At 59.4% G+C, this 112336-nt stretch carries 105 protein-coding genes, 1 tRNA gene, 1 pseudogene and 2 riboswitches (2 of these 109 only partly in view); of the genes and pseudogenes, 59 read left to right on the forward strand and 48 right to left on the reverse strand.

Annotation, left to right across the window (positions count from 1 at the left end):
* The 5 genes in view from benA to ACEN9A_RS10305 are tightly spaced (at most 40 nt apart) and all read left to right on the forward strand, a layout consistent with a single transcriptional unit that may run on beyond the window.
* Window positions 1–834, forward strand: partial view of a benzoate 1,2-dioxygenase large subunit gene (benA, locus tag ACEN9A_RS10285; RefSeq protein ID WP_258673463.1) — the 3' portion only. 531 nt of this gene lie to the left of the window's left edge; 834 of the gene's 1365 nt are visible here — the last part of the coding sequence; its start codon lies beyond the left edge, outside the window; its stop codon occupies window positions 832–834.
* A complete protein-coding gene (gene benB, locus ACEN9A_RS10290) occupies window positions 831–1319 on the forward strand; it encodes a benzoate 1,2-dioxygenase small subunit (RefSeq protein WP_258673464.1) in 489 nt (162 codons plus the stop codon). Before benA ends, benB begins: the two co-directional genes overlap by 4 nt.
* 10 nt (window positions 1320–1329) lie before the next feature.
* Window positions 1330–2343 carry a benzoate 1,2-dioxygenase electron transfer component BenC gene (gene benC / locus ACEN9A_RS10295; RefSeq protein ID WP_230172039.1) on the forward strand — a complete coding sequence of 338 codons (1014 nt, stop codon included), beginning with the start codon at window positions 1330–1332 and terminating at the stop codon, window positions 2341–2343.
* Between the two features lie 24 nt (window positions 2344–2367).
* Window positions 2368–3141, forward strand: coding sequence for a 1,6-dihydroxycyclohexa-2,4-diene-1-carboxylate dehydrogenase (locus ACEN9A_RS10300; RefSeq protein ID WP_019649239.1), 774 nt, complete (start codon window positions 2368–2370; stop codon window positions 3139–3141).
* A 40-nt stretch (window positions 3142–3181) separates the two neighbouring features.
* Entirely contained in the window at window positions 3182–3880 is a 699-nt protein-coding gene (locus ACEN9A_RS10305; protein WP_258673466.1) for an alpha/beta hydrolase, read from the forward strand.
* 3 nt (window positions 3881–3883) lie between these two features.
* Here ACEN9A_RS10305 and ACEN9A_RS10310 read toward each other — a convergent pair whose 3' ends face one another.
* Entirely contained in the window at window positions 3884–4246 is a 363-nt protein-coding gene (locus ACEN9A_RS10310) for an NUDIX hydrolase (protein WP_258673469.1), read from the reverse strand.
* 222 nt (window positions 4247–4468) lie between these two features.
* Here ACEN9A_RS10310 and ACEN9A_RS10315 point away from each other — a divergent pair, with 222 nt between their 5' ends.
* Complete coding sequence (locus ACEN9A_RS10315) at window positions 4469–4672, forward strand: hypothetical protein (protein WP_007941550.1); 204 nt, start codon at window positions 4469–4471, stop codon at window positions 4670–4672.
* 52 nt (window positions 4673–4724) lie between these two features.
* On the opposite strand, the gene osmE is transcribed toward ACEN9A_RS10315, so the two are convergent.
* Window positions 4725–5084 carry an osmotically-inducible lipoprotein OsmE gene (osmE, locus tag ACEN9A_RS10320; protein ID WP_258673470.1) on the reverse strand — a complete coding sequence of 120 codons (360 nt, stop codon included), beginning with the start codon at window positions 5082–5084 and terminating at the stop codon, window positions 4725–4727.
* Between the two features lie 11 nt (window positions 5085–5095).
* Window positions 5096–5335: a hypothetical protein gene (locus ACEN9A_RS10325; RefSeq protein ID WP_258673473.1), complete on the reverse strand. Its 240-nt coding sequence runs from the start codon at window positions 5333–5335 to the stop codon at window positions 5096–5098.
* Between the two features lie 91 nt (window positions 5336–5426).
* Between ACEN9A_RS10325 and ACEN9A_RS10330 the strand changes: the two genes are divergently transcribed.
* The 3 genes from ACEN9A_RS10330 (at window position 5427) to ACEN9A_RS10340 (ending at window position 7433) form a co-directional block, all read left to right on the forward strand.
* Window positions 5427–6653: an RtcB family protein gene (locus ACEN9A_RS10330; protein ID WP_258673478.1), complete on the forward strand. Its 1227-nt coding sequence runs from the start codon at window positions 5427–5429 to the stop codon at window positions 6651–6653.
* Window positions 6654–6753: 100 nt separating this feature from the next.
* The gene (locus ACEN9A_RS10335; RefSeq protein ID WP_018927984.1) at window positions 6754–6990 is read left to right on the forward strand and encodes a hypothetical protein; all 237 of its coding nucleotides are present in this window, start codon (window positions 6754–6756) and stop codon (window positions 6988–6990) included.
* Between the two features lie 107 nt (window positions 6991–7097).
* Window positions 7098–7433: a hypothetical protein gene (locus tag ACEN9A_RS10340; protein ID WP_019649234.1), complete on the forward strand. Its 336-nt coding sequence runs from the start codon at window positions 7098–7100 to the stop codon at window positions 7431–7433.
* Between the two features lie 283 nt (window positions 7434–7716).
* On the opposite strand, the gene ACEN9A_RS10345 is transcribed toward ACEN9A_RS10340, so the two are convergent.
* Complete coding sequence (locus tag ACEN9A_RS10345; RefSeq protein WP_081625797.1) at window positions 7717–7911, reverse strand: hypothetical protein; 195 nt, start codon at window positions 7909–7911, stop codon at window positions 7717–7719.
* A gap of 178 nt (window positions 7912–8089) precedes the next feature.
* Here ACEN9A_RS10345 and ACEN9A_RS10350 point away from each other — a divergent pair, with 178 nt between their 5' ends.
* The 3 genes from ACEN9A_RS10350 (at window position 8090) to ACEN9A_RS10360 (ending at window position 9571) form a co-directional block, all read left to right on the forward strand.
* On the forward strand, window positions 8090–8284 hold the full coding sequence (locus ACEN9A_RS10350; protein WP_019649233.1) for a hypothetical protein: 195 nt from the start codon (window positions 8090–8092) through the stop codon (window positions 8282–8284).
* 342 nt (window positions 8285–8626) lie between these two features.
* Window positions 8627–8758, forward strand: coding sequence for a hypothetical protein (locus tag ACEN9A_RS10355; RefSeq protein WP_256597093.1), 132 nt, complete (start codon window positions 8627–8629; stop codon window positions 8756–8758).
* Window positions 8759–8995: 237 nt separating this feature from the next.
* Window positions 8996–9571 (forward strand): hypothetical protein, encoded by a 576-nt coding sequence (locus ACEN9A_RS10360; RefSeq protein WP_258673481.1) that lies wholly within the window; start codon window positions 8996–8998, stop codon window positions 9569–9571.
* 204 nt (window positions 9572–9775) lie between these two features.
* On the opposite strand, the gene ACEN9A_RS10365 is transcribed toward ACEN9A_RS10360, so the two are convergent.
* Together ACEN9A_RS10365 and ACEN9A_RS10370 are read right to left on the reverse strand one after the other, a co-directional pair.
* Window positions 9776–10519 carry an anti-sigma factor family protein gene (locus ACEN9A_RS10365; protein ID WP_258673485.1) on the reverse strand — a complete coding sequence of 248 codons (744 nt, stop codon included), beginning with the start codon at window positions 10517–10519 and terminating at the stop codon, window positions 9776–9778.
* Entirely contained in the window at window positions 10512–11024 is a 513-nt protein-coding gene (locus ACEN9A_RS10370; protein WP_007941935.1) for a sigma-70 family RNA polymerase sigma factor, read from the reverse strand. The genes ACEN9A_RS10365 and ACEN9A_RS10370 overlap by 8 nt, the downstream gene beginning before the upstream one ends.
* A 153-nt stretch (window positions 11025–11177) precedes the next feature.
* Here ACEN9A_RS10370 and ACEN9A_RS10375 point away from each other — a divergent pair, with 153 nt between their 5' ends.
* Together ACEN9A_RS10375 and ACEN9A_RS10380 are read left to right on the forward strand one after the other, a co-directional pair.
* Window positions 11178–12146: a metallophosphoesterase family protein gene (locus ACEN9A_RS10375; RefSeq protein WP_258673488.1), complete on the forward strand. Its 969-nt coding sequence runs from the start codon at window positions 11178–11180 to the stop codon at window positions 12144–12146.
* A gap of 14 nt (window positions 12147–12160) precedes the next feature.
* Window positions 12161–12469: a cupredoxin domain-containing protein gene (locus tag ACEN9A_RS10380; protein ID WP_007941931.1), complete on the forward strand. Its 309-nt coding sequence runs from the start codon at window positions 12161–12163 to the stop codon at window positions 12467–12469.
* A gap of 163 nt (window positions 12470–12632) precedes the next feature.
* On the opposite strand, the gene ACEN9A_RS10385 is transcribed toward ACEN9A_RS10380, so the two are convergent.
* The 3 genes from ACEN9A_RS10385 to ACEN9A_RS10395 are packed head-to-tail and all read right to left on the reverse strand — an operon-like array spanning window position 12633 to window position 15316.
* Window positions 12633–13277: a TetR/AcrR family transcriptional regulator gene (locus tag ACEN9A_RS10385; protein ID WP_258673490.1), complete on the reverse strand. Its 645-nt coding sequence runs from the start codon at window positions 13275–13277 to the stop codon at window positions 12633–12635.
* On the reverse strand, window positions 13264–14115 hold the full coding sequence (locus ACEN9A_RS10390) for a 3-hydroxybutyryl-CoA dehydrogenase (protein ID WP_258673492.1): 852 nt from the start codon (window positions 14113–14115) through the stop codon (window positions 13264–13266). Before ACEN9A_RS10390 ends, ACEN9A_RS10385 begins: the two co-directional genes overlap by 14 nt.
* A gap of 16 nt (window positions 14116–14131) precedes the next feature.
* Window positions 14132–15316: an acetyl-CoA C-acyltransferase family protein gene (locus ACEN9A_RS10395; protein WP_258673494.1), complete on the reverse strand. Its 1185-nt coding sequence runs from the start codon at window positions 15314–15316 to the stop codon at window positions 14132–14134.
* A gap of 131 nt (window positions 15317–15447) precedes the next feature.
* Between ACEN9A_RS10395 and ACEN9A_RS10400 the strand changes: the two genes are divergently transcribed.
* Window positions 15448–16464 carry an AraC family transcriptional regulator gene (locus tag ACEN9A_RS10400; RefSeq protein WP_258673496.1) on the forward strand — a complete coding sequence of 339 codons (1017 nt, stop codon included), beginning with the start codon at window positions 15448–15450 and terminating at the stop codon, window positions 16462–16464.
* Between the two features lie 299 nt (window positions 16465–16763).
* On the opposite strand, the gene ACEN9A_RS10405 is transcribed toward ACEN9A_RS10400, so the two are convergent.
* From ACEN9A_RS10405 to ACEN9A_RS10415, 3 genes are all read right to left on the reverse strand, one after another.
* On the reverse strand, window positions 16764–17438 hold the full coding sequence (locus ACEN9A_RS10405; protein ID WP_258673498.1) for a polysaccharide lyase family 7 protein: 675 nt from the start codon (window positions 17436–17438) through the stop codon (window positions 16764–16766).
* 332 nt (window positions 17439–17770) lie between these two features.
* On the reverse strand, window positions 17771–18499 hold the full coding sequence (locus tag ACEN9A_RS10410; RefSeq protein WP_064617062.1) for an XRE family transcriptional regulator: 729 nt from the start codon (window positions 18497–18499) through the stop codon (window positions 17771–17773).
* A 154-nt stretch (window positions 18500–18653) separates the two neighbouring features.
* Complete coding sequence (locus ACEN9A_RS10415; RefSeq protein ID WP_413386866.1) at window positions 18654–19241, reverse strand: HD domain-containing protein; 588 nt, start codon at window positions 19239–19241, stop codon at window positions 18654–18656.
* 293 nt (window positions 19242–19534) lie between these two features.
* Between ACEN9A_RS10415 and ACEN9A_RS10420 the strand changes: the two genes are divergently transcribed.
* Entirely contained in the window at window positions 19535–19912 is a 378-nt protein-coding gene (locus tag ACEN9A_RS10420; RefSeq protein ID WP_081626537.1) for a c-type cytochrome, read from the forward strand.
* A gap of 203 nt (window positions 19913–20115) precedes the next feature.
* Here ACEN9A_RS10420 and ACEN9A_RS10425 read toward each other — a convergent pair whose 3' ends face one another.
* Window positions 20116–20433 carry a hypothetical protein gene (locus ACEN9A_RS10425; RefSeq protein WP_258673500.1) on the reverse strand — a complete coding sequence of 106 codons (318 nt, stop codon included), beginning with the start codon at window positions 20431–20433 and terminating at the stop codon, window positions 20116–20118.
* 139 nt (window positions 20434–20572) lie between these two features.
* Complete coding sequence (locus ACEN9A_RS10430) at window positions 20573–20869, reverse strand: DUF7660 family protein (protein WP_258673501.1); 297 nt, start codon at window positions 20867–20869, stop codon at window positions 20573–20575.
* Window positions 20870–22697: 1828 nt separating this feature from the next.
* Here ACEN9A_RS10430 and ACEN9A_RS10435 point away from each other — a divergent pair.
* The 5 genes from ACEN9A_RS10435 (at window position 22698) to ACEN9A_RS10455 (ending at window position 27505) form a co-directional block, all read left to right on the forward strand.
* Window positions 22698–23366, forward strand: coding sequence for a GntR family transcriptional regulator (locus ACEN9A_RS10435; RefSeq protein ID WP_018930317.1), 669 nt, complete (start codon window positions 22698–22700; stop codon window positions 23364–23366).
* A 72-nt stretch (window positions 23367–23438) separates the two neighbouring features.
* Window positions 23439–24245 carry an ABC transporter substrate-binding protein gene (locus tag ACEN9A_RS10440; protein ID WP_258673502.1) on the forward strand — a complete coding sequence of 269 codons (807 nt, stop codon included), beginning with the start codon at window positions 23439–23441 and terminating at the stop codon, window positions 24243–24245.
* 12 nt (window positions 24246–24257) lie between these two features.
* Window positions 24258–25031 carry an amino acid ABC transporter permease gene (locus ACEN9A_RS10445; RefSeq protein ID WP_007941905.1) on the forward strand — a complete coding sequence of 258 codons (774 nt, stop codon included), beginning with the start codon at window positions 24258–24260 and terminating at the stop codon, window positions 25029–25031.
* 2 nt (window positions 25032–25033) lie between these two features.
* Window positions 25034–25813: an amino acid ABC transporter ATP-binding protein gene (locus ACEN9A_RS10450; RefSeq protein WP_084320064.1), complete on the forward strand. Its 780-nt coding sequence runs from the start codon at window positions 25034–25036 to the stop codon at window positions 25811–25813.
* A gap of 81 nt (window positions 25814–25894) precedes the next feature.
* Window positions 25895–27505, forward strand: coding sequence for a gamma-glutamyltransferase family protein (locus tag ACEN9A_RS10455; RefSeq protein ID WP_258673505.1), 1611 nt, complete (start codon window positions 25895–25897; stop codon window positions 27503–27505).
* A 259-nt stretch (window positions 27506–27764) separates the two neighbouring features.
* On the opposite strand, the gene ACEN9A_RS10460 is transcribed toward ACEN9A_RS10455, so the two are convergent.
* Window positions 27765–28664: a DMT family transporter gene (locus ACEN9A_RS10460; RefSeq protein WP_018930051.1), complete on the reverse strand. Its 900-nt coding sequence runs from the start codon at window positions 28662–28664 to the stop codon at window positions 27765–27767.
* A 2-nt stretch (window positions 28665–28666) separates the two neighbouring features.
* Here ACEN9A_RS10460 and ACEN9A_RS10465 point away from each other — a divergent pair, with 2 nt between their 5' ends.
* The 3 genes from ACEN9A_RS10465 to ACEN9A_RS10475 all read left to right on the forward strand — a co-directional run bounded on the left by ACEN9A_RS10465 (window position 28667) and on the right by ACEN9A_RS10475 (window position 30401).
* Complete coding sequence (locus ACEN9A_RS10465; RefSeq protein ID WP_258673507.1) at window positions 28667–28891, forward strand: hypothetical protein; 225 nt, start codon at window positions 28667–28669, stop codon at window positions 28889–28891.
* A 130-nt stretch (window positions 28892–29021) separates the two neighbouring features.
* Window positions 29022–29678, forward strand: a complete 657-nt coding sequence (locus ACEN9A_RS10470; RefSeq protein WP_258673508.1) for an HAD hydrolase-like protein — start codon at window positions 29022–29024, stop codon at window positions 29676–29678.
* Window positions 29679–29831: 153 nt separating this feature from the next.
* Window positions 29832–30401: a DJ-1/PfpI family protein gene (locus tag ACEN9A_RS10475; RefSeq protein ID WP_258673512.1), complete on the forward strand. Its 570-nt coding sequence runs from the start codon at window positions 29832–29834 to the stop codon at window positions 30399–30401.
* A gap of 269 nt (window positions 30402–30670) precedes the next feature.
* Here ACEN9A_RS10475 and ACEN9A_RS10480 read toward each other — a convergent pair whose 3' ends face one another.
* The 5 genes from ACEN9A_RS10480 to ACEN9A_RS10500 all read right to left on the reverse strand — a co-directional run bounded on the left by ACEN9A_RS10480 (window position 30671) and on the right by ACEN9A_RS10500 (window position 35132).
* The gene (locus ACEN9A_RS10480) at window positions 30671–30832 is read right to left on the reverse strand and encodes a hypothetical protein (RefSeq protein ID WP_018927603.1); all 162 of its coding nucleotides are present in this window, start codon (window positions 30830–30832) and stop codon (window positions 30671–30673) included.
* 349 nt (window positions 30833–31181) lie between these two features.
* Entirely contained in the window at window positions 31182–32180 is a 999-nt protein-coding gene (locus tag ACEN9A_RS10485; protein WP_258673514.1) for an NADP-dependent oxidoreductase, read from the reverse strand.
* Between the two features lie 59 nt (window positions 32181–32239).
* Entirely contained in the window at window positions 32240–33109 is an 870-nt protein-coding gene (locus ACEN9A_RS10490) for an alpha/beta fold hydrolase (RefSeq protein ID WP_258673515.1), read from the reverse strand.
* Window positions 33110–33190: 81 nt separating this feature from the next.
* Window positions 33191–33979 (reverse strand): SDR family NAD(P)-dependent oxidoreductase, encoded by a 789-nt coding sequence (locus tag ACEN9A_RS10495; protein ID WP_019649210.1) that lies wholly within the window; start codon window positions 33977–33979, stop codon window positions 33191–33193.
* 52 nt (window positions 33980–34031) lie between these two features.
* Window positions 34032–35132: an alkene reductase gene (locus ACEN9A_RS10500; RefSeq protein WP_258673516.1), complete on the reverse strand. Its 1101-nt coding sequence runs from the start codon at window positions 35130–35132 to the stop codon at window positions 34032–34034.
* Window positions 35133–35281: 149 nt separating this feature from the next.
* Between ACEN9A_RS10500 and ACEN9A_RS10505 the strand changes: the two genes are divergently transcribed.
* The 5 genes from ACEN9A_RS10505 to ACEN9A_RS10525 all read left to right on the forward strand — a co-directional run bounded on the left by ACEN9A_RS10505 (window position 35282) and on the right by ACEN9A_RS10525 (window position 39784).
* Complete coding sequence (locus tag ACEN9A_RS10505) at window positions 35282–35881, forward strand: TetR/AcrR family transcriptional regulator (RefSeq protein ID WP_258673517.1); 600 nt, start codon at window positions 35282–35284, stop codon at window positions 35879–35881.
* A 167-nt stretch (window positions 35882–36048) separates the two neighbouring features.
* Window positions 36049–36585 (forward strand): dihydrofolate reductase family protein, encoded by a 537-nt coding sequence (locus tag ACEN9A_RS10510; RefSeq protein WP_018927610.1) that lies wholly within the window; start codon window positions 36049–36051, stop codon window positions 36583–36585.
* 187 nt (window positions 36586–36772) lie between these two features.
* Complete coding sequence (locus ACEN9A_RS10515; protein WP_258669015.1) at window positions 36773–38203, forward strand: IS1182 family transposase; 1431 nt, start codon at window positions 36773–36775, stop codon at window positions 38201–38203.
* 338 nt (window positions 38204–38541) lie between these two features.
* Window positions 38542–39351: an NYN domain-containing protein gene (locus tag ACEN9A_RS10520; protein WP_258673518.1), complete on the forward strand. Its 810-nt coding sequence runs from the start codon at window positions 38542–38544 to the stop codon at window positions 39349–39351.
* 127 nt (window positions 39352–39478) lie between these two features.
* On the forward strand, window positions 39479–39784 hold the full coding sequence (locus tag ACEN9A_RS10525; RefSeq protein ID WP_258673519.1) for an NIPSNAP family protein: 306 nt from the start codon (window positions 39479–39481) through the stop codon (window positions 39782–39784).
* 89 nt (window positions 39785–39873) lie between these two features.
* Here the strand turns inward: ACEN9A_RS10525 and ACEN9A_RS10530 are convergent.
* A pseudogene (locus ACEN9A_RS10530) lies at window positions 39874–40057 on the reverse strand (hypothetical protein).
* A gap of 233 nt (window positions 40058–40290) precedes the next feature.
* A tRNA-Ser gene (locus ACEN9A_RS10535) sits at window positions 40291–40378 on the reverse strand.
* A gap of 123 nt (window positions 40379–40501) precedes the next feature.
* On the opposite strand from ACEN9A_RS10535, the gene ACEN9A_RS10540 reads away from it, so the two are divergent.
* Window positions 40502–41173 carry a Bax inhibitor-1/YccA family protein gene (locus ACEN9A_RS10540; RefSeq protein WP_018927616.1) on the forward strand — a complete coding sequence of 224 codons (672 nt, stop codon included), beginning with the start codon at window positions 40502–40504 and terminating at the stop codon, window positions 41171–41173.
* An 88-nt stretch (window positions 41174–41261) separates the two neighbouring features.
* Here ACEN9A_RS10540 and ACEN9A_RS10545 read toward each other — a convergent pair whose 3' ends face one another.
* Window positions 41262–41699 (reverse strand): Lrp/AsnC family transcriptional regulator, encoded by a 438-nt coding sequence (locus tag ACEN9A_RS10545; RefSeq protein WP_007941786.1) that lies wholly within the window; start codon window positions 41697–41699, stop codon window positions 41262–41264.
* 135 nt (window positions 41700–41834) lie between these two features.
* On the opposite strand from ACEN9A_RS10545, the gene ACEN9A_RS10550 reads away from it, so the two are divergent.
* Entirely contained in the window at window positions 41835–42728 is an 894-nt protein-coding gene (locus ACEN9A_RS10550) for a DMT family transporter (protein WP_258673521.1), read from the forward strand.
* Window positions 42729–42736: 8 nt separating this feature from the next.
* Here the strand turns inward: ACEN9A_RS10550 and ACEN9A_RS10555 are convergent, their stop codons facing one another.
* Entirely contained in the window at window positions 42737–43756 is a 1020-nt protein-coding gene (locus tag ACEN9A_RS10555; RefSeq protein ID WP_258674166.1) for an FUSC family protein, read from the reverse strand.
* 67 nt (window positions 43757–43823) lie between these two features.
* Complete coding sequence (locus ACEN9A_RS10560; RefSeq protein WP_019649205.1) at window positions 43824–45449, reverse strand: NADP-dependent glyceraldehyde-3-phosphate dehydrogenase; 1626 nt, start codon at window positions 45447–45449, stop codon at window positions 43824–43826.
* A gap of 228 nt (window positions 45450–45677) precedes the next feature.
* On the opposite strand from ACEN9A_RS10560, the gene ACEN9A_RS10565 reads away from it, so the two are divergent.
* The gene (locus ACEN9A_RS10565) at window positions 45678–46565 is read left to right on the forward strand and encodes a Dyp-type peroxidase (protein ID WP_258673522.1); all 888 of its coding nucleotides are present in this window, start codon (window positions 45678–45680) and stop codon (window positions 46563–46565) included.
* 135 nt (window positions 46566–46700) lie between these two features.
* Here the strand turns inward: ACEN9A_RS10565 and ACEN9A_RS10570 are convergent, their stop codons facing one another.
* Entirely contained in the window at window positions 46701–47438 is a 738-nt protein-coding gene (locus tag ACEN9A_RS10570; protein WP_019649203.1) for a TorF family putative porin, read from the reverse strand.
* A 104-nt stretch (window positions 47439–47542) separates the two neighbouring features.
* Entirely contained in the window at window positions 47543–49285 is a 1743-nt protein-coding gene (locus tag ACEN9A_RS10575; RefSeq protein ID WP_258673523.1) for an amidohydrolase, read from the reverse strand.
* 103 nt (window positions 49286–49388) lie between these two features.
* Between ACEN9A_RS10575 and ACEN9A_RS10580 the strand changes: the two genes are divergently transcribed.
* The 7 genes from ACEN9A_RS10580 (at window position 49389) to ACEN9A_RS10610 (ending at window position 59018) form a co-directional block, all read left to right on the forward strand.
* A complete protein-coding gene (locus ACEN9A_RS10580; RefSeq protein ID WP_258673524.1) occupies window positions 49389–50327 on the forward strand; it encodes a LysR family transcriptional regulator in 939 nt (312 codons plus the stop codon).
* 157 nt (window positions 50328–50484) lie between these two features.
* Window positions 50485–51102, forward strand: coding sequence for a transcriptional repressor LexA (gene lexA, locus ACEN9A_RS10585; protein ID WP_258673528.1), 618 nt, complete (start codon window positions 50485–50487; stop codon window positions 51100–51102).
* Window positions 51102–51719, forward strand: a complete 618-nt coding sequence (gene imuA, locus ACEN9A_RS10590; RefSeq protein WP_258673530.1) for a translesion DNA synthesis-associated protein ImuA — start codon at window positions 51102–51104, stop codon at window positions 51717–51719. The genes lexA and imuA overlap by 1 nt, the downstream gene beginning before the upstream one ends.
* A 7-nt stretch (window positions 51720–51726) precedes the next feature.
* Window positions 51727–53142 carry a Y-family DNA polymerase gene (locus ACEN9A_RS10595; RefSeq protein ID WP_258673532.1) on the forward strand — a complete coding sequence of 472 codons (1416 nt, stop codon included), beginning with the start codon at window positions 51727–51729 and terminating at the stop codon, window positions 53140–53142.
* Window positions 53118–56216: an error-prone DNA polymerase gene (locus ACEN9A_RS10600; protein WP_408981108.1), complete on the forward strand. Its 3099-nt coding sequence runs from the start codon at window positions 53118–53120 to the stop codon at window positions 56214–56216. Before ACEN9A_RS10595 ends, ACEN9A_RS10600 begins: the two co-directional genes overlap by 25 nt.
* A gap of 319 nt (window positions 56217–56535) precedes the next feature.
* Window positions 56536–58599 carry a hybrid sensor histidine kinase/response regulator gene (locus tag ACEN9A_RS10605; RefSeq protein WP_258673538.1) on the forward strand — a complete coding sequence of 688 codons (2064 nt, stop codon included), beginning with the start codon at window positions 56536–56538 and terminating at the stop codon, window positions 58597–58599.
* 176 nt (window positions 58600–58775) lie between these two features.
* Window positions 58776–59018 carry a DUF465 domain-containing protein gene (locus tag ACEN9A_RS10610; RefSeq protein ID WP_019649197.1) on the forward strand — a complete coding sequence of 81 codons (243 nt, stop codon included), beginning with the start codon at window positions 58776–58778 and terminating at the stop codon, window positions 59016–59018.
* A gap of 135 nt (window positions 59019–59153) precedes the next feature.
* Here the strand turns inward: ACEN9A_RS10610 and ACEN9A_RS10615 are convergent, their stop codons facing one another.
* The 7 genes from ACEN9A_RS10615 to ACEN9A_RS10645 all read right to left on the reverse strand — a co-directional run bounded on the left by ACEN9A_RS10615 (window position 59154) and on the right by ACEN9A_RS10645 (window position 67741).
* The gene (locus tag ACEN9A_RS10615; protein ID WP_258673539.1) at window positions 59154–60242 is read right to left on the reverse strand and encodes an SMP-30/gluconolactonase/LRE family protein; all 1089 of its coding nucleotides are present in this window, start codon (window positions 60240–60242) and stop codon (window positions 59154–59156) included.
* Entirely contained in the window at window positions 60239–61384 is a 1146-nt protein-coding gene (locus ACEN9A_RS10620; protein ID WP_258673540.1) for an SRPBCC family protein, read from the reverse strand. Before ACEN9A_RS10620 ends, ACEN9A_RS10615 begins: the two co-directional genes overlap by 4 nt.
* A gap of 114 nt (window positions 61385–61498) precedes the next feature.
* Complete coding sequence (locus ACEN9A_RS10625) at window positions 61499–62362, reverse strand: LysR family transcriptional regulator (protein WP_258673541.1); 864 nt, start codon at window positions 62360–62362, stop codon at window positions 61499–61501.
* Window positions 62363–62581: 219 nt separating this feature from the next.
* Complete coding sequence (locus ACEN9A_RS10630; protein ID WP_258673542.1) at window positions 62582–64300, reverse strand: hydrogenase maturation protein; 1719 nt, start codon at window positions 64298–64300, stop codon at window positions 62582–62584.
* A gap of 198 nt (window positions 64301–64498) precedes the next feature.
* Complete coding sequence (locus ACEN9A_RS10635) at window positions 64499–66346, reverse strand: amidohydrolase (protein ID WP_258674167.1); 1848 nt, start codon at window positions 66344–66346, stop codon at window positions 64499–64501.
* A 305-nt stretch (window positions 66347–66651) separates the two neighbouring features.
* Window positions 66652–66966, reverse strand: coding sequence for an SCP2 sterol-binding domain-containing protein (locus tag ACEN9A_RS10640; RefSeq protein ID WP_007941766.1), 315 nt, complete (start codon window positions 66964–66966; stop codon window positions 66652–66654).
* 64 nt (window positions 66967–67030) lie between these two features.
* Window positions 67031–67741 (reverse strand): histidine phosphatase family protein, encoded by a 711-nt coding sequence (locus ACEN9A_RS10645; RefSeq protein WP_258673543.1) that lies wholly within the window; start codon window positions 67739–67741, stop codon window positions 67031–67033.
* Between the two features lie 191 nt (window positions 67742–67932).
* Between ACEN9A_RS10645 and sohB the strand changes: the two genes are divergently transcribed.
* Together sohB and ACEN9A_RS10655 are read left to right on the forward strand one after the other, a co-directional pair.
* Window positions 67933–68955: a protease SohB gene (gene sohB / locus ACEN9A_RS10650; RefSeq protein WP_018927637.1), complete on the forward strand. Its 1023-nt coding sequence runs from the start codon at window positions 67933–67935 to the stop codon at window positions 68953–68955.
* A 188-nt stretch (window positions 68956–69143) separates the two neighbouring features.
* Window positions 69144–72974 carry a dermonecrotic toxin domain-containing protein gene (locus ACEN9A_RS10655; protein WP_413386849.1) on the forward strand — a complete coding sequence of 1277 codons (3831 nt, stop codon included), beginning with the start codon at window positions 69144–69146 and terminating at the stop codon, window positions 72972–72974.
* 42 nt (window positions 72975–73016) lie between these two features.
* On the opposite strand, the gene ACEN9A_RS10660 is transcribed toward ACEN9A_RS10655, so the two are convergent.
* Together ACEN9A_RS10660 and ACEN9A_RS10665 are read right to left on the reverse strand one after the other, a co-directional pair.
* Complete coding sequence (locus ACEN9A_RS10660) at window positions 73017–73511, reverse strand: DUF934 domain-containing protein (RefSeq protein ID WP_018927639.1); 495 nt, start codon at window positions 73509–73511, stop codon at window positions 73017–73019.
* Window positions 73495–75153: a nitrite/sulfite reductase gene (locus ACEN9A_RS10665; RefSeq protein WP_258673547.1), complete on the reverse strand. Its 1659-nt coding sequence runs from the start codon at window positions 75151–75153 to the stop codon at window positions 73495–73497. Before ACEN9A_RS10665 ends, ACEN9A_RS10660 begins: the two co-directional genes overlap by 17 nt.
* A gap of 522 nt (window positions 75154–75675) precedes the next feature.
* Here ACEN9A_RS10665 and ACEN9A_RS10670 point away from each other — a divergent pair.
* Window positions 75676–76761 carry an ABC transporter substrate-binding protein gene (locus tag ACEN9A_RS10670; RefSeq protein ID WP_258673549.1) on the forward strand — a complete coding sequence of 362 codons (1086 nt, stop codon included), beginning with the start codon at window positions 75676–75678 and terminating at the stop codon, window positions 76759–76761.
* Between the two features lie 6 nt (window positions 76762–76767).
* Here the strand turns inward: ACEN9A_RS10670 and ACEN9A_RS10675 are convergent, their stop codons facing one another.
* Together ACEN9A_RS10675 and metH are read right to left on the reverse strand one after the other, a co-directional pair.
* Window positions 76768–76998, reverse strand: coding sequence for a DUF2970 domain-containing protein (locus ACEN9A_RS10675; RefSeq protein ID WP_018927642.1), 231 nt, complete (start codon window positions 76996–76998; stop codon window positions 76768–76770).
* A gap of 185 nt (window positions 76999–77183) precedes the next feature.
* Entirely contained in the window at window positions 77184–80894 is a 3711-nt protein-coding gene (gene metH, locus ACEN9A_RS10680) for a methionine synthase (RefSeq protein ID WP_019649188.1), read from the reverse strand.
* A 155-nt stretch (window positions 80895–81049) separates the two neighbouring features.
* On the opposite strand from metH, the gene ACEN9A_RS10685 reads away from it, so the two are divergent.
* Both ACEN9A_RS10685 and nfuA read left to right on the forward strand, forming a co-directional pair.
* The gene (locus ACEN9A_RS10685) at window positions 81050–83335 is read left to right on the forward strand and encodes a fatty acid cis/trans isomerase (protein WP_258673550.1); all 2286 of its coding nucleotides are present in this window, start codon (window positions 81050–81052) and stop codon (window positions 83333–83335) included.
* Between the two features lie 84 nt (window positions 83336–83419).
* Entirely contained in the window at window positions 83420–84004 is a 585-nt protein-coding gene (gene nfuA, locus ACEN9A_RS10690; RefSeq protein ID WP_007941757.1) for a Fe-S biogenesis protein NfuA, read from the forward strand.
* A 203-nt stretch (window positions 84005–84207) separates the two neighbouring features.
* On the opposite strand, the gene cobM is transcribed toward nfuA, so the two are convergent.
* The 4 genes from cobM to ACEN9A_RS10710 all read right to left on the reverse strand — a co-directional run bounded on the left by cobM (window position 84208) and on the right by ACEN9A_RS10710 (window position 86354).
* Complete coding sequence (gene cobM, locus ACEN9A_RS10695) at window positions 84208–84954, reverse strand: precorrin-4 C(11)-methyltransferase (protein WP_258673553.1); 747 nt, start codon at window positions 84952–84954, stop codon at window positions 84208–84210.
* Between the two features lie 82 nt (window positions 84955–85036).
* The gene (locus ACEN9A_RS10700; protein ID WP_019649185.1) at window positions 85037–85450 is read right to left on the reverse strand and encodes a cobalamin biosynthesis protein; all 414 of its coding nucleotides are present in this window, start codon (window positions 85448–85450) and stop codon (window positions 85037–85039) included.
* Window positions 85447–86151: a CbtA family protein gene (locus ACEN9A_RS10705; protein WP_019649184.1), complete on the reverse strand. Its 705-nt coding sequence runs from the start codon at window positions 86149–86151 to the stop codon at window positions 85447–85449. The genes ACEN9A_RS10700 and ACEN9A_RS10705 overlap by 4 nt, the downstream gene beginning before the upstream one ends.
* An 11-nt stretch (window positions 86152–86162) precedes the next feature.
* On the reverse strand, window positions 86163–86354 hold the full coding sequence (locus ACEN9A_RS10710; RefSeq protein WP_019649183.1) for a CbtB domain-containing protein: 192 nt from the start codon (window positions 86352–86354) through the stop codon (window positions 86163–86165).
* 122 nt (window positions 86355–86476) lie between these two features.
* Window positions 86477–86704: riboswitch (cobalamin riboswitch) on the reverse strand.
* Window positions 86705–86813: 109 nt separating this feature from the next.
* Window positions 86814–87028, forward strand: a riboswitch (cobalamin riboswitch).
* A gap of 101 nt (window positions 87029–87129) precedes the next feature.
* On the opposite strand from ACEN9A_RS10710, the gene cobW reads away from it, so the two are divergent.
* The 5 genes from cobW (at window position 87130) to ACEN9A_RS10735 (ending at window position 95708) form a co-directional block, all read left to right on the forward strand.
* The gene (gene cobW, locus ACEN9A_RS10715) at window positions 87130–88197 is read left to right on the forward strand and encodes a cobalamin biosynthesis protein CobW (protein WP_309475238.1); all 1068 of its coding nucleotides are present in this window, start codon (window positions 87130–87132) and stop codon (window positions 88195–88197) included.
* A gap of 3 nt (window positions 88198–88200) precedes the next feature.
* On the forward strand, window positions 88201–92109 hold the full coding sequence (cobN, locus tag ACEN9A_RS10720; RefSeq protein WP_258673557.1) for a cobaltochelatase subunit CobN: 3909 nt from the start codon (window positions 88201–88203) through the stop codon (window positions 92107–92109).
* A 203-nt stretch (window positions 92110–92312) separates the two neighbouring features.
* Window positions 92313–93320, forward strand: coding sequence for a magnesium chelatase ATPase subunit I (locus ACEN9A_RS10725; RefSeq protein ID WP_258673559.1), 1008 nt, complete (start codon window positions 92313–92315; stop codon window positions 93318–93320).
* A 119-nt stretch (window positions 93321–93439) separates the two neighbouring features.
* Window positions 93440–93985, forward strand: coding sequence for a vWA domain-containing protein (locus tag ACEN9A_RS10730; protein WP_258673562.1), 546 nt, complete (start codon window positions 93440–93442; stop codon window positions 93983–93985).
* A gap of 76 nt (window positions 93986–94061) precedes the next feature.
* Window positions 94062–95708 carry a phospholipase D-like domain-containing protein gene (locus tag ACEN9A_RS10735; protein WP_258673566.1) on the forward strand — a complete coding sequence of 549 codons (1647 nt, stop codon included), beginning with the start codon at window positions 94062–94064 and terminating at the stop codon, window positions 95706–95708.
* A gap of 186 nt (window positions 95709–95894) precedes the next feature.
* Here the strand turns inward: ACEN9A_RS10735 and ACEN9A_RS10740 are convergent, their stop codons facing one another.
* A complete protein-coding gene (locus tag ACEN9A_RS10740; protein ID WP_258673568.1) occupies window positions 95895–97118 on the reverse strand; it encodes an NADH:flavin oxidoreductase/NADH oxidase family protein in 1224 nt (407 codons plus the stop codon).
* A 77-nt stretch (window positions 97119–97195) separates the two neighbouring features.
* On the opposite strand from ACEN9A_RS10740, the gene ACEN9A_RS10745 reads away from it, so the two are divergent.
* Window positions 97196–97600, forward strand: coding sequence for a MerR family transcriptional regulator (locus tag ACEN9A_RS10745; protein ID WP_019649176.1), 405 nt, complete (start codon window positions 97196–97198; stop codon window positions 97598–97600).
* A gap of 132 nt (window positions 97601–97732) precedes the next feature.
* On the opposite strand, the gene ACEN9A_RS10750 is transcribed toward ACEN9A_RS10745, so the two are convergent.
* Window positions 97733–98179, reverse strand: coding sequence for a thioredoxin family protein (locus ACEN9A_RS10750; RefSeq protein WP_258673572.1), 447 nt, complete (start codon window positions 98177–98179; stop codon window positions 97733–97735).
* 340 nt (window positions 98180–98519) lie between these two features.
* On the opposite strand from ACEN9A_RS10750, the gene ACEN9A_RS10755 reads away from it, so the two are divergent.
* The 8 genes from ACEN9A_RS10755 to ACEN9A_RS10790 all read left to right on the forward strand — a co-directional run bounded on the left by ACEN9A_RS10755 (window position 98520) and on the right by ACEN9A_RS10790 (window position 105074).
* The gene (locus ACEN9A_RS10755; RefSeq protein WP_258673576.1) at window positions 98520–99368 is read left to right on the forward strand and encodes a transporter substrate-binding protein; all 849 of its coding nucleotides are present in this window, start codon (window positions 98520–98522) and stop codon (window positions 99366–99368) included.
* Window positions 99369–99420: 52 nt separating this feature from the next.
* Complete coding sequence (locus ACEN9A_RS10760; RefSeq protein ID WP_019649174.1) at window positions 99421–100083, forward strand: amino acid ABC transporter permease; 663 nt, start codon at window positions 99421–99423, stop codon at window positions 100081–100083.
* An 8-nt stretch (window positions 100084–100091) separates the two neighbouring features.
* Complete coding sequence (locus ACEN9A_RS10765) at window positions 100092–100754, forward strand: amino acid ABC transporter permease (protein ID WP_018927656.1); 663 nt, start codon at window positions 100092–100094, stop codon at window positions 100752–100754.
* On the forward strand, window positions 100751–101542 hold the full coding sequence (locus ACEN9A_RS10770) for an amino acid ABC transporter ATP-binding protein (RefSeq protein WP_019578494.1): 792 nt from the start codon (window positions 100751–100753) through the stop codon (window positions 101540–101542). The genes ACEN9A_RS10765 and ACEN9A_RS10770 overlap by 4 nt, the downstream gene beginning before the upstream one ends.
* Window positions 101543–101572: 30 nt before the next feature.
* Window positions 101573–101962, forward strand: coding sequence for a RidA family protein (locus ACEN9A_RS10775; RefSeq protein ID WP_019649173.1), 390 nt, complete (start codon window positions 101573–101575; stop codon window positions 101960–101962).
* A gap of 143 nt (window positions 101963–102105) precedes the next feature.
* Window positions 102106–102870: an IclR family transcriptional regulator gene (locus tag ACEN9A_RS10780; RefSeq protein WP_192351064.1), complete on the forward strand. Its 765-nt coding sequence runs from the start codon at window positions 102106–102108 to the stop codon at window positions 102868–102870.
* A 37-nt stretch (window positions 102871–102907) separates the two neighbouring features.
* Entirely contained in the window at window positions 102908–104125 is a 1218-nt protein-coding gene (locus ACEN9A_RS10785; RefSeq protein WP_018927660.1) for an amino acid deaminase, read from the forward strand.
* Window positions 104126–104138: 13 nt separating this feature from the next.
* Entirely contained in the window at window positions 104139–105074 is a 936-nt protein-coding gene (locus tag ACEN9A_RS10790) for a sugar kinase (protein WP_258673581.1), read from the forward strand.
* Window positions 105075–105269: 195 nt separating this feature from the next.
* Here ACEN9A_RS10790 and ACEN9A_RS10795 read toward each other — a convergent pair whose 3' ends face one another.
* Both ACEN9A_RS10795 and ACEN9A_RS10800 read right to left on the reverse strand, forming a co-directional pair.
* Window positions 105270–105545 (reverse strand): peptidylprolyl isomerase, encoded by a 276-nt coding sequence (locus tag ACEN9A_RS10795; protein ID WP_007933743.1) that lies wholly within the window; start codon window positions 105543–105545, stop codon window positions 105270–105272.
* 66 nt (window positions 105546–105611) lie between these two features.
* A complete protein-coding gene (locus ACEN9A_RS10800) occupies window positions 105612–108149 on the reverse strand; it encodes a PAS domain-containing hybrid sensor histidine kinase/response regulator (protein ID WP_258673582.1) in 2538 nt (845 codons plus the stop codon).
* A 118-nt stretch (window positions 108150–108267) separates the two neighbouring features.
* Between ACEN9A_RS10800 and ACEN9A_RS10805 the strand changes: the two genes are divergently transcribed.
* Window positions 108268–109377, forward strand: coding sequence for a PilT/PilU family type 4a pilus ATPase (locus tag ACEN9A_RS10805; protein ID WP_258673583.1), 1110 nt, complete (start codon window positions 108268–108270; stop codon window positions 109375–109377).
* 126 nt (window positions 109378–109503) lie between these two features.
* Here the strand turns inward: ACEN9A_RS10805 and ACEN9A_RS10810 are convergent, their stop codons facing one another.
* Together ACEN9A_RS10810 and hbdH are read right to left on the reverse strand one after the other, a co-directional pair.
* On the reverse strand, window positions 109504–111459 hold the full coding sequence (locus tag ACEN9A_RS10810; RefSeq protein WP_258673586.1) for an acetoacetate--CoA ligase: 1956 nt from the start codon (window positions 111457–111459) through the stop codon (window positions 109504–109506).
* A 209-nt stretch (window positions 111460–111668) separates the two neighbouring features.
* A protein-coding gene (gene hbdH / locus ACEN9A_RS10815; RefSeq protein WP_258673587.1) for a 3-hydroxybutyrate dehydrogenase crosses the window boundary here: on the reverse strand, window positions 111669–112336 show its 3' portion. 106 nt of this gene lie beyond the right edge of the window; 668 of the gene's 774 nt are visible here — the last part of the coding sequence; the start codon falls outside the window, past its right edge; the stop codon is at window positions 111669–111671.

The following is a 112336-nucleotide window of genomic DNA, read 5'->3' on the forward strand; positions in this document are numbered from 1 at the left end:
ATCATCGACATGATCGTCGACCAGTCCGCCGACGGCCTGGAAGTACTGCGCGGTTCCTCCAGCTACATCTACGAAGGCAACTGGAAACTTACCGCCGAGAACGGTGCCGACGGCTATCACGTCAGCTCCGTGCACTGGAACTACGCCGCCACCCAGAATCAGCGCAAACAGCGCGAAGCGGGCGAAGACATCCGCACCATGAGCGCCGGCACCTGGGCCAAGCAGGGCGGTGGTTTCTATTCCTTCGACAAGGGCCACATGCTGCTCTGGACCCGTTGGTCCAACCCCGAGGACCGTCCACTGTACGAGCGTCGCGACGAGTTGGCCCGGGACTTCGGCCAGGCCCGCGCCGACTGGATGATCGAGAACTCGCGCAACCTGTGCCTGTACCCGAACGTGTACCTGATGGACCAGTTCAGCTCGCAGATCCGCATCGCCCGGCCGATCTCGGTCAACCGCACCGAAATCACCATTTACTGCATCGCCCCCAAAGGTGAAAGCGACCACGCCCGTTCGAGCCGCATTCGTCAGTACGAGGACTTTTTCAACGTCAGCGGCATGGCGACTCCAGACGATCTGGAAGAGTTTCGCTCCTGCCAGACCGGTTATCAGGGCAGCGTCACCACCTGGAACGACATGTCCCGTGGTGCCGAACACTGGATTGAAGGCGCCGATGACGCGGCCAAGGAAATCGACCTGCACCCGTTGCTCAGCGGGGTGCGTACCGAAGATGAAGGCCTGTTCGTGCTGCAACACAAATATTGGCAGCAGACCATGCTCAAGGCCCTGGCCGCCGAACAGTCCGACCTGATTGCAGTGGAGGCCGTGCAATGACCATGACCTATGACGCGGTGCGTGATTTTCTCTACCGTGAAGCGCGCTACCTCGACGACAAGCAATGGGACGACTGGCTGGAGTTGTACGCGCCGGACGCGACCTTCTGGATGCCGTCCTGGGATGACAACGACGAATTGACCGAAGACCCGCAGCGGGAAATCTCGTTGATCTGGTACGGCAACCGTACGGGCCTGGAAGACCGCATCTTCCGCATCAAGACCGAGCGTTCCAGCGCCAGCGTGCCGGACACCCGCACCTCGCACAACCTCAGCAACATCGAGCTGATCGAACAGGCCGACGGCCTGTGCAAGGTGCGTTTCAACTGGCACACCCTGAGCTTTCGCTACAAGACCGTCGACAGCTATTTCGGCAGCAGTTTCTACACCCTGGATGTGCGCGGCGAGAACCCGCTGATCTTGGCCAAGAAAGTGATCCTGAAGAACGACTACGTTCGCCAGGTCATTGATGTTTACCACCTCTGAGGCGGCCGTCATGACTCATTCCATTGCGTTCAATTTCGAAGATGGCGTCACCCGGTTCATCGACGCCAACGCCGGCGAAACCGTGGCCGATGCCGCGTACCGCCAGGGCATCAATATCCCACTGGACTGCCGCGACGGCGCTTGCGGCACCTGCAAGTGTTTCGCCGAAGCCGGGCGCTACGACTTGGGCGAGGACTACATCGAAGACGCCCTCAGCGCTGACGAAGCGCAGCAGGGTTTTGTCCTGACTTGCCAGATGCGAGCGCAGAGCGATTGCGTGGTGCGGGTGCCGGTTTCATCGGATGTCTGCCGTACTCGTCAGGCCAGTTACGACGCGACCATCAGCGCCGTGCGTCAGCTGTCCGACAGCACCATCGCACTGTCGATCAAGGGCGAAGCCCTGAGCAAACTGGCGTTTTTGCCGGGGCAGTATGTGAACCTCGGGGTTCCCGGCAGCGAGCAGACCCGCGCGTATTCGTTCAGCTCGTTGCAGCGTGACGGCGAAGTCAGTTTCCTGATTCGCAACGTGCCCGGCGGCTTGATGAGCAGTTTCCTGACCGGCATGGCCAAGGCCGGCGACAGCATGAGCCTGGCCGGACCGTTGGGCAGCTTCTATCTGCGCGATATCCGCCGGCCGTTGTTGCTGCTGGCCGGTGGCACCGGTCTGGCGCCGTTTACCGCGATGCTGGAAAAAATCGCCGAGCAGGGCAGCGAACATCCGCTGCATTTGATCTATGGCGTGACCAACGATTTCGACCTGGTGGAAATCGATCGACTGGAAGCCTTTGCCGCACGAATCCCGAACTTCAGCTTCAGCGCCTGCGTGGCCAACCCCGACAGCCGGCACCCGCTCAAGGGCTATGTGACCCAGCACATCGAGCCACGGCATCTGAACGATGGCGACGTCGATGTCTACCTGTGCGGCCCGCCGCCGATGGTCGAAGCGGTCAGCCAGTTCATTCGCGAGCAAGGCATCGCGCCTGCGAACTTCTACTACGAGAAATTTGCCGCCAGCGCGGCCTGAGCTGCGCTGTTGTGGGAGAGATACATGAATAGATTCCACGAAAAAATCGCGCTGATTACCGGTGCCGCCCAAGGCATCGGCCGGCGTGTGGCGGAACGCATGGCCGCCGAAGGTGCGCGGTTGATTCTGGTCGACCGCTCCGATCTGGTGTTCGAGTTGCAGAAAGAACTGGGGCGGGACAGCCAGGTGCTCGCCCTGACCGCCGACCTTGAGCAATACAGCGAATGCAGCCGCGTGATGCGCACCGCCGTCGAGCGCTTCGGGCGTCTCGATGTGTTGGTCAACAATGTCGGCGGCACGATCTGGGCCAAGCCTTTCGAGCACTATGAAGAGTCGCAGATCGAAGCCGAAGTGCGCCGTTCATTGTTCCCGACGCTGTGGTGTTGCCATGCCGCGCTGCCGTTCATGCTTGAGCAAGGCAACGGCGCTATCGTCAACGTTTCATCCATCGCCACCCGCAGCGTCAATCGCGTGCCTTACGGTGCGGCGAAGGGTGGGGTCAACGCGTTGACCGCGTGCCTGGCGTTCGAAACCGCCGGCCGTGGGGTACGGGTCAACGCGACCGCTCCCGGTGGCACCGAAGCGCCGCCGCGGCTGATTCCGCGCAACACCGCGGAACAAAGCGCTCAGGAAAAGCTGTGGTATCAGCAGATCGTCGACCAGACCCTCGACAGCAGTTTGATGAAGCGCTACGGCACGCTGGATGAGCAAGCAAGCGCTATCCTGTTTCTGGCCAGTGAAGAAGCCTCCTACATCACCGGCATGGTCATGCCGGTCGGTGGCGGCGATTTGGGCTGACAGGCTCGCAACACACCCTCCATGAACGGGAGTCATCCTGATGAGCGATAAACCCACCATTGTCCTGGTCCATGGTTTTTGGGGCGGTGCCGCCCACTGGAACAAGGTTATCGCGCAACTGATCCACAAGGGCTACACCAACATCCGCGCGGTTGAAATACCGTTGACCTCCCTGGCCGACGACGCCGAGCGAACCCGCAAAATGGTCGCTCAGGTACCGGGGCCGGTGCTGCTGGTGGGGCATTCCTATGGCGGTGCGGTGATTACCGAGGCCGGCGATCAACCGAACGTCGTGGGGCTGGTGTACATCGCCGCGTTTGCCCCGGACGTCGGTGAAAGCCCCGGCAGCATTACCCAGCAGCACCCACCGGCAGCGGCCGCGAACCTGGCCCCCGACAGCGATGGCTATTTGTGGGTGAAGCCTGAGCTTTACCACGAAAGCTTCTGTCAGGATCTGCCGGCCATCGACGGGTTGGTCATGGGCATCACCCAGAAAGCACCGTTGGCCAGCACTTTTGGCGACACCATCAACACGGTGGCGTGGAAGAACAAACCGTCGTGGTATCAGGTTTCTGCCTTCGACCGGATGATCGCGCCGCAAAACCAGCAATGGATGGCGACGCGGCTGAACGCCCGGGAGATTCTGACCCTGAATGCCAGCCATGCGTCGCTGGCCTCGATGCCGGCCGAGATTGCCGGGTTCATCGATAAGGCCGCGACTGCTTTGGCCAAAGCCTAGGACTTACAAGCGACGCTGAAATGCTCTGACGATTCTGAGCGTGGCGTCGCTGGTGTTCAGGTTCTGGACGGCGTCCAGCGGGTACCAGATGCAGTCGAAGATTTCATTCCGTGGCCGAGCCTCCGCCAGGTTTACGACCGACGCTTCGTAGACATGGTGGCGGGTGCTGGCCGTGTCCAGCTCCATCAAGTACAGCAGGCCGTCGACCCCAAGCCCGGTTTCTTCATAGAGCTCTCTTGTGGCCGCGCCCGCGATGGTTTCGCCGGGCTCGATTTTTCCGCCCGGCAGGGTCCAGCGCCCCCTGGGTTTGCGCACCAGGAGAATGTGCCGGTCCTGCTCGCAAATGACGGTTGCGCGTACTTTCATGGATTACCTGACTGCCGGTTGTCATAAAGCAGTCATAAAAATGCAATATTCAGACCGCAATCCGCAGACGTGTCTGCTTCAAGGGTTAGAGTCGACAGGGCGGTTGAAAGTGCATTTAACTGCCGGAATCCTGACGCGACGTCTGGTCGGCACTTCAGTGAAAGTCGGGTGTAAGGTAACTGAGTGGACCCTGGACTATCACTGCCGAAATGGAGGTGACTAATGAGCGTTCCGATGCTGACCAAAATGCACATGAACGGCTATGACGTACTCAGCGTGAACAGTGGCCCGTGGCGGGTGTGCACCAAAGGTGACCGGCTTGGATCCTTTGGCAGCCGAGAGGAAGCACTGGCCTATGCGGCTGCACTTCCTGCCTACAGAGCCCGCTCGGGCAGATCGTCGCGTAGCCACAAATCAGACAAATAGTGCGCCTGAAGCCCCGGCATGCCGGGGCTTTTTTGCGCTGTAAGATCGTGGGTCAGTAACCGCCGCCCATCCCGCCCGTTGAGGGGGAATGCTCTCTGGCTTTTTGTTGGACACGACTCCATTCCGCGCACGTCATGAAACTTTTATGGTCGACCTGGCCCCTGCCGTCGAAGCTGACGTTGTACGGCTGCTGATGGCCGGCCTGGGTCAGCTTGTAATCAAAGCAGGTGCCAGGTTCCACCGTGCGGTCTGTTATCGATAGCGGTTTGCCGCCAATCTGCTCGACCTGATCCTTGGTCATGCCGGCTTCGACCTTGGCGACCAGCGGCTGGTCCCGGTAAATTTGTGATTCGGTGTTGCAGCCACCTGCCGCCGCCAGCACGGCGATCAGCGCGCATAGAGGCTTGTTCATGGCAGCGCTCTCTAGTGAGCTTTCGTTCGAGTGATGGTTTTTGCTTTCACCTCTTCAGCATAGCCCGCCAGCCGCTCTTCATCGCCCTGGAACAGCGCGCACAGCCTTAGCGTTGCCTCTGCGTCCGCATCATTGCCGGCCAGGCGCAACTGCTCTGCGATGCGCAAAAGCTCTACCGCCGACCACCTCAGATCCGACGCCACACCTTGCAGGTCACGCCGAAGTTGCTGTTCATATTCGTTAAGCCACATGATGACCTCCTGCAATTCCCCGCTACGAAATAGTAATCCCATTTACCTCAATGGAGCGTTATGTTCGTCTGATCCAAAGAGAGTCGAAATCATGCAACAACCTGCCTACCAACTGCTGGAAGTCGCCAACGGCAAGCCCATCAAACTCTGGACCGAAGGCGTGCCGGTTGAAAGCGAAGCCCGGCAGCAACTGATCAATACCGCGAAGATGCCGTTCATCTTCAAGCACCTGGCGGTGATGCCGGACGTGCACCTGGGCAAAGGTTCCACCATCGGCAGCGTGATCCCCACCGTGGGCGCGATCATTCCGGCGGCCGTGGGCGTGGACATCGGCTGCGGCATGATTGCCGCGCGCACCTCGCTGAGCGCTGCCGATTTGCCGGACAACTTGCACGGTCTGCGCACTGCCATTGAAAAGGCCGTACCCCATGGCCGTACATTGAGCCGTGGTCGCCGTGACGAAGGCGCCTGGGAGCGCGTTCCACAGCAGGCCGATCAGGCCTGGGCGGCGCTGAACCCTCGGTTCAAGGCGATCATCGACAAGTACCCGAAACTCGCCAGCACCAACAACCGCCACCATTTGGGCACCCTCGGTACCGGTAACCACTTCATCGAGGTATGCCTGGACGAGGCCGATCGTGTCTGGTTCATGCTGCACAGCGGTTCTCGCGGCGTGGGCAATGCCATCGGTACCCTGTTCATTCAATTGGCCCAGGCTGACATGCGCGAGCACATCGCCAACCTGCCGGACCGCGACCTGGCTTACTTCAAGGAGGGCAGCCGGCACTTCGATGACTACGTCGAAGCGGTGGGCTGGGCTCAGGACTTTGCTCGGCAGAACCGTGCCTTGATGATGCAAGCGGTGATTCACGCGGCGCGGCAAGTGATCCGCAAACCCTTCGAGGTCGCGCTGGAGGCCGTGAACTGCCACCACAATTACGTACAGAAAGAGCGGCACTTCGGTGAGGACATCCTGGTCACTCGCAAGGGCGCGGTCTCGGCGCAGAAGGGCGAACTGGGGATCATTCCCGGCTCCATGGGGGCCAAAAGCTTCATCGTTCGCGGCCTCGGCAACGAGCAATCGTTCTGTTCCTGCAGCCACGGCGCCGGTCGCACCATGAGCCGTACCAAAGCCAAAAACACCTTCACCGTCGCCGACCAGATCCGCGCGACCGCTCATGTGGAATGCCGTAAGGACGCTGCGGTTATCGACGAGATTCCGATGGCCTACAAGGACATCGACAAAGTCATGTATGCCCAGCGTGATCTGGTGGAAGTGCTCCACACCTTGCGGCAGGTGGTGTGCGTGAAGGGCTAAGGATGGAAGGTGCTTCCACTGGTCGGGAAAATCAACGGGAGCGAACAGCTCTGCTGTCGTATTGAGATAGCGATCTATTCGCTGGGGCGAGGTATCTCAAATGACGGCGACTGATGATTTCAGACACCATGCGCATGAACTGATCGCGGACCTGGATGCGGCCACCACGGAAATGATGAAGTTGATTTCAGCCCATCAGCTCAGTGGGCCGGAATGGGAACGGGTCACGAAATGGCAGCATGAAGCGTACGAGCGGTGGATGAAGTATCTGAATGCGAGTTCGTATACCGATTCCGGCTCGGGGGTCGATCCGGGGCAGGGAGAGGCCTCTGTATAGAAGCCTCTGTATAAGAAAGCTCCTTTAGAGCGGCGTAACCCCCGCGTTTGTTGGATGTCTGCCCACGTACAGGCTACATTTCCCATTTTTCAGGATAGAGAAGCATCATGCGGATGTTGATAGCGGGAGTAACGGTGGCTGCGTTGGCGGGCTGTTCATTGCCCGCATCCCTGGTGCCCGGTGAGCCCAATGTCAGCAAATACAGCGATAAGGCGCCCAAGGAATATGCCGGGTGTGTATTGCCGTTGTGGCGTCAGGAGATTGCGGGAACGACGCAAACCGCGATTTCCAATGGCTACCGGATTACTGCACCGAGCGTCATCACAGCTGACGAGATTCTGGATATCGTGAAGTCGAAGGATGGCAGCCGGGTATCGCTTTACCAAGGACCGCCATGGGCCAAGTCAGGAGCGCTGCGCCAGGCTGTCCGGGATTGTCTGTAACGGCGTCTTCAGTAGATGACTCAAAAATAGTGTGGATATTTAATGAGTTACGAGATTTAGTAACTGGATGGTGAGTCAAAATATCTTGTTACAGATCAATTGATTGGGTAATATTGCCCCGCGTTCACCACCACGGTTTATGCATTTTTAAAGCCCAGGCGTCCATCAGCTGCCTGGGCTTTTTTTTTGTCTGGCATTTAGGGATGGCTTGCAAGCACGCTGCTGGCAGAGCGCCAGCAGCGTCGGTGATGAGGTGGGTAAGCGCTATTGCTAAAACCAGTTGTTACCCGGCCGGATCAGCCTTGCGCCGATCACTGCCAGAAGGATTGCCAGTGTTTATAAGCCTTCTCTCGACCAGGACATTTCGCAGGGCCTGGCGTGCCGAAGGATCCAGTTGATGTTCTCTCTCCTTGAGTTCAAGCAAGATGGGGCTGGACCAGCCACGATAGGTTTGCTCGGTAATACGAGTAGGCGTCATCTATCTCTCCCTTGTGAGTCGCCCGACAACACAGTGGGCGAAGTCCTGTGCGATAAAAATCCTAGTCGAGGAAACGATTTGTCGCCAGCGATTGGCAGTGCCGACTGTCCTGCGCAACGTAGGTTGTTGGTGATTCGGGCGTAAACTGAAAAGGCTACCTCATCAAAAGGAGCCGCATATGATCGCCGACCAAACGATTAGACAGGCGTCGGAGCAAAGCACTGTTTGGGACCAATATTTCTGTGCTGCGCTGATTGCCGAAAGCCATCTGACGGCACCGGTGGTAGGAGAAACCACCCACGAAGACAGGCAAAAACTGCTGATCCAAAGGGCCAAAGCGCTCGCCGACAAGATGCTTGAAAACAGAAGATAAAACGGAGCCCGGCCATTGCGCCGGGCTCTTCACTTCTCGCCCCTTTGACAGGTCACCTGGCCAGGCTGTCACTGGGTGGCGCGATGGACTGATCCGGTTTTTTTGGGCGCTGAGTTCTTTGTTCGTGGATCGTCTACAGTTGGTAATTCATGGATACGGAGATCGAACATGAAGTGCTTAATTTGTCACGCTGTCTCTAACACTGTTCATGTGGCTGAAGACTGGTCAGAAGTTGCATGCTCGGCTGGATGTGGACGCTTCAGGGTCTCGGCCAACCTTATTAAAAAGATGAAGAGCAGGAACGAATCCTTTGACATCGAGCGCACAAGACAATGGCTCAAGATGTCCCGCAATGACGAGCCGGTGCCGCTGATATCCCGCTATGACTACAACGTTGCCTTGTTGCATCGCGACACCGGGGAGAAGTCGGCCATCGCGCCGAGTCGCTCCAGGCAGCCGCTGACTTCGGATTAGATTCCGCTCGTCATTGTTGCGAACCGGGATTCTCCAGCGCCGCTCATTGAGCGGCGTTTTCGTATCCGGCGTTGCTCACGGAACAGCGCAATACGGAAAAACCTGGGGGGAGAGCAGGCGGTTCCGGATGGGTGGGCGAGCGGTTAACTTGTTGATACAAATATGAATCTGTATCATTTAGTTTCAAATCAAGGGTGCGAGGGAGTGCATTGCCCACATAAAAATAAGGTCCAGGTAATGCTCAAAATGCTACTCGTGTACGGTCATCTGATTGCCACCTGTATTGCTCTGGGGAGGGTGCTGCAGGCAGATCAAAAGCTATGGAGCTGGCGCAAGGATGTGTTGAGCCAGGTGCAACGCGAGTATCTCGACGAGACTCAAAAAATTGTCACGCTCGCGCTATTGGCTCTTTGGGGAAGTGGTTTGCTGCTGGTGCTCCAGGGTTACCTCTATGAAGGAACCGCGTATCTGCTCAATCAAAAGCTCTGGGCCAAGGTGAGTGTTGTCGCGCTGCTTAGCCTCAACGGCGCTTTGTTGCATCGGATCGGTTTTCCGCTGCTGCAGAAGGCTCCCTTTGTTTTCTTACGCAGCTGCGCCCGGACTCGCCTTGCACTGTTGGGCGCTCTCTCTATGAGTGGCTGGTTATTTGCCGCATTCCTGGGGGTGGCTCGAGCGTGGAATCACGTACTGCCTTACTTGCATGTGATGGGTGCTTTTGCCGCGTTTTCGTTAGTGGCTTGTGCAGTGGCGTGGATAGTCGCCAGCACAGCGGGCGCCATGGATGATGAGTGGTCGCGCACTGGGAGTGAGTAAAACCTGATTATGCCGGACGCAGGCTGTTCAGGTTTATTCAGAATTGTGTTCGGGACACAGGGCGCAACTCTGGATAGAGTTCTCACCGCTCACCCAGCTTCGGCTCTTTACCAGGCACGGAGTGCTAGGCCTTGGTTGGGCGAGCACCCATTTTTGATTGTTCTCGACAGAGAGAATGACGGCGCACGCGAAACCGTGCTCCCTTCAGGCACCGTCCCTGAGCAACTGGCTGAACGCCTCCAGTTCACTTTTTTCCACATCGGAAACCAGCACGAAGCGCATGTGGTTGACTTGCCAGGACACCACGTTAAAGCCACGAATCGTCTGGGTCTGCCGCGGCTTGTCTGCCTCCGGCACGGGCAGGATAAACACATTGATGATGTGCTTGGCCCTCCCGTAACTCAGGGCTGCCGTGGTCTGGTGTTGCAGATAATCCAGCCGCCCGCCCAGTAATGGAAATCCCTGCGCCGAGTAATCGAATACCGGCGGCGAGAAGTCGAGTTTACCGGTGAACCAGGGCTTCACGGTGTGGCGGTCGGAGGACACCACATCGTTCAGATGCTCGCCCATCAACGAGCGGACATGGCTGGAGACAGCCTCGTCCATCAGCGGTTGCTCGCTGCCCGGCGTCATCACATAAAGCACTGCCGCCAAGGCCAGCGCGGCCGCGGAAAACGTCGGTGCGAACCATTTCTGCCAGCGCTCGACGGCGCGAGTCGCGGGAGCACCTGCGGCAAACACGCTGGCCGCTAACGATGCCGGCGCCGGGTAATACGGCGCCTGGCGCTTCACACTGACCTTCAGCAGTTTCACTTCATCATGCAGCCGCGCGCACTCGGTGCATGCGGCCAGATGCGCAGCCACATCCGCAGTCGTCGCAGGATCGAGTTCGTGATCCAGATAACCATGCAGCCGTGTCTGGCAAACCGTGCAGTCGAGTTCATTCATGATCGTGCAACTTCAGTAGTTCGAGCTTGAGCATCGCGCGCCCCCGGGCCAGTCTCGACATGACGGTGCCGATGGGGATATCGACCACCAAAGCGATGTCCTTGTAAGGCATGTCTTCGAGTTCTTTCAGCACAATCACCTCACGAAACACTGGCGGCAGGGCGCACAGCGCCTGCTGGATCAGCGCCGCGTTTTCCGTGTGAATAGCCAGCAATTCCGGGGTCTGGCTATGGCTCAGTGCCCCTTCGTCATCGCCAATGTCGTCATCGAAAGCAACCCAATGGCGCCCGGCCGAGGCTTTGAGCCAGGTGTAGCTTTCGTTGCGCACGATGGTCAGAAACCAGGCCTTGGCGTTGCCATCGGCGAAACGCTGCAAAAACCTGAAGGCGCGCAGGGCACTTTCCTGCACGACATCGCGTGCGGCGGCGTCGTTGCCAGTGAGCCAGCGCGCGAGGTTGTAAGCGGCGTCCAGATGGGGCGCAATCAGGTCCTCAAATCGCTTCATAGTGGCTTCCGCACTGTCACACCCCTATAACCGTGATGCGTGGTCTTTTATTCCCTGAAAAGAATTTGTTTTCCAACGCGGAATAAACACTCGTCCCGCAAGGTTTACCTCGTGTCAGCTACATCACTGTAGTCCGCTTGCGAGGACATACCGATGGACATTCAATCAATCCCACCAGTGCGCACCGACGACTTGCTGAACCCTGACCGCCGAACGCTGCTCAAGTGCTCGGCGTGGGCTGGGGCAGGAGTCATCTGGGCCCTGAGCGGCGGCATTCCCCGGGCCTTTGCGCTGGATGAGGCAGGCAACGTCGCCGACCCCAAGGCACTGGCCAGCACGTTTCACTTCGTGCAAATCAGCGACTCGCACATCGGCTTCAACAAGGAAGCCAACCCGGAGCCGGCCAAGACGTTACAGGTGGCGATCGACAAGGTCATCGCGCTGCCAAAACCACCGTCGCTGATTCTGCATACCGGCGACATCACGCACCTGTCCAAGCCTGAGGAGTTCGACACTGCGGCACAGTTGCTCAAGGGCCTGCCGTCCACCGTGCATTACGTGCCAGGTGAACACGACACCCTCGACGAGGGCGGCGGCAAGCTTTACCTGGAGCGATACGGCAAGGGCACCAAAGGCAACGGCTGGTACAGCTTCGATGACCACGGCGTGCATTTCATCGCACTGGTAAACGTCTTTAACTTCCAGGCCGGTCACGAAGCCACCCTTGGTGCCGATCAACTGACCTGGCTGGCCGATGATTTGCGGGCAGTGAAGACCAGTACACCCATCGTCGTGTTTACCCACATTCCGCTGTGGACGATTTATCAGCCGTGGGGCTGGGGCACCGAGGATGGTGATCAGGCGATTGCGATGCTGCGCAAGTACGGTTCAGTGACGGTATTGAACGGGCACATCCATCAGGTCATCCAGAAGGTTGAAGGCAACATCACCTTCCACACCGCCCGTGGCACGGCTTACCCACAACCTGCACCGGGTGCGGCGCCGGCACCGGGGCCGATGACGGTGGCCGCCGATCAATTGCGCAATTATCTGGGGATCACCGATGTGCGAGCGACACAGGGCGATCATCCGCTGGCGCTGATTGATTCGACACTGGTCTAGGGGAGGGCGGTCAGATGAAAACGCGACTGTTGGCGGTGGTGTGCCTGATGCTGTCGATGCCGGCGTGGGCTCAGGAGGTGAAGATCGATATCAAGGAGTTCATGTTTGCACCCAAGGATTTGACCGTGGCCGTGGGCACCAAAGTGACGTGGGTGAATGACGACCAGATTCCGCACACGGTGGCAGAAACCCACAAGGTGTTTCGCTCGGGGGCGCTGGATACGAATGACAGTTTTTCCTGGGTGTTCAATACGCCGGGAGAGTTCGAGTATTTTTGTGCGCTGCACCCGCAGATGATCGGGAAGATTGTAGTCACCCAGTAAACAAAGGGCGCTGGAAGGTTTAAAGACCGCAGCCTTCGACTGTTCCGACGTCTGCCGGCTCACTCAGCAGGTATCCCCAGAAATGACAAAGCCCCGAATAATCGGGGCTTTGTCGTACGGAATCTGCTGATGACGCAGTTCGAGGAAGCGCCGCTCAGGCTTGTTATTTCGTCGTTGGCTGCTTCGTACTGTCGCCCGCGTTGGCAGTCGTCACCCAATTACGCGTCTTTGGCGCCAATAATCGCTCGATGGCGCCACTCACCATGTTTTCCATCAAATTATCGCGCTCTTGTTCATCCAGCGAATGTTGCATCAGCCAACTGGGCGCGCTGTTGAGCAAGGCTGCAATGGCTCGACCCGCGGCCCGTTGCGCCGGTTCGCTCACGCGGGGTTTGGCTCCGAGCATCAGCAGCAATTTGCATTCGTATTGCTCGCGCAAGTGGCGGACCTGTTCCTGCTGCTCCTCGTTCAGGCAGCCGCTGTCGCGCTCCGCCAGTCGAAAATGCCAGGGCATTTCCTGGTGCAGATTCAGGTGGGCGCGGATCAGGCTGTTGAGCCTGTCGCGTTTTGCCGGCGCCTGTTGCTCAATGCGCCCCAAGGTTGCCAACAGCTCCTCGTAGAACTCCTCGATCAAGTCGAGCAGCAAGTGCTGTTTGCTGGGGTAATGGTGATACAACGAGCCTGGAGTGAGCCCCAGGCTCGTCGCCAGCTCACGCATGCCGACCTGACCGAAACCCTTGCTGGCAAACAGCTCCAGCACCTTGTCCCGGTACTCGGCAAACCGTGAGCAACGCTCAGGCATAGGCATGGAAGCCACGTCCCGTTTTGCGCCCCAGGTAACCAGCGGCGACCATTTCCTTGAGCAGCGGTGCAGGGCGATATTTGCTGTCATTGAAGCCGTCGTAAAAGGCTTCAAGAATGGCCAGCACTGTGTCCAGACCGATCAGATCCGCCAGAGCCAGTGGCCCGATCGGCTGATTGCAACCCAGGCGCATGCCGGCGTCGATGTCTTCGGCGCTGGCCAGGCCTTCCTGAAACACCAGGATCGCTTCATTGATCATCGGCACCAGAATCCGGTTGACCACGAAGCCCGGACGGTTGCCCGCGGTGATCGCGGTCTTGCCGAGGGTCTTTGCCATGTCCAACGCCAGGGCGTGGGTGGCATCGCTGGTTTGCAGGCCACGAATCACTTCGATCAGGCCCATCACCGGCACCGGGTTGAAAAAGTGCAGGCCGATGAAGCGCTCAGGCCGGCTCACGCTGGCGGCGAGTTGGGTGATGGACAGCGACGACGTGTTGGAAGCGATCACGCACTCGGCGCTGACCTGCGCGGCGATCTGTTGCAACACGTGCAGTTTCAGATCGAGGTTTTCGGTGGCGGCTTCGATCACCAGTTGCGCGTTCAACAGGCTGCTGTAATCGGTGCTGGTGCGAATCTTGTCGAGGGCAGCGAGCTTTTGCTCAAGCGTGAGCGTGTCTTTGGCGATCTGGCGATCGAGATTTTTATCGACGGTCGCGATTGCCTTTTGCAGAGCGCTCTCGGAAATGTCGATCAAGGTCACGTTGAAGCCGGCCAGGGCGCAGACTTGCGCGATGCCATTGCCCATGGTGCCGGCGCCGATAACGCCAATGTTCTGTAGGTTCATGCGTATGTCCTTGTGATCAAACCCGTTCGAACAACACGGCGATGCCTTGGCCACCACCGATGCACATGGTCGCCAGGGCATAACGGCCCTGACAGCGATGCAGTTCATGAATGGCTTTGGTGGCGATGATCGCGCCAGTGGCGCCCACCGGATGGCCCAGCGAGATGCCCGAACCGTTGGGGTTGACCTTCTGCGGATCGAAGCCCAGCTCTTGCGCTACGGCACAGGCCTGGGCGGCGAAGGCTTCGTTGGACTCGATCACGTCAAGGTCGGCAACGGTCAGGCCGGCACGCTTGAGCACCAAACGGGTGGCGGGAATCGGTCCCAGCCCCATCATTGAGGGCTCAACGCCTGCGTGGGCGTAACCCACCAGTCGAGCCATGGGCTTGAGACCCTGTTCCTGAACAGTTTGACCGGTGGCCATGATCAGTGCGCCGGCACCATCATTGAGACCAGACGCGTTGCCGGCGGTGACGGTACCGTCCTTTTTGAAGGCGGGTTTCATGCCGCTCAATTGTTCGGAACTGACCTCGGCCCTTACATGCTCATCCGTCGCAAACGAAACCGTCCCTTTGCGGGTCGCTATTTCAATCGGCACGATTTGCCCGGAAAAACGCCCTTCGGCAATTGCCCGGGCAGCACGCTGCTGGCTGAGAAGCGCCAATTCATCCTGGACCTGACGTGTGATGCCATAGTGCTCGGCGATATTTTCAGCGGTGATCCCCATGTGGAAACCGGCAAACGGGTCTTGCAGTGCGCCAAGCATGTAGTCGACGGCCTGCATGTCGCCCATTCGTGCGCCCCAGCGCGCTTGCGGCAACAGGTACGCGCCTCGGCTCATGGACTCGACGCCACCGGCCAGCGCAGCGCCCGCATCCCCCAGCATCAGACTTTGCGCGGCGCTGACAATCGCCTGTAAACCCGAACCGCAAAGGCGGTTGACGTTGAAGGCTGGGGTTTCTTTCGTCAGACCGGCATTCATCGCTACAACCCGGGAGATGTAGGCATCGCGTGCCTCGGTCGGGATCACATGCCCCATCACCGCATGACCGATGTGTTCGGGCGCCAGGCCTGATCGTTCGATAGCGGCGCGGCAAACGTCGGTTGCCAACTGAATAGGCGGCACATCCTTGAGTGAACCGCCAAAGCTGCCGATGGCAGAGCGGACAGCGCTCACTACAAAAATATCGGAATGGTTCATGTTGGCTCTCTGAACAGGTCTTTTTTGTTGGTCACAAGTCTAGAATCAGCAGCGCCACGGGCCTATGCCAAAACTGTTCAAGGGTGATGGCGTTTTTTGCCATGTTCAGATGTAACGAGAGAGGCATTCAAATGCGGGAAACGGATTCGGTGGCGGTTTACTTCATGTATCCCATGATCCATGCGTTGCGTGAGAAGCCGCAGCGTCTGCGGTCACTCCTTGAACAGGTGGGAATTGATCCGGCACTGATGGATCAGCCGACAGCACGGGTGCCGGCCACGGCTTTCGCCGCGTTGTGGCTGGCGCAGATTCGTGAGTTGAACGACGAATTTTTCCAGTTGGACTCCCATGGTATGCCGCCGGGCAGTTTTGCCTTGATCTGTCGGGCATTGATTCAGGAGCCGACGCTGGAAAAAGCCATGCGTCAGTGCCTGGCCAATTTCGCCTTGTTCCTGCGTGATTTTCGCGGCACGTTGAGTGTGCGTGGCAAGCGTGCGGTCATCAGCTTGCAGACCCGCTCGCAGAACAGCGAGATCAGCCGGCTGGGCGAAGAAACGTTTCTGGTGTTGATGATCAGTCTGCTGTGTTGGCTGGGCGGGCGGCGAATTCCCATCGATCGTGCGGACTTTCGTCATCAGCGTTTGTCGCTGCGTGATGACGCCTTGCTCTGGGGCCCCAACCTGACCTTTGGTACCGAACACACCGAAATCGAGTTCGCCAGTCACTACTTGCGGCTGCCGGTGGTTCAGGACCTTGCCTCGCTGAAAGTGTTTTTGCGCACCGCACCGCAATGGCTGGTGATCCGCTTCCGCAACCAGCATGGGCTGGCATCGCAGGTTCATCAGCGCCTGCGCCATAGCCATTACAGCGAATGGCCGACCTTGCAGGACTTCGCCCTGGAACAGCATCTGAGCCCCAGTACCTTTCGCCGGAAACTGGGACGTGAAGGCTGTTCGTATCAGGAAATCAAGGATGAGGTGCGGCGCGGGGTGGCGTTTGAACGGTTGCGCCAGAGTAAGGCGAACATCAGCGATATTGCCGAACAGTTGGGGTTTCAGGAGCCGAGTGCGTTTCACCGTGCCTTCAAAAAATGGACGGGGGAGAGCCCGGGGCAATACCGTTTGCGGTTTCAAGGTCGTAATGATTGACCCATCCGGGAAGTCTTTTTGTGGTCTGTTTAGTTCGAGATGTGTTGAGCATTGCGCTCGGATATCTACTCGGCTGCACTCATCCGTGCCGTACGCATCGGGGTGATCTGCGCGAGGTCGTCACCTCTGGCTCTGCCTGCGCCGGTCTCTGCCCGGCGTACTCAGTGGCTGGTCTGATTACCGGTCAGGTGCCTGCTTTGCTACAGATCACACTCCGATGCGCTCTCATTGAGAGGGGCGGGCAGTTATCGTCAGGCTGACGTGACGCTGGTTGTCATGCTCGCACGAAATACGCGATTTCAGAGGTGGGTGATGGAAAGGTCGCTGATGATGCAGACCGAACCGTCTTGCGGGTCAGTGGTGTCGGAGTAATCGATCTGGTTGTACACGCCGCCGTGGAAGGCGAGAGTTTTCGTGTCCCAGGTGTTGTCGAGGTGCATGATTGCAGAGGTGGATTTGACGCCATTACAGCTCGCCGAGACGGATACAGCGCCGCTCGAATTGGCGTGAATGTTGATTTTGAAAAGTGCACCGAGTGGCACGTCTTCCAGAATCGTCGTGTTCACCGGGTCTTCCTGGAGATAGCTCGACCGAAATCCCATCGTGATTCGGCCTTTGTTCCAAAACACTTTTACAGGTGGCCTTTCCGAACCCTGAACATGAATCTGGCTGATCACAACCTTCTGCAGCGAGTTGACCTTCGTGACTCGCATTTCTTGTCGGTTCCAGTGGTCAGCAGCGCTGGCGAACAACCAATAGCCTGGCTCTTTCCACTCGCAGCGCGTCCGCAGGGTGCTCTTGCTCGAAGCACCGAGCGTCGGCGCCGTCATTTGCAGCGAGCCATCTGGAAGCATCGAAACAACTTCCGGGCATTCAAGCAGTGCCCGCCAGCCGATCAATTCGAGCGCGATCGGGTTGGTGTCGGAGATTGGAAGCGGTGTAGCGATTGTGTAGTTGCTGATGTCTACGGTCATGGTCATTTCCCTATTTCATTTGATGTCACCCTTTGCTCAGTTGAGCCTTACGTTTGGTGCTGCTGGGCCTGTGATGCGTTGGCTTGAATTGAAATATAGGTATTCCCGTAATTTGTGTCAATGGGTATTCCCATAATTCAGCCGCTCCCACATTCTTATGGTGAGAGGGGGTCTGTATTTGGTGAGATTGGATGCGCTGAAATTCTTCTTGGGAGTGCAGCCACGCGCAGTACGACGAACGCCTCAAGCTCGTCCAGGCATCGAGGAGTGGCGTCCAGCAGAGCGTGTATCTGTTCTGCCAAGGCTGCAACCGTTGGAGCCAACTCAGCCCTTCAACGCGAATACATCGCCCACCAGAACACATGCCCCAGAATCGAAATCTGCTGCTCCTGGATTTGCTGGAACGTGTAGTCCTCGTCCGGATGCTCGTCTCGGTTAAAGCTTCGCAGGCGAATTCCGGTGGGTGTGCGGTACACCTGCTTGACCCTTAGCTGGCCGTGGTGGTTGATTGCGTACATCTCGCCGTCGACGATATCGCTCAATGTATTCTTGCCGACATTCACGCCAACTGTGGCACCGTCGCGCAGCACCGGCAGCATGCTGTTGCCGCTCACCGCCACGCACTTCGCGTTGCTGAACTGAACGTTGTTGTGGCGAAGGTCTTTCTTGAAGAAGCGCAGCCTGGCGCTGGCGCTTTCGGCAATCGCGAATCGGCCGGAGCCCGCTGCTAACTCCACTTCCTGGAGAAATGGCACGTAAACCTCGTCGTCATCGAGCGGGGTTTCGTCATCCCATGTCTCAATGTCTGACATTGCCACGTTTGGTTGAGTGCGCTCAGCGGTTACTGCAACACCTTTGAGCATGTCGCCACTGCCTTCAGCGAGCCACATAGGGGAGACACCACAGACCGAAGCAATCTGAGCAGCAAAGGCTGTCGCCTTCGATTTGCCGCGCTCAAGGTCGGAAATTGATGTCTGCGTGAGGCCGGCGCGCTCGGCAAGCTCGGTCTGGTTTAGACCGGCATGGCGACGGGCGATTTTGAGTCTTTCTTTAAATTCCATCCGCGAAGTATTACGGGCGCTCCCATACTCTTGCAAGTCGGTATTCCTATTATTTATGTGGTATGGGTGTTCCTGTATGGGCGCCCCCCCCCAAAAAAAGCGCTCAATGTCTGGAAGCATTGTGATCACCACAGCCTGGGTGGGCTCACTAAATTCAGAGCCGCATCATTGGCAGTGGGCTCAGTGGGTTCGTTAGCAGTCGTTTGAGCGAAAGCTGGACTAAGCGAATGTGAAATCCTGCATCAGGAAAGGCCGAGAATATCTCACGTCGCTTCTGTCGTGAGAGTCCAAAAGTAACCGCACCACGGGAGACGTCGACCCAATCGGCTTTGCGAAATACCTCTGCTAGGTTCTGTGGATCGCGATGGGACCGAGTTATTTTATGGTGGTTGCGAATGATCAAGATAATTTCTTGCGCCCAATCCAGCTTGTCGATTTCCTGAAGGTAGTCTTCTGCCAATTGCTCTGAGGGGGGCAAATAATCAAACGTCTTGGCCGTCCATATACCAAGATCATGAAATACCCCGGCCAAAACTATCTTTTCTAGATTCACAGCGTCCAGCGTACTGAGCGAGCAACAAAAGTTGATGACTCGGTACACATGATTTCGGTATCCGGTGAAGTCATTGCCGAGGTTTCCGGCATAGCGCTGAAGCAGTTCGTCCAGCAGCTCAATTTTGGTGAGCACTGTTCCATCCTCCTTGTTTGGAGGGGCTACTTTATAGGCTTGGATGCCTTGCATAAAGGCGCCCAGTGGAGAATGCGAAATTGCACTCCACTTGAACACCCGTTTGCATCGACCTGACCAGTCATTTGCATTCGTTCTGACTACCGATTGCATTGGATTCGAGCAGCATGCTTTGCAACCATGTACGGCAGAGAACGGCCAGAAGCGGTCGGCGGGATGCGCCTGGAAAAGGAGTTGATTCAATGGGCATCAGAAATGACGGTGCGTGCGGACACGATGGCTGATATCTTTCCTGCGCACCAAATCGCCTCCAGTCGGCGCTGATCCCATCAAGGAAGATAGAAACAATGAAAGTGTTATTCATCGCTTCGCTAGGAATTGCATCGCTAATTCAAGCATCACTATCCTTCGCGGATAATGTTAATGGAAAAAATCTCTATTTACAGCGATGCAGCATGTGCCACGGAGTAGATCTTAAAGCAACAGGACCATTGGCTAATAAAAGCAATCCTCCTACGCCTGATCTAACAACATCCGCTTTCAAAAAGCGATTAAATGATTATCCGGGCGTAATTGTATCATCGATAATACTTCGTCCAAATGGAGACTTGATTCCAAGAACGTTGCGAGAGAATGGTGTAAAGCTATCGCCGTACGCTTGGAGGATTAAAGATCTACGCGATTTAAATGAATACATGGGTGGTGTGATTTCAAAGAATCGATGATTTTAGAGATGAGAGGCAGGCACAGAAATTTAAATGCCATTTCAGGTTTTAGGGCTTGTGGGGCAATGCCGGTGAGTCAGTCGACCTCGCGCGGGCACATCGATAATGAACAATCTCCGATTAATACAAGCTCGGGTGGCTCTTCGCATCAAGCAGCAGTCGGCTGCGGTCGTGACAGGCAAGTAACGGCCAATAGCGGCCCTTCATAGGCGGCTGCTTTCGTCCCCTGTAAACGGCATCTCCAGGGTCTTCGCGATTCGGGCCAATATCTTTGTGCATTCTTCAGAAACAATAAGCGGTGGCTCATTAATCATGTAAAGCAGGTGTTCGAACGCTATTCCAGCCTCGTTGTGATCGACATAATCGAGAACGATTTCACCACCATTCTCTAAACCTGCCTGAGCTAACGCATGGTCATCCGGTACTGGGCCGGTTTGTTCGTATGCAATGGACATCAGCGCGGTGATTTCCTTGAGCGCCTCTATGAAGTCGGTTCTCAAGTCGTGGTTATGGCCGCTCACTAAAAACGCTCCTTCGATTAAGATAACTTGCGGTCAGCATGCCTCTGGTCGATTGCGGCCCATCGAGATCGACTGCCAACGACCAAAAGCGGACTGAATGAGTTTTTCGATTCACTCTGAAGGTAGAGCGGGCTGGCGCTCACTCATAAAACTTGCCAGCCAACAATATGGTCGCGCAACGCAGCCATACGTTTGATACCGGAGCATTCGATAGAGAGCTCCTGCTACTGGCGCTCGCCCAAGCAGCCGCTGCATCAAGAAACGTATCTACAGACCCATTTTCCCACCCCAAGGCACCGGGTCCATAGGGGGATGATGGCGTCGTCTTCTTCAACACACGCTCATTGGAAAAATCAGAACCAAGCGCCTCGATAAACCCGATGAACGATTGCTCATCGTTTACGCTTTCCAACAACTCATAAAGATCTACAGACATAGGCATCCTTGCATCGGCGGATTAGCGAAAGAGTGCTGGCCGGCATGCTGCTATGCAGTTAGATGGACAGTCAACCTCTACCATTGCCAGCGTCCGCTTTGGGGCGTTTTCAGTCGGTCGCGGCCGGCTGAAAACGGCCATTTCCGATCAACCGTGACAGATACAAACTCGCCAGCAGGCCTTGCTGCGGCTCCAGATTTTTGCCTGGAGTGGGGGACGAGCATATCGGATTAACATTCCAACATTCTCAATGTCACATCTATCACATTTCATGTCGCAGATAATTGAGAACCTGCGGCAGACTTGCGTGATATCACAAAGCCTTTACTGTCAAGCCCGAGTGAGTCGTCGCATAACTTAGAAGTTATGCGACAGTTTTTTAACGCCGCTACACCAGTATCAAAGCGCAAGGTCAATCGTAAAAAGTGAACTCACTCATCTTGAACGCTGCGCCCACGGCCACCCCTAAATTCATACGTTCGTTAGTCATCATCAGCCATATGACCATGCGAGGGGTGTATTGCCGCTTACCTCACGTAAATTCCCGAGACGGCTCCCCATTAATATGTATGGCTTGAGTGAGGCAGTAGCCGCGATTTCTGACTGCGCGAAAGAGATGCCTTCCTCCAGCGTTTTTCTTGAATTTTATTTGCAGTCTACTCAAACTCATCTCCAGGCCGCGATAGCGCTCAGGATCTCTCCCAATACTACTAATTAGCTCTGCTCTACTGATTACGCGCTCCTCCTTGAGGAGCATGTTTTTTACAATGATGCCCTCAATATTTGTTAAGTGTATTTGAATGGCGTCGTCGAATAAGATTCGATTATTTATATCAAGCTTCCAACGTTGAGGGTGTTGAAGTGATATCTCTGCAAATTTTGTCATGGTTTCTGATTATAAGATTCATGAGTGCAACAAAAAACAAATCGCAAAAACATTACTTATTTTTGTCTTCCGCAATGTAGTTCTAGGGGCGTGTTTTTAAGGGTGAGTTTTATTAAGGTGAGTGCACGGTAGGTCGTGGGCTTTCAGTAATATATTTGTAGGCTGGACATTAAGCGCTTACTAATAAAACTCTTAATTGTCCAGATTCAACGTTGAAGCAGGTAATCGTAGGATGTATCGATCAGCCGTGGCTGGATCGACCGCTCACTCATTGTCTCTTCTCCATTCGTGGGAAATGCGCAGATTTCTCCATAGATATTTCGTGCCCGTGAGAGCCCTGGGCTTGCTGCGCAGGCTTGAGGAGGAGTTTATAGGCAGGGCGCGCGCCAGCCTTTCATTTGGCGACAGCGCTTTTTCATTTCATGACAAACCATAACCTTTGGTTAATCTGACAATGCACATAGCTTGTTTGAGTCAGTTTTTGCGTGGTGGTCATGCCCCTCTCCAGACGTACCAATATGTCGTCAGTGGTGTGCAAATTCGCGGATGGGGTCTGAGAGTACGAAATCCTGAGGGGTCAGCTTTGGGCCATTCTCTGCCGGTCATGTCCGCGAAACGTGCTGGTCAAATCGGTTGCAAATGACTGGTCAGGCCGAATGTAAATGGGTGGGCAAGTCTGTGCAATTACTCAGAGAACGCGCCAAGGGCTTTGGGTGCATTCGGCGAAATGATTTGTTACCTGGGTACCATTTTTCACCCATTTGGGGCGCACTGGGCCATTTCGTAGCACACGGTGAGTACCACGCTGATCTATAGATCAGCGTCTCTTGAGTCGAAACTCCTTTCCAATTAAGCGCTTGAAGCAGTGCTACACAGTCTGGCACGGTTTCTGCTTTTTTGAATCCATGGATAATTGGATACAAAACTGCAAAAGGTGACTTTATGCAATTCGCTCCCGCTTACATTGAGCGTCAGCCCCTGACCGCCGAGGAGGAGGCTTACAACTTTCTGCTGGAAGCGATCTGTGGCGGCCGTTACCGCAAAGGCGACCGGTTGATCGCCGAGGACATCGCCACTGAGATCGGCATGAGCCGCATGCCGGTGCGCGAAGCCTTCCGACGCCTCGATGCTCAAGGCCTGGTGACCTTGCGGCCTAACCGCGGGGCGATAGTCAGCGGCCTGAACATCGACGAACTGCACGAAGTCTTCGAGATGCGCAGTGCCCTCGAGGGCCTGGCCATCCGCGTCGCCGTGGCCAAGATCGGTGAGCGTCAGCTGGCGGCTCTGGAACGCATGCTGGACGAGATGGATGACTACCGCGACGAAAGCGCGGAATGGGTCAGCCGTCATCGGGCTTTCCATGAATACCTGTGCAGCCTCAGCGGCCGTCCGCGTTTGATGAAGCAAATCTCGGCCCTGTACTCGCTGATCGAGGCGCCCATGCGCCTGTGGCTGCAACACGGTGAAAAGCCCTTGAGTGCCCGCCAGGAACACGCGGTGATCCTTGATGCCATTCGCTCAGGTGATGCCGACCAGGCCGAGTCGGTGGTGCGTCAGCACATCGAGGGCACAGTGCCGGCGCTGATTCAGTTCCTGCAATCGGAAAAATAGAATCGGGCTCGAGCCCGACCGTGTGTTGACTTTGAGTACTGCCCCGTTACTAAACAACTGGAGTGTCTGGTCATGCATAAACGCCGTGTGTTGCTTGCTGCTGTATCCCTGGGACTCTGCGCACAGTGGGCGTTCGCCACGCCCCAAGTGCCGGAACGACTGCAAAAGGCCGAAAAACTCACGTATTGCTCGGGCATGGACTCGCCACCCTTGGTGTCTTTCGATGAGGCGCAAAAACCCAGGGGCCTGACTGTCGATCTGGGGCTGGAAATCGCCAAGCGCCTGGGAGACAAATCGGTGCAATGGCGGGTCATTCCATTCTCCGGGTTGCTGCCGGCATTGCTCGCCCAGCAGTGCGACATGATCGTCGATCAGCTGTTCGACAAGCCCGAACGCCGGGAAGTGATCGACATCGTCAACTACATGTATTCCAGCCAGTCAGTGGTCGTTCCCAAAGGCAATCCCAAGGGGATCAAAACCCTGGATGGACTGTCTGGGCACAAGGTGGCAGTGCTCAATGGCTCCACGATCAAAACCTTGTTGGACGCCGAGAATGAAAAGCTCACCAAGGCTGGCAAGACACCGATGAAACTGGTGGTTTACAACAGTGATACTGACGCCTTCCAGGCGCTGCGTATCAGTCAGGTGGACGCTTACGGCACCACCGTAGAAACAGCAGGTTACTACGCCGCAATGGCGCCTGATTTATTCGAGGAGGGGGTGCCAGCCTTCAGCCGGATTCTCACGGGTTTAGGGACCCGCAAGGATGATTCCCAGCTCACCACCGCAGTACAGCAGATCATCAGTGACATGCGCAGTGACGGCAGTTATGTGCAGTTGTTGAGCAAATGGCATGTTTCCAGCGACACACTCGACTGAGGCGAGCGCTCGATGAATTTCAATTGGGATGTGTTCTGGCAATACCTTTTGCAGCCCAGCGGGGTGTACCTCACTGGGCTCTGGTTGACCTGCCTGATCAGTGTGCTGGCAATGGCGTTGGGCTGCGTGCTGGGGCTGGCGGCGGCGCTGATGCGTCTGTCGCGCAACCCGTTGCTCAACCTGCCGGTACGGTTTTATGTGTGGCTGATGCGCGGCACGCCGCTGTTGGTGCAAATCGTTTTTCTCTATACCGCTTTGGCGGCCGGCGGCATTTTCCGTTTCGAGGACGTGGAACTGTTTGGTTTGGTGGTGCCGGGCAATATTCAGGCAGCGATCATCGCCTTGGGCCTGAACGAAGGCGCCTACATGGCCGAGATCATTCGTGCCGGGATTGGCGCCGTGGACAAGGGTCAGTACGAGGCTGGGCGTTCGCTGGGCATGACCTTCGCCAAATTGATGCGGCGTATCGTTTTGCCTCAGGCGTTCCGGGTCATCGTTCCGCCGTTGGGCAACGAATTCAACGTGATGCTCAAGAACACGACGCTGGTCAGCGTGATTGGTGTGCAGGAGTTGCTGCTGAGTACGCAAATGGTCACGTCGGCGACATTCCGGGTATTTGAACTGTACCTGGTGGTGGCGATTTATTTCCTGCTGCTGACCACCCTCTGGGGCTTCTTCCAGCGTTGGCTGGAAGCGCGTTTCGGACAGTCCGATCGACCCGCACCGCCAGCAGCCGGCAGTCGCATGTTTGGCCGCGGCACGCTCAAATTGCTTAGGGGGCGTTAAGCATGGCGCACAAAAGTGAAGAACTGATTATCGAGGCCCTGGACATTCATAAGTCTTTTGGCGACCTGGAGATTCTCAAGGGGATTTCCTTGCAGGTGCGGCGCGGTGAAGTGGTGGTGTTGATCGGTGCATCGGGTTCAGGCAAGACCACCTTCATTCGCTGCATTAATCTGCTGGAGGACATTCAAGGCGGGCGCATACGCGTCAACGGTCGCTCCATGGGCTACCGCGAGCGCGCCGACGGCAGCCTGGTGCGCGACTCCGAGCGCAACATCGCTCGCCAGCGTCGGGACATCGGCATGGTCTTTCAACGTTTCAATCTGTTCCCCCACATGACCGCGCTGGAAAACATCATTGAGGCACCGATCCAGGTGCTCGGTGTGCCACGCGCCGAAGCGTTGGAACAGGCCCGGGCCTTGCTCGCCCGGGTCGGCCTGGCGGACAAGGCCATGCATTATCCATCGATGTTGTCCGGTGGACAGCAGCAGCGCGTGGCAATCGCCCGGGCGCTGGCGATGAAACCTCAAGCCATGCTGTTCGACGAGCCCACCAGCGCCCTGGATCCGGAAACCGTCGGCGAGGTCCTGCAGGTGATGAAGCAGTTGGCCGATGACGGCATGACCATGGTAGTGGTCACCCATGAAATGGGTTTTGCCCGGGAAGTCGCTGATCGCGTGGTGGTTCTCGATCAGGGCGAACTGATTGAGCAGGGTCCGCCGGAGCAGATCTTCAGTCGACCGACACACCCGCGAACTCAGGCCTTTCTCAGCCGTGTGCTGTGACTTTTCAGTCGGGTCTTTCTTACCCGGTAATGGAACCGGATACCTGCGGCCAATGAATCTTTGTTTGGAAGAGCTTTTGCCATGTTGAAATTTTCTGCCCACGAATATCCCTATCCGTCGCAACGTCAGAGTGTGTTTGCCCGCCGTGGCATGGTCGCGGCTTCACAGCCACTGGCCGCCGAGGCCGGCATCGAGATTATGCGCAACGGCGGTAATGCCATTGATGCCGCGATCGCTACAGCGGCGGCGCTAACGGTAGTTGAACCCACCGGCTGCGGCTTGGGCGGCGACGCCTTTGCTCTGGTCTGGAGCAAAGGCCAATTGCACGGACTGAACGGCAACGGCCAAGCGCCGGCGGCACTGACGATCGATGCAGTCAAGGCGTGTGGTCACGAGCAGATGCCGCTTTATGGCTGGACGCCGGTCACGGTGCCCGGTTGCCCTTCGGCCTGGGCGGAGTTGTCCAGACGGTTCGGCAAGCTGCCCTTTGCCGAGTTGCTGCAGCCCGCGATCAGTCTGGCCCGGGAGGGCTTCCCAGTGTCGCCGGTGGTCGCCCGACAATGGCAGACTGCTCTGGATGAATTCAGCCCCCATCGAGACCCGGTGCTAGACGCCTGGTTCGACACGTTCCTGATTGATGGCCGTGCGCCAAAGGCCGGTGAATTATTCCGCAATCCGGCGCAAGCCCGAACGCTGGAAGAACTGGCGAACAGTGCTTGCGAAAGCCTTTATCGCGGCGCTCTGGCTCAGCGGCTGGATGCCCATTCCCGCGCCACCGGCGGCTACCTGCGAGCCAGCGACCTGCAGGACTATCGCGCCCAATGGGTGGACCCGATCAGCATCAATTACCGCGGTTACGATGTGTGGGAAATCCCTCCAAGCGGGCAAGGATTGGTGGCCCTGATGACCCTGAAAATCCTCCAGGGTTTCGACTTCGATCACCGAGACAGCCAGCAGACCTGGCATCGTCAATTGGAAGCCATGAAGCTGGCCTACAGCGATGGCCTGCATTACATCACCGATCCGCTGCACATGCGTGTGGCGGTGGCTGATCTTCTCAGCGACACCTATAGCCGCCAACGCCGTGAACAGATCGTTGATCAGGCTCAGCAACCTGATCCCGGTGATCCTCACGCCAGCGGTACGGTGTACCTGGCCACGGCAGATGCGCAGGGCAATATGGTGTCCTTCATCCAGAGTAACTACCACGGCTTCGGTTCCGGCGTGGTGCTGCCAGACAGCGGCATCGCCTTGCAGAACCGTGGGCAGGAATTCAGTCTCGACCCTGACCACGCCAACTGCCTGGCACCGGGCAAAAAGACCTTCCACACCATCATTCCTGGCTTCATCAGTAAAGGTGACGCGCCGGTGGGACCGTTCGGCGTCATGGGTGGCTACATGCAGCCCCAAGGCCATGTGCAGATGGTCATGAACCTGGTGGATTTTGGTCTCAATCCTCAAGCGGCGCTGGACGCACCGCGATGGCAATGGCTGGGAGGCATGAAAGTCGGCATCGAGCAGGGGGCGTCGAGGGACTTGGCCGCTTCGCTGGCCCGGCGCGGACATAAGGTTCAGGTCGATTGCGACCTGATCAACTATGGCCGAGGGCAGATCATCATCCGCGACCCTGACACCGGTGTGTTGTGCGGCGGCACCGAGCCGCGGGCCGATTCCCATATTGCTGTGTGGTAACGGGTAGCTGAAAACAAACGAAGACGACTCGGTCTCTTCTGCGTGAAAAATACGCTGTGCATCCGTGCGCGGAACTGATGCACAGCGTGGCCTCGCGTGTTCTCCAGCTTTGTTCGACTGGACGTGGTTGGGGCGCGGTAGGTTCAGTGGAGATTGCTGGGGCTTAGAGGGGCTGCTCGCTCGCATCCCCAGAAACGACAAAGCCCTGAAAACACTTCAAAACCACTGATTGCTAAAACAATCAGGATCCGAAAGTAGCTCACTCGGTCGAAGGGACGGATGCTTTGCTGCCCAAGCGGATCAGCTCATTGGAAAAACACAGGCCGACGATGATCAGTACTGCCCCTGCGTACAGGCTTTCGCGCGGTACTTCATTGAGCACCACAAACGCCAGCAGCGCGGCGAACAACGGCTCGGTCAGCTCCAGCGCCTGCACTTGGGATGGCTTGAGATATTCGATGGCCTTGGTGGTGCAGAAGAAGCCCAGGATTGTCGGCAGCGCGGCCAGCGCCAGCAGTGCGGCGATCGCCAGCGGCGACAGCTCGCCGATCGCGAAACCATCGGCCGCTGCCGGCATCAGCAGGTACAGGCTGCCAAAGAACAACAATTGCCGCGTGAAGTGCAGCCCCCCCGACACACCCATCCGCTTCATGGCAACCGAAAAGGCCCCATAGCCGCAGCCGGCCATGGAGGCTAGCGCAGCACCTTGTAAGGTAAAGCCCTGCTGCAGGTCGGCGCCGAAGATCACCGCGATCCCAGCGATAGCCAGTGCGGCGCCCACGGTAGCGTTCGCGGTGATGGCATCCTTGAGGAAAATGCGCCCCAGAATGATCGAGGAAATTGAGGCACTGGCCATCAGCACAACCACCACACCTGCTGCAGCGTAATGTCGATAGGCGGACGTTTCGAAGTGGAACAGCACAAAGATGCCAAGGAATGCGCAGATAGCCGCCTGAGTCCATTTGGTCGTCGACGCCGGGCGCTTGAGGAAAAGCAGTAAGATCGAGAGAAGCATGCAACCCAGTACGGTCTTGATGACAGCGACACTGCTGGCGGTGAAGCCATTACTCATGAGTACTTTGCTGAGTACACCGATCGTTGCGTTCAGTGCCGCGGCGGAGAGGGCAAATATGATGCCTTTGCTGAAAGTAGATTGCATTGATGACGATCCCTGTCGCTGATTTGTCGTTCGATAGAATGCCGCCCCACATCGACGGGACGTTTACTCCCGTGCATCGCCGTGAAGGCGTGCTGAAGCGGATGGTTGAGGTGATTGCGGGTGGCGAGAAAAACGACTTTGGCCTTGGCAATCATCGGAATATGCTCGGCGAGTTCGATAAATCAAGTCAAGGCCTTGAAGGTAGTCAGATACGGCAACAGCGTTAAGCCACTTACTCCTTCCGGGCAGATTCCGTAGCAGGGATAATGCGCCTTTCCCACCAACCGGGTGAATTACTCGCCCAGCACAAGCAGCCGCCTGGACTCGGCTGCCACCACCACAGGAAGGAGCTTTCACATGTCATACCGGCTTGCCATTTTCGACTTCGACGGCACGCTCGCTGATTCCTTTCCGTTCTTTGTTTCAGTGTTCAACCAGGTCGCTGACAGACACGCATTCAGTCGAATTCACCCGCAAGAGTTGGACGGTCTGCGCAAGCAGGGGGCTCGGGAGATCATGGCTCATATCGGAATGCCTCGCTGGAAGTTGCCTCTGGTGGCGCGAACCTTCATGAGCTTGATGAAGAAACATCGAAGCTCGATCCCACTGTTTAATAACATCGCCAATACCCTCGCCCATCTTGACGAGAGAGGACTGATTCTGGCGGTGGTGTCTTCTAATTCCCAAGAAAATATCACGCAAATTTTGGGCTCCAGCTGTCAACATATCCGGGCCTTCGAGTGCGGCGCCTCCATTTTCGGCAAGGCGTCTCGCTTGCGCCGCGTCATGCGCAAATTCGACGTGGCGCAAGAGGAAGTTATCTACATCGGCGACCAGCCTACGGATGGTGAAGCAGCAGCGACTGCCGGTATCGCCTTTGGTGCGGTCGCCTGGGGGTATGGAGCATATGATGCATTCCACAGTCTTCAGTCCCATGAGTGGTTCGCCGATGTGAGCGAATTACGGCGACTGGCAGGAAGTGATACGCACCTTGAGTCATCCGCAAGTTTATAGGCTTGACCACTGAGTGGCGATTTCAGCCGATTCCAACAATCAGCCTCTGGCCGAGAGCTGTCAGTGGTGAGGGGAAACTTTCGACCCAAGGCAGCCGTTGAGACCTATGTGTTGTCGCTTTATGTTATTCGTTTTCATGGAGGATTCTGACTGATGGCACGCGTGGGATTGATACTGACACCCGGTTTTGCGGACTGGGAATATGCTTTCATTGCAGGAACCGCATCCCCGTTCTACGGGATCGACGTTAGGTTTTTCACCTCTACTACGGGGCAGTTCCGCTCGCAGGGTGGATTGGAAGTAACTGTGAATTGCAGCTTGCAACAATGCCTGGACTGGAAACCGGACGTTGTTGTCGTCATCGGTGGAATGATCTGGGAACGTGCAGATGCACCGGATATTCGGGACTTTCTTCATACTAGTCGTTCAAGTGGCGCGACAATTGCCGGTATCTGTGGGGGAACGCTGGCACTTGCGAGAGCCGGGCTTCTCGACACGGTTTCTCATACCTCGAACAGCGCTGACTTTTTACAACAGAATGCCGCAGGTTATGAAGGGGCCTCGCTTTATCGAAGCAGTCCAGTAGCTGTGGTTGCTGACCGCATCATAACTGCGCCAGGTCCTGCACCCGTTAGCTTTACCTGTGCAGTGTTCGAAGCTGCCGGGTTATCTTCAGAGATCATTTCTCAGTTCAGGTCAATGTTGGCAGCAGAACACGGGTGACCGCTTCGTCATGAAAAAACAGCCAACCAGGTGATGTGCTCGAGTGTCCGCTCTTGGCCGATTCTGTTGAAAAAGTCGGCTTCGGTTTCCACGGCAGAAAAGTACGTGCCTGAGATTTAAATCTGTGTTTTGGGCAGAAGGTTCAGGACTCGGATTTCAATCTCGGACGCGTACTTTTCTGATGCGCAAACCAAGGCCGACTTTTTCAACAGAATCGGCCCGAAAGCTTCAAAAAAATGCCCGGACTTAGCCGGGCTCGTTAAAAAAATTCAGCGCGAATCCACCTCTTTCGCGATCTCGACGGATGATTTTTCCCTGCGCCTCTGAAGCCAGCTATAGAACGCATGTACCGGATGGAGGACGGCGGTAAGCACGCCAAGCAGCAGGATGATGAAAATGATGATCAGCGGGATGCTTTCGTGCGAGAACATGGTGGGTTACTCCTGTATTCACTATGTCGGAACCCACAGGCTAGACGCATAGAACAATGTTTTTGATGAACGTATATTCATCCTCGGGTTCGTCAATTGTGCTACAGAGAGAGTCGCCAAACTGATTATGAATGTGCTTTGTACGGTGGCTGTGGCGAGGCCGAGATCTACTGCTTAAGCATCAAACTGCGCCATAGGATCACAGTTGGTGCAACAGGCACGACGTCCGTTTGCTGCGCTTCCTGTTTCGGCAACTCTAGTGTCGTCAACTCGCTCAGCCCGGATGAAGAATGCTGCTGTGCTAAAAGTTGCTCGGGCTCTTCGGTCGACTCATCGATAGGCGGCGTAGTCATTTGATCGAAACAACGACCTTGCCTTTGGCTCGTCCCTGCTCGACATACTTCAACGCCTCTGCCGTTGATTCAAAGGGGAAGGCGCGGTCAATCACCGGTTTGATGATGCCGGCCTCAATGAGCGCGGTTATTTGTTGCAGTTGGGTGCCGTTGGCCCGCATGAATACAAACTTGTAGCTGACGTCCTGCTTGCGGGCCTTGCGCCGAATACTGAGGCTCAGCAGGCGCATGATTTGCTTCAATGGCCAGGACAACCCTTGCTCCTGCGCGAACTGCGCAGTGGGTGGCCCAGAGATGGAAATGAGCTGGCCACCTGGCTTGAGCACCTTGAGTGACTTCTCCAGGACATCGGCACCGAGACTGTTCAACACTACGTCGTAGTCGTGCAAGACACTTTCGAAGTTCTGCTGTTTGTAGTCGATCACCAAATCGGCCCCCAATGCCTTCACCCATTCGACATTCGCAGTGCTGGTGGTTGTAGCGACAAAGGCACCGAGGTGTTTGGCGAGCTGGATGGCGAGGGTGCCGACGCCGCCGGAGCCGGCGTGAATCAGCACTTTCTGACCCTTTTTCAGTTGGGCGGTTTCGACCAGCACTTGCCAGGCGGTCAATGCAACCAAGGGGAGGGACGCGGCTTGTGCCATGCTGGTATTGGCAGGTTTCAGGGCGATCGCGTTCTCGTTCACGGCGATCAATTCGGCGAACGTGCCGATACGAGCTTCCGGTGGGCGAGCGTACACTTCGTCTCCCGGTTTGAAGCGTGTCACCTTCGAGCCCACCTCAATCACGACGCCTGCCAGATCGTTACCCAGGATCAACGGAAATGAGTAGGGCAGGATCAGCTTGAATTCGCCTTTGCTGATCTTCGAATCCAGCACGTTGACGCTGCTGGCGTGTACCTCGATCAAAACGTCGTGGGCACTCACTGCGGGGGCGGGAGCTTCGCCAATCCGCCCGGGGTTCTTGCCATAGCGATTAATTAGAAATGCTTTCATCGTGGTGCGGCTCTTTTCGATTGTAAGGAGGGTAGCCGGTGCGTTGCTGCGCCGTATTGTCAGGCATCGAGGAACGCCTGCGCCTTGGCCACAAAGTCAACGTGGTGTTGGAAAATGCCGCCGTGCCCGGCATCCTCATAAATCACCAGTTGTGCGTTGGGGATACGCTTTGCCAGTGCACTCGAGTGAACGCTGGGCACCATGATGTCGTTGTCGCCGTTGACAATCAGCGTCGGCGTCCGCAAGCGCCCGAGGTCTTGCGGCGGCTGTTTGCCCCACGCGGTGATGGCTTTCAACTGCCGCAGGAAAGCGCTGGGCGTCGGGCCTTTGTCGCGATTTTTTTTGCGTGCTTTCAGGCGCTGTAAATACTGCGAGGCGGATCGACGGCCATTGGGCGTCGAAGTAAAGAACAGGTAGAACTTCGGATCGCGCCAGGTCAGCAAGCCTTTGAGCATCAATGGCCATGTCACCGAGCCGACCTTGTCGATACCGCTGCCGCCGGCTGGTCCGGTGCCGGTCAGAATCAAACGCCGCACCAAATCAGGCGCCTTCAGGGCGATGCCCTGAGCGACGAAACCGCCGAGGGAGAAACCGAGCACATCAACGGTTTCCAACCCCAGCGCATGGATCAGCTGGATGGCATCGTCAGCCATTTCGTCGACGGTCAGTGGTGCGCTTCCACCAGAGCCGCCGATGCCGCGATAGTCGGTGGTAATGACGCGTCTGGTTTGTGCAAGGCCATCGATGATCGCGGGGTCGAAGTTGTCCAGCACCGCGCCCCAATGGTTGAACAGTACGAGGGGCACGCCGGAATGGGGGCCGATGTCGCGATAGGCGAAGGGAATGCCGTTGACCGTGATCGACTGATTCGCCGCGTTTATGAACGACGTCGGCGAACCCGAGGGGGAATTTGTCTGCGTTTGATTCATTGCTACTCCGGACAGTGGCCGGGTTCGATGCAGTGCCTTGCGCCTGCATCGAATCCGGCGCGAATGCTCGCTACCAAAAGATCACGGTTGGGTCTGGTAGCGCTGGGCAACTGCAGACTGGCGGATTTGCCCCAGCAGGCCCTGACGTGCGCTCTGCAGCTCATCCCAGCGTTCCGCTTCGTGCAGCGGCGGGATGGTCACGGGTTCGCGACGATCAAAACCGACTAGGGCGGCATCCACCAGATCGCCCACTTCCATGATTTCGCTCAAGGTGTTGATGTCGACGCCGGAGCGATCCCAGATCTCCGTGCGGGTGGCGGCGGGCAGCACGGCCTGCACGTAGACGCCTTGAGGCGAGAGTTCCAGGCTCAGGCCCTGGGAAAGGAACAGCACAAATGCCTTGGTCGCACCGTAGACCGTCATGCCGAACTCCGGCGCGAGGCCTACCACCGAACCGATGTTGATGATCGCGCCGTCGCCTGCCTTGGCCAGGCGTGGGGCGATGGCGCTGGCGAGCCGCACCAGCGCCGTGGTGTTGAGGGCGACCAGTTGCGCAACGCTGTCGGTGCTCTGGTCGATGAAGTTACCGGACAGCGCGGCGCCGGCGTTATTGACGAGGATGCCGATGCGGGCGTCGTCGCGCAGGCGGCTTTCAACGGTTGTCAGATCGCTGAGTTGGGTCAAGTCCGCCGCAATGACATCGACGGCGACGTCGTGTTCGCTGCGCAACCGGGCTGCAAGTGCGTCCAGGCGTGCCTGGTCGCGGGCGACCAGTACCAGATCGTGACCGCGTTGCGCGAAGCGTTCGGCGTAAACGGCGCCAATGCCAGTGGAGGCGCCAGTGATGAGAACAGTAGGGCGGGTGCTCATGGGGTATCTCTCTTTCAGGATGTGTGAAACAGAAAGCGCGATCACTGATGGCTCAGCTTGCGGTGGCGCTCGATTCAGCCAGCGTCGGGTAGTCGATGTAGCCAGCCGCACCGCCGCCATAGAGGGTGGCGGGATTGAACGCGGACAACGGCGCGCCACGTTTGAGGCGCTCCACCAGATCCGGATTGCCAATGAACGGGCGACCGAAGGCGATCAGGTCGGCCTGGTCTTCAGCGAGCTTCGAAGTCGCCAGGTCCAGGTCATAGCCGTTGTTAGCGATGTAGGTGTTTTTGAAGCGCTGGCGCAGGGCACCGAAATCGAAGGGCTCCACGTTGCGCGGGCCACCGGTCGCGCCTTCGACCACGTGCAGATAAACCACGTCGAGGGCGTCGAGTTGTTCAACGACGTAATCGAATTGCGCCTGCGGATCGCTGCTGGATACGCCATTGGCCGGCGAAACCGGAGACAGGCGCACACCGGTGCGATCCGCGCCGATTTCATTAACGACCGCCGCCGTCACTTCGAGCAACAGGCGCGCACGATTTTCAATCGAACCGCCGTAAGCGTCGGTACGCAGATTGGCGCTGTCCTTGAGGAATTGATCCAGCAAATAGCCGTTTGCACCGTGAATCTCCACACCATCGAACCCGGCGGCGACCGCGTTTGCCGCGGCCTGGCGGAAATCGGCGACGATCCCCGACAGTTCGCTGATGTCCAGTGCGCGCGGCTCGGAGACGTCTTCAAAACGGTTGTTGACGAACACTTTGGTGGCGGCGCGCAGTGCAGAAGGGGCCACAGGAGCGGCGCCGTTTTCTTGCAGATCAACATGCGACACACGGCCGACATGCCACAGTTGCAGAAAGATTTTTCCGCCCTTGGCGTGGACGGCATCGGTCACGGTGCGCCAGCCGTCTATCTGCTTCTGCGTGTAGATCCCGGGGGTGTCCTGATAGCCCTGGCCCTGTCGGGAAATCTGCGTGGCTTCGCTGATCAGCAGGCCGGCGCTGGCGCGTTGGCTGTAATAGGTGGCCGCGAACTCGCTGGGGACAAAGCCCTGGCCTGCGCGGTTACGTGTCAGCGGCGCGAGGACTACCCGGTTCGACAGCGTTAGGCTGCCAAGGGTGTAAGGGGTGAACAGATTCTGATTGGTCATCTGGTATTTCTTCCGTGCCCGTTGATGGAGATCGGTGTTGCGTGCAATTAGGATGATGATCGAAATCTAAACTGTCAACGGTTTTGATTATGACCAGCATCTATGTATGATTGGACGCATGATTTCCCGGTAAACACGAGGTATTGCACGTGAGAGTGACCAAGGCCCAGGCGCAGGCCAATCGAGAGCACATCGTTGAAACGGCCTCAGAGCTGTTCCGTGAGCGCGGCTTTGATGGCGTCGGTGTGGCGGATCTCATGGCGGCTGCCGGTTTCACCCATGGAGGCTTCTACAAGCACTTCGGGTCGAAGGCCGACCTGATGGCCGAAGCCTCGGCCTGCAGTCTTGCCAAATCGCTGACAGGCGCCCAAGCGCTCGATGTTCCGGGCTTCATCAACGTCTATGTGACCCGAGAACATCGGGACGGACGTGGCAGCGGTTGCACCATGGCCGCGTTGTGCGGCGACGCGGCGCGTCAATCGGATGATGTGAAAACGACATTTGCCGAAGGCATTGAACACACCCTGCAAACGCTGGGAGAGAAATATCCAACGGGACCGGATGCCGAGGCGGGAGAGGGGAGAAAGAAAATGATTGACCTGCTGTCTCGTGCTGTCGGCGCGATTATTTTGTCGCGTGCCTGCCCGGATGATTCTGCACTCGCGGATGAGATCCTTGAGGTTTGTCGCGCTGAAATGTTTGCTTCGTTGCCGGTCGATGAAGTTGAACCGGTGTTGAAGGGAGATTAATTCAAAGCGTGAACCGCCTATCCGCGCGATCAAAATACGCTACACACTTTTTTGACCAATTTGATTTGAGCGGGATTTGTAGAAAACCAGCTAAGAAATCTAGCTATATATTAGTTTTGCTATCCTCTTTGCGGTCAGTCATGCGTCGTCTGAATAAGGAAACTTCTATGACTACTGCACATGTTTTCATCGCCATCAGTCTAGATGGCTATATCGCCAGGTCCGACGGTGACATTGACTGGCTATTGCAGCGCGATGATCAGAGTGAGGATCACGGCTACCTGGGCTTCATCGCCGATAAGGATGCTATCGTGATGGGGAGGGGGAGCTATGAGAAAGTGCTGACCTTCGACACTTGGTTCTACGACCTGCCAGTAATCGTGTTGTCTCAACAGTTGGCCGATTCACAGGTGCCTAATGCGCTAGAGGGAAAAGTGCGTTTTTCCAACCTCACTCCTTCAGACCTGCTGGCGGAACTGGCGAGGCAAGGTGTGCATCGAGTCTATGTCGATGGCGGGCAATTGGTGCAGTCATTCCTGCGTGACGGGTTAGTCGCCGATATGGTGATCACCACTGTTCCCGTGCTGATTGGGTCGGGAAGACCATTGTTCGGGGCCCTTACGCAGGACATTGAATTGAAGCTAGTAAATAGCCGGTGTTTTCCTTCCGGTCTAGTGCAGTCAACCTATCAGTTGGTTCCTTGATTTTCCGGAGGGAGGCCCGATCCAAAAACGAGGGTGAGATGGCATCTCGTCCACGGTACTGTCGTCTAAATGACCACTACTGGTCGGTTTCTGCCTGTCGCCAAGGCTGCAACCGGCCCAGAGTGTGTAAAAACGCCTTCGCGAACACTTGCTATGATTTCTGAGGATTTCATCGCAGGGATCGCCCATGAAGCGCTTCATCCAAGGTGAACATCGAGGCCAAGGCACCTTACTTCCCGAGAGCCTCGACGACTACGTCAGCGATACCAATCCGGTGCGCGTAGTCGACGTCTTTGTCGACGAACTCGACCTGGTCAATCTGGGTTTTGACGGTGCCATTCCAGCCGATACTGGCCGGCCTGCTTACCACCCCGCGATATTGCTAAAGATCTACATCTACGGCTATCTCAACCGCATCCAGTCGAGCCGACGTTTGGAGCGAGAAGCTCAACGCAACGTCGAGCTGATGTGGTTGACCGGTCGTTTGATGCCGGACTTCAAGACCATCGCCAACTTCCGAAAAGACAACAGCAAAGCCATCCGAGGCGTCTGTCGCCAGTTCGTCGTGCTGTGTCAGCAGTTGGGACTATTCGGAGAAAATCTGGTCGCCGTCGATGGCAGTAAATTCAAAGCAGTCAACAACCGCGACCGCAATTTCACCAGCGCCAAACTGAAACGGCGAATGGAAGAAATTGAATCGAGTATCAACCGTTATCTAGCGGCACTCGATGCTGCCGATCGGCAAGAACCAACAGCTTCCGAGCCCAGCGCGGTGCGACTGGAAGAGAAAATCGCCAAGCTAAAAACGCAAATGAAAGAGCTTCAGGCGATCGAAATCCAGCTCAATGAATCGCCGGATAAACAGGTCTCACTGACCGATCCAGATGCCCGCTCCATGATGACGCGCGGCGCGGGAATCGTCGGCTACAACGTGCAGACTGCGGTCGATACTCAGCACCATTTGATCGTTGCTCACGAGGTGACTAACGTCGGTTCCGACCGCGACCAACTCAGCTCGATGGCCAAGCAGGCCCGCGAGGCGATGGCGTCAGATACGTTGTCGGTAGTGGCTGACCGAGGTTACTTCAAAAGCGAACAAATCCTGGCTTGTCACGATGCAGGCATCACCGCCTATGTGCCCAAGCCGATGACCTCCGGAGCCAAGGCTGACGGGCGCTTCAATAACGATGCCTTCATCTATGACGCGGCAAAAAACGAATACATTTGCCCGGCTGGAGAAGCGCTGATCTGGCACTATTCCTACGTTGAAAAAGGCCTGAAGTTGCATCGTTACTGGAGTTCGAAATGCCAGGGCTGCGCGTTGAAATCGCAGTGCACACCGAGCACGGAACGACGAGTTCGACGCTGGGAGCATGAAACCGTATTGGAGGAAATGCAGCTTCGGCTGAGCAAAGCCTCGGAGATGATGCGAGTCCGAAAACGGACGGTTGAGCATCCCTTCGGGACGCTCAAACAATGGATGGGTGCGACGCACTTCCTGACCCGAAAGCTGGCCGGGGTGAGTGCGGAGATGAGTTTGAATGTGCTCGCCTACAACATGAAACGGGTCATGAAAATCATCGGTACCCATCACTTGATGAAGGCGTTAACGGCATAAAAGCCGGCCTGTTTTTTACTTCTCCCAATGATCTGGAGCATTGCCGGGACCGGTTTAGCTCATCAGTAAGGCATCGTGCCCTTGATCAGGCTGCGAAGCGGGACTGCCTCTCAGCCTTGAAGATCGAAACGGGATCTAGCGTTTTTACACACTCTGGACCCTAAGCAGCCTCTGCCCATCGGCTGCTATCGGTCGATTGAGTTGGCTAATCGGTTTCGCTTAGCACGTAACTGCAAACCCGAAGCCGTTGGCAAAATACGCTCTCTAGCGCGCAGCGGTAATTCCTTTGTTCGTCCATGATTTAACGGTATTTTGAAGTTCTCAACGTAGGACAATCCATGGCCATCCACGCACCCACCCCCGCGCAAAAACACTTGGCAGTGTTAATCGACGCCGACAATGCCCCCGCAGCAATTGTCGAAGGTTTATTCGAGGAAATCGCCAAGTACGGTGTCGCCAACGTCAAGCGGATCTATGGCGACTGGACTGGCCCTCAGTTGGGTGGATGGAAAAAGGTGCTACTCGACCATTCGATTCAGCCTATCCAACAGTTCGCGTACACCAAAGGTAAAAACGCAACAGACAGTGCCTTGATCATCGACGCAATGGACCTGCTGTATACCCGACGCTTCGACGGTTTCTGCCTGGTTTCGAGCGACAGTGACTTCACTCGCCTCGCTTCTCGGTTACGAGAGGAAGGTTTGACGGTCTATGGGTTTGGTGAAGAAAAAACCCCGAGACCGTTCGTGTCGGCCTGCGACAAGTTCATCTATACCGAATTGCTGCGCGGCGAAGTGCTTGTTGCTGCGAGCAATGGAAATGATCGACCCGAACCCGAGCCACCCGCCGAAATTGAGGCCGTCAAAGTCGTCAGTACGCCAGAGGTAAAAAAGCTACCTAAGGCGCCAGTAAGTTTCATCGCAAAGATCTTGGATGACATCGCCGATGAGGACGGCTGGGCTCACTTGGGTGCGCTGGGCACCAACATCACCAAATTGAGACCTGAGTTCGACCCTCGCACCCATGGTTATAAAAAGCTCAGTGAGTTGATCAAGGGTTATCCGGATACGTTTGAACTGCAAACTAGAGGAACGTCGGGAGTGGGCGGTTCAATACTCTATGCCCGGCACCGACAGCCGAGTTCATAGCACTCATCACCAACGACCGCTCCTGGCCCTGTTGAGATGGGCTGAAATCGCCCCCAGACTGCCATCGACGACTCAGCTTATGGCGTGCGTAGAATAGCGGCTTCCCCATTTTCAAAGGAATGATCCAGTGATCACTTGCCACGTCAGGTATGTAATCGATCCCTACCAGCTCCCGGCTTTCGAAAGCTATTCTCGCCATTGGATTCGTGTGGTGACCCGTATGGGAGGAAACCACCATGGCTACTTTCTACCAGCCGAAGGCGCCAACAACATCGCTTACTGTCTATTCAGCTTTTCCAGCCTGGCAGATTATGAGCAGTATCGTAGGGAGGTCGGAGTTGATCCGGAGTGTGTTCAATTGGTGACGCAGGCCACCGAGCAAAAATTCATCCTGAGCTATGAGCGCAGTTTCCTTCGTCCCATTCTGGATTGAGCTGACGTGTTTTCGGCCGCGCGCGGGCCACCAAAAAGGCGGCTTTTGGCTGATAGCAGTCATTTTCAGCCAAGGAAAAGTAGCCGTCGTCACTCCGGTGCCATCGGGACTGCGAGCGTAAGCTTGATGAACTCCTCGTTCTTGTCGATGGTGTCCAAGGCACCACGCAAATTGTCGGTGGGCGTCAGCCGAGTCATGAGCCTCGACCCAGTTGGAACGCTCCAGGATGGCGGCTTCGAGAGCGAGTTGATTTTCGTTGATCTTGTATGGCAGGGAGGGGAGAAGGTTTGAATTGTGGCATCGCTAATCCTCGGTTTTAAGGACAGCGTGGCATCGCGTTACATGAAGGATTTTTAACGATCGGCAGGACGCCGGAGGAGGGGGGCAGCTGCTGAGTTCTGGAACACGTCAATAATAGTTATGGAACACATGCCCAACGGCGAGATTGCCGCCAACCCCCAGATACGACAAAGCCCTGAATAATCAGGGCTTTGTCGTACATAAGATGGCGGAGGCGATGGGATTCGAACTCATGGACCTGTTACAGTCGACGGTTTTCAAGACCGTTGCCTTAAACCACTCGGCCACACCTCCGTTTGCGTTGCGGGCGCCATAATACCTGAATGAAACACACTGTCAAACTCTCTGCATGGCTTGTTACAGAGCGTCTGTTATGATCTTTGCGACTGAACGTTTCAAACCAACAGGAGTGTCGCCATGCGCGAACAGGATTACGCAGTTAATAACAGCGTGCAGGCTGAGCAGCTAGAGGTTAGCCGCGTCCTGCGCAACACTTACGGCCTACTCGCCCTCACCCTCGCATTCAGCGGCGTGATGGCGTTTGTCGCACAGCAGATGCGTGTCGGTTACCCGAACGTCTTCGTGGTGCTGATCGGCTTCTACGGCCTTTTCTTCCTCACCAACAAACTCCGTGACTCGGCGTGGGGCCTGGTTTCTGCGTTCGCGCTGACCGGTTTCATGGGTTTCCTGCTCGGCCCGATCCTCAACCGTTACCTGGGCATGCAGGGCGGCGCGGAAGTGGTCAGCTCGGCCTTCGCGATGACCGCGCTGGTGTTCGGCGGCCTGTCGGCTTATGTGCTGATCACCCGTAAGGACATGAGCTTCCTGGGTGGTTTCATCACGGCCGGTTTCTTCGTGCTGCTGGGTGCGACGCTGGCGAGCTTCTTCTTCAAGATCAGCGGTCTGCAACTGGCGATTAGCGCAGGTTTCGTGCTGTTCTCCTCGGTCTGCATTCTGTTCCAGACCAGCGCCATCATTCACGGCGGCGAGCGTAACTACATCATGGCGACCATCAGCCTGTATGTATCGATCTACAACCTGTTCATCAGCTTGCTGCAACTGTTCGGCATCATGGGCCGCGATGATTGATCGCCAGCCTTGAGTAAAAAACCCGCTTCGGCGGGTTTTTTATCGTCTGGGAATCGGGGTATCCACGTCTTTGCGAACCAAACAGCACTCACGCCATCGGTGGCAGCCGGCGCTTGATCGGGGTTTTCTTGACGATGGCGGTGTTGGTTTCGGCGTGGGTGTTGAGGCGGTCGAGGAGGGTGTCCAGTTGTTCCATCGAGCGCACATGCAGGCGGGCGATGAAGCAGTCGTCACCGGTGACTTTGTCGCACTCGGTGAATTCGGGGATCGCCTGAATCTGCCGTTCCACTTCCTGCAACTGGCCCGGTAACGGGCGGATGCGGACGATGGCCTGGAGTTGATAGCCGAAGCATTTAGGGTCGATTTCGACGGTATAGCCCTTGAGTACGCCGCGTTCTTCGAGGCGACGCAGGCGCTCGGCAACGCTGGGCGAGGACAGGCCGCTGATCTGTGCCAGGGCCTTGAGCGAGCGGCGGGAGTCTTCCATCAATGCGCTGATCAGCACTTGGTCGATGTCGTCGGTCATGGCGAATCCCCTGTTAGGCAATCGGCTGGATAAGCCTTGATAAAAAAGGCAGATACCGAGTTTAGCCTGCTTTTTGCGCTGGAGAAGCCCCCCGGCGGATTGGCATACTTTGGCCTCAAGCACAGGAGGTTGATGATGGACAGAACACTACGTCGCGGCTCATTCGAGATGACCGCCGCCATGCTGATTTCCGGAACCATTGGCTGGTTCGTGCTGGTGTCCGGGCAACCGGTGCTGGACGTGGTGTTCTGGCGCTGCGTTTTCGGTGCCGCCACCTTGTTGCTGATCTGCGCAGCGTTCGGCTTTCTGCGCCCTGGCATTTTGACGTCCACCACGTTCTTGTTGGCCGTACTGAGTGGTGTGGCGATTGTCGGTAACTGGGTGCTGTTGTTCGCGTCCTATTCTCGCGCCTCGATTGCCATCGGCACGGCGGTTTATAACGTCCAGCCGTTCATGCTGGTGGGGCTGGCCGCGCTGTTTCTCGGGGAGAAAATCACCCTGCAAAAACTGTTCTGGCTGGGCATTTCGTTTCTCGGGATGCTGGCGATTGTCAGCGCACATGGCGAGCAAGGCGAGGGTGGCAACGATTACCTGATGGGGATCGCTCTGGCCTTGGGTGCTGCCTTCCTGTACGCGATTGCCGCGTTGATCATCAAACGCCTGACCGGCACGCCACCGCATCTGATCGCGTTGATCCAGGTCTGCACTGGCGTGCTGTTGCTCGCGCCTTTTGCGCACTTCTCGGCGATACCGCAAGCGCCCAGTGCCTGGGCCAGCCTGGTGACCCTGGGTATCGTGCATACCGGTTTGATGTATGTGCTGCTCTACGGGGCAATTCAAAAGCTGCCGACCGCCCTGACCGGCGCGTTGTCGTTCATTTATCCGATTGCGGCGATTTTCGTGGACTGGTTCGCCTTTGGCCATCGCCTGGAGCCGCTGCAATGGATCGGTGTCGCCGCGATTCTGCTGGCTGCCGCCGGGATGCAACAGGGTTGGGGCCTGAAGCTTCGGCGGGTGGCTACACAATAAACGGCCTCTCAGATGTTCCAGCGCGGTGCGGTTTTCGCCAGACGCTGGCGCATCTCGCCGATGTTCGCGGTCAATTGTCGGGTCAGCAATCGGTAGCCATCCAGCGGACTGCAGACTGGCATATCAAGCGTAGAGTCCAATGGCGGTTCGGCTGGCCGGCTGAGCCGTTGTGAAGCGCCCGATTTCAATGCCCGAGCCATACCGATCAGTTGCACCCGGATCAGTCGGTGCTCGGTTTTCAGTGCCGATTGCAGATGGGCCATTGCCTCAGAGTCATCGGCATTCGGCCGGCTATTGCCGAGGATCTCCAGGATGCTGACACACATCCGCAGATTGCGTTGAATCGCATCGAGTTCGGTCATGGAGACCCGCACTTCCTTGGACACCGAGGGCATCAGTGAGCGCAGTTGCACCATGACTGTGTTCAAGCGATTCATGAGCTTCAGGTGCTCGTCAGCGGCAACTGACTCGCCGTTGATGATACGGCCGTAGATTGCCGCGCAGTCGCGCAACGCATCGGCCAGGTTGTAGCGCCAGGAGTACACCGCGTACAGCGGCAGGGCGAAGGAGAAAGCCAGTGCCAGGGCGATGCCGATCAGAATATCCACCCCGCGCCACAGGCCATCGGTGACCGGGTTGTCACCATGCCCCGCAACGATAAACACGGTGATTGCCGACAGCAGCGCCGTATAACCACCCTTGCCGATGGCGTGGTACGAGAAAAATCCGCACACCACCGACATTGCGAAATACGTCAGCCACGGCATCCCGAGCCAGGCCTGTTGCGCCACCAGCAACAAGCCGACACCGGCCCCGATCAAGGTGCCGATGGCTCGCTCGGCGGCTTTTTTGCCGATATTGCCGTGGTGCTGCAAGCCGCCGATCACCACCAGCATGGTCACCGACGCCCATTCGCCGTGGGGCAGATGGATGCCGGTGGTCAGCAGAATCGTCGCCAGCAACCCCAACGAAACCCGCACCGCATGGATCAGTTTGGCGTGGCGGTAGCGCCGGTACGGGTCCAGCAATGGACGCAGTATTCGGCGCAACAGCGGCGGCAGTCGAAGGCCTTTGATGATGCTCAGTCTGGTGTCCTCAGAAAATATAGTCGGTGGTCAGGAAGCTCGAGTTCCGGCCGCTGATGATCTCGCTGAGAAGCTCTTTGCTGCTTTCCTGGAACTTGGTCGCCACCAGGGTCCGGATCGAAAACACCCGTAGCGCATCGTGCACCGATAACGTGCCCTCGGCGGAGTTCTTGCGGCCGTTGAACGGGTAGGTGTCCGGGCCGCGTTGGCACTGGGCGTTGAGGTTGATCCGGCCGACCTGGTTGGCGAAGGTATCCACCAGCCTGCCGACCGCCACCGGGTTGGTGCCGAAGATGCTCAGTTGCTGGCCGAAGTCGGATTCCAGGACGTAATCGATCACGGTGTCCAGATGACGGTAAGGCACGATCGGCACGACCGGGCCGAACTGTTCTTCCTGATAGACGCGCATCTGCGGTGTCACCGGGTACAACACGGCCGGGTAGAAGAACGATGCCCGGGACTCACCACCATTGGGGTTGACCACGGCGGCGCCTTTGCTGACCGCGTCCGCCACCAGCGAATGCAGATAATCGACTTTGCTCGCCTCCGGCAGCGGTGTCAGGGCCACGCCGCTGTCCCACGGCATGCCGGGTTTCAGTGAGGCGAGCCTGGCGTTGAATTTCTCGATGAACGCCTCGACTACGTCTTCATGGACGAAGAGGATTTTCAGCGCGGTGCAACGCTGACCGTTGAACGACAGGGAGCCGGTGACGGCTTCGCTGACCGCGTTGTCCAGATCCACCTCAGGCAACACAATGCCGGGGTTCTTCGCATCCAGGCCCAGTGCCGCACGCAAGCGGTGAGGCCTTGGGTGGAGTTTTTTCAGGTCGCTGGCGGCCTTGTTGGTGCCGATAAACGCAAAGATATCGATCTTGCCGCTGGCCATCAGTGCGCTGACGGTCTCGCGGCCACTGCCGTAAATGACGTTGATCACCCCGGCCGGGAAGCTGTCGCGAAAGGCTTCCAGCAGCGGACGAATCAACAGCACCCCAAGCTTGGCCGGCTTGAACACCACGGTGTTGCCCATGATCAGCGCCGGAATCAGCGTGGTGAAGGTCTCGTTCAGCGGATAGTTGTAAGGCCCCATGCACAACGCCACGCCCAGCGGAACGCGGCGGATCTGGCCGAGGGTGTCCTGCTCCAGTTCGAAGCGGCTGGAGCGGCGGTCGAGTTCCTTGAGGGCGTTGATGGTGTCGACGATGTAGTCGCAGGTGCGGTCGAACTCTTTCTCCGAGTCCTTGAGGTTCTTGCCGATTTCCCACATCAGCAACTTGACCACCGCATCGCGCTGCTGGCGCATGCGACCGAGGAAGGTTTCGACGTGCTGAATGCGCTCGGCCACGCGCATGGTCGGCCACAGGCCCTGGCCCCGATCATAGGCGCGGACAGCCGCGTCGAGCGCGGTCAGTGCGGTGTCGGCATCGAGCAGCGGCGTGCTGCCGAGGATCACTTGTTCATCGCCATTCGCGCCGCTCAGGTACACCGGGCTGCGCACCTGGGCGAGGGGGCCGGACCAGGTTTTCAGTTCACCGTCGACCAGGTATTCGCGCTGTTCGGTCTGGCCATTGAGGCGGTACTTTTCCGGGATGCTGTCGGCGGTGGGAAACAGGTTGCCAAGGATCGATGCTGTGGTCATGTCGCTACCCCGTCTGGATTGGGTGATGCACTGATGAATCGTTTTAGCAGACCTCTACCTTGCTTGTCATGACTCATCTTATGGTTTTTTTTGCTCGGCGTTGTGGATCGTGAATCTGTCGGCCATCTGCGCATGAAAGCGCCCGTAGCAACTGCGATCTTTTGTCCTTGAAAGCACACAAGTAATGATCCCCCGGTTAAACTTCACGCTCTTTCTAAAGGAGTTCATATGAGTTACTACCAGCCGGGCATTCTCGCCACCCCAGTTCCGCCTCAAGCTCGTCATATGTTCTTCGCCCTCGAATCCGCTGAGGCACTGCCGGCAGCGCTGGATAACCTGATGCGCCTGGTGGACGGGAAGTCGGCGGTGGTCGGTTTCGGTGAGTCCCTGGTCAAGGCGCTGCACGCGCAGATCGACGGCTTGCGCGCCTTTCCTGCGCTGGTCGGTGTCGGTGTCGACAACCCGTCGACCCAACACGCGCTCTGGTGCTGGCTGCACGGTGTTGACCGTGGCGAATTGCTCAATCGCAGCCACGCGATCGAAGCCGCGCTGGCACCGGCACTGCGTCTGGTGCAGATGAACGAAACCTTCCGCCACATGACCGGCAACGACCTGACCGGTTACGAAGACGGTACCGAAAACCCTCATGATGAGGCCGCTGTAGCCGCCGCGCTGCTGGGCGAGGGGGCTGAGGGGCTGGTCGGTGGCAGCTTCGCCGCGATCCAGCAATGGCAGCATGACTTGAAAGGCTTCCACGCGATGCCGTCCCATGAGCAGGACAACATCATGGGGCGGCGCCTGAGCGACAACGAAGAACTCGACGATGCGCCAATCTCTGCCCACGTCAAACGCACCGCCCAGGAAAGCTTCGCACCTGAAGCCTTCGTGGTCCGTCGCTCGATGCCGTGGATCGAAGGCGATCGCGCCGGCCTGATGTTCCTGGCGTTCGGTTTTTCCCTCGATGCATTCGAAGCCCAGCTGCGGCGCATGAGCGGTCTGGAAGACGGCATCACCGACGGTTTGTATCGCATCAGCCGACCGATCACTGGCGGCTACTACTGGTGCCCGCCGCTCAAGGACGGTCGCCTCGACCTGCGCGCATTGCGTGTCGGCTAAATAGCGAAACCAGAAAAAGATCGCAGGCTTCGCCAGCGCCTACAGATTCAGGCGAAGTCCGCGATCTTTTGATCTTGCTCCTGGTCACCTTGACGTCGCCAAAAGATCCCGGCCTGCGTAGAGCGTGTGCGGCAGTCAGAACGATTTGCTGACACTCGCCACCAGGGTCGCGCTGCACACATCGTCGAACCCCCAGTTGCTGATGCATTGGCTTTTCGACAAATCGGTGTCGATGTAACTCAACCCCAGCAGCACCCCGGCCACTTCGCGGGTCAGCTTCGCCTCCCACTCGTGATAAGCCTCCTCGCCATGCCCCGAGGCCGAATACAGGCGCGGGTCTTTGAAGTCCATTTCGCCGTAGCGCAGTTTCAGCCCCAGCCCATAGGGCAATTCGGTTTCGTAGCCAACGTAGCGGTACAACGTGCTCTGTTTGCTGTCGATGCCTGGTGCATCGGCAGAGTAATAGGCCGCGAGTTTCACGCCATAGACATCGAGAATCCCGTAGACCTCGCTCTGATTGAACTGGCTCTCTTTTGGATACGCGTATTTGAGATAGCCGACATCCAGGCTGATGGCGTCGGTCGCCTGCCACAGCCAACCACCGTAGTAGTCGACTTCCTGGCGGGTTTTCAGGCCACCGCCGAAATCGACGTTCGAACTCCAGGCGCCCAGGTACAGGCCGCTGCTGTGGGCCAGGGTTACACCGGCTTGCGCGGCGGGGTCGTTTTGGGTTTGCGAAATACCGCGAGTGCGATAGTCGCTGGCCAGGGTCAGGTCGACCAGCACGGCGAAGTCGTCATTCAAGGGCAGGGCCTGGCTGCCCAGGGGCAACAGGCTGAAGGATGCGAGGGCGAACAGGGTGAACGCTTTCATGGTGCAGTGCCTTTGTTGTGATTGTTATGGGCAGATTTGAGACAAAGCTGCTCCAGACCCCAGCGATGAACGCGGAGTTGGGCAGCGTGTACAGGCGATTTTTCTCAGAGTGTCGGGGCGTAGACTTCGCGACCGGCGAACCAGGTTTGCAGCACTTGGGTGTCGTGCAGGGCTTTCTCATCGACGCTGAACACGTCGCGGTCCAGCACGATGAAATCGGCTTGCTTGCCGGGGCTCAACGAGCCGATTTGCTTCTCTAGACCGATAGTGCGGGCGGCGTTGAGGGTGTAGGCGTAGAACATCGTTTCCCGGTCGATGCGTTCGTCGGCGTTCAACACACCCAACGGGCCGTTTCGGGTGATCGCCTGGGCCATGGCGTTCCACGGATTGGGCGAAGACACCGGCCAGTCGCTGGCCCCGGCGATCGTCGCGCCCTGTTTGAGCAGCGAGTGCGCCGGGTACTGATAGCGGAAGGCGAGGGCGCTGACGTAAGGCTTGATCATGTCCAGGGTGTAATCGTCGGCGGAGGCCCAGAGCAACTGCATGGAGGCGATGACGTTGAGCGGTTTGAACCGCGCAAACTCTTTCGGGTTGACCATTTGCAAGTGGGTGATCGAGTGAGTCACGCCGCTCTGGCGATCCTTGCGCGCCTGGGCGATGCCGTTCAGGGATTCGCGTACCGCGCGGTCGCCGATGGCGTGGATATGCACCCGCCAGCCGCGTTGATCGATGGCACTGACCAGTTCGCCGAAGTGCTTCGGATCGATCAGCAACTCGCCCTGTTTTTGCGAGTTGGTGTAAGGATCGATCATCGCCGCGCTCTGGGCCGGGTATTCGATCACGCCGTCGGCAAAGATCTTGATGCCGGGCAGGGTCAGGTTGGGGATGCCCTGGAATTGCTGGCGGACCTTGTCCAGCGTGTCGAGATCGGCCGGTATGCTTTTCGGATTGGCCACCAGCAGCGCCGCGACGTGGGCGGTCATGCCACCGCTTTGCGACAGCGCTTTGTACACCGGCAGTACGCCGACGGTTTTCTCTGTGGGTTTAAGGGCAAACACCGGCTCGCCGGGGGCGGCGTTGGCAGCGGGGTCCATCCAGGCCGTAATGCCCAGGCTGTTGTTGTAGCGCACAGCGGTTTGCGCGGCGCGCAGCATGTCGGCGGCACTGGGCGCGGGCATTTTTAACGCAACCCGATCCCAACCGGCGTCCACCAGAAAACCGTTGGGGCTACCGTCGGCAAGCTTGCCAATGGTGTCGAGTTCGGCAGCCGGCAGGTTTTGCAGCAGGGCGGCGTCGATGCCCGCGCGTTCGAGCATGACGTTGTTGGCCCAGGCGGTGTGGTGGTCGCTGCCGGTGAATACCACGGGCACCTTGGCCCATTCGCCGCTGTTGAATTTCTTGCCGAGGGCCTCGGCCTGGGCCCAATACGCCGAACTCATGCCGGCCACGCTCAGCACATCGCCGTGTTTCGCCTTGCCGTCATCACGCCATCCGTGCAGGCGTTTTTCCAGCTCATCGAGGCCGACCACCTCATCTTCCATATTGGCCGAGGCCATTTCCAGACCGCCGAAAATCGCGTGGGAATGGCTGTCGATCAGGCCGGGCATCAACGTCTTGCCGTCGAGGTCGATCACTTTCGTTTGCGATTCAATCAAGGCTTTTATCTGTGCATCGCTGCCAACTTGCAGCACTTTGCCGTCCTGCACCGCCAGGGCCTGCACCTTGGGCTGGTTGCGGTCGGCGGTGAATATCTTGCCGTTGAGCAGCACCAGATCGGTCGCTGCCATGGCTTCCATCGAGGCAAAAGCCACAGCGGCCATCAATAGATTCGGGATGAATCTTTTCATTGAAAGTTTCCTTGTTATTACGTCTGATGGCCAGATTAGTGGCTGCTTATGCTCAACAGAACGCCTCACTCACGAAAAACGTTTTTGCCGGAATGGAAAAAGAATGGACAAGCTGGGTGCGTTGAAAATGTTCGTGGCCACGGCGCAACTGGGCAGTTTCAGCCGCGCCGCCGAGCAACTGGGCAAGACCCCGTCGGCCCTGACCAAAGCGGTCAATCACCTGGAGGCCGAGCTCGGTGCCCGGCTGTTCGAGCGCAGCACCCGGCGGATTCTGCTGACGGAAGTGGGGCGGCTCTACCTGGAAACCGCGCGTCAGGTGTTGCAGCGGCTGGACGAGGCCGGCGAGGAAATCGAGCAGTTGCAGCATGGCCTGCGCGGCAATCTGAAAATCACCGCGCCACTGGCCTATGGGCAAGCCTTTCTCGATCAGGTGTGTGGCGGTTTTCTGGAGCAGTATCCGCAGATCAATCTGCAAGTGGACCTGTGCGATGAGTTCGTCAATCTGCTGGAAAGCGGCTACGACCTGGCCCTGCGCGAAGGCCATGACGACCTGCCGGGGCTGATCGCCCGCGTCGTTGGCAGCAATCGTCTGGCGTTGTGTGGCAGCCCGGACTATCTGGCGCGCAAGGCGTTGCCGGTCACCCCGCAAACCCTCGATGAGCACGAATGGTTGCTGTATCGCCATCCCTTGCTCAGCCGCGAATTCTGGTGGGCCGAGCGCGATGGGCAGCGCTTGAGCCTGCCGCAACCCCAGGCGCCACGGCTGCGCAGCGACAATTACGACTTACTGCTGGCCAATGCGCTGGCCGGACGCGGGTTGTTGCACACGCCGCTATGGAGCGCTGCGCCGTATCTGGCCGACGGTCGACTGGTGCGGGTGATGGCGGACTACGACATCGATCCCGACAGCTTTGGCCCGCACATTCTGGCGGTGTACCCGAGCCATCGGCGAGCGACCACCAAAGTCGTGGCTTTTATCGATTACATCGCAGGGTTTCTGGCTTCTCGCGGGTTGAATGATGGCTGCGGCAAGCGTCACTGACCGAGTTTTCCCTGTAGGAGCTGACGAGTGAAACGAGGCTGCGATCTTTTGATGTTGTTTTTAAAGAGCAAGATCAAGGGATCGCAGCCTCGTTTCACTCGACAGCTCCTACGCAGCTCCTACAAGTCCTTGCCAGGAAAAAGCCGAAAGAGTACAAATGTACTCCATGACGACTTTAACTCCCCGCCGTACCGCCATCCTGACCTTCATCCGCGATCGCATCGCCGAACACGGTCAGCCCCCGAGCCTCGCTGAAATCAGCGAGGCCTTCGGTTTCGCCTCCCGTAGCGTGGCGCGCAAGCACGTGCTGGCGCTGACCGAGGCGGGTTTCATCGAGGTCAATCCGCATCAGGCGCGCGGCATCCGCTTGTTGAACCAGCCGCCGCGGCCCGAGCTGCTGGACGTTCCGGTACTGGGCCGCGTGGCGGCCGGTGCGCCGATCGGTGCCGATGCCGAGGTCCACAGCCGCTTGCTGCTCGATCCGTCGATCTTCTCGCGGGTGCCGGATTACATGCTGCGGGTCCAGGGTGATTCGATGATCGAGGACGGCATTCTCGACGGCGATCTGGTGGGCGTGCGGCGCAATCCTGAAGCGCTCAACGGCCAGATCGTGGTGGCGCGGCTCGACGGCGAAGTCACCATCAAGCGTTTCGAGCGGGTCGGTGATGCCGTTCGCCTGTTGCCGCGCAATCCGGCTTACCAGCCGATCATTGTTCGATCCGATCAGGAGCTGGCCATCGAAGGCGTGTTCTGTGGTCTGGTGAGGCAAGGGTGATGGGCGCCGTCGTTGCGCTGGATACGCTGTTCAATGGCGGCCAGGTCTGGAAGGGCCGGCCTGCGCCACTGACCGTCAGCCCGCAACCCACGGGGCATGCGGCGCTGGATGCGGCGTTGCCGAGCGGTGGCTGGCCGGAAGCGGCGCTGAGCGAAATCCTCCTGGCCGGGCAGGGCGTGGGTGAGTTGCAACTGGTGTGGCCGACGCTGGCACGGCTGTCGGCGGCGGGCGAGCGCATCGTGCTGGTGGCGCCGCCCTACGTGCCGTATCCCCAGGCCTGGCAGAACGCCGGGGTCGATCTGCGCCAGTTGTCGATCATCCAGGCCAGCGAGCGCGATGCGCTGTGGGCGGCGGAACAATGCCTGCGTTCGGGCAGTTGCGGGGCGGTGTTGTGCTGGCCGCACAAGGCCGACGACCGGGCGTTGCGACGTTTGCAGGTGGCGGCCGAAACCGGGCAGACCCTGGCATTCGCCTATCGCTCGCTCAGTGAAGCCATCAACCCGTCGCCAGCGGCCCTGCGCATCGCCATCGACGCCAAGCCTGCTCAGTTGCGGGTGCTCAAGTGCCGGGGCGGGCTGGCCCGTTCGGCGCCAATTGCCTTTGCCGTGGGGCATTGAGGTTGCCATGCGCTGGGTGTGCATTGTCTTCCCGCAATTGGCGCTGGACGCGGTACTGCGTCAGCGCCCCGACCCCGATGAGCCGTTGGCGCTGCTGACCGGCCCGGCCCAGCGGCGGGTGCTGCAAGCGGTCAACGGTGCGGCACGGGCGCTGGGTTTGCGACCCGGTCAGTCGATGACCGCCGCCCAGGCGCTGAGCAAAGGGTTCGTCTCCGCCGAATACGATGCCGCCGAAATCGAACATTGGCAGCAGTTCCTGGCCGCCTGGGCCTATCGGTTCAGCTCCCAGGTCAGCGTGCATTATCCGCGCGCCGTGGTGTTTGAAATCGAATCCAGCCTGGGCTTGTTCGGCCCTTGGCCGCAGTTCGAGGCGCGGCTGCGCGCCGAGCTCGCTGAGCTGGGGTTTCGCCATCGGATTGTCGCCGCGCCCAACCCGGTGGCGGCGCGGGTGCTGGCCAACGTTTATGACGGTCTGGTGGTGCCGGACAATGACGCCTTGCAGCATCACCTCGGGCAACTGCCCGTCGATCGCATTGCCCTGGAGCCCAGCGTTGCTACGGCGTTATCGCGCATGGGGCTGCGCACCTTGAGTCAGGTGCAGGCGCTGCCCCGGCATAGCCTGGCCCGGCGTTTCGAGGCCCAGGTGCTCAAGCATCTGGACAGCCTGTTCGGTGAGCGGCGGCTGGCGCTGGCGTTTTACCTGCCGCCGGACCGTTTCGATGTGCGCATCGAACTCAATTTCGATGTGCAATCCCATCAGGCGTTGCTGTTTCCTTTAAGACGATTGACCGGCGATCTGTCGGCGTTCCTCTGCGGCCGGGACAGCGGCGTGCAACGTTTCGACCTGCACCTGGAACACGCCGGCTTGCCGGACACCGTGATCAAGGTCGGCCTGCTCAGCGCCGAGCGCGATCCGGCGATGCTGTTCGAACTGGCCCGGGGGCGCCTGGAACAGGTTCAGGTCGAAGCCCCGGTGCGCGGTTTTCGTCTGCGCGCCGAAGATCTGCCGGCCTTCGTGCCCCAGCGTCAGGAGTTGTTCGACGACCGTCCGCAGCAGTCCTTGCCCTGGGAGCAACTGCGTGAACGCTTGCGCGCACGGCTGGGGGATGACGCGGTGCAGGGCTTGCGCTTCCAGGCCGATCACCGGCCGGAATGCGCGTGGCAGACGACTGTCGACAGCCAGGCCTGCGAGGGGCTGCCTGCCGTGCAACGCCCGGGCTGGTTGCTGACTGAACCGCAGGCGGTACACGAAAGCTCGACGCGCATCCTCATGGGGCCGGAGCGCATCGAGTCCGGCTGGTGGGACGGCGACGACGTGCGCCGCGATTACTACCTGATCGAAACCCGTTCCGGTCAGCAGGGTTGGGCCTATCGGGCGGTGGGCGAAGACGGTCCGTTGTGGCTGCAAGGCTGGTTCGCATGAGCGTCGACTATGCCGAGCTGCACTGCCTGTCCAACTTCAGTTTCCAGCGCGGTGCCTCCAGTGCGCTTGAGCTTTTTCAACGGGCGAAAAAGCAGGGCTATCAAGCGCTGGCAATCACCGACGAATGCACGCTGGCGGGTATCGTCCGTGCCTGGCAGGCGGCCAAGACCGTGGAGTTGCCGCTGATCATCGGCAGCGAAATACGTATCGAAAATGGCCCGAAACTGGTGCTGCTGGTGGAAAACCTCGAAGGTTATCAAGCCCTGTGCCGACTGATTACCCGCGCCAGACGCCGCACGCAGAAAGGCCAGTATCAGGTGCTGCGGGAGGATTTCAGCGAGCCGTTGCCGGGGCTGTTGGCGTTGTGGGCGCCGGACGCCGTCGATGATTTTGCGCAGGGCCATTGGCTGAAGCAGACCTTCGCCGAGCGCCTGTGGTTGAGCGTTCAGTTACATCGCGGGCAGGACGACACCCGGCGACTGGCGGCGCTGCTAACCCTGGCGCGGGAGCTGCGAATCCCGGCGGTGGCCAGCGGCGATGTACACATGCACACCCGGGGCCGGCGCGCCTTGCAGGACACCATGACCGCGATCCGCCATCACCTGCCGGTGGCCGAGGCCGGGTTGCGTCTGCACCCCAACGGCGAACGGCATTTGCGCGGCCTCGACGACTTGCGCGATCTCTACCCGCAGGCGCTGCTCGACGAGACCCTGAACATCGCCCGACGCTGTACTTTCGACCTCGGTCAGTTGCGTTATCAATATCCCCGGGAACTGGTGCCCGAGGGGCACACGGCCACGTCCTGGCTGCGGGTGCTGGCAGAAAAGGGGATTCGCTGGCGCTGGGAAAAAAGCCCCAAGGCCGAGGTGTTGGCGCAGATCGACAAAGAACTGGAGCTGATTGCCGAGCTGGGGTACGAGAGTTATTTCCTGACGGTTCACGACATTGTGAATTTCGCCCGCCAGCAACACATCCTTTGTCAGGGCCGCGGTTCTGCCGCCAACTCGGCGGTGTGCTTCGTGCTGGGGATCACGGAGATCGACCCGGATCGCAGCACGCTGCTGTTCGAGCGCTTTCTCTCCAGGGAGCGCAACGAACCGCCGGATATCGACGTGGATTTCGAGCATGAGCGGCGCGAAGAAGTCCTGCAGTATGTGTTTCAGCGTTATGGCCGGGCTCGTGCGGCGCTGACGGCGGTGGTCAGCACTTACCACGGTGCCGGCGCAATCCGCGACGTGGCCAAGGCGTTGGGTTTGCCGCCGGATCAGGTCAACGCCCTGGCCGACTGTTGCGGCCACTGGAGTAATCAGGCGCCGCCCGTCGAGCGTCTGCGTGAAGGGGGGTTCGATCCCGATAGCCCGGTGTTGCGTCGAGTGCTGAGCCTGACCCAGCAACTGATCGGTTTTCCCCGGCACCTGTCTCAGCACCCTGGCGGTTTTGTGATTTCCGAGCAGCCTCTGGACAGCCTGGTGCCGGTGGAAAACGCCGCCATGGCCGAACGCACCATCATCCAGTGGGACAAGGACGATCTGGATGCGGTCGGGCTGCTCAAGGTCGATATTCTGGCGCTGGGCATGCTCAGCGCGATTCGCCGTTGTTTCGATCTGCTGCGTCGGCACCGAGGCCGTGACCTGAGCCTGGCGACGGTGCCGGCCGAAGACCCGCAAACCTACGAGATGATTGGCCATGCGGACACCATCGGGGTGTTCCAGATCGAGTCCCGGGCACAGATGTCGATGCTGCCCAGGCTCAAACCCAAGAACTTCTACGATCTGGTGATCGAGGTGGCGATCGTTCGTCCGGGGCCGATTCAGGGGGGGATGGTGCATCCCTATCTGCGGCGGCGTAAGGGCGAAGAAGAAGTGAAATACCCGTCGAAAGAACTTGAAGCGGTGCTCAAGCGTACGCTGGGCGTGCCGCTGTTCCAGGAACAGGTGATGCAGATCGCGATTGTCGCCGCCGACTACAGCCCCGGCGAGGCCGATCAATTGCGCCGCTCCATGGCGGCCTGGAAACGCCATGGCGGATTGGAACCGCACAAGGAACGTTTGGCGGACGGTATGAAGAAAAACGGCTACACGGCGGAGTTCGCCGCGCAGATCTTCGAGCAGATCAAAGGCTTCGGCGATTACGGTTTTCCCGAATCCCACGCCGCCAGTTTCGCCTTGCTGACCTACGCCAGTTGCTGGTTGAAATGCCACGAGCCGGCAGCTTTCGCCTGTGCGCTGATCAACAGCTGGCCCATGGGTTTCTACAGCCCGGACCAGATTCTCCAGGACGCCCGTCGCCATCATTTGCAGATTCGCCCGGTGGACGTGCGGGCCAGCGACTGGGATTGCAGCCTGGAACCGATCATCGGCGCGCAGCCGGCGATTCGCATGGGGCTGCGAATGATCAAGGGCTTTCGCGAAGACGATGCCCGGCGCATCGAGATGGCAAGGTCGAAAGGGGCGTTTGCCGACATCGCCGACCTTGGCGAACGGGCACGACTCGATGCTCGCGCCCAGGAACAACTGGCTGATGCCGGTGCACTGCGCGGGCTGGCCGGTGACCGGCATCGGGCGCGCTGGGAGGTGGCGGGGGTGCAGAAGCAGCTCGGTTTGTTTGCCGGTCTGCCGAGTCAGGAAGAGCCGGCAGTGGAGCTGCCCAAACCCACCGTGGGCGAGGACCTGCAAGCCGATTACGCCAGTGTCGGCAGCACCCTCGGCCCGCATCCGCTGGCGTTGCTGCGGGGGGAACTCAAGGCCCGGCGCTGTCGCAGCTCCAGGGAATTGCTGATGGTCGAGCATGGGCGTCCGGTCAGCGTCGCCGGGCTGGTCACCGGTCGGCAGCGTCCGGGAACCGCCAGCGGTGTGACCTTCGTGACGCTTGAAGACGAATTCGGCAACGTCAACGTGGTGGTCTGGCGCGACCTGGCCGAACGGCAACGGCAGGTATTGGTCGGCTCGCAATTGCTCAAGGTCGACGGGCGCTGGGAAAAGGTGGGCGAGGTGCGGCACCTGATTGCCGGACGCTTGAGCGACCTGAGTTCATTGCTCGACGGTATCCATGTGCGCAGCCGGGATTTCCGCTGAGCCTCAACATTGACTGAATACATGCGTAGGAGCTGCCGAAGGCTGCGATCTTTTGATCTTGACCTTTAAAAAGCAAAATCAAAAGATCGCAGCCTGCGGCAGCTCCTACAGAAGCAATCACGTTCTCCGAAATACGGTTGCGATAGAGTCCGGTCGAGAATCAGCTATACCTATGAAACCATTGGCGTCGGCGATGCTCGAAAACAAACGGGCACGCACAGTCTCCTCGCACTGCCTGAAAACATGTCATTCACAAGGCATAGGCCAGTCGATGCAGTTTCTAGACAATAGCCACGGATGTACCGGCTGGAGCGGCGAAATGGCCGAACGTATCCGTGCGTTCGACTGGAGCCTGACCGAACTCGGTCGCATCGACACCTGGCCCGGGAGTCTGTGCAGCGCGGTGCAGTTACTGCTTGCTTCACCGCTGCCGATGGTGATGCTGTGGGGCCGCCCCGGTTACATGATCTATAACGACGCCTACTCAAGATTTGCCGGTGGCCGCCATCCTTACCTGCTGGGCTCCCCGGTGGAGTTGGGCTGGCCGGAGGTCGCCGAATTCAATCGGCAAGTGGTGGACACCTGCCTTGCGGGCGGCACCTTGTCCTATCACAACAAAGCCCTGGTATTGCTGCGCGACGGCGTTCCCGAAGACGTCTGGATGGACCTTTACTACAGCCCGGTCGCCGATGATGACGGGTGTCCCGCCGGGGTCATGGCAATGGTGGTCGAAACCACTGACCATGTGATTTCCGAACGCCGACGCCAGGAAGCCGAAAACGCCTACCGTGCCGACAATGAAAGGGTTCGCCTGGCCCTCAATGCCGGGGCTTTGCTCGGCTCGTTTGTCTGGGACATCAAGGCTGATGTGCTATCGGGCGACGAGCGATTCGCCCGCACGTTTTCCTATCCGCCAGGCCAGGACCTGGCCAACCTGCCACCGGCCATCGCCCAAATGCAGATCCATCCCGATGATCGCAGCTGGGCCCGGGAGCGGATGAATCAGTCGGTGGAAACCGGCGTGCCCTATAACGCCGAATATCGGGTTCTGCGTCCCGATGGCAGTTACCTGTGGGTGCTCGCCAGCGGGTGTTGCGAGTTCAATGAGCAAGGTGAAGCGTTGCGCTTTCCCGGGGTGTTGATCGACATCCACGAACGCAAGATTGCCGAAGAGTCCTTGCTCAAGTTCACCCGCAACCTGGAGCAACGAGTCGCTGAAGAAGTCGAGGCGCGGCTGGCGGCCGAAGAGCAGCTGCGTCAATCACAGAAGCTCGAAGCCATTGGTGGTCTCACCGGCGGGGTGGCCCATGACTTCAACAACCTGTTACAGGTGATCGCCGGCAACCTGCACTTGCTGGCGCGTCACGAGCCGGACAACGCCAACGTGCAGCGCCGGGTCGGCGCCTCGATTGCCGCAGTCGAGCGCGGGGCCAAATTGTCTTCGCAATTACTCGCTTTTGCCCGACGTCAGCCGTTGTCACCGGCCGTATGCGACCCACGGCAGATCTTCGAAGACCTCGGGGAATTATTGCAACGTGCGCTGGGAGAGACGATCCAGATCAAGGTGTCCGCACCTGACGATCCATGGCGCCTCTACGTGGACTGCAATCAACTGGAAAACGCCATTCTCAACCTTGCGATCAACGCCCGAGATGCCATGAACGGCGAGGGGACCATTGCCCTGAGCGCAGAGAACATCGTCCTCGACCGCAAGTTTTGCGCCGGCAAGGGCATCGTCGCTGGCGATTATGTCTGCCTGACGGTGGCGGACTCAGGCGTCGGCATGCCGCCGCAAGTGCTTGCACAGGCCTTCGAGCCGTTTTTCACCACCAAGGCTGATGGTCAAGGCACCGGCCTGGGGTTGAGTATGGTGTTCGGGTTCGTCAAACAGAGCGGCGGGCATATCGAGATTTCCAGTGTCGTCGGGCGGGGCACTCGGGTGCAGCTGTATTTCCCTCGCAGCTTGCGCCCGTTGCCTGACGAAACAATGCGCCATGCTCCGCAGCACCGGGGCGGGCATGAAACCATTCTGGTGGTCGAGGACAACGAAGCGGTGCGCAGTTCGGCCGTGGACTTGTTGTGCGAAGAGGGCTATCAGGTTCTGACTGCGGCCAACGGTGACCTGGCGATGCAGATGTTGCTCGACGGCGCGACAGTGGACCTGATCTTCACCGACGTGGTCATGCCCGGCTTGATCAAAAGCCCGGACCTGGCCGCCTGGGCCAAGGTGCAAAACCCTCCAGTGGCGGTGCTGTTTACCTCCGGACACACCCGCGACATCATTTCGCGCGATCACCAACTCAGCTCCGACACTTATCTGCTGAGTAAACCTTATGGTCCCGAGGCGCTGACACGAATGGTTCGTACGGTACTCGGTGGTTGATTCAAGGGGGGCTTTCCAGGTGCTCGGGCAAGGGGGATATCGCGTTGGCGACAGGACGACGAACGGACACCGCTGGTCTGATAGACGGTCGACAGAACCGGGTAAGCGAGGCCATTCTGATAGTTGGCGAACGCCATCGATCACGTTTGCCACCGATTAACAAACGGAGGTGTTCCATGCCGGTGACCCATGACCTTTATCAGGACTTGCGCTGCACGAAGGAAGAGATCCAGCAAAAACGCACCAAGGATCCGTTACTGGATTCACTGCTCAACAAGTACATCCAGGCGGACGCAGAGGTGGTGAAGGCCGAGTCCGCACAATCGGATGCGCCCAGCGATGAGGTACTGAAGAAGCTCAAGGAGAAGCGTGTGCAGGTCAAGGACAAGATCGCTGAGCGACTTAAGACGCCGTCCTGAGACGCTGTGCAGAATCACCGACGACCGGTGACTGAACAATTGGAACGGGGATCAATACGAGATCTGCGTTGATTCAAAATCAAAAGATCGTCCGAACGCGACCCGAGCCTTCGGACGATCTTTTGGCTACACCCTCTATTTCAATGTTGCACTCAACGGCAACCGCGCCATATGCCGCGCTTTCAGCGACCCCAGATACAACCAGTCCCCATATTCGCGCACGGTGGTGATGGGTGAGTAGTTGCCGCTGCTGGCGTCCTGCAGATTGGCAATCACTTTGCCGTCGAGGTCCAGGCCCAGGACGAAGGCGCGTTTCTCCAGGGGTTTGGGCAGGATAGTCATCGCCCGCACGATCATTTTGCGTACCAGAGGGTAGGGCGCCGTGGTGTCGAGCAGTGCAGTGCGCGGTGCATACAGTGCCACCCAGAAACGGTCGCGGCCATTGAATGCCAGGTTGTCCGGCAGCCCGGGCAAATTGTCGATGAACAGATCGTGGGTGCCGGCTTTCGGCCCGGTCAGCCAATAGCGGCTGATGCGATAGGCGCCGGTTTCATTGACCAGCACAAACGCGTCGTCCGGCCCCAGTGTCACGCCGTTGGCGAACTCCAGTTTGTCCAGCAGGACCGCCGTAATGCCGGTCTGGAAGTTATAACGCAGCAAACGGCCGTCGCCACCGTGCTCAATGATCGCCTCGCCGTCCTTGCCGTAGCCCCAACGGCTGGAGGAGTCGCTGAAATAAGCGTAATGCCCGGGCTTGTCGATGGCCACGTCATTGGTAAAACCGAAGGGCAGGTTGTTGGCCGTGGTGGTCAATGGAATCAACCGGCCCTGAGTGTCGAGCGACAGCAAACCTTTGACCCCGTCGGCGATCACCAACAAACCATTGGGGTGCCGCGCCAGGCCCAGCGGCCTGCCGCCGGTATCGGCCAGCACCTGGGTGGTTTTGCCGTCGAGGCTGGTGCGAATCAACCGGCCGTCATGCAGGCCGGTGATAAGGACGTCTTTCTCCAGCAGCAACGCCTCAGGGCCGTCGATGTCAGCAGCACCGACACGTTTCACGCCTTTGAGTCGCTGATTGTCGGCGTAGATGCCATCGACGAGGGAGGGCGCCGTTAGCGGTGTCCAGGCTACCGGTTGAACCTTGGTCGGCAATAGAAACAGCAAGGCGCTGATCACGATGATCAGCAGCAGCAATAAATGCCGAAACTTGAGGGGTCTTTTCATGCGCTGACTCCTGCCAGGGCCAGATGTTTATGCGCCATCTCGCGTAACGCCAGCATCGACTCCGCCGATTCGCGCTCGATGCGCCGCTTGAGCAACAGGCGATTGGCAATGCGCATCCCCAGGCCGCTGAAGTGATACTCCAGGGTGCGGACAAACCGCGTGTCATCGCCCTCAACCTCACACTCGTAAGTCACCACCAACGACAGACCATGATCGCCCCGGGCCTGAGCCCTCCAGCGGCGTCCGGGCAGGTATTCGTCGACTTCCCAGCTCAAGTGCCCCTCACGCCCGCCGGCCCGAATGTCTTCCTCGAACCGTGCTCCGGCATACAACGGCCCGCTCTGCCCGTCGACCTTGAGGGAGGACGGATGCCACTGCGGCCAATGGGTCGCGGTGCTGGCGTAGGCGAGCACAGCCACTGGGTTTCCAGCGATGTCGATCACATGCTGCATACGGGTCATGGACGTTCTCGTCGTGTGCGGGGGCGTTTGTTCCGGTTCCCAGTAGAGGGTGCCGAACAGGTAGTCCATCAGGGGCAACACGATATTGAAATTGCGCTCCTGCATCAGCTCACGACGGTGATGCAGCTCATGCAGACGGCGCATCTGGCGGATCCACGGCAAACGCGTCACCGGGTTGCCGGGCGGTAGATGTTCGCAGGCATGGAACACCTCGTAGGTCAGGTAACCGAGCACCATGCAGCCGCCAAACAGCCCCGCGACGTTGCTATTGAACTGAGCCAGCAGCCACCAGACAGGCGCCGTGATGACGAGGGTGTGCAACACGATCAGCCAGGCTGGAAACAGAATCACCCGCCAGTCCCGGGCACTGTCACAGGTCATGTGGCCGGGGGTGAAAAAGCTGTGATGGTCACCGGCGTGACGGGCGTAGAACATCCGCGCCAGGCTCTTTTTGTGGTGCCCCAGATGCCGATGCACGACGTACACGCCTAAGTTGAAAAACAACAGGGTCAGCGGCACCGCCAGCCATTCCAGCGGTTGCACCTGATGCACCGTGCTCCAGAACCCACCGATGGCCAGCAACCCGAACAGCAACACAAAGGCACCGTGCAACCAAGGGTTGTAGAGCGGATGAATATCGGCACGGTAGCGCGCGCGGAACGCTTCGGTGGTCTGCCTCACTGAGTTCACCTGTGGTTATTGTTATAACCAGCAGATTAGCCGATCCCGCCGCACAGGCAGGCCGAACCTTGAGGACACAAGCGCCATGCTCCGGTGCAAGACGCCCGTATGGTGTCAGGTCAGCGGGTTCCAGCGCTGGGACCAGTCGTCGTCCGTATTGATCACTTCACGCAGCAGGTCGAATGCACGTTGCAGGGTCGCCGAGTCGCGGTCCCTGGAGTAAACCAGATAGGTCGGGTAGCTGAACTCCGGAGCTTTGGGCACCTGTTCCAACAAGCCGTTTTCCAGGTAACTCTGGACCACCCGAGTGCGGAAATAGCCGCTGCCGCCGTTTTCCAGGATGTATTGCAAGGCCAGCGGGCCGAGGTTGAAACTCAGGGCTGCCTTGGCTTTTTCCGGCAGCGCCGCATCGTGCTGACGACGGAAATCCGGGCCCCAGTCGATATACACGTAAGGATCGGGTTTTCCGGCCAAGCGTACCAGGATCAGTTTTTCTTCCAGCACCTGCTCGACTTGCAGGCGTGGCCAGTATTCGGGCTGATAGACCAGCGCCGCATCCAACACCCCCAACTCCAGTTGGCGCAGCAGGTTTTCGCCGTCGCGGATTTCCATGCGCAGGGCGTGGCTGGGAATCTTCTCGCGCAGTTCCCCGGCCCAACTGAGCATCAGCGGGTTGCACAGGCTGACCTCGCCACCGATGTGCAGCACGTCGCGGTAGCCCTCGGGCAGCGGCAAGTCGCGACGAGCGGCTTCCCAGGTCTGCACCAGTTGATTGGCGTAAACCACAAAAGCTTCGCCGTTCGGCGTCAGGCGCGCACCGGCGCGATTGCGCACGAACAGCGTGCTGCCCAGCTGACTTTCGAGCTTCTGCACCCGGGCAGTGATCGCGGTCTGGGTGACGTGCAGCTTTTCAGCCGCCGCGGCCAGGCTGCCGTGGCGGACAATTTCCAGAAAGGTGCGGGCGAGGTCGATGTCCATGGGCAGGCCGATGAGGGAGGTGCGGGCATTGTAAGAGCAGCCATGGTCTTCCGATACCGTCTGTGGCGAGGGAGCTTGCTCCCGCTGGGGCGCGAAGCGGCCCCAAGCCTGTTTCAGATGCATCTCATCGGATGGTTTACGGCTGCTGCGCAGCCGGACGGGAGCAAGCTCCCTCGCCACAGATTTCACTGCCCGACCTAATCATCTCGTGCCAAACAATCAGTCCGCTAACTCAATCTCCTTCACCACCGCCCAATCGGCCACCAACCGCTGCGGTGTGCCACACGCCTTGCGCTTGAGCACAAAGTTACGGCACTTCTCGGCGAACTGTTTACGGTTTTTCACCATGTCCTGGTGCATTTCTTCCAGCTCGGCATTGCGGCAGTGCTGCATCAATTGAGTATCGAACCGGTTTTTACGCTCACGCACCGCCTGGTACGCCGGATCACTCAACGCTCCATTGGCGCGCTGCAACAGCCACAGGCCAAACTCGTCCGGACAGCGCGGGCCGATTTCCTGGACCAGGCCTAACTGCAAGGCCTGGGTGGCGCTGATCGGCAGGCAGTCTTCGGTGAGTTTTTCCGCCATCGCCGGGCCGACGGCGCGGGGCAGGCTGTAGGTCCAGTATTCGGAGCCGTACAGGCCCATGGTTTTGTAATGGGGATTGAGCACGATCTCGGACCGGGCGAAGACGATGTCGGCAGCCAGCGCCAGCATCACGCCACCGGCCCCGGCATTGCCGGTCAGGCCGCTGACCACCAGTTGCCGGGCGTCGAGCAGTTCCTGGCAGACGTCGTCGATCGCCTGAATATTGGCCCAGGCTTCCAGCCCCGGAACCGCTGCGGCCTGGATCACATTGAGGTGCACGCCGTTGGAGAAACTGCCGCGTCCACCCTTGATCAGCAGCACTTGGGTGTTCCGGGACTTGGCCCAGCGCAGGGCCTCCACCAGTCGTTGGCACTGTTCGGTGCTCATGGCGCCGTTGTAAAACTCGAAGGTCAGCTCGCCGACATGCCCCGACTCGCGATAGCGGATCGGTTGATAGCTTTCGTTGTTAAACGGCTGAGAGGCGATCGACCAATCAAGGGTCGGGACTTGCGCAAGCTGTTCGGCGAGCACATGCCGGGCCGGACGCTTGAAGGTTTCTTCGCCGGGCCGGGGTTTGCGTCGCAGCGAACCGATCCACAGGCTGTGATCACCGGTCGCGACCAGCACCGCATCGTCGTGCACCGCGAGAATCTCTCCCGGCGTGCCGCTACGCGAATCCAGATGAGCGTCATACAGGTAATACTGACCGCCGGCCAGGCTGGCCAATACGCCAGGCTGACCGTCGGCGGCGTCGATGCTGCGTTTGATGAAGTGTGCGCTGTCGTGCCAGCTGAAGATCCGGTCAGCTTGCTTCATGTTCGGCTGCAAGCGGCCAATCACATGGCGTTGGCTGTAGTCCAAAGGCACTGGCTCGAAACCGTCGATAAACTTTTCCACGACTTCGCGGATGCAGGCGATTGCCGCGTCGCTGACGCGCCCGTTGTACAACTCGGACTTGCGCAGACCCTGAGGCAGGTTGAATTCACAAGTGGCCCAGACCGGCCCGGCGTCCATTTCCTCCACCGCTTGCAACGCGGTCACGCCCCAACGGTTGAGTTCACGGGTGATCGCCCAGTCCAGCGCACTGGCGCCACGGTCGCCGACGATGCCCGGATGAATGATCACCACAGGGCGCTTGAGGTTGCTCCACAGTTGCTGCGGTACCCGATCCTTGAGAAACGGGCAGATCACCAGATCGGCGCCGGAGTGTTCAATCTGTTCGCACACCGAGTCTTCATCGGTGAACAGCACCACGCTGGGTGAGTGACCGGCCTGACGCAAGTCCAGCCAGGCCCGCTGGGTCAGGCCGTTGAACGCCGATGCCAGCAGAATGATTTTCAATGACCGCATGATTGACTCTTCCTTGAGAATGATCGGCCGCAGGCTCCCGATGAGCCGTCCTTGGCCTTCGATGGAAGAGCGATAGTAGAGAGTGTGGGGGGGAGGGCAACTGATCGAGATCAAGCTTGTGTCAGCGAGTGTTGCAGAGGCTCAAAATCAAAAGTTCGTCCGAAGGCTCGGGCCGCGTTCGGACGATCTTTTCTCTTTTCAAAACGCAAAACACGAACAGCCAAACGCCCCCCAGAACCCTTGAAAGTCACTGACCGGCGCCGACGACAACCGCGCCCGTTCATGGCTGTGGGCATGCACCGCGCAAGCGCCCACACACTGGTGCACTTGCGCGGTCATTGGCGCCAGGGGTTTCCAGTGCCCCGGTACATTCACCACCGGCGACCACTCAGGCACCACCGGGATTGGCGGAGGCCCCAGTTTTTCGAACTCGACGCTACCGTGGACGATCTTGCCGTCGACAATGGTCAGCACCGACTCGATCCACTTTATGGCTTCGTCTTCGATGTGAAAGTAGTCCGCCGACAGCGCAATCAGGTCCGCCAGTTGCCCGACTTTGATCTGGCCTTTCTTGCCTTGTTCGGAGGAAAACCAGGCGCTGCCGTGGGTGTACAGTTCCAGTGCGGTATCGCGGCTCAAGCCTTGCGGGTAGAGCGCCAGCCCGCCGACGGTGCGACCGCTGACCAGCCAGTACAGCGAGGTCCAGGGGTTGTAGCTGGAGACGCGCGTGGCATCGGTGCCGGCGCCCACGGGTACGCCCTCGGCGAGCATTCGTGCGATAGGTGGCGTGGCTTCGGCCGCTTTGGCGCCGTAACGGTCGACGAAGTATTCGCCCTGGAACGCCATGCGGTCCTGAATGGCGATGCCGCCACCCAGGGCCTTGACCCGTTCGATGTTCCGGGGGGTGATGGTTTCGGCGTGATCGAAGAACCACGGCAAACCGTTGAACGGAATATCGCGGTTGACCTTCTCGAACACGTCGAGCATGCGGCCGATGGATTCGTTGTAGGTGGCGTGCAAACGGAAGGGCCAGCGCTGCTCCACCAGATGCCGCACCACCGGTTCCAGCTCCTGCTCCATGGTTTGCGGCAGGTCCGGGCGTGGTTCGAGGAAGTCTTCGAAATCCGCTGCCGAGAACACCAGCATCTCGCCGGCGCCGTTGTGCCGCAGGAAGTCATCGCCCTGGCCGTAATGGGAAGTGCTGGTCCAGTTCTTGAAGTCGGTCAGTTCTTCCTTGGGTTTCTGGGTGAACAGGTTGTAGGCAATGCGCACCGTGAGCTGTTGGTCTTTGGCCAATTGCTGGATGACTTGATAGTCGTCCGGGTAATTCTGATAACCGCCGCCGGCATCGATGGCGCTGGTGACACCCAGTCGATTGAGTTCGCGCATGAACTGGCGGGTCGAGTTGACCTGATATTCCAGTGGCAGCTTCGGCCCCTTGGCCAGGGTCGAGTAGAGGATCATCGCATTCGGGCGGGCGATCAGCATGCCGGTGGGGTCGCCATTGGCATCGCGCTGGATCTCGCCGCCCGGCGGGTTCGGCGTGTCGCGGGTGTAGCCGACCACTTTCAGTGCGGCACGGTTGAGCAGGGCGCGGTCGTAGAGGTGCAGGACGAATACCGGAGTGTCCGGCGCGGCTTTGTTCAGTTCTTCAAGGGTCGGCATGCGTTTTTCGGCAAACTGGAACTCGTTCCAGCCACCGACCACCCGCACCCATTGCGGCGTGGGTGTGCGGTCGGCCTGATCCTTGAGCATGCGCAAGGCATCGGCCAGGGACGGCACGCCTTCCCAGCGCAATTCGAGGTTGTAGTTCAGGCCGCCACGGATCAGGTGCAGGTGCGAGTCGTTGAGGCCGGGAATCACTGTGCGGCCATGCAGGTCAACGATTTGTGTGCCGGGGCCTTGCAGGGCCATGGCCTGGGCATCGCTGCCGACCACCACAAAGCGCCCGTCCTTGATCGCGACGGCGCTGGCCTGGGGTTTCTTGCGGTCGACGGTGTGCAGGCGTCCGTTGTACAGAATCAGGTCGGCGGGGGTGTCGGGCATGGTTTTACTCCCTGCGGTTAGCGGACTGATCCAGGCACCGATGGCGCCTGCCGAAAGACCTTGCAGTACACGGCGGCGACTGAAGTCATTGTGCTCGTCAGGTGGGCTCATGGCAGTGCTCTCCACACAGTTCTTCATAAAAGAAGCGAGGGCAAACAGCCGATGTCTGACGCATGCGGCCAGAAGGAATATAGTCGGCATATCCACAGATAGCCGTTTTCCGAGGGTGAAAAACGACGAATCCCGCCACGAGGGGCGGGATTCGCATGCAGCCAGAGAGGCTCCCGGTAGCGGGAGCCGTCGCCTTAGCCTGGGAACAGCTCGGACAGTTTCATGGCCAGCATCATGTCGCCTTCAGCGCGCAGTTTACCGCCCATGAACGCTTGCATGCCGTCGGTCGAACCGTCGACGATGCCTTCCAGGGTTTCGCCGTCCATGACCAGAGTCACCTGGGCGTCCGGGTTTTCGCCTTCTTGCAGCTCACAGGTGCCGTCTTTGACGATCAGCGAGAAGTTCTTGGTGTCGTCGATGCGGAAACCGAATACCAGGTCCAGACCGGCAGCAGCGGCTGGGTTGAACTTGGCTTTCATTGCTTGTACGGCATCAGCTACGGAGGTCATGGTTCGATCCTTTCTTGGGTAATAAGAGCTGGGTGAATACAGCCAGGGTCACAATAGTCCGGAATCAACGAAACGTGATGAGTTCCGGGGCCTTCAGCAGTTGCAGGTGCGTGTGACTGTTGAAGGAAGCCAGGGCCACCTCGCGGCCACGAAACTTGAGCAGGTTGAGCGAGGTGTTGACGATTTGCCAGTTCAGCTCAAAGGCCTGCCGGGCAGGCATTTGCGTAATAAGGTGGAGCAGGGCAGTGATGGTGCCGCCGGAGGTGAACACGGCGATTTTCTGGGTGTTGTCGGCATTTTCGAGCAGCCGCTGCAGGCCAGCCTGTACACGATCGACGAAGCCCAGCCAGCTTTCCAGGCCCGGTGTGTCAAAGGTGCCGGCGAGCCAGCGCTCGATGATCAGGGCGAAGATGCGTTGGAACTCGGCACGGTTTTGCGCGGCGTTGCGCAAGATCTCCAGCGCCTCGGGCTCGTCTTCCAGCATGGCCGGCAGCAGGGCGCGGATCACCGCGTCGGCGTCGAATTCGTTGAAAGCGCAATCGATTTCCAGTGTCGGTACCGGCAAACCGACGGCGGCGAGCTGTTCCAGCGCGCTGGTGGCCGTATGTTGCTGACGGCGCAGGTCGCCCGACAGACAGCGATCGAAGCTGACACCGAGTTCGGCCAGGTGCCGGCCGAGGACTTCTGCCTGGCGAATACCGGTCGGCGACAGAACGTCATAGTCGTCTGCACCAAAGGAGGCCTGGCCATGTCGAATCAAGTAGATGCTGCCCACGTCCGCGTCATCCCGGTACGTTGAAGGTTTGGCGAGGTTATGAGGATGGCGGTGAGCTGTCAATGAAAAAACATACGCTTGTTTGAAATGCCCGTTACAGGCCTGCTGCTAGTGGTCGTCGGGCCGGCTCATGGGTATGCTGGAGGTATCCCGCGCGTGTTCATGCCGCGCATCGTGTTGAAGGAGTCTCTGTGGAGTTTTTGTCCGAGTACGCCAGTTTCCTGGCTAAAACCGTGACACTGGTGATCGCCATTCTGGTGGTCCTGGCCAGTTTTGCGGCGTTGCGCAGCAAAGGTCGGCGCAAGTCGACCGGCCAACTGCAAGTCAGCAAACTCAATGATTTCTATAAAGGGCTGCGCGAACGCCTGGAGCAAACCTTGCTCGACAAGGACCAGCTCAAGGCTTTGCGCAAATCCCAGGCTAAAACCGAGAAAAAGCAAAAGAAGAAACCCGAGGCCAAGCCGCGGGTGTTCGTGCTGGATTTCGACGGTGACATCAAGGCGTCGGCTACTGAAAGCCTGCGCCACGAAATCACCGCGCTGCTGACCCTCGCCACGCCAAAGGATGAAGTGGTGCTACGGCTGGAGAGCGGCGGTGGCATGGTTCACAGCTATGGCCTGGCGTCTTCGCAACTGGCGCGCATTCGCGAGGCCGGCGTGCCGTTGACCGTGTGCATCGACAAGGTCGCGGCCAGCGGCGGCTACATGATGGCGTGCATCGGCGAGAAAATTATCAGCGCTCCGTTCGCGATTCTCGGCTCGATCGGCGTGGTGGCGCAGTTGCCCAACGTCAATCGCCTGCTGAAAAAGCATGACATCGACTTCGAAGTGCTCACGGCCGGTGAGTACAAGCGCACCCTGACAGTGTTTGGCGAAAACACCGAGAAGGGCCGGGAGAAATTCCAGGAAGAGTTGGACATCACCCATCAGCTGTTCAAGAACTTCGTTTCGCGCTATCGCCCGCAACTGGCTATCGACGAAGTGGCCACCGGGGAAATCTGGCTCGGTGTTTCGGCACTCGACAAGCAACTGGTGGACGAGCTCAAGACCAGCGACGAATACCTCGCTGAGCGTGCTAAACAGTCCGAGCTCTATCATTTGCATTACGCCGAACGTAAAACCCTGCAGGAGCGCATCGGCATGGCGGCCAGCGGTTCGATCGATCGTGTATTGCTGAGCTGGTGGAGCCGGTTGACCCAGCAACGCTTCTGGTAACCGTACCAGGCATCACCGTCAGTAAAAAAACCGTGGATTGCCCACGGTTTTTTTTGACCTTCGGAAGGTGTCCACTCACCTGCAAGAAATAACGAATTTTCCTAATGCCATTGCCGATCGGTCGCGCTTTCGTGTGGAGTCAGGTGGGGTAGGGTGATAGACCTGAATTGACTGCAATGGATTGCACCATGAATGAGCTCCTTCGCCACGTTGCCGCACCTCATCCAGCCCCATCGTTGCGAATGCGCGACGAACTGAAAGCTGCACTGGACATCGCTCTCCCCCAAACCCCCGGCCAGTTGGGCGAACACCTGATCAAGGAAAAATGGGGGCAGGACATCGACCCGCAGACGACCTTGATGGTCACCCTCGATTACCACTACAAGGGCCACCCTGAAGAGAACGGTTTCCAGCAGGGTCAGGTGGCGAGCTCGCGGTCGCTGTTGCAAGCGCTGCTTTCAAATTACCAGACGGTTGGGGACGGGCGTTTTGCTGAAACCGCCTTTGGTCTGTACACACCGCCGGACGTCGGCCCGACGGTGCGGATTGTCGAGCATGTCGACGAGTTCGCTGATTACGGCAGCGGCAATCACGACACCTATGAAGGCATCTATCGGCAAACGGCGCCGCAGACTTACGGTCCCGCCTCACAACTGAAGCTGAGGCCGGTCGATTTCAAGAAATGGGTCTGGGAGCTGGACTTCAAGCACGTGTACGAGACCTATCTTGAAAAGGTCTGGCCCTCTGACGAGGTGCTCACTGCGTCCAGTTCGTACGCCTTGAGGACATCGGTCAAAGCAGCGTTTGTGATGACGGCCTGGTTGCAGTTCAAGGAGCGCTGCCTGTCGCAAAAAGGACTTGAGCTCGCGATGGAGGCGGCTGGCTTGCCGCCCGGTCAGGCGTGGGAAACGCTGACCATCGAACAACTGCAAGCGGCGACGCGCCCCCCTTTGTCCGTCAGGGCCGGCCGTTTGAAGCTATACCGTTACACCGCAACAGATATCTGGGCGTTCCGTGACACTGCCAGTACCCGAATGCTGCTGTACATCCCTGGCAACTCTTCCCCGCTGCACGAATTCACCGATGCCACTCAACTGCACCAATGGGTCGTCGCGCAGGGCAAGCTCAGCGAGACAAAACAGGCATTGGCCGCCCATTTTGCCGAAGATGATCGCGAGGACGGTACGTTTCATGCGGGTGTGCTGACGGCATTGGACGGCATGGCACAGTACCCCGCGATGCATCGGCTGACCAACAACGCCGGTTTTTTCAATAACGACGGCTACTGGGACCCCGCCGATTACATTGGCTACGACAATCCACCATCGGCGACCGATCCGTTTGCGCAATTGGTGCTGACGATGAAGCAGGCCGCCCACGCCAGTATCGAAAGCATTCGTACCGATGCACAGGTCAATCGTGACAATTTAAGTGCGGTGGTCGAACCGGTGGTGCAATGGATCAACCGGTTCGGGCCATTGGCGTTGTTCGTCCCAGGAGGCGAAGGCATATTGGCGTTGGCCGGGCTTATTGACGCCGGTTACGGTCTTGATCAGGCAGTAAACGGTGAAACACCACATGAGCGGTCGGAGGGCGTGTCGCGCACCGTGTTCGGTTTGCTTAATGCGCTGCCGATCGCTGTACAGGCGGCGCTGAAGGATGAAGCGGTCGTCGAGTCAGTACGTCCGTCTTCGCAAATCGCCGTTGCCCCGACGCCCGAGCCACCGGTTTCCATGCTGTCCTCCCGCGTGGAGCTGATCCGCGGAATCGGCCCGACTGTGGCGTCTTTCAGTGATGAAGTCCTGGCACAGATCGGCAAGGTCAGTGTGATTGACGATGACATGCTGCGACTGATGCAGACGGGGCGTCCACCAACGCCTTTACTGGCGGATACGATCAGTCGCTTCAAGATCGATCAGGATCTGGGGGCGGCCGGCACGCCTGAGCAGTTCAACAGGCGTTACGCCGCACTTCAACAGTCGGAACATGAATGGGTGCGGCTGTTTCAACAGCAATACCCGATGCTGCCCAAAGGTGCCATCGAACAAATGCTCGACCGCTATGGCGTGGATATCCAGCAAGCTCCCGATGTGGCCGAGGTCAGGCAAGTGTTCACGCGTCTGGACAGCAAGGCGCGGCAGTACCAGCAGCATGTGCGGCTCAATCGCGCTTATGAAGGTCTTTATCTGCGTTCGGTGGCGAGCCCGGACTCGGACATCCTGGCCTTGCACTCGCTGCAAAACCTGCCGGGCTGGCCGCGGAACCTGCGGATCGATGTCCTTGATCAATCCGTCGCGGGGCGAGTGCTGGACCGCATCGGCGCGCAGGAGGCCACGGATGTCCGGCGCTTGGTCAGAGTCGGACAGCACTATCTGCATCAGGCCTCGCCGACAGATTTTTATACGGCGCTTCTCGGCGTGTTGACGGACGACGACCGTTCAGCGCTGCTCCTGACGTCGCCTGGTTCAGTCGACGAACTGCGACTCGCCATCAGCAACCAGGCGTTGCCCCGATCACAGGTGATACTCGGGCTGCAAAGAATGGACGGTGGGTTGCCGTTCGATGCCCACGGGCTCAGAGGCGGCGGTTTTCCGGGAACGCCCCAGGCCGAGGCGCTGACGCAGCAGATGATGAGGCTGCAGCTCAAAGAGGTCTACCCAGACTTTACCGATGCCCAGGCTGATGCGCTCCTTCAACGTGAAGGCCTAAACGCACAGGCGCACATTGAGTGGCTGAAGCAGCAGCTGCAGCAACTCAACACTGACCTGACAGGCTGGATAGATCAGGTGGCGGATGACATCCATCACATGGGTGTTCGCCAGCTCGTTGCCGGTGATCCTGAGGCGGCGGGGATGAACGCTGCGCAAATTCAGGCTCATAACATTCAGCTGATGCTGACGGAAATGCACTATGAGCGAGCTACCCGAAATGAATTGGCCGAGGAACTGGTCGCCATTTGGCAGCAGCGCGGACCCCAGCAGGGGCTTCTCCTGGCAGGTGAGCAAGTACGCGGTGTCAGGCTTGATCTCGACTTTGAGGATTACCACCGGTTACCCGTATTGAATGTCCGGTTCAACAACGTTCTCGAATTATCGATGCGCAGTTTCCACTTGACCGAAGAGGAAAGCCTGAACGGATTTCTTGAGAGTTTTCCAAATCTTGAAGTCCTGAGCCTGGAAAATGTCGATCTGAGTCACTTCAACACCAATGACGAAGCTGGACGCGCATTACCTCCTGCGATCAACCAGCTGCGGCATCTCACTTCGCTGAACCTGAGGTCGACAAGCCTGACTTTCAGTCAGCACAGCGCTTCACAGCTGACTGATCTGACACACTTGCAAACGCTGGACCTGAGCAACAATTCACTGGATGTTCCTCCTTTGGTGCTGGGAATGAACGATTTGCGCCGGCTCAACTTGAGTAACACAAGGATCAACACATGCCCTGTTGGCATCATGGAGCAGCCTTACCTGACGACGCTGGACTTGCGCAATAACCGGATCACCCGGGTTCCGCAGGGGGTTCTGAACCAGGCCATCGCCAGGGATCGTGTGATGCTGCAGGGCAATCCGTTGACGGACGAGGACACCTTGTTGCGCCTTGTCGATCATCGGCGGCGAACGGGGATCAACCTGTGGTTAAGCGAGCCTGGAGCCAACTACGGGAATGTCATCGAGTGGTTGCGTGAAGGCGATCAAGGGCTGCGAGAGGCGCGACAATTGGTCTGGCAGAGGCTTGCAGTCAGGCCCCTTGGCAGCAGGTTCTTGAGAATTATGGATGGCATGAGCCTGACGGCGGACTTTCGGGTCGACTACCTGGCGCTACAGGCGAGAGTGTGGCGGCTGCTCGGGGATGCCGATGCTTCAGAGGCGCTGTGGACACAGTTGGTTCAGGATATCGGAGGGGCTGAGGCTGATCCTGAAAACCCGTTTGTGCTGTTCACGGCACTTGAGGATCGTGCCCGGTTTTATCGGGACTGGGAGGCCATGGGACGACCATTTCCGATAGTCACGCAGTAAGGGAAAAACCTTGAACCCCGCAAGGGGTTCAAGGTGTGACGATCAACGGCGACGGAACAGCGGCAGCGGCTCGTCGGTGGCGGCCTGATAGGTCACCGAGAAGTCCTTGAGGCCTTCAAGGGCTTCGTAGGGGTCTTTATCGGCGCGAATGGCAAACGCATCGAAACCGCAGCGGTGCATGTAGAACAGCTGGTCGCGCAGCACATCGCCAATTGCCCGCAGTTCGCCTTTGAAACCATAGCGGTCACGCAGCAGACGGGCGTTGGAGTAATTGCGACCATCGGTGAAGGCCGGGAAGTTCAGGGCGATAACCTGGAAGTTCGCCACGTCGTCACCGATTTCTTCGGCTTCTTCGTCGGCATCCAGCCACACACCCAGGCCGCCATCACGGGCCATGAGCATGCGGCTGTGTTCGCGCCACATGTGCAACGGGACGATCAGGTCGTCGCAGTTGCTGATCTCGTCGATGTTGAAATCTTTCGGCAACAGGTGCCAGGTTTCGTCGACGACTTCGTTGTTCTTAATTATTCGCTGCATAGACGCGCTCCTTGAAGAGGTCGATGCCGATACGCTGATAAGTGTCGATGAAGCGCTCGTCTTCGGTACGTTGTTCGATGTACACGTCGATCAGCTTCTCGATCACATCAGGCATGGCTTCCTGGGCGAAGGACGGGCCGAGGATCTTGCCCAGGCTCGCATCGCGACTGGCGCTGCCACCCAGGGACACCTGGTAGAACTCTTCGCCTTTCTTGTCCACTCCGAGAATGCCGATGTGGCCGACGTGGTGGTGACCACAGGCGTTCATGCAGCCGGAGATGTTCAGGTCCAGCTCGCCGATGTCGAACAGGTAGTCCAGGTCGTCGAAACGGCGCTGGATCGATTCGGCGATCGGGATCGACTTGGCGTTGGCCAGGGAGCAGAAGTCGCCGCCAGGGCAGCAGATGATGTCGGTCAGCAAACCGATGTTCGGTGTGGCGAAACCTTGCTCGCGCAACTCGCCCCACATCGCGAACAACTGGCTCTGCTCGACATCGGCCAGAATGATGTTCTGCTCGTGGGAGGTGCGCAGTTGACCGAAGCTGTAACGGTCGGCGAGGTCGGCAACGGCATCGAGCTGTTTGTCGGTGATGTCGCCCGGTGCAACGCCGGTCGGCTTCAGGGACAGTGTGACGGCCACGTAACCCGGCTTCTTGTGCGCCAGGGTGTTGCGGATGCGCCAGCGGGCGAAGCCCGGGTGCTGTTTGTCGAGCTCGGCCAGTTCGGCTGTCTGGTTTTCCAGAGCCTTGTAGTCCGGATCGACAAAGTGTTTGGCCACGCGATGCACTTCGGCCTCGGTCAGCGTGGTCTGGCCACCGCGAAGGTGTTCCATTTCCGCATCGACTTTCTGCGCGAACACTTCAGGCGTCAGGGCCTTGACCAGAATCTTGATCCGCGCCTTGTACTTGTTGTCGCGACGGCCGTAGCGGTTGTAGACCCGCAGAATGGCGTCGAGGTAGCTCAACAGGTCCTGCCACGGCAGGAATTCGTTGATGAACGCGCCCACCACCGGAGTACGGCCCAGGCCGCCACCGACCAGCACACGGAAGCCCAGTTCGCCTGCGGCGTTGTGCACCGGCTCGAGGCCGATGTCATGGACTTCGATGGCCGCACGGTCGGACGTCGAACCGTTGATGGCAATCTTGAATTTACGCGGCAGGTAGGCGAATTCCGGGTGGAACGTGGTCCACTGACGGACGATTTCGCACCATGGCCGCGGATCGATCAACTCGTCGGCGGCGACACCGGCGAACTGATCGGTGGTGACGTTGCGCAGGCAGTTGCCGCTGGTCTGGATTGCGTGCATCTGCACGGTCGCCAGCTCAGCCAGGATGTCCGGGATGTCTTCCACGGCCGGCCAGTTGAACTGCACGTTCTGCCGGGTACTGATGTGGGCGTAGCCCTTGTCATAGTCGCGGGCAACTTTGGCCATCATTCGCGTCTGGCGCGAAGTGAGTTGGCCATAAGGCACCGCCACCCGCAGCATCGGGGCAAAGCGCTGGATATAAAGGCCATTTTGCAGGCGCAGGGGGCGGAATTCTTCTTCGCTCAGCTCGCCTGCCAGATAGCGTCGGGTCTGATCACGGAACTGCTTGACGCGGTCCTCGATGATCCGCTGATCGTACTCGTCGTATACGTACATATAAGTCCTGTTCTCAGGCTTGGGCCGGTCGGATACAGCTGCGTTTTCGCAAGCTTTCATCCGATTCTGCCTCGGCAATTCTGCGCGCACGGCCGCGCACTCCCAACGGAGCCGACGCAAGATACCAGTTTGCAGTTATGCGCAAAAGTGATGTTTGAGTATATGCAAAGAACCAAAACGACTAATGAAAGTCGTTGAGATAAAACCCTCATTTGTCGTGCGGGCAATCATCGTCTTAACTGTGCTCGAGTCTTTATGCAATCACCGATAAAACCGACAAGAGGCGATGCAATGAGCAACCCAACCAAAGCAAGGAAAAGCGATAGCACGGTCGATGCCTGGGCGATTCTGTTCCTGATCATCCTGGTCGTGGGTACGGCGGTATTCTGGGTCAGCCATCAATAAACGACCCCGTCCGGGCCCGGCGCCGACGATTGTCGGACAAAAAGCCGGAATATGCGCCGTTTCCAGGGACTTCGCTGGCTATAATGCGCGGCGGATTTTCGGGGGCTCGGACGATCAATGTTGAAGTTCTTCTATGGTGTAGTGCTGGCGCTTGGCGCGGTCCTGGGACCGTGTGCCCAGGCGGCGTCCGTATTGTTCCTCAATCCCGGGACCAGCCAAGAGACGTTCTGGGTCAGTTACTCGCAGTTCATGCAGGCCGCGGCCAAGAACCTGGGCATGGATTTGCAAATCCAGTATGCCGAGCGAAACGCCGAGACCACACTCAAACAGGCCCGCGAAGCGCTGCAAGGGCCGAGTCGGCCGGACTATCTGGTGTTCTCCAACGAGCTGTATGTCGCCCCCGAAATCCTGCGCCTGGCTCAAGGCAGCGGCGTGAAGCTGTTTTTGGTCAACAACGGCCTGACCGCCGACCAGATGCGCCTGCTCGGCGCCCAGCCGGACAAGTATCCCGACTGGCTGGGTAGCCTGGTGCCCAACAATGAGGAGGGCGGCTACCTGATGCTCAAGGAACTGATTCGCCTGCATGGCCCGGTCGCACCCGGTGAGGTCGTCGAACTGGTGGCCTTTTCCGGCCTGAAAATCACGCCGGCCGCGCAACAGCGTGAGCAGGGCATGATGCGGGCATTGGCCGAACACCCCGAAGTGCGGTTGCGCCAGTTGGTGTATGGCGGCTGGACCCGCGAGCGCGCCTATGAACAGGCCAGGTTATTGTTCAAGCGTTACCCGCAAACATCGCTGGTCTGGTCGGCTAACGATGAAATGGCTTTCGGCGCCATGCAGGCGTACGCCGAAACGGGAGGTCAGCCGGGCAAGGGTGTGCTGTTCAGTGCCATCAACAATTCACCGGCCGCGTTGCAGGCGCTGTTGGAGGGGCGGCTAAGCGTGTTGTTGGGCGGGCACTTCACTCTGGGCGGTTGGGCGCTTGTGCAGTTGCATGACTACGACCAGGGGGTGGATGTCAGCCAGTACGGCGGGCGCGACCGGCAGATTCCGTCATTGCAACTGATCGACCACGCGCAAGCCCGGCGACTGCTGGCCATGGGTGCCACTCAGGATTACAACGTGGATTTTAAAAAGCTCTCGGCCAAAGGGCGGCCGACGTCGTACCGCTACCCGTTCAACCTGCAAACCCTGATGCACTGAGCCGGCTCAGATCCCGGCCAGGTGCAACACCAGTTTGACGATGCCGAACAGCGTCAGGGCGAACACCACCGTGAACAGAATCCCCAGAATCACAAAATGACTGGGCTTGCCATGGGTGAAGTCCCGGGCCCGGTTTTTCCCGCTCTGCACCCCGAATGCCGCCGCCATGACGCTGTGCAGCATCTGCCAGAAGGTCGGCGGTTTGTTGTGGTTATTGTTGTCGACTGGATCGTCCATATATCCCTCGTCACGAATGTGTATGAGGCAAGCATAGACAACAGGCACGAATTCTGTGGGAGCCTTTGTGGCGAGGGAGCTTGCTCCCGTTGGGTCGCGAAGCGCCCCCAAAAAATGGGACTACTACGCAGTCCAGCGGGAGCAAGCTCCCTCGCCACAAAAGGCTCCCCCACAGGGGAAGGGGGTTAGTTGTCGTAACCCAGGTTAGGCGCCAGCCAGCGCTCGGTCACGCTCAACTCCTGGCCTTTGCGCGAGGTGTAGCTCTGCACCTGATCCTTGTCGATCTTGCCCACGGCGAAATACTGCGCCTGCGGGTGAGCGAAGTACCAGCCGCTGACCGCCGCCGCCGGGAACATCGCGTAGTGCTCGGTGAGGAATACGCCGCTGCGGCCGGCCTTGAGCTCTTCCGCTTCCGGGTCCAGCAGCTTGAACAGCGTGGCTTTCTCGGTGTGATCCGGGCACGCCGGGTAGCCCGGAGCAGGGCGGATGCCGGTGTATTGCTCTTTGATCAGCGCCTCGTTGTCCAGCGTCTCGTCCTTGGCGTAGCCCCAGTAGTCTTTACGCACTTGTTGGTGCAGCCACTCGGCGCACGCCTCGGCCAGACGGTCGGCCAACGCCTTGACCATGATCGAGTTGTAGTCGTCGCCCGCTTCCTGATAGGCCTTGGCCACTTCTTCGGCGCCGATCCCGGCGGTGGTGATGAAACCACCCACGTAGTCGGTCACGCCGCTGTCCTTCGGCGCGACGAAGTCGGCCAGGGAGAAGTTCGGCTTACCGTCGGTCTTGATGATCTGCTGGCGCAAGTGATGCAGCTTGGCCAATGGCTTGCCGTCGTCGCCATAGACTTCGATGTCATCGTCGCGCACCTGGTTGGCCGGCCAGAAACCGAACACCGCACGGGCGCTGATCAGCTTCTCGTCGATCAACTTGGCAAGCATTTCCTGGGCATCGGCGTACAGCGCGGTGGCGGCTTCACCGACCACTTCATCCTGCAGGATGCGCGGGAACTTGCCGGCCAGGTCCCAGGAGATGAAGAACGGTGTCCAGTCGATGTATTCGGCCAAAACCTTCAGGTCGATGTTGTCCAGCACCTTGGCGCCGGTGAACGTCGGTTTGACCGGCTCATAGTTGGCCCAGTCGAACTGCGGTTTCTTGGCGATGGCCGCCGGGTAGCTCAGGCGCTCGGTGCGGGCGCTGCGGTTGGCGGTGCGCTCGCGAACGTCGATGTATTCCAGGCGGGTCTTCTCGACGAAACCGGCTTTCAGTTCCTTGGACAGCAACTGCGTCGCCACGCCCACGGCGCGGGAGGCGTCGGTGACGTAGATCACCGCGTCGTTGCTGTACTTGGGTTCGATCTTCACCGCCGTGTGCGCTTTGGAGGTGGTCGCGCCACCGATCATCAGCGGCAGATAGAAGTCCTGACGCTGCATCTCGCGGGCCACGTGAACCATTTCGTCCAGCGAAGGCGTGATCAGGCCGGACAGGCCGATGATGTCGCACTTCTCGTCTTTGGCGACTTGCAGGATCTTCTCCGCCGGCACCATCACGCCGAGGTCGACGATGTCATAGCCGTTACAGCCCAGCACCACGCCGACGATGTTCTTGCCGATGTCGTGCACGTCGCCCTTGACCGTGGCCATGAGGATCTTGCCCTTGGCTTCCGGCTTGTCGCCTTTTTCCAGTTCGATGAACGGAATCAAGTGAGCCACGGCCTGCTTCATCACGCGAGCGGACTTCACCACTTGCGGCAGGAACATTTTGCCGGCGCCGAACAGGTCGCCGACGATGTTCATGCCGGCCATCAACGGGCCTTCGATGACTTCGATCGGGCGCGCGAACGACAACCGCGATTCTTCAGTATCTTCAACAATGTGCGTGGTGATGCCCTTGACCAGCGCATGCTCCAGACGCTTGTTGACGTCCCAGTTGCGCCACTCTTCGGTCTCGGCTTCCTTGACGCTGCCGTCGCCCTTGTACTTGTCGGCGATGGCGAGGAGGGCGTCGGTGCCTTCCGGAGTACGGTTGAGGATCACGTCTTCAACGGCGTCGCGCAGCTCCACCGGGATCTGGTCGTAGATCTCCAGTTGGCCGGCGTTGACGATGCCCATGGTCAGGCCGTTGCGGATTGCATACAGCAGGAACACCGAGTGAATCGCCTCGCGCACCGGGTTGTTGCCACGGAACGAGAACGACACGTTGGACACACCGCCGGAGCTCAGGGCGTAGGGCAGTTCGTCGCGGATGTAGGCACAGGCGTTGATGAAGTCCACAGCGTAGTTGTTGTGTTCTTCGATACCGGTGGCCACGGCGAAGATGTTCGGGTCGAAGATGATGTCTTCCGGCGGGAAGCCGACTTCGTTGACCAGAATGTCGTAGGAGCGTTTGCAGATTTCTTTCTTGCGCGCTTCGGTGTCGGCCTGGCCGGCTTCATCGAAGGCCATCACCACCACCGCGGCGCCGTAGCGCTTGCACAGTTTGGCGTGGTGAATGAACTGCTCGACACCTTCCTTCATGCTGATGGAGTTGACGATGCCCTTGCCCTGGATGCACTTGAGGCCGGCTTCGATTACTTCCCACTTGGAGGAGTCGATCATGATCGGGACGCGGGAGATGTCCGGTTCGCCGGCAATCAGATTGAGGAAGGTCACCATGGCCTTCTTCGAATCGAGCATCCCTTCGTCCATGTTGATGTCGATCACCTGGGCGCCGGCTTCGACCTGCTGCAGGGCGACTTCCAGGGCTTCGGTGTAGTTGTCTTCACGGATCAGTCGGGCGAACTTGGCGGAACCGGTGATGTTGGTCCGCTCGCCGACGTTGACGAACAGCGAACTGCGATCGATGGTGAACGGTTCCAGGCCCGACAGGCGGCAGGCCTTGGGAATGTCCGGAATTTCACGCGGGGCGTAACCGGCTACCGCTTTGGCGATGGCTTCGATGTGGCCCGGCGTGGTGCCGCAGCAGCCGCCGACGATGTTGAGGAAGCCGCTTTGGGCGAACTCTTCGATGACCTTGGCGGTTTCCGCTGGGAGCTCGTCGTACTCGCCGAATTCGTTCGGCAGGCCGGCGTTCGGGTGCGCCGACACGTGGGTGCCGGCCTTGTTCGACAGCTCTTCCAGGTATGGGCGCAATTCACGGGCGCCGAGGGCGCAGTTCAGGCCGACGGAGATCGGCTTGGCGTGGGCCACGGAGTTCCAGAACGCTTCGGTAGTCTGGCCGGAGAGGGTACGGCCAGAGGCGTCGGTGATGGTGCCGGAAATCATGATCGGCAGCTCGACGCCCAGCTCTTCGTAAACCCCTTGCACGGCGAAGATCGCCGCTTTGGCGTTGAGGGTGTCGAAAATGGTTTCGATCAGGATCAAGTCGGCGCCGCCTTCGATCAGGCCTTTGGTGGCCTCGGTGTAGTTCTCCACCAGTTCATCGAAGGTCACGTTGCGGTAGCCGGGGTTGTTCACGTCAGGCGACAGCGAGCAGGTGCGACTTGTAGGGCCGAGCACGCCGGCGACGAAGCGCGGCTTGTCCGGGTTCTCAAGGGTTTTCGCATCGGCAATCTTGCGGGCCAGGCGTGCGCCTTCTACGTTCAGTTCGTAGGCCAGTTCTTCCATGCCGTAATCGGCCATGGAAATCCGGGTGGCGTTGAAGGTGTTGGTTTCCAGAATGTCGGCGCCGGCATCCAGGTAGGCTTTCTCGATGCCGCCAATCACGTCCGGGCGGGTCAGTACCAACAAGTCGTTATTGCCTTTGACATCGCTCGGCCAGTCGGCGAAGCGTTTGCCACGGTAATCCTGTTCCTCGAGCTTGTAGCTCTGGATCATTGTCCCCATGCCGCCGTCGAGAATCAGGATGCGCTCTTTGAGGGCGTGCTTGAGAGCTTGAAGGCGAACGCTGCGATCGGACATTTGGACTACTCGGTAAGGCCATGACGAAGGGCCGGGATAATAACAAACCTGTGTGCTTTTGGAGCATGTGCCGGTTTTGCATGAATATCGTTCATGTTGGTGCGCAGGCCAGACCGGTAGAATCGCGGCGTTTTCTCATGATCAGGACCAGGGATATGTCGTATCGCGTCGTCACCAGCCTATTGATGCTGTTTTTAAGCGGGGGCGCCGCTGCGCAAGGTCCGGACATTTCCTACGTTCGTGACATTCAACCGATCTTCACCGAAAAGTGCGTGGCCTGCCATGCCTGCTACGACTCCGCCTGTCAGCTCAACCTGGGCAGTGGCGAAGGGGCGGCCCGAGGTGCGACGAAGGCGCCGGTCTATGACGGCGAACGCAGCAAGGCCGCCGCGCCGACTCGGTTGTTTTATGACGCCTTCGGCAAGCGTGCCTGGCAGCAAAAGGGCTTCTATTCAGTGCTCGACGCCCAAGGCAGCCAGGCGGCGCTGATGGCGCGGATGCTTGAGCTGGGGCACAAAACCCCGTTGCAACCCAATGCCAAGCTACCGGAAGACATCGTCCTGGGCCTGAACCGGGAAAACATGTGTGCCATGCCGGCGGAGTTCGACGGCTACGCCAGTTCACACCCGAAAGAGGGCATGCCACTGGCGGTTACCGGCCTGACCGATCAGCAATATCAGACACTGCAACGCTGGCTGGCCTCCGGCGCGCCGATCGACCAGCAGGGCCTGGTGCCCAGCGCCAAGGAAGCCTTGCAAGTGGTGCAGTGGGAAAACCTGTTGAATTCGCCGGGTGCCCGGGAGAGTCTGGTCGGGCGCTGGTTGTTCGAGCACTGGTTCTTGGCCCATATCTATTTCAAGGACGGCGAGCCGGGGCATTTCTTTCAGTGGGTACGTTCGCGCACGCCGACGGGGCAGCCCATCGACCTGATCAACACCCGCCGTCCGAATGACGACCCGGGCACTCAGGTCTATTACCGTCTGTGGCCGGTGCAAGGCGTGATCGTGCACAAGACCCACATCACCTACCCGCTGAGCGCGGCGAAGATGGCGCGGATCAAGAGCCTGTTTTACAACGGCAACTGGCAGGTCCACGCGTTACCGGGCTACGGGCCGGAGCGGCGGGCCAATCCGTTTGCCACGTTCGAAGCGATCCCGGCCCAGGCGCGCTATCAGTTCATGCTCGATAACGCCGAATACTTCGTGCGCACCTTTATTCGCGGTCCGGTCTGCCGGGGTCAGATCGCCACCGACGTGATTCGCGACAACTTCTGGGCACTGTTCCAGGCCCCGGAGCATGACCTTTACATCACCGACCCGAAATATCGCGGCCAGGCTACGCCGTTGCTGGCGATGCCGGGGCAGAACGATGACGTCGGCAGCGTCCTGAGCCTGTGGCACGACTACCGCAACAAGCGCAACGAATATGAGGCCCTGCGCCGGGACAGCTATGCCGACTTGCCGGCGCCGAGCTGGTCGACCCTGTGGGCCGGCAATGACAACGCACTGCTGAGTATCTTTCGGCATTTCGACAGCGCCTCGGTGACCAAGGGCCTGATCGGCGATGTGCCGCAGACGATGTGGCTGTTCGATTACCCGTTGCTGGAACGCACCTATTACCAGTTGGCGGTCAACTTCGATGTGTTCGGCAACGTGTCCCATCAGGCCCAGACCCGGCTGTACTTCGACCTGATCCGCAATGGCGCCGAGCAGAATTTCCTGCGCCTGATGCCGGCCAGCTCACGGGACGGCTATCTCGACGATTGGTACCAGAACAGCGGCAAGTTCAAGATGTGGCTGGATTACGAGGACATCGATAACGACAAGCCGACGGCGTTGACGCTGGACGAAAACGACCCGAAACGCGATTTCGCCTTGCAGTTGCTGTCCCGTTACGGCGAACTCAATGCCAGGCCCGATCCGATCAACCGCTGCGACGGCGCTTACTGCTCGCGGCCGAACATCGATCTGGCATTGCAGAACGCCGAGCAGGCCTTGAGCCGCCTGACGTCGCGCCCGGCCGCCGGTTTGAAAGTCATCGATCAGTTGCCGGAAGCGACGATGTTGCGCATCGAGACCCCAAGCGGCAAGCGCGAGGTCTACAGCCTGCTGCGCAACCGCGCCCACAGCAACGTGGCGTTCCTGCTCGGGGAGTCGCTGCGTTATCAGCCGGGGCTCGACACGTTGACGATCTATCCGGGTGTTCTGAGCAGCTACCCGAACTTCATGTTCAACATTCCGGCCGGGCAAGTGCCGGCGTTTGTCGACGAGATGGAAAACGCCAAAGACGCCGCCAGTTTCGAAAAAATCGTCGAACGCTGGGGTATTCGCCGCAGTCATCCGCAGTTCTGGCGGTATTTCCATGATCTGAGCCGATACATCCACGACACCGACCCGGTGGAAGAGGGCGTGCTGGACATGAATCGCTACGAGAATCTCTGATGGCTGCTTTCCCGACAAAAATACTAGGACTTTGTGCGGCGCGTCGATTGGCGTAAACTGCGTCCAAGCCTGCGAGGAGTTTCCATGACCGCTATTACCATTACCGACGCCGCCCATGATTACCTGGCCGATCTGCTCTCCAAGCAGAACACCCCGGGTATCGGCATCCGCGTCTTTATCACCCAGCCTGGCACCCAGTACGCCGAAACCTGCATTGCCTATTGCAAGCCGGGCGAAGAAAAACCTGAAGACACGGCGCTGGGGCTAAAAAGCTTCACCGCGTACATCGACCACTTCAGCGAAGCCTTCCTGGACGATGCCGTTGTCGACTACGCCACCGACCGCATGGGCGGCCAACTGACCATCAAGGCGCCAAACGCCAAAGTACCGATGGTCAACGCCGACAGCCCGGTCAACGAGCGCATCAACTACTACCTGCAAACCGAGATCAACCCGGGGCTGGCCAGCCACGGCGGTCAGGTCAGCCTGATCGATGTGGTCGAAGACGGCATCGCCGTGCTGAAGTTCGGCGGCGGTTGCCAGGGCTGCGGCCAGGCAGACGTCACCCTGAAGGAAGGCATCGAGCGCACCTTGCTCGAGCGTATTCCCGAGCTCAAGGGTGTTCGTGACGTGACCGACCACACGCAGAAAGAAAACGCCTACTACTAAGGTGTTCGCTGCGACATAAAAAACGGTGCCCGTGAGCACCGTTTTTTTATGGATGATCGATAACCTGTGGCGAGGGAGCTTGCTCCCGCTCGACTGCGAAGCAGTCGCAATCCAGCCGATGCATTTTCCCGTGATGAATGCGTTGGCTGATTTTGGGACCGCTGCGCGGTCCAGCGGGAGCAAGCTCCCTCGCCACAAGTGCTTCAGGGTCTGTATAGGTGCGCATGCCCCGCGCGATACAGCGACGATTCACTGAAGTGATCGCTGCCCAGCACTCGACCCACCAGAATCAGCGCCGTCCGGCGAAAACCCTTGGCCTGGACCTTCTGCGCAATGTCCGCAAGCGTTCCCACCACCCAATCCTGATCCGGCCAGGTCGCCCGGTGAATCACCGCGATCGGGCAATCGGCGCCGTAATGCGGCAGCAGTTCGGCAAGGATCTTCTCCAGATGATTGACCCCCAGGTGGATCGCCATGGTCGCCCCGTGCTGCGCCAGGCTGCCCAGCTCTTCGCCAGCCGGCATCGCGGTCTTGTCGGCGTAACGGGTCAGAATCACGCTCTGTGACACGTCCGGCAGGGTCAGTTCGGCACCCAAAAGGGCCGCGCAGGCGGCGGTGGCGGTAACGCCGGGAACAATTTCGAAAGGGATGTCGAGTTCACGCAAGTAGCGAATCTGCTCGCCGATCGCGCCGTACAGGCTCGGGTCGCCGGAGTGCACCCGGGCCACGTCCTGGCCGTTGGCGTGGGCGGTCTTGATCAGCTCGACGATATGTTCCAGGTGCAGTTCGGCGCTGTTGACCACCTGTTCGGCCCGGTGGCCTTCCAGCACGGCGGCGGGGACCAGGGAGCCGGCATAGATGATGACCGGGCAGCTACGAATCAGCCGCTGGCCTTTGACGGTGATCAGTTCCGGGTCGCCGGGGCCGGCGCCAATGAAGTAGACGGTCATCGTCGTTTCCTGTCAGAAATAGGGCCTGGACATGCTTCAGATGAAGAATGCTCATGATCGAGGGCGGGGATTATCGGGGATTTTACGCGGCGCTGGCCAATGCCAGGGTGGCCTGGGCGTATTTTTGTCGTGGAATCAGCAACTTTGCCGGTGCCTGGGCCAATTGTTCGGCCAGGGCCAGCGCGGCGCTTTCCGCCACGCCGTAGCAACCGGTGCGTTCAAACGCGATGTCCGAGTGGTGGCTCAGTTGTGCTTGATAGGTCGCCAATTGTTCGCTGCTGAAGTACATCAGCGGCAATGCCAGCTGTTCGGCCAGTTCGATCAGGCCAGGCTCTTCACGCTTCAGGTCGATGCTGGCCAGGGCCTTGATCTCACTGAGCCCGATTTGATGGGCCTGTAGCGCCTGATCGAGCAGCGCCCGCAACGTGCTGACGGGGCAGCCGCGCTGGCAGCCCAGGCCGACCACCAGGGTCGGCGCTGCGCTGACGTCAGTCATGCGGAGTAATGGCCATCGCTTTTGCGGCGGAACAACCAGGCGCTGATCAGGCCCAGGGCCAGCCAGAACGCCACGTTGGTCAACTGCGAAGCGATTTTGAATTGAGCTTCCAGGGCTTCCGGCGCCAGCATTGAATGGACTTCCGGTTGTGGTGCGCCAATTACATGCGGCACGGCCAGGATCGCCACGCCAAGGACTTTCATCAGCCAGTGACGGCTGAACACGATCAACGCGATGCCGACTGCCGTGGACGCGGCAGTGCCGATCCACCAGATTTGCCGTTGCGCCAGATCAGCCGCGGCAGTGCCCGGCAGCTCAGGTGGCAGGCCGAGAGTCGGAGCCAGCACGAATGTCGCATAACCGGCCAGGCCCCAGAGCAGGCCCTGAGAGGTTTTGGTCGGTGCGCGCAGGGTGTAAAGACCGGCGAGCATCAAGGCGAAACCGACTGCCACCACCAGGTTGCCGCCGGTAGTGGACAGCACGCGCTGCCAACCGTCTTCCGGTTCCCAGGCTTCGGCATCGTGGGTATGAGCGACTGCGCCCGCGGCGTGCTCGTGGATTTCAACAGCGGCCGGCTCGGATTTTTCATAGGTCTCGGCCTGCAAAATCAGCGGGGCGACCCAGAAGCTTTGCAGCAGGGTCAATAGCAGGGCGGCCAGCAGCCCGGTGAAACCTGCGGTTTGCGCAATACGCTTGATCATCTCAGCAGGTCTCAATGGCACGGAAAGGCGGAGCTGTGACGGGTATCGTGCGCGGCGTTGTGCACCGCTTCGATGTGCGAGAAACCGGCGAAATACACAAGGCACGCGCCAAGGATCGACGCACACACGGCAGCGGTCAGGCGTTGAGTCAGGGTTGTGGTGGTGCTGGCCGTTGCGTGGCCGGTGCTGCTGATGATCGACATGGCGCTTCCCTCTGGTCTGTCAGCGGGTGAATAGAGCGCATGAAAACCTCCGCACGCCAAGGGCTCGCAGAGATTTCGAACAGCGCCCGCCCACCGCGGGTTTGTTATTCAGTGAACGTAAAAGTCACTTTGTGTTGCGGGCCGGTCTCCGGGCTCGCGAGGGGCAGGGCTAACGCCTGAACCTGCAAGCATCACCTTCCCATGCCGTATGACCGGCACAGTGGATCTGACGCTTCACTCGCTTACCGTTGCGGGGGCAGCACCGGACTGACATGGCTTTAGAGTAAAGCACATGATTCACCGGTTTCCCGTTTCACCCTGTGAAGGGCACCCGTAACAAGGCGTGTAGGAGAGCATGGGCGGGTGCGGGGAGTCAATTGGCATGGGTTCTCAACTGACACCCAATACCTGTGGCGATCGCATTCTCCGACAAGACATTGACCCGCCCCCACACGATGCGTAGCCTTGCGCTTTCGAGGTTCTTCGGCGTCTGCCGAAGCTAAGAAGGGAACGCGGTCGATGCCGCGGCTGCCCCCGCAACTGTGAACGGTGATGTTCGCTGCCACGCCACTGCAAACCCTGTGCAACGGGCTCGCGGGAAGGCGCAGCGAATGCCAGGCTGACTCGCCCGGCACACCGTCAGCCAGGAGACCTGCCTCGACACAGATTCTCACTTTCAACCGGGCGGGGTGATCCGGTGGCGAACTCTTCAGGCATGCGCCCCCGCGTGCCGGTTGTCGTCCCGTATGCCCGCCACCTTGCCAAAGGGCATCCGATGAAAACACTGGCCAAACTCCCCGTCACCATCGTTACCGGCTTCCTCGGCTCGGGCAAAACCACCTTGCTGCGGCACATGCTCGACAACGCCCAGGGTCGTCGCATCGCGGTGATCGTCAACGAGTTCGGCGAGCTGGGCATCGACGGCGAGATCCTCAAGCAGTGCTCAATCGGCTGCACCGAAGAAGAGGCCAGCGGCCGCGTCTACGAACTGGCCAACGGCTGCCTGTGCTGCACCGTCCAGGAAGAATTCTTCCCGGTGATGCGCGAACTCGTTGCGCGTCGCGGCGACCTCGACCACATCCTCATCGAAACCTCGGGCCTGGCCCTGCCAAAGCCTTTGGTTCAAGCCTTCCAGTGGCCGGAAATCCGCAGTGCCTGCACCGTTGACGCGGTGATCACCGTGGTCGACAGCCCAGCCGTGGCCGCCGGCACCTTCGCGGCGTTCCCGGATCAAGTGGACGCCCAGCGCAAACTCGATCCGAACCTGGACCACGAGTCGCCACTGCACGAACTGTTCGCCGACCAACTGGCCAGCGCCGACCTGGTGATTCTCAACAAGGCCGACCTGATCAGCGCCACGGACCTGGCCCGCGTGCGCCTGGAAGTCGCCGAAGAGCTGCCGCCGGCGGTGAAAGTCATTGAAGCCAGCAGCGGTCGCCTGCCACTGGACGTGTTGATCGGCCTCGGCGCCGGTTCCGAAGAACACATCGACAGCCGCCACAGCCATCACGATCATCACCATGAAGGTGAAGACGATCATGATCACGACCATGACGCGTTTGACTCCATCTCCATCGAACTGCCACAAGCCGACGAAAGCCTGTTGATGGACGCGCTGACACAACTGGTGGTGCAGCACGGCATCCTGCGGGTCAAAGGTTTCGCAGCGGTGCCGAACAAGCCGATGCGCCTGCTGATTCAGGGCGTGGGCACGCGTTTCGACAAGCACTTCGACCGTCAGTGGGGCGCCGAGGAAGCGCGCACCACCCGTCTGGTGTTGATCGGTCAGGCGCTGGACGCCGTTCAACTCGAAGCGCAATTGCGCGCTGCGCTCAGCGTTTAACCCATGCACCTGCTCAGGACCCAGCCCGGCGGTTTCGTGTCGGATGACAACATTGCCGACCTTGGACAAACCCCCGCCGAGCTGGTGATCCTGTGCAGCGGCGATTCCAGTCTGGCGTTGCTCGCCGAGGCGGCGCAGCAGCTGCCCGACGATTACCCGAGCCTGCGTCTGGCTAACCCGATGCAGGTGCAGAATCACGCCTCGGTGGATCTCTACGTTGATGAGGTGTTGCGCCACGCCAAGGTGATTCTGATCTCACTGCACGGCGGCATCGCCTATTGGCGTTACGGCATCGAGCGTCTGGTGGAATTGTCCCAGCGCGGTGTGCAGTTGATTCTGGTGCCGGGCGACGATCGCCCGGACCCGGAACTCAGCGATCTGAGCACCGTGATCCCCGAAGACCGCGACCGGCTCTGGCACTTCCTGCGTCAGGGCGGCATGGCCAATGCGCTCGACCTGTTTCGCTGCCTCGCCAGTCGCTGGCTGGGCCGCGACTATCCATGGTCCGAGCCGCAAACCCTGCCACGCACCGCGATCTACCACCCACAAAAAAGCCCCGCGCACCTTCAGGATTGGCAAGCCGATTGGCAGGTCGATCAGCCAGTGGCGGCGGTGCTGTTTTACCGCTCGCACTTGCAGGCGGCGAACACCGGTTTCATCGATGTTTTCTGCCAGCGTTTGCAGGCGGCGGGGCTCAACCCGTTACCGATTGCGCTGGCCAGTCTGAAAGAGCCCGGCTGCCTGGCGGTGGTCGAGGACTGGCTGGACGAAGTCGAGGCGGGGGTGATTCTGAATACCACCGGTTTCGCCCAGTCCAGCCCTGAAGCGCCGCACCTGCGGCCGTTTCGTCGCAACATTCCGGTGATTCAGGCGATCTGCGCCCAGGACAACGAGCCCGGCTGGCTTGCCAGCGAGCAAGGCCTCGGTCCCCGTGACTTGGCGATGCACATTGCACTGCCGGAGCTGGACGGGCGAATCATCAGTCGGCCGATCAGCTTCAAGGATCTGGCGTGGCGCAGCGAGCGCAGTCAGTCCGATGTGGTTTGCTATCGACCGCAGCCTGAACGCATGGATTTTGTCGCTGAACTGGCGCGGCGCTGGATTGATCTGGCGCGGCTGCCCAACAGTGAAAAACGCATTGCCCTGATCCTCGCCAACTACCCGACTCGCGATGGACGCATCGGCAATGGCGTCGGTCTCGACACACCCGCCGCGGCGCTGAACATCCTGCGTGCACTGCATCAAGAAGGTTATCCGTTGCCGGCCGAGTTGCCGGACAGCGGCACCGCGCTGATCCAGCAACTGCTCGGTGGCGTCAGCAATGACCTGGACACTATCGATCAGCGCCCGTGTCAGCAAAGCCTGGCGCTGGACGATTACTTTTTGATGTTCAACGCGCTGCCCGAAGCCAATCGCGAGGCGGTGCTGCAACGTTGGGGCTCGCCTGAAAACGATCCGATGTTCCGTGGCGGGCGAATGATGATTGCCGGGTTGCGCTTCGGCCTGACCTTCGTCGGCATTCAACCGGCCCGGGGTTATCAGGTTGACCCGAGCGCGGTCTATCACGACCCGGACCTGGTGCCGCCCCACGGTTATCTGGCGTTCTACTTCTGGTTGCGCAACACCTACGGCGCCCACGGCGTGATCCACGTCGGCAAGCACGGCAACCTCGAATGGCTGCCGGGCAAGGGCGTCGGGTTATCTGAAAACTGCTGGCCCGACGCGCTGCTCGGACCGCTGCCGAACATCTATCCGTTCATCGTCAACGACCCGGGCGAGGGCGCCCAGGCCAAGCGCCGCACGCAAGCGGTGATCATCGATCACCTGATGCCACCGCTGACCCGCGCCGAAACCTACGGCCCACTGCGCAACCTTGAGTTGTTGGCTGACGAGTATTACGAAGCGCAGTTGCTCGATCCACGCCGCGCCCGGGAACTGCAACGCGACATTCTGCAACTGGTGCGCGACACGCACATTGATCGCGAACTGCAACTGGACGAGAAGCTCGACAGCGATGCCGACGCGGCGATCTGGTTGCCGCGCCTGGACACTTACCTGTGTGACTTGAAGGAATCGCAGATCCGCGATGGCCTGCACGTGTTTGGCGAGTCGCCGACCGGGCAATTGCGCATCGACACCTTATTGGCCTTGCTGCGCATTCCTCGCGGCGACGGCCGTGGCGCGCAATCGAGTTTGTTGCGGGCGCTGGCCAAAGCGTTCGAGTTGGGCTTCGATCCACTGGATTGCGTGTTGGCCGAGCCCTGGAACGGCCCTCGGCCGAATGCATTGCAAGCGGTCAGCGATGAGTTGTGGCGCACAGCGGGAGACACCCGTGAGCGTCTGGAACTGTTCGCCGCGCAACTAATTTCGCAGACGTTGAATGCCGAGCCTGGCCCGTGTGGGAGCGAACCTTTGTGGCGAGGGGGCTTGCCCCCGTTAGGTCGCGAAGCGGCCCCAAAAAACGGGACTGCTGCGCAGTCCAACGGGGGCAAGCCCCCTCGCCACAAGGCCCCTCACCACCTAGACCCGCTCCCACAGGAGGCAGATTGGTCCGAAGTGAGCGCGATCATCGACAGTTTGCGCGAGGTGGTTGCGCCACGCCTGGACGCCTGCGGTCCGGCGGAAATGCGTGGCCTGCTGGACGCCCTAAGCGGTCGATTCGTCCCGGCCGGGCCGAGCGGTGCACCGAGTCGCGGACGGCTGGACGTGTTGCCCACCGGGCGCAACTTCTATTCGGTGGACGTGCGCAACCTGCCGACCACCACGGCGTGGCGCATCGGTTTTCAATCCGCGAACCTGATTCTTGAACGGCACTTGCAGGATCACGGCGATCACTTGCGTCAGCTCGGCCTGTCGGTCTGGGGCACCGCGACCATGCGCACCGGCGGCGACGACATTGCCCAGGCCATGGCCTTGATGGGCGTGCGGCCGGTATGGGCGACGGGCAGTCAGCGGGTCGACGACTTCGAGATTCTGCCGTTGAGCCTGCTGGACCGGCCGCGGGTGGACGTGACCTTGCGCGTCTCCGGATTCTTCCGCGATGCCTTTGCCAACCTGATCCGGCTGTTCGACGCCGCCGTGCAAGCGGTCGCCGCGCTGGATGAGCCGGACGATCTCAACCCGTTGGCGGCCAAGGTTCGTGCCGAGCGCGAAGCGTTGTTGACGTCCGGTCTGGATGAAGAGGCGGCCAGGCGGCAGGCCGGCTGGCGGATCTTCGGGGCCAAACCGGGTGCTTACGGTGCCGGCGTGCAGGGCGCCATCGACGGTCGTTTGTGGCAAAGCCGCGAAGACCTGGCCGAGGTTTACCTGAACTGGGGCGGCTACGCTTACGGCGGCTCCGATGAAGGCACCGCCGCCCGCGAACAGTTCGCCCAGCGTCTGAGCCAGGTGCAGGCCGTGCTGCAAAACCAGGACAACCGCGAGCACGACTTGCTCGATTCCAACGACTATTACCAGTTCCAGGGCGGCATGCTGGCGGCCGTCGAAAGCCTTAGCGGTGCAGCGGCGGCGAGTTATCACGGTGACCACAGTCAGCCGGACTTGCCGAAGGTCCGCACATTGAAGGAAGAGCTGAACCGGGTGATCCGTTCCCGGGCGGCCAATCCGAAATGGATCGACGGGGTCAAGCGTCATGGCTATAAAGGCGCGTTCGAACTGGCGGCGACGGTCGATAACCTGTTTGCGTTCGACGCCACCACGCGGCTGATCGACGATCACCAGTATGCGTTGCTGGCGGACGCCTATTTGCTTGATCCGGCGACCCGGGAGTTTGTTCGCGAACACAATCCCCACGCCTTGCGCGATATGACCGAGCGCCTGCTCGAAGCGCAGCAACGGGGGATGTGGCAGGAACCGGGTGAATACCGCGAGGCGCTGGAGAATTTGTTGCTGGATATAGAAGAAGACAGTTAGCCGGTGAGCAAAGGAAATTTGTGGCGAAGGGGGCTGTGGCGAGGGGGCTTGCCCCCGTTGGGTCGCGAAGCGGCCCCCGCTTTTGCCTCTGTTTACACCGAGTTGCCCGGTTTTACGACTGCTTCGCAGCCGAACGGGGCGATGCGGCGTTCCGACAAGCCCCCTCGCCACAATGTAATCTCTGACCACAAGCGAGACCCGACATGACCGACACCCCCCATTTCCCGCTCTCCGCCGTGGTCGGCGCCGATGACTTGAAGCTCGCCCTGTACCTGACCGCCATCGACCCGAAAATCGGTGGTGTGCTGATCGAAGGCCCGCGCGGCATGGCCAAGTCGACCCTGGCCCGAGGCTTGGCGGACCTGCTGGCCAGTGGTCAATTCGTCACCTTGCCCTTGGGCGCCACCGAAGAACGGCTGGTCGGCACCCTCGATCTCGACGCGGCCTTGAGCGAAGGGCGCGCACAGTTTTCTCCGGGTGTATTGGCCAAGGCCGACGGCGGTGTGCTCTACGTCGATGAAGTGAACTTGCTGCCCGATCACCTCGTGGACCTGCTGCTCGACGTGGCCGCCAGCGGCACCAACCTGATCGAGCGTGACGGGATTTCCCATCGGCATTCGGCGAAGTTTGTGCTGATCGGCACCATGAACCCGGAAGAGGGCGAACTGCGCCCGCAACTGCTCGACCGCTTTGGTCTGAACGTCGCCCTCAGCGGCCATACCGCACCCACCGAGCGCGGCCAGATCATCCGTCGTCGACTGGATTTCGACAGCGATCCGCAAGGGTTCTGCGCCGAGTGGGAAAGTCAGCAACATACACTGCGCGAGCGTTGCCAGAAGGCGCGTGCGGCCCTGGCGAGTATCCCTCTCGACGATGCCGCATTGGCGCAGATCACCGAGCGCTGCTTTGCTGCCGGCGTCGACGGCTTGCGGGCCGATCTGGTCTGGCTGCGCGCGGCGCGGGCACATGCTGCCTGGCGTGGCGCGAACGCCATTGCCGAAGAAGATATCGACGCGGTCGCCGAATTTGCCTTGCGTCATCGTCGTCGGGAGCATTCGACCTCTGCGCCGCAACATTCCCAAGCGCCACAGCAATCCCCTGCGCAAACCCCCAACCCGAACGAAGGTCAGGGCCAGTGGGGCGAAATGCCCGCCCAGGCGCTGCCGGTCGGTGCTCGACGTGAAGTGCCGAGCTGGCCAAAAAAGCCCTAGGCATTCGCCCTCGATCAGACGCGGGGGCGAATGCCAGACCCCGCGCAGGCCGGCTGGATCACGGTAAACAGGGCAAGCGTCACGCCGCCCCCAGCGGATCGGTCAACTGGCCCGGCACCTTGCTCAACGGCCGACCGCATCAACGCGATGATCTATTGTTCCATCTGCGGACCCGCACCCCGCATGAACTGTGGCTGGTGATCGTCGATGCCTCGGCCTCGACCCGGCGCCATCAGGCGTTGAGCGATGCCAAGGGCTTGCTGGCACAACTGTTCGACGATGCCTATCGACAGCGCGCACGTATGGCTTTGCTGACCGCCAGCGGTCACTTGCCGAAGTGGCAGGTGCAGGGGTTGAAAGCTTCTGCGGGCTTACGCGATTGGCTCGAGGGATTGGGCGCCGGCGGCGGGACGCCGATGCTGGCGGCGCTGGGCGAGGCAGGGCACTGGCTGGCGGCACGGCAAAAGCGTTTTCCGGCCGAGCAGCAGCGGCTGTTGCTAGTGACAGATGGACGGTTGAAGGAATGGTCGACATTGCCGACGCTGGATTGCCCGGGGTTGCTGATCGACATCGAGCGCGGGCCGATTCGGCTCGGGCGGGCAAAGGTGTTGGCAGCGCAGTTACAGGTTGATTATCGACATATCGATGAGCTGATTTCAGGTTGAGTTTTGTGCTGACAGTGCTGGCCCCATCGCATCGCTGCCCTATGCTCTGTAAGCAAACCCATCACAGGAGTGACCCATGCGCGTTCTAGCCCGCAACGATCAGGACGATTTCCGCGTCAAAGCCTACGCCGGCACCAACGGTGTGCTGCTGGCCATCGACCTGGCCGAACCCCGCCGTAAAGGCCTGCTGGGGTTTGCCATCGAAAAACAGCAAGGCGACAAACCCTGGCTGTTTCTGTTCAACAGCCTGACCTTTCCCGGCAAGGATCATACGTTCCCCCAGTTTCACGCCACCCCCAGCGATGCCGCGCCTTTGCAGAAATTTCGCTGGGCCGATTACGCGGTCAATCCGGGTGTGACGATCCATTATCGGGTTCACCTGGCCTATGGCACTGCCGATGCGCCACAGTTGGGTGAAAGCCTGGAAGTGACGGTCACCACGGACAATGGCCTGCCCAAGGGGCAGAACGTGATTTTCAACCGGGCAGTGGCTGCCAGTCAGGCGTTCCAGCGCAAATTCGCCGACCTCGATGCGCTGCTCAGCGTCAACAAGACACTGCCCATCGAAGAATGGCCCGACGCGCCACGGCAATGGCTGGAAAATGGTCTGCTCGCACGCCTGCTCGGGTTTATCGAACGTGCCGTGGATGGCCACTGGGCGCTGGACATCGCGATCTATGAATACCAGCTGCAGGCGATCGTCGATGCGGTGAACGCCGCCTTCGAGCGTGGCGTAAAGGTTCGGGTCCTGTACCACGCCCAACCTGGCGAAGACACCACGGCGCTGAACGAAGCCAGCCTGGAAAAAATCCCGGCGGCGAACAAGCGCGGGCGAGTCACCCACAATATCTTTCACGATAAGTTCATGGTCCTGAGCCGGCTCGATGCGGCGGGGCAGCATCAGCCCGAAGCGGTACTCTGCGGCAGTACCAACTTCACTGCCAACGGCGTCTACCGTCAGGCCAATGTCGTGCATGTGCTGGACGACGCTCGGATCGGCGCCACTTACCTGCAAACCTTCGAGCAGGTCTGGGCCACGCCGGCGGACGTCGGCGCCACGCGGGACTGGCTCACGGAACACAATCCGATGCAGCCTGACCAGCCGCTGTTCGCCGGCTTTTCACCGCGCTCAGGCGAGGGCGACTTGAGTGAGTTCATCAAGATCATCAACGCCGCCAAAAAAGACCTGCTGTTTGTCACGGCATTCACCTTGCCGGACAAAATACTCAACGCGCTGCTCGGCCAACCCCACGACGACATATTGCGTTACGGCCTGCAAAACACGGTCAGCAGCATCACCGGTTTCCACGCCGACCGCACCGCTGAATTCGCCGCCACCGCGTTGCTCAACACCGGCCTTGAAGGCTGGCTCAAGGAAAACATGAAAGGCCAGAAGGGCAACCTGCTGGTGCACACCAAAGCCATCGTCGTCGACTTCACCAGCGACTCACCGACCATCATCAGCGGCAGCCACAACCTCAGTGACGCAGCCAGCAATGGCAACGACGAGAACTACCTGATCATCCGTGGCGACACCGACCTGGCCGACCGTTACGGGCTGGAACTACTGCGCTTCTACGAGCATTACCGGTTCCGCTACTTTGCAAAGAAACTGCAACTCAAGCAGGTCCGGCCGTTGGCGGCGGATGACAGCTGGACCGATGACTATTACCGCGAGGGCGACCTGCGGATGTTATCGCGGCTGCGCTTTTCCGGACGATAAACACGCTGGCGATTCCCTGTGGGAGATTCTTTGTGGCGAGGGGGCTTGCCCCCGTTGGGGTGCGAAGCGCCCCTAAAACCAGTCGCTACGATCTTGAATCCGAAGACGGTGACTGGGTTTACGATCGCTTCGCAATCGAACGGGGGCAAGCCCCCTCGCCACAATGGCCCCCACAGGTTTCTTCGGTTATTTGCCCATTGCCTGGCGGTACTGGCGGGTACGCCGGGCGATGTACAACCGGTCGAGGATCAATGCCCATACCGCCGAAACCTGCGGCCTGGGCGTGCGCCCGCGGCTTAATCGATGGAGCTGAAACTTCACCACGGCCATGTTCGCCAGCGACGCCAGGGCTTTGCGTTTCCAGCGAATCGGTGGCAACTGCGGGTGGCTGTTCTGGCCTTCACGCCAGCGTTTGACCAGCTGCGGTTCGATGGCCAGTGCCGTGCCGATACCGGCCATGGCGACGCCACTGTCGAGCACCTGTTCGACGATTGCCAGCCGACGAATTCCCCCTGTCACCATCACTGGCATGTGCGCCACACCGGCCAGTTCGCTGGCCATTTCCAGAAAGTACGCTTCTCGCGCCAGGGTCCGACCGTCGCGAGCCTCGCCTTGCATGGCCGGTGCTTCGTAGCTGCCGCCGGAGAGCTCGAGCAAATCGATCTGTTGCTCGTTGAGCCACTGGATCACTTGCCGGGCGTCATCGGCGTCGAAACCGCCGCGCTGGAAGTCCGCGGAATTGAGCTTCACCGCCACGCAAAACTGCGGCGACACCGACTTGCGAACAGCGCCGAGCACTTCCAGCAGCAAACGCGCACGGTTTTCCAGAGAGCCCCCCCAGCGGTCGGTGCGGCGATTGGTCAACGGCGACAGAAACTGGCTGAGCAGATAACCGTGCGCGGCATGAATCTGCACCCCGGTGAAACCGGCCTTTTCCGCCAGGGCGGCGCTGGTGGCGAAGCGTTGAATGACTTCTGCAATGTCGTCCTCGCCCATCGGTTTGGGCTCGGCAAACATCTTCGAAAACCCGCCCAGGTCCAGCGCTACCGCCGAGGGGGCCAAGGCCTGCTGGCCGAGGTTGGCCATGGTCTGGCGCCCGGGATGATTGAGTTGCATCCAGAACTGCGCGCCACTGGCCCGGCCGATGGTTGCCCACTGACGAAAGCGTTCCAGGTGTCGCTCGTCTTCCAGCACCACGCCACCGGGGCCGGTCATGGCACGGCGGTCGATCATCACATTGCCGGTCAGCAACAGCCCGGCCTCACCGTCAGCCCAGGCTTGATACAACCGAAACAACTCGCCGGAAGGTGCCTGCCCGGTATCGGCGAGGTTCTCTTCCATCGCGGCTTTGGCGATGCGATTACCGATGGTCTGGCCGTTGGGCAAATTCAATGTTTGGAAGGGCGACATACTTGACTCCTCATCAGTGATGAGTAGAGGCTAAGCTTAAAGTTAACTTTAATGTCAAGCGTGCAAATGAGGCCGTGATGAAGATTGGTGAGTTGGCGCAACTGAGCGGGTTAAACGCTTCGCGCATTCGGTTTTACGAGGCCCAGGGGCTGATCCGTCAGGTCGAGCGTCAGACCAACGGTTATCGGCGTTATCCGCCGCAAATACTGCAAACCCTGAAAATCATCCAATGCGCCCAACAGGCCGGTTTCAGCCTGGAAGAGCTGAAGCTGCTGTTACCGGATGCCGCGACGGGGGAGTTCAAGCACGACGAACTGGTGGCGGGTCTTGAGCGCAAGGTCGAGCAGATCGAAGAGATGCAACTGCACCTGGCCCAGAGCAAGGCGCGGTTGCTGGAAGTGATCGAGAGCATCCAGGCGCGACCCGAGGGCATGGGGTGCGGTGCGAATGCCGAGCGGGTATTGGCATCGCTCAAGCAGTAGCGGTGGCGCGGTATGTTGATCGAATCAGGAGTCGGGTGAATTCCAAAAGATCGCAGCCTGCGGCAGCTCCTACGGGAGATCGGCGTACGCCAGTAGGAGCTGCCGCAGGCTGCGATCTTTTGATCTGACGGCTCAAACAGCACTCATCAAACGCAAGTTCAACAGCTCCCGAGCCCGGGGCGCAGTGCATAATCTGCTGAGGGTCTTCTGCAACCATTGCAAGTCCCGGCGAGGTTTGCGGGCAACCTGCTTGGGCCTGAGCTTGCCGATGTGTTTTTTGAAGTTTTCTTCCAGGGTTTCCGGGGCTCCAATGCCCTTGAGCTTCTTCAACAGCTTCCCCTCCTTGTAGAACAGCACCGTCGGTGTGCCGGTGACTTTTGGATGCCGAGGGGACTTGCTCGTATCCAGCACATAGATGCACGCGTGATCTTTGTACCGCTCGGCAATTTCACGGAAAACCGGCTCGGCCCATTCGCAGGCGGGACAGTGGTCGGTGCCGAAATACAGAATCACCGGGCGCCAGGTGTTGAGCGCTTTGCGGTAGGCCGGATCCAATAGCTGGGTGGAAATCGAACGCATTGAAATCTCCTTTTCAAAGGCTATCGAAGGCCTGTTGACGTTAAAGGAGGCGAGCGGGTGGGTCTACTGTCAGAAATTACAGGTGCGCTCTGCTTCTTTTTGACCTGCAATGCACTGCAATGTGGCTCAACCACACACAGCCTGTAGCCAACGGTAGCGCTCATTCAGTCGCTCATTTCGTAACACCTTCTTCGCACCTGTGTGCATCCATTTGATTCAAATCACTTTTCAATCCCCCGAGATTCCGCCCACAACCTGTGGCACACTTTCTGCTGTCTATTCCGTTGTTACATACCAAGTTCCGGTATAGCGGAATAAACACAGCCCTGGAGTGCTTGCCATGCATCGCCGACTTTCCTTGTTTAAAGCGTGTGTTTTCGTTCTCGCGGCTTCGGCCGCTGCCGTGGGTGTCGCTCAAGCGGCAGACAGCAAGCTCGACAGCGTACTGGCCCGTGGCAAATTGATCGTGGGCACGGGCAGTACCAATGCGCCGTGGCACTTCCAGGGAGCGGACGGCAAGTTGCAGGGTTTTGATATCGATATCGCGCGGATGGTGGCCAAGGGGTTGTTCAACGATCCGAGCAAGGTCGAGTTCGTCGTGCAGTCGTCCGATGCGCGGATTCCGAACCTGCTGACCGACAAGGTCGATATGAGTTGCCAGTTCATCACCGTGACCGCCAGCCGGGCCCAACAGGTCGCGTTCACGCTGCCGTACTACCGCGAAGGTGTTGGCCTGTTGCTGCCGGCCAACAGCAAGTACAAGGAAATCGAAGACCTCAAGGCCGCCGCAGACGGTGTGACCGTGGCAGTGCTGCAGAACGTGTACGCCGAAGAACTGGTGCATCAGGCGCTGCCCAAGGCCAAAGTCGATCAGTACGACAGCGTGGATCTGATGTATCAGGCGGTGAACTCCGGCCGTGCCGACGCGGCTGCCACCGATCAGTCGTCGGTGAAATACCTGATGGTGCAGAACCCTGGCCGTTATCGCAGCCCGACCTACGCCTGGAGCCCGCAAACCTACGCCTGTGCGGTCAAACGCGGCGATCAGGACTGGCTGAACTTCGTCAACACCGTGCTGCATGAAGGCATGACCGGCGTTGAATTCCCGACGTACGCAGCCTCCTTCAAACAATGGTTCGGTGTCGACCTGCCGACTCCTGCAATCGGTTTCCCAGTCGAATTCAAATGATCCCGTGAGAGCGGGGCGGTGATAAATCGCCCCGCTCAAGGTACTGCTGACCATGAACTATCAGTTGAATTTTGCCGCCGTGTGGCGCGACTTCGACACCTTGCTGGCGGGGCTCGGCCTGGGCCTTGAGCTGGCGCTGGTGTCGATCGCCATCGGCTGCGTGATCGGCCTGCTGATGGCGTTTGCTTTGCTGTCGAAGCACCGCGCATTGCGGGGGCTGGCGTCGGTGTATGTGACGGTGATCCGTAATACGCCGATTCTGGTGTTGATTCTGTTGATCTACTTCGCGCTGCCGAGCCTGGGGATTCGTCTGGACAAGATCCCCTCGTTCATCATCACCCTGTCGCTGTATGCCGGGGCGTACCTGACCGAAGTGTTTCGTGGGGGGCTGTTGAGCATTCCCAAGGGGCTGCGTGAAGCCGGGTTGGCGATCGGCTTGGGCGAGTGGCAGGTCAAGGCGTACGTCACCGTGCCGGTGATGCTGCGCAATGTGTTGCCGGCGCTGTCGAACAACTTCATTTCGCTGTTCAAGGACACCTCGCTGGCGGCGGCGATTGCCGTGCCGGAGCTGACCTATTATGCGCGCAAGATCAATGTCGAGAGCTACCGGGTGATTGAAACCTGGCTGGTGACCACAGCGCTCTATGTTGCGGCCTGTTACCTCATTGCCATGATGCTGCGTTACCTCGAACAGCGTCTGGCGATTCGCCGTTAGGAGGCCCCATGTACGAATCCCCCAGTTGGTTGCATGAGTTATGGGTGGCCCGGGATGTCCTGTGGCAGGGCTTCCTGACCAGTGTGCAGTGCTCGGGCCTGGCGATTTTGCTGGGCACGCTGGTCGGCATCGTCGCCGGCCTGGTACTCACCTACGGCACGTTCTGGATGCGCGCGCCGTTCCGGTTCTACGTCGACATCATTCGCGGCACGCCGGTGTTTGTATTGGTACTGGCCTGCTTCTACATGGCGCCGGCACTGGGCTGGCAGATCAGCGCCTTCGGGGCAGGCACTTTGGGCCTGACGCTGTTTTGCGGTTCCCATGTCGCCGAGATCGTGCGCGGTGCGTTGCAAGCGCTGCCCAGCGGCCAGATGGAAGCGAGCAAGGCCATCGGCCTGACGTTTTACCAGGCGCTGGGCTATGTGTTGTTACCCCAGGCGTTGCGGCAGATTTTGCCGACCTGGGTCAACTCGTCCACCGAGATCGTCAAGGCGTCGACCTTGTTGTCGGTGATCGGCGTCGCCGAGCTGCTGCTCAGCACTCAACAGATCATCGCCCGGACCTTCATGACCCTGGAGTTTTACCTGTTCGCCGGATTGCTGTTTTTCGTCATCAACTACGCCATCGAATTACTCGGCCGGCACATTGAAAAGCGGGTGGCCTTGCCATGACACAAGCTCAAGTTTCGACCCAGAACCAAGCGCTGCTGGACATCCGCGGCCTGCACAAACAATACGGCCAGCTCGAAGTGCTCAAGGGCGTCGACCTGACCATGCAGCGCGGCAATGTGGTCACGCTGATCGGCTCCAGCGGCTCGGGCAAGACCACGCTGTTGCGCTGCGTGAACATGCTCGAGGAGTTCCAGGGCGGGCAGATTCTGCTCGACGGTGAATCCATCGGCTATGACGAGGTCAACGGCAAGCGCGTGCGTCACCCGGAAAAAGTCATCGCCCGCCATCGCGCCATGACCGGCATGGCCTTCCAGCAATTCAATCTGTTCCCGCACCTGACAGCATTGCAGAACGTTACCCTCGGTTTACTCAAGGTGAAAAAGCTGCACAAGGATGAGGCGGTGGCGCTGGCGGAAAAATGGCTGGAGCGGGTTGGCCTGCTGGAACGCCGCGATCATTACCCCGGTCAGTTGTCCGGTGGTCAGCAACAGCGCGTGGCGATTGCCCGGGCGATTGCGATGAACCCGAGTTTGATGCTGTTCGATGAAGTCACCTCGGCCCTCGATCCGGAACTGGTGGGCGAAGTGCTGAACGTGATCAAGGGCCTGGCCGAAGATGGCATGACCATGCTGCTGGTGACCCACGAAATGCGCTTTGCCTTCGAGGTCTCGGACAAGATCGTATTCATGAATCAGGGGCGGATCGAAGAGCAGGGGCCGCCCAAGGAATTGTTCGAGCGCCCGCAGTCGCCGCGACTGGCGGAGTTTCTCAAGAGCACCCGCTTTTAAGCCTTCATTTTTTAATCAGGAGAAACACCCATGAGCATTACTCGTTACGGCACCGGTAGCACCGCCGGTGGCGGCCAGCCCCGTCCTTTTGCCCGCGCCGTCGAAGCCGATGGCTGGCTGCACGTGTCCGGCCAAGTGCCGGCGGTGGATGGTGAAATCATCGTGGGCGGGATTGTCGAGCAGACTCACCAGACCATGAAAAACCTGATCGCGATTCTGCAAGAGGCCGGTTACGGGCTCGAAGATGTGGTGCGCACGGGCGTGTGGCTGGAAGACCCGCGGGATTTCTGGAGTTTCAACAAGGTGTTTTCCGAGTACTTCAAAAGCGAACACGCCCCGGCCCGGGCCTGCGTGCAGGCGAACATGATGGTCGATTGCAAGGTCGAGATTGATTGCATTGCGTACAAGAAAAAGGCCTGAACCGAGGGCGCGGCTGATTGGCCCTTGTAGGAGCTGCCGAAGGCTGCGATCTTTTGGCGTTTTGGGAGCGTTACAAGGGCAAGATCAAAAGATCGCAGCCTGCGGCAGCTCCTACGGGCGAATTTGAATGGGAACCTGAAGACATGACCGAAGACACCATCAAGCGCCGGGCTCGCGGTCTGGACCGGGCGTTCGACATCCTCGATTTCCTCAAGGAAATCGGCCAGCCCCTGCGCCCGAACGAAATCGCCAGCGGCATCGGCAGCCCGAAATCCACGGTCTACGAACTGGTTGCGTCCTTATTGGAGCGGCGCATCCTCGAACCCGTGGGCAAGGAAGGTCACGTTTACCTCGGTCGTCAGCTGTACTTCCTCGGACAAGCGCATTTGCGTCATTTCGACCTGTCCCGCGAGGCCGATCACGCCTTGCAGGAAATCGTCAGCCAGACCCGCGAAACCGCGCAGATGTGCCTGCTCAACGGACGCAAATACACCGTGGCATTGATGAAGGAGGGTGAGCGGCATTTCCGCATTTCCTCGGACATCGGCGAAAACGCGCCGATCCCCTGGACCGCTTCCGGGCGCCTGCTGCTGGCGCACCTGAGCGATCAGCAGATCGTCGATTTGATCGACCCCGACGACTTCATCCTGCCCGACGGTGAACGCCTGCCGCTGGAGCAATTTCTCGAGGAGATCCGCCAGGCCGCCATCGACGGATTCTTTTCCTTCGACAGCGTCGCCGACACCTTTACCCATTGCTTCGCCGCCCCGGTCAAAGACCCGAACGGCGTGGCCATCGCGACCCTGTGCATCGTCGCCCCACGGGCCGATGCGAAGAACAATTACAACGACTATCGCCGGGTGCTGATCGACAGCGCCAACAGCCTCGCCCGGCGTATCAACGAATAACAGCGGCTGCCTGCGGCCGTGTATGAGGAGATCGACCATGTCTACTGCCATCAATACCGCCGCCGTGGAAAAGGGCGCCGCCCAGACCGGCGCCAACCTGGTGCGGGACGTCAGTCTGCCGGCACTGGTGCTGCACCGTGACGCGTTGGAACACAATATTCGCTGGATGCAGGACTTCGTCAGTCACAGCGGCGCGGAACTGGCGCCTCACGGTAAAACCAGCATGACCCCGGCGCTGTTTCGTCGCCAACTGGACGCCGGTGCCTGGGGCATCACCCTGGCCAGCGCCACGCAAACCCGCGCGGCTTACGCCCATGGTGTACGGCGGGTGCTGATGGCCAATCAACTGGTCGGCACGCCGAACATGGCGCTGATCGCCGACCTGCTGGCAGACCCGACTTTTGATTTCTACTGCATGGTCGATCACCCGGATAACGTCGCCGACCTCGGCGCGTTTTTCGCCTCGCGCGGCGTGCGCCTGAACGTGATGATCGAGTACGGCGTGGTCGGCGGTCGTTGCGGTTGCCGCACCGAAGCCGAAGTGCTGGCGCTGGCCAAGGCTATCAACGCTCAACCGGCGTTGGCGCTGACCGGCATCGAGGGCTACGAAGGGGTGATTCACGGTGATCATGCGGTGAGCGGCATCCGCGAGTTCGCTGCCTCCCTGGTGCGTCTGGCGGTACAACTGCAGGACAGCGGCGCGTTCGCGATTGCCAAGCCGATCATCACTGCGTCGGGGTCGGCGTGGTACGACCTGATCGCCGAGTCGTTCGAAGCGCAGAATGCCGGCGGGCGTTTCCTCAGCGTGCTGCGCCCCGGCAGTTACGTGGCCCACGACCATGGCATCTACAAAGAAGCACAATGCTGCGTGCTCGACCGTCGCAGCGACCTGCACGAAGGTTTGCGCCCGGCGCTGGAAGTCTGGGCGCATGTGCAGTCGTTGCCCGAACCGGGTTTTGCGGTGATCGCCCTGGGCAAGCGCGACGTGGCCTACGACGCCGGTTTGCCGGTGCCGTTGCTGCGTTACAAGGCCGGCGTGGTGCCGGCGACCGGCGATGATGTAAGTGCCTGCAAGGTGACGGCGGTGATGGACCAGCACGCGTTCATGACCGTGGCGCCGGGAGTTGAGTTGCGGGTGGGCGATATCATTTCGTTCGGGACTTCGCACCCGTGTTTGACGTTCGACAAGTGGCGTATCGGGTGTCTGGTGGATGAGCAGCTGAATGTCATCGAAACCATGGAAACCTGTTTCTAAGAGCCCCCACAACATGAACAACATCAGCCCTCTGGGCCCCAATATCCCGCGCATCGCCCTGATCGGCGAGTGCATGATCGAACTGCAGCAGCGCGCCGACGGCTCCCTGCAACAAAGCTTCGGCGGCGATACCCTGAACACTGCGGTCTATCTGGCCCGTGAACTGGGCGATAGCGGCACGGTGGATTACGTCACTGCCTTGGGTGACGACAGTTTCAGCGATGCGATGTGCCAGAGTTGGGCCAGCGAACATATCGGCCTGGGCATGGTCCAGCGTTTGCCCGGTCGCTTGCCAGGTCTGTATTGCATCCAGACCGACGCGGCCGGCGAGCGGCGTTTTCTCTACTGGCGCAACGAAGCGGCCGTGCGCGATTGCTTCACCACCCCGGCGGCCGCGCCGATCCTGGCAGCGCTGCCGGATTACGACGTGCTGTATTTCAGCGGCATCACCCTGGCGGTGCTCGGTGAGCTGGGCCGGGAGAAACTGCTGGACACCCTGATCGAAGCCCGACAGCGGGATGCGCGGATCGTGTTCGACAACAATTATCGACCACGCCTGTGGGCGTCGGTCGAGGACGCACGAGCGGCTTATCGCGAAGTGTTGCCCTATGTCGACCTGGCGCTGCTGACGGTTGATGACGAGCAGGCGTTGTTCCACTTTTCCGATTGTGCGGCGGTGTTTGCCGCTTACGAGCAGATGGGCACGCCCGAAGTGGTGTTCAAGCGCGGTGCCGAGGCGTGTCTGATTCGCTGTGACGGCGAGTCGTTCGAAGTGCCGGCGCAGGTGGTTGAACGGGTGGTGGACACCACGGCGGCGGGGGATTCGTTCAGTGCGGCGTATCTGGCTTGCCGTTTGAAAGGTGGTAACCCGGTCGAGGCCGCAGAAGCGGGGCATCGGTTGGCAAGTCGGGTGATTCAAGTGCCGGGGGCACTGATCCCCAAGAATTGAAATGCAATGCCTGTGGTGGCTGTGATTTTTGTGGCGAGGGGGCTTGCCCCCGTTGGGCCGCGAAGCGGCCCCAAAACCTGTGACCTTGATCGACCTGACACACCGAGTGCGCAGGATCTACGACTGCTTCGCAGCCGAACGGGGGCAAGCCCCCTCGCCACAGGCAAGCCTCACCCTGTATATCGAGCCAACCGATCAGTCCCGGTAAAACACCTGCACCAAGTGATACCCGAACTTGCTCTTGATCGGCCCATGCACCACCCGCAGTGGTTTTTTGAAGATCACCGCATCGATTGCCCCGACCATCTGCCCGGGCCGTACTTCGCCAAGATCCCCACCGCGTTTGCCGGACGGGCAGGTGGAGTATTTCTTGGCCAGCACATCGAAGGCTTCGCCCTTGGCGATGCGTTGTTTGAGCTGCTCGGCTTCTTCCGAGGTTTTCACCAGAATATGGCGGGCTTGGGCTTTCATGGGCAGTACCTTGCAACGGTGGTGGCTATGTTGGTGCCAGCGTGGGGCGCGCGATTATGCCTTAACTCAGCCGGCTTGGCCGATCATCGTGCGAATCTTGTTGGCCAACAGGTCCATGGAAAAGGGTTTGGCCACCATGTCCATGCCTTCCTCCAGGAAGCCCTGGCGTTCGGCGGCTTTCTCGGCATAACCGGTAATGAACAGTACTTTGAGCTCCGGGCGGTGCTGACGAGCGATTTCCGCCAGTTGCCGACCATTCATGCCCGGCAGCCCGACATCGGTCACCAGCAGATCGACCCGCAGGTCGGACTCCAGCAAGGGCAGGGCGCTCTGCGCATCTTCGGCTTCATGGGCGTGATAACCCAACTCTTTGAGCAGGTCGAGCACCAGCATGCGCACCGCCGGATCGTCTTCCACCAACACCACGGTTTCACCGGCAACCGCTGGCGGTGCCTCACCGATGACCGGCAGCTGAGCGTGCTCCGGCAGGGCGACGTGCAACCGTGGCAAATACAGGCGAACGCTGGTGCCCTGGCCCGGCCGGCTGTGCAGGCTGACGTGCCCGCCCGACTGTTGGGCGAAACCATAGATCATCGACAACCCAAGGCCGGTGCCCTGGCCGATGGGTTTGGTGGTGAAGAACGGATCGAAGGCCTTGGCCAGTACTGATGGGGTCATGCCGGCACCGTTGTCGCTGACGGCAATCATCAGGTAATCCCCGGCCCTGACTGGCTCCAGCGGAGTGACGTCGCTGCCGTCGAGGTGAACATTGGCGGTTTCGATCAACAACTCGCCGCCATCGGGCATCGCATCCCGGGCGTTGATCACGAGGTTGAGCAAGGCGTTTTCCAGTTGGCTGACATCGGTACTGACCGGCCAGACCTCATCGGCCAGCTTCAGTTTGAGCTCGATGTGATCGCCCTTGGTCCGGCTGAGCAAGTCTTCCAGGGAATGCACCAGCTGGTTGGCGTCCAGTGGCCTGCGATCCAGTGACTGACGCCTTGAGAATGCCAGCAACCGATGGGTCAGGGCGGCGGCACGATGTGCCGAGGACACCGCCGCTTCGGTGAAGCGACCGATCTCGGCCGCGCGCCCATCGGCGATGTAGCGCTGCATCAAATCGAGGCTGCCGATGATCCCGGTGAGCATGTTGTTGAAGTCATGGGCGATGCCACCGGTGAGCTGGCCGACCGCTTCCATTTTCTGCGCATGGCGCAAGGCGTCTTCGGCGCGCTCACGCTCGAACATCTCGTTCTGCAGTCGCTGGTTGGCTTCGGCCAGTTGTTGGGTGCGGGCGCTCACGCGCTCTTCCAGGGTTTCGTTGAGGTTGCGCAGCGCCTCTTCAGTCTGTTTGCGCTCGGTCTCGTCGATCACGAAGATGTAGAAACCATTCACCGCGCCGTCTGCGCCGTGGCGTGGCAGGTAGTTCATCAGGGCCTGGCGGGTACTGCCATCGCGGTGATCGGCGCTGATGCTGAAACAACAGGTCTTGCCTTTCAGCGCCTCGGCGATGTATTCGGCGCGCAGGGCATAGGCTTCATCGCCGAGCACTTCACGAATGGTGCGGCCGTAAAGCTCCTGGGGCGTCAGGCCATACCATTCCAGATAGGCTGCATTGTTCAGGCGAAAGCGCTCTTCGCGGTCCACATAACTGATCAGGATCGGCATGGCGTTGATGATCAGTTGCAGCTCGGTCTGGCTTTGGCGCAAGGCTTGTTCGATGTGTTTGCGTTCGGTCAGGTCCAGCGCGGCGCCGAGGAAACGGATCGGCCGGCCATGGTGGTCCTTGTAGCAACGGCCACGGGCAAACACCCAGCGCAACTGGCCGTCGGCTTGCAGCAAGCGATATTCCTCGGCGTACTCGCTGCCATGGGTGATGCAGTGCTTGATGCTGCGGGCGATCATGGCGCGGTCTTCCGGGTGCACGCCGTGGAGGTATTCGCTGATCGGCAACTGGCTGGCCATGGCCGGATCGACGCCATGCAATTGCGCGAAGTGCGCATCGGCGATGAAACGGTCTTCGCCAATGTCCCAGTCCCAGGTGCCGACGGCATCGGTGGCGGCCAGTGCCAGTTGCAGGCGCTGCTCGGTGTCTTGCTGGGCCTTGAGGCTGGCGGCGGAGCGTTGTTCCAGTTCGAGGGCGATGCGGCGGCGTTCGTTGGTTTCGATGGCCGTGACCAGAATCCCGGCAACCTCGGCGCTTTCATTGCGAATGGGGCTGTAGGTTAAATCCAGCCAGAAGTCAGAATCCCGACCGTCGCGTTGCAAGGTAAAGCGCTGTTCGCTGTAGGTCCGCACCTGGCCCTGTAGGACGGCGCTGTAAATCGGGTCGGTAAAGTCTTTGAGTTCCGGCCAGATCTGGTGCGTCGGTTGTCCGAAAGCGTGAGGGTGTTTGCTGCCGGCGAGGAAGGCGAAGCCGTCATTGTAGATCTGGGTGAGCTGCGGGCCCCACAGCAACAACATCGGCATTGGCGAGTGGATCACGATGTCCACCGCGGTGCGCAGGCTCTGCGGCCAGTTTTCGGCGGCGCCCAGCGGGTTGTTTGTCCAGTCCAGTCGGGCAATCAAGGCCTGGGCATCGCTGGCGGTCGGTGGTGCGTTCATCTACATGTCCTGCGCGTGAGTCAGTGTGGCGGCGTCTACTATCCTTGCAAGGCGGTAGACGCTGGATGACCCGCATGGGGTCATTTTTTTATTGAATGCTTCGCGGGTGCTTTTTGCCATGGAAATCGATGCACTGCTGCAGACTCTGGCCAGCCGCAATGGCTCCGATCTTTACCTGTCCACGGGCGCGCCACCCAGCGCGAAATTTGATGGTGTGCTCAAACACTTGACCGATCAACCGTTCAAGCCGGGAGAAGTGGCGGCCATTGCCGCGTCCATCATGGACGCCGAACAGCGCCTGGAGTTCGATCGGGACCTGGAAATGAACCTGGCACTTTCCCTGCCCGGGGTCGGGCGTTTCCGGCTCAATATCTTCAAACAGCGCAATGACGTGTCGATTGTGGCACGCAACATCAAACTCGACATTCCACGCTTCGAAGATCTCAACTTGCCAGCGGTGCTGCTCGAATCCGTGATGCTCAAACAAGGGCTGATGCTGTTCGTCGGTTCGACCGGCTCGGGCAAGTCGACCTCGTTGGCGGCGCTGATCGATTACCGCAACCGCCATAGCAGCGGTCATATCATCACTATTGAAGACCCGGTCGAGTTTATCCATCGGCACAAGAAGTCGATCGTCAATCAGCGCGAGGTTGGCGTCGATACCCGCAGTTTCCATGCGGCGCTGAAAAACACGTTGCGCCAGGCGCCGGACGTGGTGTTGATCGGCGAAATCCGCGACCGCGAGACTATGGAACACGCGCTGGCGTTTGCCGATACCGGTCATCTGGTGATTTCCACGTTGCATGCGCACAACGCCAATCAGGCGCTGGATCGGGTGATCAATTTCTTTCCCGAAGAACGCCGGGCACAACTGCTCAATGACTTGGGTAACAACCTCAAGGCGTTTGTGTCCCAGCGTCTGGTGCGTACCCGCGACGGGCAGCGCCGGGCGGCGGTGGAGGTGATGCTGGGCACACCAACCATCGGTGACCTGATCCGGCGCAATGAGTTTGGCGAACTCAAGGGGATCATGGAGAAGTCTTCAGAGGCAGGGATGCAGACGTTTGACGGGGCGCTGTTCGCGCTGTTTGCCGAGGGTGCGATCGATGAGGCAGAGGCGTTGAAACATGCGGATTCTGTGAACAACTTGCGCTTGCGCCTGAAAATGCACGCCGAGGCCACACCCGCCCCCCATACGCCGCCGGGTGAATGGGGGCTAATGGACTGACGTCTCCCCCTGTAGGAGCTGCCGAAGGCTGCGATCTTTTGATCTTTAGCGATTCATCTGACGCCAAAGTCAAAAGATCGTCCGAACGCGGCCCGAGCCTTCGGCAGCTCCTACAAGGGTCGCATTTCAGTCGTTCAGTTCGGGGCGGTTTCGAAATTGCTCCAGGGCTTCGGGGTTGGCCAGTGCATCGGTGTTTTTCACCTTCTGGCCATGCACCACATTCCTCACCGCCAACTCGACCACCTTGCCGCTGATGGTCCGCGGAATGTCCGTCACCGCGACAATCTTCGCCGGCACATGCCGTGGCGTGGTGTTGGCGCGGATGACCTGGCGGATCTGTTGTTGCAGCGCTTCGTCCAGTTCGACGCCGTCGCGCAAGCGCACGAACAGCACCACTCGCACGTCATCCTGCCATTGCTGACCGATGGCGACGCTGTCCAGCACCTGCGGGACTTTCTCCACCTGACGGTAGATTTCCGCCGTGCCGATGCGTACACCGCCGGGGTTGAGCACCGCGTCGGAGCGGCCGTGGATCAGCATGCCGCCATGGGGCAGTTGCTCGGCGTAATCGCCCTGGGCCCAGACGCCGGGGAACAGGCTGAAATACGAAGCGCGCAGCTTTTCCTGTTGCGGGTCGTTCCACAAGCCGATGGGCATCGCCGGAAAATGCCGGGTACACACCAGTTCGCCTTTTTCACCGATCACAGGCTTGCCATCGTCGTTCCACACTTCGACCGCCATGCCCAGGCTCTTGCACTGCATTTCGCCGCGGCGCACCGGCAGCACCGGGTTGCCAATCACAAAGCACGAAACGATATCGGTACCACCGGACATCGAAGACAGGCACAGGTCGGACTTGAACGCGCGGTAGACGTAATCGAAGCTTTGCGGCGACAGCGCCGAGCCGGTGGACAGGATGGTTCTCAGGCTGCTCAGGTCATGACTTTCGCACGGCTTCAAGCCATTGCTTTCCAGCGCAGTGAGGAATTTCGGGCTGGTGCCGAAGACATTGAGGCGTTCGTCGTCGATCAGGTCGATCAAGCGCTCCGGCCCTGGATGAAACGGCGAGCCGTCATACAGCACCACGGCGCTGCCGACGGCCAGCGCCGAGACCAGCCAATTCCACATCATCCATCCGCAGGTGGTGTAGTAGAACAAACGGTCACCGGCGCCGAGGTCGGTGTGCAGGCCATGTTCCTTGACGTGTTGCAGCAACACGCCGCCGGTGCCGTGCACAATGCACTTCGGTACGCCGGTGGTGCCGCTGGAGTAGAGGATGTACAGCGGATGGGCGAAGGGCACGGGAACGAATTGCGGCTCGTCGCCCGTTTCGTAAAAATCGTCCCACAGCGTCACGTTGGCCTGGCAGCGGAAATCCTCGATGCGTGCTTGAGGACGCGCATAAGGCACAACAATCAATTGCTGCAAGGACGGCAGTTGTCCGAGGATTTCATTGATCTTGGTGGTCTGGTCGATCACTTTGCCGGCGTAGCGGTAACCGGCGCAGGTGATCAGCACTTTCGGTTCGATCTGGCCGAAGCGATCGATCACCCCGTGGGTGCCGAAATCCGGTGAAGAACAGGACCAGATTGCACCCAGGCTGGTGGTGGCGAGCATGGCCACCAGGGTCTGCCAGGTGTTCGGCATGCACGCTGCCACGCGGTCGCCGAGGCCGACACCGGCGGCTTTCAGGCTATTTTGAAAACCGGCGACGTGGCTTGCCAGTTCAGCCCAGGTCAGCTGTTCCCGTTGGCCGTTTTCACCGATGGCGACCACTGCCACGGCATCGTCACGACGGCGCAGCAGGTGTTCGGCGAAGTTCAAGGTAGCGCCGGGGAACCACTGGGCGCTGGGCATTTGCGCGCCTTCGATCAGCACCGCGTCTGGCTGATCGTGAAAACGGATGTCAAAGAAATCGACAATGGCCTGCCAGAAGGCTTCCCGCTGGTCGATGCTCCATTGGTGCAGGGCAGGGTAGTCGGCGATCCCAAGGGTGTGTCGCTGATTGACGAAACGCCGGAAGGCCTCCATGCGGGACTTGCCGATGCGCTCGGTGCCGGGTTGCCAGAGGATGTCGGACATGGCTTGGCCTCTTTTTCTTATGTCTACACACAGTCTACTGTGGTGAGGGAGCTTTTGTGGCGAGGGGGCTTGCCCCCGTTGGGTCGCGAAGCGGCCCCGCGGTTTGTCTCCAGTCACTCCACGTTGCCCGGTTTTGCGACTGCTGCGCAGCCGAACGGGGGCAAGCCCCCTCGCCACAGAACTCCCTCGCCACAGGGTCTGGCGGCAGGCTACTGCGCCAACCATCCACCATCAATATTCCACGCAGCGCCACGCACCTGGCTACCGGCTTCGCTGCATAAAAACAGCACCAACTCACCCAGCTGCGGCGGCGTCACGAATTCCAGGGACGGTTGCTTCTCGGCCAGCAAATCATGTTGCGCCTGCTGCGGGTCGATCCCGGTCGCGGCGCGATCATCGATCTGCTTCTGCACCAGCGGCGTCAGCACCCAGCCTGGGCAAATGGCGTTGCAGGTAACGTTGGTGGTGGCGGTTTCCAGGCCGACCACTTTGGTCAGGCCGATCACGCCATGCTTGGCCGCGACGTACGCCGCTTTGCCCACCGAACCGACCTGGCCGTGCACCGAAGCGATGTTGATGATGCGTCCCCAGCCCTTGGCACGCATGCCCGGCAGGCTCAAACGGGTGCTGTGAAACACCGACGACAGGTTGATCGCAATGATCGAGTCCCAGCGCTCCACCGGAAAATCTTCCACCGCCGCCACGTGCTGGATGCCGGCGTTGTTGACCAGGATATCCACGCCACCGAACTCACGTTCGGCGTACTCGATCATGTCAGCGATCTGTGCCGGGTCGCTTACGTCGGCGGGGTGATGGCCGACCTTGCTGCCGAATTGTTCTACTTCGGCAATCACTTTGGACGCATCGCCGAAACCGT

The sequence above is a fragment of the Pseudomonas sp. Pseusp18 genome (genome assembly GCF_059506005.1).

Excerpts from the sequence above, each read along its gene's own strand:
- ACEN9A_RS10445 (WP_007941905.1), top strand. The coding sequence starts at position 24,258 with ATGAATTTCAATTGGGATGTGTTCTGGCAATACCTTTTGCAGCCCAGC.
- ACEN9A_RS10420 (WP_081626537.1), top strand. The coding sequence starts at position 19,535 with ATGAAAGTGTTATTCATCGCTTCGCTAGGAATTGCATCGCTAATTCAA.
- nfuA (WP_007941757.1), top strand. The coding sequence starts at position 83,420 with ATGACCGCTATTACCATTACCGACGCCGCCCATGATTACCTGGCCGAT.
- ACEN9A_RS10515 (WP_258669015.1), top strand. The coding sequence starts at position 36,773 with ATGAAGCGCTTCATCCAAGGTGAACATCGAGGCCAAGGCACCTTACTT.
- ACEN9A_RS10705 (WP_019649184.1), bottom strand. The coding sequence starts at position 86,151 with ATGATCAAGCGTATTGCGCAAACCGCAGGTTTCACCGGGCTGCTGGCC.
- ACEN9A_RS10545 (WP_007941786.1), bottom strand. The coding sequence starts at position 41,699 with ATGACCGACGACATCGACCAAGTGCTGATCAGCGCATTGATGGAAGAC.
- lexA (WP_258673528.1), top strand. The coding sequence starts at position 50,485 with ATGTACTCCATGACGACTTTAACTCCCCGCCGTACCGCCATCCTGACC.
- ACEN9A_RS10745 (WP_019649176.1), top strand. The coding sequence starts at position 97,196 with ATGAAGATTGGTGAGTTGGCGCAACTGAGCGGGTTAAACGCTTCGCGC.
- ACEN9A_RS10495 (WP_019649210.1), bottom strand. The coding sequence starts at position 33,979 with ATGAGCACCCGCCCTACTGTTCTCATCACTGGCGCCTCCACTGGCATT.
- ACEN9A_RS10770 (WP_019578494.1), top strand. The coding sequence starts at position 100,751 with ATGACACAAGCTCAAGTTTCGACCCAGAACCAAGCGCTGCTGGACATC.
- ACEN9A_RS10800 (WP_258673582.1), bottom strand. The coding sequence starts at position 108,149 with ATGAACGCACCACCGACCGCCAGCGATGCCCAGGCCTTGATTGCCCGA.
- ACEN9A_RS10335 (WP_018927984.1), top strand. The coding sequence starts at position 6,754 with ATGACGGCGACTGATGATTTCAGACACCATGCGCATGAACTGATCGCG.
- ACEN9A_RS10565 (WP_258673522.1), top strand. The coding sequence starts at position 45,678 with ATGAGTTACTACCAGCCGGGCATTCTCGCCACCCCAGTTCCGCCTCAA.
- ACEN9A_RS10775 (WP_019649173.1), top strand. The coding sequence starts at position 101,573 with ATGAGCATTACTCGTTACGGCACCGGTAGCACCGCCGGTGGCGGCCAG.
- ACEN9A_RS10750 (WP_258673572.1), bottom strand. The coding sequence starts at position 98,179 with ATGCGTTCGATTTCCACCCAGCTATTGGATCCGGCCTACCGCAAAGCG.
- ACEN9A_RS10430 (WP_258673501.1), bottom strand. The coding sequence starts at position 20,869 with ATGTCTGTAGATCTTTATGAGTTGTTGGAAAGCGTAAACGATGAGCAA.
- ACEN9A_RS10345 (WP_081625797.1), bottom strand. The coding sequence starts at position 7,911 with ATGACGCCTACTCGTATTACCGAGCAAACCTATCGTGGCTGGTCCAGC.
- ACEN9A_RS10390 (WP_258673492.1), bottom strand. The coding sequence starts at position 14,115 with ATGAACCTACAGAACATTGGCGTTATCGGCGCCGGCACCATGGGCAAT.
- ACEN9A_RS10615 (WP_258673539.1), bottom strand. The coding sequence starts at position 60,242 with ATGAAAAGACCCCTCAAGTTTCGGCATTTATTGCTGCTGCTGATCATC.
- ACEN9A_RS10550 (WP_258673521.1), top strand. The coding sequence starts at position 41,835 with ATGGACAGAACACTACGTCGCGGCTCATTCGAGATGACCGCCGCCATG.
- ACEN9A_RS10755 (WP_258673576.1), top strand. The coding sequence starts at position 98,520 with ATGCATCGCCGACTTTCCTTGTTTAAAGCGTGTGTTTTCGTTCTCGCG.
- ACEN9A_RS10385 (WP_258673490.1), bottom strand. The coding sequence starts at position 13,277 with ATGCCTATGCCTGAGCGTTGCTCACGGTTTGCCGAGTACCGGGACAAG.
- ACEN9A_RS10370 (WP_007941935.1), bottom strand. The coding sequence starts at position 11,024 with ATGAAGCGATTTGAGGACCTGATTGCGCCCCATCTGGACGCCGCTTAC.
- ACEN9A_RS10365 (WP_258673485.1), bottom strand. The coding sequence starts at position 10,519 with ATGAATGAACTCGACTGCACGGTTTGCCAGACACGGCTGCATGGTTAT.
- ACEN9A_RS10780 (WP_192351064.1), top strand. The coding sequence starts at position 102,106 with ATGACCGAAGACACCATCAAGCGCCGGGCTCGCGGTCTGGACCGGGCG.
- ACEN9A_RS10790 (WP_258673581.1), top strand. The coding sequence starts at position 104,139 with ATGAACAACATCAGCCCTCTGGGCCCCAATATCCCGCGCATCGCCCTG.
- ACEN9A_RS10465 (WP_258673507.1), top strand. The coding sequence starts at position 28,667 with ATGACGATCCCTGTCGCTGATTTGTCGTTCGATAGAATGCCGCCCCAC.
- ACEN9A_RS10570 (WP_019649203.1), bottom strand. The coding sequence starts at position 47,438 with ATGAAAGCGTTCACCCTGTTCGCCCTCGCATCCTTCAGCCTGTTGCCC.
- benC (WP_230172039.1), top strand. The coding sequence starts at position 1,330 with ATGACTCATTCCATTGCGTTCAATTTCGAAGATGGCGTCACCCGGTTC.
- ACEN9A_RS10740 (WP_258673568.1), bottom strand. The coding sequence starts at position 97,118 with ATGTCGCCCTTCCAAACATTGAATTTGCCCAACGGCCAGACCATCGGT.
- ACEN9A_RS10605 (WP_258673538.1), top strand. The coding sequence starts at position 56,536 with ATGGCCGAACGTATCCGTGCGTTCGACTGGAGCCTGACCGAACTCGGT.
- ACEN9A_RS10485 (WP_258673514.1), bottom strand. The coding sequence starts at position 32,180 with ATGAAAGCATTTCTAATTAATCGCTATGGCAAGAACCCCGGGCGGATT.
- benB (WP_258673464.1), top strand. The coding sequence starts at position 831 with ATGACCATGACCTATGACGCGGTGCGTGATTTTCTCTACCGTGAAGCG.
- ACEN9A_RS10810 (WP_258673586.1), bottom strand. The coding sequence starts at position 111,459 with ATGTCCGACATCCTCTGGCAACCCGGCACCGAGCGCATCGGCAAGTCC.
- ACEN9A_RS10455 (WP_258673505.1), top strand. The coding sequence starts at position 25,895 with ATGTTGAAATTTTCTGCCCACGAATATCCCTATCCGTCGCAACGTCAG.
- ACEN9A_RS10490 (WP_258673515.1), bottom strand. The coding sequence starts at position 33,109 with ATGAATCAAACGCAGACAAATTCCCCCTCGGGTTCGCCGACGTCGTTC.
- ACEN9A_RS10310 (WP_258673469.1), bottom strand. The coding sequence starts at position 4,246 with ATGAAAGTACGCGCAACCGTCATTTGCGAGCAGGACCGGCACATTCTC.
- ACEN9A_RS10400 (WP_258673496.1), top strand. The coding sequence starts at position 15,448 with ATGCGGGAAACGGATTCGGTGGCGGTTTACTTCATGTATCCCATGATC.
- ACEN9A_RS10640 (WP_007941766.1), bottom strand. The coding sequence starts at position 66,966 with ATGACCTCCGTAGCTGATGCCGTACAAGCAATGAAAGCCAAGTTCAAC.
- ACEN9A_RS10350 (WP_019649233.1), top strand. The coding sequence starts at position 8,090 with ATGATCGCCGACCAAACGATTAGACAGGCGTCGGAGCAAAGCACTGTT.
- ACEN9A_RS10560 (WP_019649205.1), bottom strand. The coding sequence starts at position 45,449 with ATGACCACAGCATCGATCCTTGGCAACCTGTTTCCCACCGCCGACAGC.
- ACEN9A_RS10435 (WP_018930317.1), top strand. The coding sequence starts at position 22,698 with ATGCAATTCGCTCCCGCTTACATTGAGCGTCAGCCCCTGACCGCCGAG.
- ACEN9A_RS10520 (WP_258673518.1), top strand. The coding sequence starts at position 38,542 with ATGGCCATCCACGCACCCACCCCCGCGCAAAAACACTTGGCAGTGTTA.
- cobM (WP_258673553.1), bottom strand. The coding sequence starts at position 84,954 with ATGACCGTCTACTTCATTGGCGCCGGCCCCGGCGACCCGGAACTGATC.
- ACEN9A_RS10670 (WP_258673549.1), top strand. The coding sequence starts at position 75,676 with ATGTTGAAGTTCTTCTATGGTGTAGTGCTGGCGCTTGGCGCGGTCCTG.
- ACEN9A_RS10500 (WP_258673516.1), bottom strand. The coding sequence starts at position 35,132 with ATGACCAATCAGAATCTGTTCACCCCTTACACCCTTGGCAGCCTAACG.
- ACEN9A_RS10610 (WP_019649197.1), top strand. The coding sequence starts at position 58,776 with ATGCCGGTGACCCATGACCTTTATCAGGACTTGCGCTGCACGAAGGAA.
- ACEN9A_RS10580 (WP_258673524.1), top strand. The coding sequence starts at position 49,389 with ATGGACAAGCTGGGTGCGTTGAAAATGTTCGTGGCCACGGCGCAACTG.
- ACEN9A_RS10785 (WP_018927660.1), top strand. The coding sequence starts at position 102,908 with ATGTCTACTGCCATCAATACCGCCGCCGTGGAAAAGGGCGCCGCCCAG.
- ACEN9A_RS10380 (WP_007941931.1), top strand. The coding sequence starts at position 12,161 with ATGAAAACGCGACTGTTGGCGGTGGTGTGCCTGATGCTGTCGATGCCG.
- metH (WP_019649188.1), bottom strand. The coding sequence starts at position 80,894 with ATGTCCGATCGCAGCGTTCGCCTTCAAGCTCTCAAGCACGCCCTCAAA.
- ACEN9A_RS10685 (WP_258673550.1), top strand. The coding sequence starts at position 81,050 with ATGTCGTATCGCGTCGTCACCAGCCTATTGATGCTGTTTTTAAGCGGG.
- ACEN9A_RS10415 (WP_413386866.1), bottom strand. The coding sequence starts at position 19,241 with ATGCAAGGCATCCAAGCCTATAAAGTAGCCCCTCCAAACAAGGAGGAT.
- ACEN9A_RS10710 (WP_019649183.1), bottom strand. The coding sequence starts at position 86,354 with ATGTCGATCATCAGCAGCACCGGCCACGCAACGGCCAGCACCACCACA.
- ACEN9A_RS10355 (WP_256597093.1), top strand. The coding sequence starts at position 8,627 with ATGTCCCGCAATGACGAGCCGGTGCCGCTGATATCCCGCTATGACTAC.
- ACEN9A_RS10665 (WP_258673547.1), bottom strand. The coding sequence starts at position 75,153 with ATGTACGTATACGACGAGTACGATCAGCGGATCATCGAGGACCGCGTC.
- osmE (WP_258673470.1), bottom strand. The coding sequence starts at position 5,084 with ATGAACAAGCCTCTATGCGCGCTGATCGCCGTGCTGGCGGCGGCAGGT.
- ACEN9A_RS10795 (WP_007933743.1), bottom strand. The coding sequence starts at position 105,545 with ATGAAAGCCCAAGCCCGCCATATTCTGGTGAAAACCTCGGAAGAAGCC.
- ACEN9A_RS10510 (WP_018927610.1), top strand. The coding sequence starts at position 36,049 with ATGACTACTGCACATGTTTTCATCGCCATCAGTCTAGATGGCTATATC.
- ACEN9A_RS10405 (WP_258673498.1), bottom strand. The coding sequence starts at position 17,438 with ATGACCGTAGACATCAGCAACTACACAATCGCTACACCGCTTCCAATC.
- ACEN9A_RS10805 (WP_258673583.1), top strand. The coding sequence starts at position 108,268 with ATGGAAATCGATGCACTGCTGCAGACTCTGGCCAGCCGCAATGGCTCC.
- ACEN9A_RS10675 (WP_018927642.1), bottom strand. The coding sequence starts at position 76,998 with ATGGACGATCCAGTCGACAACAATAACCACAACAAACCGCCGACCTTC.
- ACEN9A_RS10540 (WP_018927616.1), top strand. The coding sequence starts at position 40,502 with ATGCGCGAACAGGATTACGCAGTTAATAACAGCGTGCAGGCTGAGCAG.
- ACEN9A_RS10325 (WP_258673473.1), bottom strand. The coding sequence starts at position 5,335 with ATGTGGCTTAACGAATATGAACAGCAACTTCGGCGTGACCTGCAAGGT.
- ACEN9A_RS10360 (WP_258673481.1), top strand. The coding sequence starts at position 8,996 with ATGCTCAAAATGCTACTCGTGTACGGTCATCTGATTGCCACCTGTATT.
- cobN (WP_258673557.1), top strand. The coding sequence starts at position 88,201 with ATGCACCTGCTCAGGACCCAGCCCGGCGGTTTCGTGTCGGATGACAAC.
- ACEN9A_RS10330 (WP_258673478.1), top strand. The coding sequence starts at position 5,427 with ATGCAACAACCTGCCTACCAACTGCTGGAAGTCGCCAACGGCAAGCCC.
- ACEN9A_RS10630 (WP_258673542.1), bottom strand. The coding sequence starts at position 64,300 with ATGCGGTCATTGAAAATCATTCTGCTGGCATCGGCGTTCAACGGCCTG.
- ACEN9A_RS10735 (WP_258673566.1), top strand. The coding sequence starts at position 94,062 with ATGCGCGTTCTAGCCCGCAACGATCAGGACGATTTCCGCGTCAAAGCC.
- ACEN9A_RS10725 (WP_258673559.1), top strand. The coding sequence starts at position 92,313 with ATGACCGACACCCCCCATTTCCCGCTCTCCGCCGTGGTCGGCGCCGAT.
- ACEN9A_RS10700 (WP_019649185.1), bottom strand. The coding sequence starts at position 85,450 with ATGACTGACGTCAGCGCAGCGCCGACCCTGGTGGTCGGCCTGGGCTGC.
- ACEN9A_RS10440 (WP_258673502.1), top strand. The coding sequence starts at position 23,439 with ATGCATAAACGCCGTGTGTTGCTTGCTGCTGTATCCCTGGGACTCTGC.
- ACEN9A_RS10410 (WP_064617062.1), bottom strand. The coding sequence starts at position 18,499 with ATGGAATTTAAAGAAAGACTCAAAATCGCCCGTCGCCATGCCGGTCTA.
- ACEN9A_RS10765 (WP_018927656.1), top strand. The coding sequence starts at position 100,092 with ATGTACGAATCCCCCAGTTGGTTGCATGAGTTATGGGTGGCCCGGGAT.
- ACEN9A_RS10470 (WP_258673508.1), top strand. The coding sequence starts at position 29,022 with ATGTCATACCGGCTTGCCATTTTCGACTTCGACGGCACGCTCGCTGAT.
- ACEN9A_RS10300 (WP_019649239.1), top strand. The coding sequence starts at position 2,368 with ATGAATAGATTCCACGAAAAAATCGCGCTGATTACCGGTGCCGCCCAA.
- ACEN9A_RS10480 (WP_018927603.1), bottom strand. The coding sequence starts at position 30,832 with ATGTTCTCGCACGAAAGCATCCCGCTGATCATCATTTTCATCATCCTG.
- ACEN9A_RS10635 (WP_258674167.1), bottom strand. The coding sequence starts at position 66,346 with ATGCCCGACACCCCCGCCGACCTGATTCTGTACAACGGACGCCTGCAC.
- ACEN9A_RS10375 (WP_258673488.1), top strand. The coding sequence starts at position 11,178 with ATGGACATTCAATCAATCCCACCAGTGCGCACCGACGACTTGCTGAAC.
- ACEN9A_RS10460 (WP_018930051.1), bottom strand. The coding sequence starts at position 28,664 with ATGCAATCTACTTTCAGCAAAGGCATCATATTTGCCCTCTCCGCCGCG.
- ACEN9A_RS10395 (WP_258673494.1), bottom strand. The coding sequence starts at position 15,316 with ATGAACCATTCCGATATTTTTGTAGTGAGCGCTGTCCGCTCTGCCATC.
- ACEN9A_RS10660 (WP_018927639.1), bottom strand. The coding sequence starts at position 73,511 with ATGCAGCGAATAATTAAGAACAACGAAGTCGTCGACGAAACCTGGCAC.
- cobW (WP_309475238.1), top strand. The coding sequence starts at position 87,130 with ATGAAAACACTGGCCAAACTCCCCGTCACCATCGTTACCGGCTTCCTC.
- ACEN9A_RS10760 (WP_019649174.1), top strand. The coding sequence starts at position 99,421 with ATGAACTATCAGTTGAATTTTGCCGCCGTGTGGCGCGACTTCGACACC.
- ACEN9A_RS10475 (WP_258673512.1), top strand. The coding sequence starts at position 29,832 with ATGGCACGCGTGGGATTGATACTGACACCCGGTTTTGCGGACTGGGAA.
- ACEN9A_RS10575 (WP_258673523.1), bottom strand. The coding sequence starts at position 49,285 with ATGAAAAGATTCATCCCGAATCTATTGATGGCCGCTGTGGCTTTTGCC.
- ACEN9A_RS10625 (WP_258673541.1), bottom strand. The coding sequence starts at position 62,362 with ATGGACATCGACCTCGCCCGCACCTTTCTGGAAATTGTCCGCCACGGC.
- ACEN9A_RS10595 (WP_258673532.1), top strand. The coding sequence starts at position 51,727 with ATGCGCTGGGTGTGCATTGTCTTCCCGCAATTGGCGCTGGACGCGGTA.
- ACEN9A_RS10655 (WP_413386849.1), top strand. The coding sequence starts at position 69,144 with ATGAATGAGCTCCTTCGCCACGTTGCCGCACCTCATCCAGCCCCATCG.
- ACEN9A_RS10340 (WP_019649234.1), top strand. The coding sequence starts at position 7,098 with ATGCGGATGTTGATAGCGGGAGTAACGGTGGCTGCGTTGGCGGGCTGT.
- ACEN9A_RS10305 (WP_258673466.1), top strand. The coding sequence starts at position 3,182 with ATGAGCGATAAACCCACCATTGTCCTGGTCCATGGTTTTTGGGGCGGT.
- ACEN9A_RS10450 (WP_084320064.1), top strand. The coding sequence starts at position 25,034 with ATGGCGCACAAAAGTGAAGAACTGATTATCGAGGCCCTGGACATTCAT.
- ACEN9A_RS10315 (WP_007941550.1), top strand. The coding sequence starts at position 4,469 with ATGAGCGTTCCGATGCTGACCAAAATGCACATGAACGGCTATGACGTA.
- imuA (WP_258673530.1), top strand. The coding sequence starts at position 51,102 with ATGGGCGCCGTCGTTGCGCTGGATACGCTGTTCAATGGCGGCCAGGTC.